The sequence below is a fragment of the Microbacterium lushaniae genome, from assembly GCF_008727775.1.
Taxonomy (GTDB): Bacteria; Actinomycetota; Actinomycetes; order Actinomycetales; family Microbacteriaceae; genus Microbacterium; species Microbacterium lushaniae.
This window is the reverse complement of sequence record NZ_CP044232.1, coordinates 677,395-791,393: the sequence shown is the minus strand read 5'-3', so window position 1 is coordinate 791,393 and position 113,999 is coordinate 677,395. Positions and strand designations below refer to the sequence as shown.

105 protein-coding genes and 1 pseudogene (2 of these 106 only partly in view) are annotated in these 113,999 nt (G+C 70.9%); 51 read left to right on the top strand and 55 right to left on the bottom strand.

From position 1 onward, the window contains the following. Both F6J85_RS03665 and F6J85_RS03660 read left to right on the top strand, forming a co-directional pair. Positions 1–210 carry the final stretch of a bifunctional NAD(P)/FAD-dependent oxidoreductase/class I SAM-dependent methyltransferase gene (locus F6J85_RS03665; protein WP_150923873.1) on the top strand. The gene continues 1,383 nt to the left of window position 1, outside the view, so only the last 210 of its 1,593 coding nucleotides appear in the window; its start codon lies off the left edge, out of view; its stop codon occupies positions 208–210. Between the two features lie 47 nt (positions 211–257). Next, complete coding sequence (locus tag F6J85_RS03660) at positions 258–839, top strand: isochorismatase family protein (RefSeq protein ID WP_150923872.1); 582 nt, start codon at positions 258–260, stop codon at positions 837–839. Between the two features lie 3 nt (positions 840–842). Here F6J85_RS03660 and F6J85_RS03655 read toward each other — a convergent pair whose 3' ends face one another. From F6J85_RS03655 to F6J85_RS03645, 3 genes are read right to left on the bottom strand one after another with little or no spacing between them, the layout of a single operon-like run. Then, positions 843–1,625, bottom strand: coding sequence for an IclR family transcriptional regulator (locus tag F6J85_RS03655; protein ID WP_191906741.1), 783 nt, complete (start codon positions 1,623–1,625; stop codon positions 843–845). Between the two features lie 29 nt (positions 1,626–1,654). Next, complete coding sequence (locus F6J85_RS03650) at positions 1,655–3,265, bottom strand: arylsulfatase (RefSeq protein WP_150923870.1); 1,611 nt, start codon at positions 3,263–3,265, stop codon at positions 1,655–1,657. 17 nt (positions 3,266–3,282) lie between these two features. Further along, on the bottom strand, positions 3,283–4,629 hold the full coding sequence (locus F6J85_RS03645) for an MFS transporter (RefSeq protein WP_191906740.1): 1,347 nt from the start codon (positions 4,627–4,629) through the stop codon (positions 3,283–3,285). Between the two features lie 144 nt (positions 4,630–4,773). On the opposite strand from F6J85_RS03645, the gene F6J85_RS03640 reads away from it, so the two are divergent. From F6J85_RS03640 to F6J85_RS03630, 3 genes are read left to right on the top strand one after another with little or no spacing between them, the layout of a single operon-like run. Then, positions 4,774–5,757 (top strand): formylglycine-generating enzyme family protein, encoded by a 984-nt coding sequence (locus F6J85_RS03640; RefSeq protein ID WP_202980871.1) that lies wholly within the window; start codon positions 4,774–4,776, stop codon positions 5,755–5,757. Next, a complete protein-coding gene (locus F6J85_RS03635) occupies positions 5,754–6,119 on the top strand; it encodes a YidH family protein (protein WP_150923868.1) in 366 nt (121 codons plus the stop codon). The genes F6J85_RS03640 and F6J85_RS03635 overlap by 4 nt, the downstream gene beginning before the upstream one ends. Further along, positions 6,116–6,463 (top strand): DUF202 domain-containing protein, encoded by a 348-nt coding sequence (locus tag F6J85_RS03630; RefSeq protein ID WP_150923867.1) that lies wholly within the window; start codon positions 6,116–6,118, stop codon positions 6,461–6,463. Before F6J85_RS03635 ends, F6J85_RS03630 begins: the two co-directional genes overlap by 4 nt. A gap of 9 nt (positions 6,464–6,472) precedes the next feature. Here F6J85_RS03630 and F6J85_RS03625 read toward each other — a convergent pair whose 3' ends face one another. Continuing rightward, positions 6,473–6,925 carry an SRPBCC family protein gene (locus F6J85_RS03625; RefSeq protein WP_150923866.1) on the bottom strand — a complete coding sequence of 151 codons (453 nt, stop codon included), beginning with the start codon at positions 6,923–6,925 and terminating at the stop codon, positions 6,473–6,475. A gap of 34 nt (positions 6,926–6,959) precedes the next feature. Beyond that, positions 6,960–8,633 carry an aa3-type cytochrome oxidase subunit I gene (gene ctaD, locus F6J85_RS03620; protein WP_238707154.1) on the bottom strand — a complete coding sequence of 558 codons (1,674 nt, stop codon included), beginning with the start codon at positions 8,631–8,633 and terminating at the stop codon, positions 6,960–6,962. Positions 8,634–8,955: 322 nt separating this feature from the next. On the opposite strand from ctaD, the gene F6J85_RS03615 reads away from it, so the two are divergent. The 5 genes from F6J85_RS03615 to F6J85_RS03595 are packed head-to-tail and all read left to right on the top strand — an operon-like array spanning position 8,956 to position 14,607. After that, entirely contained in the window at positions 8,956–9,735 is a 780-nt protein-coding gene (locus F6J85_RS03615) for a 5-formyltetrahydrofolate cyclo-ligase (RefSeq protein WP_150923865.1), read from the top strand. Between the two features lie 45 nt (positions 9,736–9,780). Beyond that, positions 9,781–10,878, top strand: a complete 1,098-nt coding sequence (locus F6J85_RS03610) for a BMP family ABC transporter substrate-binding protein (protein WP_150923864.1) — start codon at positions 9,781–9,783, stop codon at positions 10,876–10,878. Continuing rightward, on the top strand, positions 10,878–12,461 hold the full coding sequence (locus tag F6J85_RS03605) for an ABC transporter ATP-binding protein (RefSeq protein WP_150923863.1): 1,584 nt from the start codon (positions 10,878–10,880) through the stop codon (positions 12,459–12,461). The genes F6J85_RS03610 and F6J85_RS03605 overlap by 1 nt, the downstream gene beginning before the upstream one ends. Then, the gene (locus F6J85_RS03600; RefSeq protein WP_150923862.1) at positions 12,458–13,645 is read left to right on the top strand and encodes an ABC transporter permease; all 1,188 of its coding nucleotides are present in this window, start codon (positions 12,458–12,460) and stop codon (positions 13,643–13,645) included. The genes F6J85_RS03605 and F6J85_RS03600 overlap by 4 nt, the downstream gene beginning before the upstream one ends. Then, positions 13,642–14,607 carry an ABC transporter permease gene (locus F6J85_RS03595; protein WP_150923861.1) on the top strand — a complete coding sequence of 322 codons (966 nt, stop codon included), beginning with the start codon at positions 13,642–13,644 and terminating at the stop codon, positions 14,605–14,607. The genes F6J85_RS03600 and F6J85_RS03595 overlap by 4 nt, the downstream gene beginning before the upstream one ends. Here the strand turns inward: F6J85_RS03595 and F6J85_RS03590 are convergent. Continuing rightward, positions 14,580–15,650, bottom strand: a complete 1,071-nt coding sequence (locus tag F6J85_RS03590) for a LacI family DNA-binding transcriptional regulator (protein WP_150923860.1) — start codon at positions 15,648–15,650, stop codon at positions 14,580–14,582. The genes F6J85_RS03595 and F6J85_RS03590 overlap by 28 nt on opposite strands. A 95-nt stretch (positions 15,651–15,745) precedes the next feature. Between F6J85_RS03590 and F6J85_RS03585 the strand changes: the two genes are divergently transcribed. Further along, positions 15,746–16,765 (top strand): hypothetical protein, encoded by a 1,020-nt coding sequence (locus F6J85_RS03585; RefSeq protein WP_150923859.1) that lies wholly within the window; start codon positions 15,746–15,748, stop codon positions 16,763–16,765. Here F6J85_RS03585 and F6J85_RS03580 read toward each other — a convergent pair. The 4 genes and pseudogenes from F6J85_RS03580 to F6J85_RS17800 form a co-directional block, all read right to left on the bottom strand. Beyond that, the gene (locus F6J85_RS03580; protein ID WP_275094061.1) at positions 16,752–19,604 is read right to left on the bottom strand and encodes an AfsR/SARP family transcriptional regulator; all 2,853 of its coding nucleotides are present in this window, start codon (positions 19,602–19,604) and stop codon (positions 16,752–16,754) included. The genes F6J85_RS03585 and F6J85_RS03580 overlap by 14 nt on opposite strands. Before the next feature lie 112 nt (positions 19,605–19,716). After that, positions 19,717–20,799: a transaldolase family protein gene (locus tag F6J85_RS03575; protein WP_202980870.1), complete on the bottom strand. Its 1,083-nt coding sequence runs from the start codon at positions 20,797–20,799 to the stop codon at positions 19,717–19,719. Between the two features lie 5 nt (positions 20,800–20,804). Further along, on the bottom strand, positions 20,805–21,215 hold the full coding sequence (locus F6J85_RS17805) for a tautomerase family protein (RefSeq protein ID WP_202980889.1): 411 nt from the start codon (positions 21,213–21,215) through the stop codon (positions 20,805–20,807). Between the two features lie 195 nt (positions 21,216–21,410). After that, positions 21,411–22,376 (bottom strand): annotated as a pseudogene (locus F6J85_RS17800) (LacI family DNA-binding transcriptional regulator); the annotation flags it as partial. A gap of 132 nt (positions 22,377–22,508) precedes the next feature. Between F6J85_RS17800 and F6J85_RS03565 the strand changes: the two are divergent. Genes F6J85_RS03565 through F6J85_RS03555 form a run of 3 tightly spaced genes read left to right on the top strand, consistent with a single transcriptional unit; the run spans position 22,509 to position 25,916 of the window. Continuing rightward, complete coding sequence (locus F6J85_RS03565; RefSeq protein ID WP_150923856.1) at positions 22,509–23,714, top strand: Gfo/Idh/MocA family protein; 1,206 nt, start codon at positions 22,509–22,511, stop codon at positions 23,712–23,714. Between the two features lie 10 nt (positions 23,715–23,724). Further along, entirely contained in the window at positions 23,725–24,738 is a 1,014-nt protein-coding gene (locus F6J85_RS03560; protein ID WP_150923855.1) for a sugar phosphate isomerase/epimerase family protein, read from the top strand. After that, positions 24,735–25,916 carry a Gfo/Idh/MocA family protein gene (locus tag F6J85_RS03555; RefSeq protein ID WP_150923854.1) on the top strand — a complete coding sequence of 394 codons (1,182 nt, stop codon included), beginning with the start codon at positions 24,735–24,737 and terminating at the stop codon, positions 25,914–25,916. The genes F6J85_RS03560 and F6J85_RS03555 overlap by 4 nt, the downstream gene beginning before the upstream one ends. A 66-nt stretch (positions 25,917–25,982) precedes the next feature. Here the strand turns inward: F6J85_RS03555 and F6J85_RS03550 are convergent, their stop codons facing one another. The 9 genes from F6J85_RS03550 to iolC all read right to left on the bottom strand — a co-directional run bounded on the left by F6J85_RS03550 (position 25,983) and on the right by iolC (position 36,709). Further along, a complete protein-coding gene (locus F6J85_RS03550; protein WP_150923853.1) occupies positions 25,983–27,440 on the bottom strand; it encodes a sugar porter family MFS transporter in 1,458 nt (485 codons plus the stop codon). An 88-nt stretch (positions 27,441–27,528) separates the two neighbouring features. Then, positions 27,529–28,395, bottom strand: a complete 867-nt coding sequence (locus tag F6J85_RS03545; RefSeq protein WP_150919562.1) for a sugar phosphate isomerase/epimerase family protein — start codon at positions 28,393–28,395, stop codon at positions 27,529–27,531. A gap of 16 nt (positions 28,396–28,411) precedes the next feature. Then, positions 28,412–29,425 (bottom strand): Gfo/Idh/MocA family protein, encoded by a 1,014-nt coding sequence (locus tag F6J85_RS03540; RefSeq protein WP_150923852.1) that lies wholly within the window; start codon positions 29,423–29,425, stop codon positions 28,412–28,414. Between the two features lie 19 nt (positions 29,426–29,444). Continuing rightward, positions 29,445–30,395 (bottom strand): sugar phosphate isomerase/epimerase family protein, encoded by a 951-nt coding sequence (locus tag F6J85_RS03535; protein ID WP_150923851.1) that lies wholly within the window; start codon positions 30,393–30,395, stop codon positions 29,445–29,447. A 33-nt stretch (positions 30,396–30,428) separates the two neighbouring features. Beyond that, positions 30,429–32,342, bottom strand: coding sequence for a 3D-(3,5/4)-trihydroxycyclohexane-1,2-dione acylhydrolase (decyclizing) (gene iolD / locus F6J85_RS03530; protein ID WP_150923850.1), 1,914 nt, complete (start codon positions 32,340–32,342; stop codon positions 30,429–30,431). Beyond that, on the bottom strand, positions 32,342–33,256 hold the full coding sequence (gene iolB, locus F6J85_RS03525) for a 5-deoxy-glucuronate isomerase (protein ID WP_150923849.1): 915 nt from the start codon (positions 33,254–33,256) through the stop codon (positions 32,342–32,344). Before iolB ends, iolD begins: the two co-directional genes overlap by 1 nt. Before the next feature lie 14 nt (positions 33,257–33,270). Then, on the bottom strand, positions 33,271–34,836 hold the full coding sequence (locus F6J85_RS03520; protein ID WP_150923848.1) for a CoA-acylating methylmalonate-semialdehyde dehydrogenase: 1,566 nt from the start codon (positions 34,834–34,836) through the stop codon (positions 33,271–33,273). Positions 34,837–34,853: 17 nt separating this feature from the next. After that, complete coding sequence (locus F6J85_RS03515) at positions 34,854–35,753, bottom strand: class I fructose-bisphosphate aldolase (RefSeq protein ID WP_191906738.1); 900 nt, start codon at positions 35,751–35,753, stop codon at positions 34,854–34,856. Continuing rightward, positions 35,753–36,709 (bottom strand): 5-dehydro-2-deoxygluconokinase, encoded by a 957-nt coding sequence (gene iolC, locus F6J85_RS03510; protein WP_150923847.1) that lies wholly within the window; start codon positions 36,707–36,709, stop codon positions 35,753–35,755. Before iolC ends, F6J85_RS03515 begins: the two co-directional genes overlap by 1 nt. A 167-nt stretch (positions 36,710–36,876) precedes the next feature. Between iolC and F6J85_RS03505 the strand changes: the two genes are divergently transcribed. The 3 genes from F6J85_RS03505 to F6J85_RS03495 all read left to right on the top strand — a co-directional run bounded on the left by F6J85_RS03505 (position 36,877) and on the right by F6J85_RS03495 (position 39,191). Further along, entirely contained in the window at positions 36,877–37,635 is a 759-nt protein-coding gene (locus F6J85_RS03505) for a GntR family transcriptional regulator (protein ID WP_150923846.1), read from the top strand. Positions 37,636–37,749: 114 nt separating this feature from the next. After that, entirely contained in the window at positions 37,750–38,520 is a 771-nt protein-coding gene (locus F6J85_RS03500; protein WP_150923845.1) for an alpha/beta fold hydrolase, read from the top strand. Continuing rightward, complete coding sequence (locus tag F6J85_RS03495) at positions 38,517–39,191, top strand: esterase/lipase family protein (protein WP_238707049.1); 675 nt, start codon at positions 38,517–38,519, stop codon at positions 39,189–39,191. The genes F6J85_RS03500 and F6J85_RS03495 overlap by 4 nt, the downstream gene beginning before the upstream one ends. Here the strand turns inward: F6J85_RS03495 and F6J85_RS03490 are convergent. The 5 genes from F6J85_RS03490 to F6J85_RS03475 all read right to left on the bottom strand — a co-directional run bounded on the left by F6J85_RS03490 (position 39,177) and on the right by F6J85_RS03475 (position 42,134). After that, on the bottom strand, positions 39,177–39,539 hold the full coding sequence (locus F6J85_RS03490) for a hypothetical protein (protein ID WP_150923844.1): 363 nt from the start codon (positions 39,537–39,539) through the stop codon (positions 39,177–39,179). The genes F6J85_RS03495 and F6J85_RS03490 overlap by 15 nt on opposite strands. Before the next feature lie 101 nt (positions 39,540–39,640). Further along, positions 39,641–40,207, bottom strand: a complete 567-nt coding sequence (locus tag F6J85_RS03485; protein WP_150923843.1) for a hypothetical protein — start codon at positions 40,205–40,207, stop codon at positions 39,641–39,643. Positions 40,208–40,226: 19 nt separating this feature from the next. After that, a complete protein-coding gene (locus F6J85_RS03480; RefSeq protein ID WP_150923842.1) occupies positions 40,227–41,372 on the bottom strand; it encodes a zinc-dependent alcohol dehydrogenase in 1,146 nt (381 codons plus the stop codon). A gap of 42 nt (positions 41,373–41,414) precedes the next feature. Continuing rightward, positions 41,415–41,546, bottom strand: coding sequence for a hypothetical protein (locus tag F6J85_RS18135; protein WP_275094060.1), 132 nt, complete (start codon positions 41,544–41,546; stop codon positions 41,415–41,417). Positions 41,547–41,666: 120 nt separating this feature from the next. Continuing rightward, positions 41,667–42,134, bottom strand: coding sequence for a MarR family winged helix-turn-helix transcriptional regulator (locus tag F6J85_RS03475; protein WP_150923841.1), 468 nt, complete (start codon positions 42,132–42,134; stop codon positions 41,667–41,669). Between the two features lie 99 nt (positions 42,135–42,233). Here F6J85_RS03475 and F6J85_RS03470 point away from each other — a divergent pair, with 99 nt between their 5' ends. From F6J85_RS03470 to F6J85_RS03455, 4 genes are all read left to right on the top strand, one after another. Continuing rightward, on the top strand, positions 42,234–42,554 hold the full coding sequence (locus F6J85_RS03470) for a DUF7882 family protein (RefSeq protein ID WP_150923840.1): 321 nt from the start codon (positions 42,234–42,236) through the stop codon (positions 42,552–42,554). 79 nt (positions 42,555–42,633) lie between these two features. Then, positions 42,634–43,134: an SRPBCC family protein gene (locus F6J85_RS03465; protein WP_150923839.1), complete on the top strand. Its 501-nt coding sequence runs from the start codon at positions 42,634–42,636 to the stop codon at positions 43,132–43,134. Continuing rightward, positions 43,131–44,582, top strand: a complete 1,452-nt coding sequence (locus F6J85_RS03460; protein WP_150923838.1) for a phytoene desaturase family protein — start codon at positions 43,131–43,133, stop codon at positions 44,580–44,582. The genes F6J85_RS03465 and F6J85_RS03460 overlap by 4 nt, the downstream gene beginning before the upstream one ends. A gap of 145 nt (positions 44,583–44,727) precedes the next feature. Next, positions 44,728–44,973: a hypothetical protein gene (locus F6J85_RS03455; RefSeq protein ID WP_150923837.1), complete on the top strand. Its 246-nt coding sequence runs from the start codon at positions 44,728–44,730 to the stop codon at positions 44,971–44,973. A gap of 12 nt (positions 44,974–44,985) precedes the next feature. Here F6J85_RS03455 and F6J85_RS03450 read toward each other — a convergent pair whose 3' ends face one another. From F6J85_RS03450 to F6J85_RS03440, 3 genes are read right to left on the bottom strand one after another with little or no spacing between them, the layout of a single operon-like run. Next, positions 44,986–46,068 (bottom strand): ABC transporter permease, encoded by a 1,083-nt coding sequence (locus F6J85_RS03450; RefSeq protein ID WP_150923836.1) that lies wholly within the window; start codon positions 46,066–46,068, stop codon positions 44,986–44,988. Continuing rightward, positions 46,065–47,042, bottom strand: coding sequence for an ABC transporter ATP-binding protein (locus tag F6J85_RS03445; protein WP_150923835.1), 978 nt, complete (start codon positions 47,040–47,042; stop codon positions 46,065–46,067). The genes F6J85_RS03450 and F6J85_RS03445 overlap by 4 nt, the downstream gene beginning before the upstream one ends. Before the next feature lie 47 nt (positions 47,043–47,089). Further along, a complete protein-coding gene (locus F6J85_RS03440) occupies positions 47,090–48,100 on the bottom strand; it encodes a glycerophosphodiester phosphodiesterase family protein (RefSeq protein WP_150923834.1) in 1,011 nt (336 codons plus the stop codon). Between the two features lie 157 nt (positions 48,101–48,257). Here F6J85_RS03440 and F6J85_RS03435 point away from each other — a divergent pair, with 157 nt between their 5' ends. The 3 genes from F6J85_RS03435 (at position 48,258) to ligD (ending at position 50,804) form a co-directional block, all read left to right on the top strand. Then, the gene (locus F6J85_RS03435) at positions 48,258–49,136 is read left to right on the top strand and encodes a Bax inhibitor-1/YccA family protein (protein ID WP_150919522.1); all 879 of its coding nucleotides are present in this window, start codon (positions 48,258–48,260) and stop codon (positions 49,134–49,136) included. A gap of 125 nt (positions 49,137–49,261) precedes the next feature. Beyond that, positions 49,262–49,582 (top strand): helix-turn-helix domain-containing protein, encoded by a 321-nt coding sequence (locus F6J85_RS03430; RefSeq protein WP_150923833.1) that lies wholly within the window; start codon positions 49,262–49,264, stop codon positions 49,580–49,582. Between the two features lie 7 nt (positions 49,583–49,589). Continuing rightward, positions 49,590–50,804 (top strand): non-homologous end-joining DNA ligase, encoded by a 1,215-nt coding sequence (gene ligD / locus F6J85_RS03425; protein WP_150923832.1) that lies wholly within the window; start codon positions 49,590–49,592, stop codon positions 50,802–50,804. On the opposite strand, the gene F6J85_RS03420 is transcribed toward ligD, so the two are convergent. Next, positions 50,786–51,334, bottom strand: a complete 549-nt coding sequence (locus F6J85_RS03420) for a TetR/AcrR family transcriptional regulator (protein ID WP_150923831.1) — start codon at positions 51,332–51,334, stop codon at positions 50,786–50,788. The genes ligD and F6J85_RS03420 overlap by 19 nt on opposite strands. Positions 51,335–51,411: 77 nt before the next feature. Between F6J85_RS03420 and F6J85_RS03415 the strand changes: the two genes are divergently transcribed. Further along, on the top strand, positions 51,412–52,128 hold the full coding sequence (locus F6J85_RS03415; protein ID WP_150923830.1) for an MBL fold metallo-hydrolase: 717 nt from the start codon (positions 51,412–51,414) through the stop codon (positions 52,126–52,128). Here F6J85_RS03415 and F6J85_RS03410 read toward each other — a convergent pair. From F6J85_RS03410 to F6J85_RS03400, 3 genes are all read right to left on the bottom strand, one after another. After that, positions 52,125–52,709, bottom strand: coding sequence for a ClpP family protease (locus F6J85_RS03410; RefSeq protein WP_150919512.1), 585 nt, complete (start codon positions 52,707–52,709; stop codon positions 52,125–52,127). The genes F6J85_RS03415 and F6J85_RS03410 overlap by 4 nt on opposite strands. Next, positions 52,706–53,326, bottom strand: a complete 621-nt coding sequence (locus F6J85_RS03405; RefSeq protein ID WP_150923829.1) for a ClpP family protease — start codon at positions 53,324–53,326, stop codon at positions 52,706–52,708. Before F6J85_RS03405 ends, F6J85_RS03410 begins: the two co-directional genes overlap by 4 nt. 87 nt (positions 53,327–53,413) lie before the next feature. Continuing rightward, the gene (locus F6J85_RS03400) at positions 53,414–54,805 is read right to left on the bottom strand and encodes a glycosyltransferase (RefSeq protein WP_150923828.1); all 1,392 of its coding nucleotides are present in this window, start codon (positions 54,803–54,805) and stop codon (positions 53,414–53,416) included. A 138-nt stretch (positions 54,806–54,943) separates the two neighbouring features. Here F6J85_RS03400 and F6J85_RS03395 point away from each other — a divergent pair, with 138 nt between their 5' ends. Then, positions 54,944–56,473, top strand: a complete 1,530-nt coding sequence (locus F6J85_RS03395) for an OmpA family protein (protein ID WP_150923827.1) — start codon at positions 54,944–54,946, stop codon at positions 56,471–56,473. Positions 56,474–56,480: 7 nt separating this feature from the next. On the opposite strand, the gene guaA is transcribed toward F6J85_RS03395, so the two are convergent. The 5 genes from guaA to guaB all read right to left on the bottom strand — a co-directional run bounded on the left by guaA (position 56,481) and on the right by guaB (position 62,213). Further along, positions 56,481–58,061, bottom strand: a complete 1,581-nt coding sequence (guaA, locus tag F6J85_RS03390) for a glutamine-hydrolyzing GMP synthase (RefSeq protein WP_150923826.1) — start codon at positions 58,059–58,061, stop codon at positions 56,481–56,483. Beyond that, positions 58,058–58,594 carry a DUF3817 domain-containing protein gene (locus F6J85_RS03385; RefSeq protein ID WP_150923825.1) on the bottom strand — a complete coding sequence of 179 codons (537 nt, stop codon included), beginning with the start codon at positions 58,592–58,594 and terminating at the stop codon, positions 58,058–58,060. The genes guaA and F6J85_RS03385 overlap by 4 nt, the downstream gene beginning before the upstream one ends. A 69-nt stretch (positions 58,595–58,663) precedes the next feature. After that, positions 58,664–59,434 (bottom strand): SURF1 family protein, encoded by a 771-nt coding sequence (locus F6J85_RS03380; protein ID WP_150927147.1) that lies wholly within the window; start codon positions 59,432–59,434, stop codon positions 58,664–58,666. 89 nt (positions 59,435–59,523) lie between these two features. Continuing rightward, positions 59,524–60,639, bottom strand: a complete 1,116-nt coding sequence (locus F6J85_RS03375) for a GuaB3 family IMP dehydrogenase-related protein (RefSeq protein WP_150927145.1) — start codon at positions 60,637–60,639, stop codon at positions 59,524–59,526. 68 nt (positions 60,640–60,707) lie between these two features. After that, on the bottom strand, positions 60,708–62,213 hold the full coding sequence (gene guaB / locus F6J85_RS03370) for an IMP dehydrogenase (protein WP_150923824.1): 1,506 nt from the start codon (positions 62,211–62,213) through the stop codon (positions 60,708–60,710). A gap of 252 nt (positions 62,214–62,465) precedes the next feature. On the opposite strand from guaB, the gene F6J85_RS03365 reads away from it, so the two are divergent. From F6J85_RS03365 to F6J85_RS03350, 4 genes are all read left to right on the top strand, one after another. Continuing rightward, entirely contained in the window at positions 62,466–63,779 is a 1,314-nt protein-coding gene (locus tag F6J85_RS03365; RefSeq protein WP_238707048.1) for a branched-chain amino acid ABC transporter permease, read from the top strand. A 9-nt stretch (positions 63,780–63,788) separates the two neighbouring features. Next, positions 63,789–64,769 (top strand): branched-chain amino acid ABC transporter permease, encoded by a 981-nt coding sequence (locus tag F6J85_RS03360; protein WP_150923823.1) that lies wholly within the window; start codon positions 63,789–63,791, stop codon positions 64,767–64,769. Positions 64,770–64,845: 76 nt separating this feature from the next. Continuing rightward, positions 64,846–65,781: an ABC transporter ATP-binding protein gene (locus F6J85_RS03355; RefSeq protein ID WP_238707153.1), complete on the top strand. Its 936-nt coding sequence runs from the start codon at positions 64,846–64,848 to the stop codon at positions 65,779–65,781. Beyond that, positions 65,778–66,518, top strand: coding sequence for an ABC transporter ATP-binding protein (locus tag F6J85_RS03350; RefSeq protein WP_150921988.1), 741 nt, complete (start codon positions 65,778–65,780; stop codon positions 66,516–66,518). Before F6J85_RS03355 ends, F6J85_RS03350 begins: the two co-directional genes overlap by 4 nt. Before the next feature lie 177 nt (positions 66,519–66,695). Here F6J85_RS03350 and F6J85_RS03345 read toward each other — a convergent pair whose 3' ends face one another. The 3 genes from F6J85_RS03345 to groES all read right to left on the bottom strand — a co-directional run bounded on the left by F6J85_RS03345 (position 66,696) and on the right by groES (position 69,490). Beyond that, positions 66,696–67,979 (bottom strand): ABC transporter substrate-binding protein, encoded by a 1,284-nt coding sequence (locus tag F6J85_RS03345; protein WP_150923821.1) that lies wholly within the window; start codon positions 67,977–67,979, stop codon positions 66,696–66,698. A 148-nt stretch (positions 67,980–68,127) separates the two neighbouring features. Continuing rightward, on the bottom strand, positions 68,128–69,039 hold the full coding sequence (gene rarD / locus F6J85_RS03340) for an EamA family transporter RarD (RefSeq protein WP_191906737.1): 912 nt from the start codon (positions 69,037–69,039) through the stop codon (positions 68,128–68,130). 154 nt (positions 69,040–69,193) lie between these two features. Then, positions 69,194–69,490 (bottom strand): co-chaperone GroES, encoded by a 297-nt coding sequence (groES, locus tag F6J85_RS03335; RefSeq protein ID WP_150919960.1) that lies wholly within the window; start codon positions 69,488–69,490, stop codon positions 69,194–69,196. A gap of 331 nt (positions 69,491–69,821) precedes the next feature. Between groES and F6J85_RS03330 the strand changes: the two genes are divergently transcribed. The 4 genes from F6J85_RS03330 to F6J85_RS03315 all read left to right on the top strand — a co-directional run bounded on the left by F6J85_RS03330 (position 69,822) and on the right by F6J85_RS03315 (position 75,781). Beyond that, a complete protein-coding gene (locus F6J85_RS03330; protein ID WP_150923819.1) occupies positions 69,822–71,732 on the top strand; it encodes an Hsp70 family protein in 1,911 nt (636 codons plus the stop codon). A 12-nt stretch (positions 71,733–71,744) separates the two neighbouring features. Next, entirely contained in the window at positions 71,745–74,279 is a 2,535-nt protein-coding gene (locus F6J85_RS03325; RefSeq protein ID WP_150923818.1) for a LuxR C-terminal-related transcriptional regulator, read from the top strand. A gap of 133 nt (positions 74,280–74,412) precedes the next feature. After that, positions 74,413–75,150, top strand: a complete 738-nt coding sequence (locus F6J85_RS03320; protein WP_150923817.1) for an IniB N-terminal domain-containing protein — start codon at positions 74,413–74,415, stop codon at positions 75,148–75,150. Further along, the gene (locus F6J85_RS03315; RefSeq protein ID WP_150923816.1) at positions 75,137–75,781 is read left to right on the top strand and encodes a hypothetical protein; all 645 of its coding nucleotides are present in this window, start codon (positions 75,137–75,139) and stop codon (positions 75,779–75,781) included. The genes F6J85_RS03320 and F6J85_RS03315 overlap by 14 nt, the downstream gene beginning before the upstream one ends. Before the next feature lie 59 nt (positions 75,782–75,840). Here the strand turns inward: F6J85_RS03315 and F6J85_RS03310 are convergent, their stop codons facing one another. The 4 genes from F6J85_RS03310 to F6J85_RS03295 form a co-directional block, all read right to left on the bottom strand. Beyond that, positions 75,841–77,229: a dynamin family protein gene (locus F6J85_RS03310; protein WP_238707047.1), complete on the bottom strand. Its 1,389-nt coding sequence runs from the start codon at positions 77,227–77,229 to the stop codon at positions 75,841–75,843. Next, the gene (locus F6J85_RS03305) at positions 77,229–79,112 is read right to left on the bottom strand and encodes a dynamin family protein (RefSeq protein ID WP_238707046.1); all 1,884 of its coding nucleotides are present in this window, start codon (positions 79,110–79,112) and stop codon (positions 77,229–77,231) included. The genes F6J85_RS03310 and F6J85_RS03305 overlap by 1 nt, the downstream gene beginning before the upstream one ends. A gap of 90 nt (positions 79,113–79,202) precedes the next feature. Then, on the bottom strand, positions 79,203–80,039 hold the full coding sequence (locus tag F6J85_RS03300; RefSeq protein ID WP_150923815.1) for a hypothetical protein: 837 nt from the start codon (positions 80,037–80,039) through the stop codon (positions 79,203–79,205). An 88-nt stretch (positions 80,040–80,127) separates the two neighbouring features. Further along, a complete protein-coding gene (locus tag F6J85_RS03295) occupies positions 80,128–80,964 on the bottom strand; it encodes a serine-rich family protein (RefSeq protein ID WP_150923814.1) in 837 nt (278 codons plus the stop codon). A gap of 194 nt (positions 80,965–81,158) precedes the next feature. Here F6J85_RS03295 and F6J85_RS03290 point away from each other — a divergent pair, with 194 nt between their 5' ends. Further along, complete coding sequence (locus F6J85_RS03290) at positions 81,159–82,349, top strand: class I SAM-dependent methyltransferase (protein WP_150923813.1); 1,191 nt, start codon at positions 81,159–81,161, stop codon at positions 82,347–82,349. A gap of 21 nt (positions 82,350–82,370) precedes the next feature. Here the strand turns inward: F6J85_RS03290 and F6J85_RS03285 are convergent, their stop codons facing one another. From F6J85_RS03285 to F6J85_RS03255, 7 genes are read right to left on the bottom strand one after another with little or no spacing between them, the layout of a single operon-like run. Then, on the bottom strand, positions 82,371–82,916 hold the full coding sequence (locus tag F6J85_RS03285) for a hypothetical protein (RefSeq protein ID WP_238707045.1): 546 nt from the start codon (positions 82,914–82,916) through the stop codon (positions 82,371–82,373). Beyond that, positions 82,913–83,983, bottom strand: a complete 1,071-nt coding sequence (tsaD, locus tag F6J85_RS03280; protein WP_150923812.1) for a tRNA (adenosine(37)-N6)-threonylcarbamoyltransferase complex transferase subunit TsaD — start codon at positions 83,981–83,983, stop codon at positions 82,913–82,915. The genes F6J85_RS03285 and tsaD overlap by 4 nt, the downstream gene beginning before the upstream one ends. After that, entirely contained in the window at positions 83,980–84,600 is a 621-nt protein-coding gene (gene rimI / locus F6J85_RS03275; RefSeq protein WP_191906736.1) for a ribosomal protein S18-alanine N-acetyltransferase, read from the bottom strand. The genes tsaD and rimI overlap by 4 nt, the downstream gene beginning before the upstream one ends. Beyond that, positions 84,597–85,229, bottom strand: a complete 633-nt coding sequence (tsaB, locus tag F6J85_RS03270) for a tRNA (adenosine(37)-N6)-threonylcarbamoyltransferase complex dimerization subunit type 1 TsaB (RefSeq protein WP_150923811.1) — start codon at positions 85,227–85,229, stop codon at positions 84,597–84,599. The genes rimI and tsaB overlap by 4 nt, the downstream gene beginning before the upstream one ends. A 39-nt stretch (positions 85,230–85,268) precedes the next feature. Further along, positions 85,269–85,772 (bottom strand): tRNA (adenosine(37)-N6)-threonylcarbamoyltransferase complex ATPase subunit type 1 TsaE, encoded by a 504-nt coding sequence (tsaE, locus tag F6J85_RS03265; protein WP_150923810.1) that lies wholly within the window; start codon positions 85,770–85,772, stop codon positions 85,269–85,271. Further along, positions 85,769–86,893, bottom strand: a complete 1,125-nt coding sequence (gene alr, locus F6J85_RS03260; protein ID WP_150923809.1) for an alanine racemase — start codon at positions 86,891–86,893, stop codon at positions 85,769–85,771. Before alr ends, tsaE begins: the two co-directional genes overlap by 4 nt. After that, a complete protein-coding gene (locus F6J85_RS03255) occupies positions 86,890–87,252 on the bottom strand; it encodes a holo-ACP synthase (protein WP_150923808.1) in 363 nt (120 codons plus the stop codon). The genes alr and F6J85_RS03255 overlap by 4 nt, the downstream gene beginning before the upstream one ends. Before the next feature lie 156 nt (positions 87,253–87,408). On the opposite strand from F6J85_RS03255, the gene F6J85_RS03250 reads away from it, so the two are divergent. Then, positions 87,409–88,272: a PaaX family transcriptional regulator gene (locus F6J85_RS03250; RefSeq protein WP_150923807.1), complete on the top strand. Its 864-nt coding sequence runs from the start codon at positions 87,409–87,411 to the stop codon at positions 88,270–88,272. A 46-nt stretch (positions 88,273–88,318) separates the two neighbouring features. On the opposite strand, the gene F6J85_RS03245 is transcribed toward F6J85_RS03250, so the two are convergent. Then, a complete protein-coding gene (locus F6J85_RS03245; protein ID WP_150923806.1) occupies positions 88,319–89,521 on the bottom strand; it encodes a cytochrome P450 in 1,203 nt (400 codons plus the stop codon). A 392-nt stretch (positions 89,522–89,913) separates the two neighbouring features. Between F6J85_RS03245 and F6J85_RS03240 the strand changes: the two genes are divergently transcribed. Genes F6J85_RS03240 through F6J85_RS03210 form a run of 7 tightly spaced genes read left to right on the top strand, consistent with a single transcriptional unit; the run spans position 89,914 to position 97,567 of the window. Continuing rightward, entirely contained in the window at positions 89,914–91,266 is a 1,353-nt protein-coding gene (locus tag F6J85_RS03240; protein ID WP_150923805.1) for an ABC transporter substrate-binding protein, read from the top strand. A 1-nt stretch (position 91,267) separates the two neighbouring features. Further along, a complete protein-coding gene (locus tag F6J85_RS03235; protein ID WP_202980869.1) occupies positions 91,268–92,251 on the top strand; it encodes an ABC transporter permease in 984 nt (327 codons plus the stop codon). Continuing rightward, positions 92,248–93,135: an ABC transporter permease gene (locus F6J85_RS03230; protein WP_150923804.1), complete on the top strand. Its 888-nt coding sequence runs from the start codon at positions 92,248–92,250 to the stop codon at positions 93,133–93,135. The genes F6J85_RS03235 and F6J85_RS03230 overlap by 4 nt, the downstream gene beginning before the upstream one ends. Beyond that, positions 93,132–94,148: an ABC transporter ATP-binding protein gene (locus F6J85_RS03225; RefSeq protein WP_150923803.1), complete on the top strand. Its 1,017-nt coding sequence runs from the start codon at positions 93,132–93,134 to the stop codon at positions 94,146–94,148. Before F6J85_RS03230 ends, F6J85_RS03225 begins: the two co-directional genes overlap by 4 nt. 1 nt (position 94,149) lies before the next feature. Continuing rightward, a complete protein-coding gene (locus F6J85_RS03220) occupies positions 94,150–95,091 on the top strand; it encodes an ABC transporter ATP-binding protein (protein ID WP_150922148.1) in 942 nt (313 codons plus the stop codon). After that, positions 95,088–96,464 (top strand): MmgE/PrpD family protein, encoded by a 1,377-nt coding sequence (locus F6J85_RS03215; protein WP_191906735.1) that lies wholly within the window; start codon positions 95,088–95,090, stop codon positions 96,462–96,464. The genes F6J85_RS03220 and F6J85_RS03215 overlap by 4 nt, the downstream gene beginning before the upstream one ends. Next, complete coding sequence (locus F6J85_RS03210) at positions 96,461–97,567, top strand: CapA family protein (RefSeq protein ID WP_150921546.1); 1,107 nt, start codon at positions 96,461–96,463, stop codon at positions 97,565–97,567. The genes F6J85_RS03215 and F6J85_RS03210 overlap by 4 nt, the downstream gene beginning before the upstream one ends. 58 nt (positions 97,568–97,625) lie before the next feature. Here the strand turns inward: F6J85_RS03210 and glmS are convergent, their stop codons facing one another. From glmS to F6J85_RS17635, 3 genes are all read right to left on the bottom strand, one after another. Next, the gene (gene glmS, locus F6J85_RS03205; RefSeq protein WP_150923801.1) at positions 97,626–99,476 is read right to left on the bottom strand and encodes a glutamine--fructose-6-phosphate transaminase (isomerizing); all 1,851 of its coding nucleotides are present in this window, start codon (positions 99,474–99,476) and stop codon (positions 97,626–97,628) included. Positions 99,477–99,965: 489 nt separating this feature from the next. After that, positions 99,966–101,717: a DUF4012 domain-containing protein gene (locus tag F6J85_RS17640; RefSeq protein WP_191906734.1), complete on the bottom strand. Its 1,752-nt coding sequence runs from the start codon at positions 101,715–101,717 to the stop codon at positions 99,966–99,968. Positions 101,718–101,722: 5 nt separating this feature from the next. Further along, complete coding sequence (locus F6J85_RS17635) at positions 101,723–102,271, bottom strand: hypothetical protein (RefSeq protein ID WP_191906733.1); 549 nt, start codon at positions 102,269–102,271, stop codon at positions 101,723–101,725. A 419-nt stretch (positions 102,272–102,690) separates the two neighbouring features. Between F6J85_RS17635 and F6J85_RS03195 the strand changes: the two genes are divergently transcribed. The 8 genes from F6J85_RS03195 to F6J85_RS03160 all read left to right on the top strand — a co-directional run bounded on the left by F6J85_RS03195 (position 102,691) and on the right by F6J85_RS03160 (position 113,466). Beyond that, positions 102,691–104,235 (top strand): sugar transferase, encoded by a 1,545-nt coding sequence (locus tag F6J85_RS03195; protein ID WP_150923799.1) that lies wholly within the window; start codon positions 102,691–102,693, stop codon positions 104,233–104,235. A 2-nt stretch (positions 104,236–104,237) separates the two neighbouring features. Next, entirely contained in the window at positions 104,238–105,095 is an 858-nt protein-coding gene (locus F6J85_RS03190) for a WecB/TagA/CpsF family glycosyltransferase (RefSeq protein WP_150923798.1), read from the top strand. Positions 105,096–105,339: 244 nt separating this feature from the next. Further along, on the top strand, positions 105,340–107,169 hold the full coding sequence (locus F6J85_RS03185) for a glycosyltransferase (RefSeq protein WP_191906732.1): 1,830 nt from the start codon (positions 105,340–105,342) through the stop codon (positions 107,167–107,169). Positions 107,170–107,375: 206 nt separating this feature from the next. Beyond that, a complete protein-coding gene (locus F6J85_RS03180; RefSeq protein ID WP_150923796.1) occupies positions 107,376–107,966 on the top strand; it encodes a hypothetical protein in 591 nt (196 codons plus the stop codon). Positions 107,967–107,971: 5 nt separating this feature from the next. Then, positions 107,972–109,276 carry an MFS transporter gene (locus F6J85_RS03175; RefSeq protein ID WP_150927136.1) on the top strand — a complete coding sequence of 435 codons (1,305 nt, stop codon included), beginning with the start codon at positions 107,972–107,974 and terminating at the stop codon, positions 109,274–109,276. Beyond that, positions 109,273–110,301, top strand: coding sequence for a TolB-like translocation protein (locus F6J85_RS03170; protein ID WP_238707044.1), 1,029 nt, complete (start codon positions 109,273–109,275; stop codon positions 110,299–110,301). Before F6J85_RS03175 ends, F6J85_RS03170 begins: the two co-directional genes overlap by 4 nt. 5 nt (positions 110,302–110,306) lie before the next feature. After that, positions 110,307–110,843 carry a VanZ family protein gene (locus tag F6J85_RS03165; RefSeq protein WP_191906731.1) on the top strand — a complete coding sequence of 179 codons (537 nt, stop codon included), beginning with the start codon at positions 110,307–110,309 and terminating at the stop codon, positions 110,841–110,843. Then, positions 110,836–113,466 (top strand): DUF4082 domain-containing protein, encoded by a 2,631-nt coding sequence (locus F6J85_RS03160; RefSeq protein WP_191906730.1) that lies wholly within the window; start codon positions 110,836–110,838, stop codon positions 113,464–113,466. The genes F6J85_RS03165 and F6J85_RS03160 overlap by 8 nt, the downstream gene beginning before the upstream one ends. A 17-nt stretch (positions 113,467–113,483) precedes the next feature. Here F6J85_RS03160 and F6J85_RS03155 read toward each other — a convergent pair whose 3' ends face one another. Further along, positions 113,484–113,999, bottom strand: the 3' portion of a protein-coding gene (locus tag F6J85_RS03155) for a DUF6492 family protein (RefSeq protein WP_202980868.1). 357 nt of this gene lie beyond the right edge of the window; the window shows 516 of its 873 coding nt (coding positions 358–873); the start codon falls outside the window, past its right edge; it ends in the stop codon at positions 113,484–113,486.

Here is a 113,999-nt window from a genome sequence, read left to right as displayed (position 1 = left end):
GTCATGCGCACACCCGAGGAGGAGTGGGGCCTGCTGGGCCTCGACCCCGAGGTGTGGCATCCCGAGATCGTCGAGATCCGGCCGCGCGAGACGACGGCGCCGGACGGCACGCCCGCGCACCTGGACGACGGCGTGCTCCTCGTGCGCCGCGCCGCAGCGGCGAGCGACGCCGAGCTCCCGCCACTGTGGCCGGATCCGACAGCTCGGTGACCCGACGGGAGCTCGCCGCGGCGGCCCGCGGCCGGGAGGATGGAGCCATGACCGCATCCACCGCCACCGCCCTGCTCGTGATCGATGCGCAGGAGTCGTTCCGTCAGCGCGCCGACGAATGGGCCGAGACGGCCAACCCGCAGGTCGTGACGAACATCGACCGGCTCGTCGAGCACTCCCGCAGCGTCGGAGACCTCGTGGTGTGGATCACGCACGCCGACCCGGGGTCGGGCGGCATCTTCGATCCGGAGAATGGCTTGGTCCGAGTGATCTCCGACCTGTCCCCTGCCCCCGACGAGCTCCAGCTGCAGAAGACCACGATCAGCGCGTTCGCGTCGACCGATCTGGAGCAGCAGCTCACGCGCGCGGGCGTGCGGCGGGTCGTGATCTGCGGCATCCGCACCGACCAGTGCTGCGAGACGACGGCGCGGGCGGCGAGCGACCTGGGATTCGAGGTCGACTTCGTCACCGACGCGACGACCACCTCCGCCATCGCGGCCGGCGACACCTACGGCGCGGTGTCGGGCGACGACATCATGCGGCGCACCGAGAGCGTGCTCGCCGCGCGGGGGTTCGCGTCGATCAGGACGACCGCGCAGGTCGTGGCCGGGGCGTCCGTCGGCGTGTGATGCTCAGGCGGGCGCCGCCACGGGTGCGGGGGTTCCGCCCAGCTGCCGGGTCACGGTGGAGCAGGCGGCGCTGAGCGCCTCCACCGACGCCAGCATGCGGTCGCGGGTGAACCGCTGGGAGGGGCCGGAGATCGACAGCGCGGCGACGACCCCGCCCGTGGCATCCGACACCGGCATGGCGATGGAATTGACGCTGTCGATCGCCTCGTTGAAGGCGATCGCGAAACCGTCGCGGCGGTATTCGGCGAGGTTCGCTCTGATCGCCTCGTCGGAGAGGGGATGGTCCACCGCGTGATCGAGCGCGCGGTTGGCGAGCACGGCCTCGACCTGCTCCTCGGTGAGGGCGCCCATCAGCACGCGCCCGTTGGCCCCCGACCACAGCGGGTAGAGCTTGCCGAGCTCGGGCGCGAAGCGCAGCTCCTGCGTGCTCTGCACCTCCTCCAGGAAGACGCGGGTGTGATCGACGGCGACCGACAGCCCGACCGTCTCCCCCACGGCATCGCGCAGCGCCACCATCTGCGGGCGCGCGGCGGTGATGAGGTTCAGGCCGCTGTTGTAGCCGAGACCGATGAGGAGCGCCCGCGGGCCGATCATGTACTTCTGCGTGCTCTGATCCTGGGTCACCATGCCGGTCGCGGCGAGCGTGGCCAAAAGGCGCTGAACGGTGCTGCGCGGAAGACCGGCGGAAGAGGCGAGCTCGCGTGCGCTCGCCCCTTCCGCCAACGGTCGAAGGGCCCCCAGGACGTGGATCGCTTTGGCCACCGAGTTATCCAGAGCCGCGTCCACCCGCCCAGAGTAACCGACCGCCTTCGACGTCACTCCGAGGGGAGGCCGCTTCCGCGACGGGCATACAGCTCCAGCACGCTCTCGCGCGGGATGACTCCGCAGCGCGCCGCCCACTCGTCGTACGCGGCGCTGAACTCCGCCACGATCTCCGGATGCTGCGCGGCGATGTCGTGCAGTTCGGTGCGGTCTTCGACCATGTCGTACAGCTCCCAGTCGAGCCCGTACTTCTTGACCAGCTTGAGAGCGCCCCGGCGAACGCCGCAGTTGCCCTCGTGCTCCCAGAACAGCATCCGGTCCTCGTCCGTGGCACCCTCCCGGAGGGTGGGCATCATGCTGACGCCCTCCGCCGGCAGCGGGCTGCGGCCCGGGTATTCGGTCGGGTAGTCCACGCCCGCGACATCCAGCAGGGTCGACATCACGTCGGTCAGCTGGTGCGGCTGCGTGCGCAGCGTCGGGGTCGTGCCGAGCCCGGCCGGCCAGCTCACGATGAACGGTGTCGCGATCCCGCCCTCGTGGATCCAGTGCTTGTACTCGCGGAACGGCGTGTTCGACAGGTTCGCCCACGAGCGTCCGTACGTCGCGTACGTGTCTTCGGATCCGGGCACGATGCTCGGGTCGTTGCCCGGGCGCACCTCGCGGCCATCCCGCGTCTCGCCGTCGAACGTCACGTAGGTGGTGACGAACTCACGGGCGGTCTCGATCGGCATCTCCTCGGCGCAGCCGCCGTTGTCGGAGAGGAAGATGACGATGGAGTCCTCGAAGATGCCCTGCTCTTTCAGCTCACCGACGATGCGCCCGACGCCCTGGTCCATCCGGTCCAGCTGCGCGGCGTAGACGGCCATGCGGATGGCCTCCCACTCCTTGTGCTCGACGTCCTCCCACGCGGGCACGCGCGGGTCGCGGTCGGTCAGCGGCCAGTTCTCCGAGATGATCCCCGACGCGATGAGGCGCTCGAGGCGCTCTTCACGCAGCGCATCCCAGCCGGCGTCGAAGCGGCCGAGGTACTTCTTCACGTCCTCCTCCAGCGCGTGCAGGGGCCAGTGCGGCGCCGTGTACGCGACGTAGAGGAAGAACGGATCGTCGGCGTGGTCCGCGCGGTGATCCTCGATGAAGCGCACCGCGTTGTCGCTGATCGCGTCGGTGTAGTAGAAGTCCGGGTCGAGCGTCTCGTCCTCCACGTTCGTCTCGTCACGCGTGAGGGTGCGCGTGCGGAAGAAGCTGCCCGCACCCTCCAGCGTGCCGAAGAACTTCTCGAACCCGCGACGGGTGGGCCACGCATCCGTGGGGTTGTGGATGTCGCCGGCCATGTGCCACTTGCCCGAGACGTAGCTGCGGTACCCGGCCGGCTGGAGCGCTTCCGCGATGGTGACGCACCGGTCGTTGAGATTCCCCGGGTATCCGTCGGGGGCATCGTCGTAGTTCAGGATGCCGATGCCGGTCTGGTGCGGATGCAGCCCCGTCATGAGCGACGCACGCGACGGGCTGCAGCGGGCGGTGTTGTAGAACTGCGTGAGCATCGCCCCGTTGGCGGCGAGCGCGTCGAGGTTCGGCGTCTCCACCTCACCGCCGTAGCATCCGATGTCGGAGAAGCCCATGTCGTCCACGAGGATCAGGACGATGTTGGGAGTGGAGCTGGTCATTGCGGTGCTTCCTGCTTTCACTGGGCTGCCGGGGCGGGAGCGGACTGCGCTTCAGCGCGCGCCCGGAGGTCGGTGTCGACCTCCTGGTGCGCCGTCTCCTTGGCGAAGTACAGCGCCACGAGCGCGATGACGGCGGCGACCATGACGTAGATGGCGACCGGCCACGACGACCCTGAGATCGACACGAGCCACACCGCGATGATCGGCGCCACGGCACCGGAGGGAAGGACGCCCAGCTGGTACACGAGCGACATGCCGGTGTAGCGCACGCGGGCCGGGAACAGCTCGGCGAAGAAGGCCGCCTCCGCGCCGAACATGGTGCACGCGCCCATCGACCAGCCCAGCACCGTCGCCAGCCAGATGAACACGGCGACACCGGAGTCGATGAGCCCGAAGATCGGGAAGGCGGTGACGAGGGCGACGGCTGCTCCCGCCGCGAAGACCGGCCGACGGCCGAACTTGTCGGAGAGCTTGCCGGCGATCGGGATGATGAAGAACCCGATGACGCTCGCCACGAGCAGGCCGTTCAGGGCGTAGGAGCTCGACAGTCCGAGCACGGTCGTGGTGTAGGTGAGCAGGAACGCGTTGTACACGTTGAACGTGATGCTCTCGCTGAAGCGCGCGCCGAAGCCGACGAGCAGCTGCTTGGGGTACTTGCGGATGACCTCGAACACCGGAACCTTGACCACCTCGCCGGTCTCGACCATGTCCTTGAAGGCCTGCGGCTCCTCCACCTTCAGGCGGACGATGAGGCCGACGATCACGAGGACGATGCTCGCGATGAACGGGACGCGCCACGCCCACTCGACGAGCACCTCGTCACCGCCGAGGCTCGCGAGGTTCACCGCGACGGTGGACAGCAGCAGGCCCAGCGGCACGCCGGTCTGCGGCCACGACGAGAACAGGCCGCGCTTGCCGCGCGGTGCGTGCTCGAACGTGAGGATGGCCGCGCCACCCCACTCGCCGCCGAGGCCGATGCCCTGCAGCATCCGCAGGATGAGCAACAGGATCGGCGCGGCGACGCCGATCTGGGCGTACGTGGGCAGCACGCCCATCAGGAATGTGGAGATGCCCATGATCAGCATCGTGATGACGAGGATCTTCTTGCGGCCGATGCGGTCGCCGAAGTGGCCGAAGATCAGCCCGCCGATGGGGCGCGTGACGAAACCGGCGGCGAACGTGCCGAACGCGACGAGCGTGCCGATGAGCGGATCGAACTCGGGGAAGAACTCGCTGTTGAAGACGAGGGCCGCCATCGTCGCGTAGAGGAAGAAGTCGTACCACTCGATGATCGAGCCGAAGACGCTCGCCAGAACGGTATTGCGCTGCTGCTTCTTCACTCGCAGCTGATCGGTGTTCGCCATGACTCTCCTTTGAAGTGACGACTGGGTGATGCGGATGGGGCGATTCGGCCTGTCCCGAACTACGGGACGGCGTCCCATATTTGCCTCCCTGACTGTAGGGTGACAGGCATGGGCGCGTCAATGCCGCCGCGGGAGGAAGCGACGATGGAGATGCAGACCGCCACCGCACGGACGGGCGCCGGGTGCGGGTGCGGATGCGGATCGCCGTCGCGATCGACGCTGCTGCAGATCCCGCCGGCGAACCGCCCCGATCCCATCGTGGCCCACGGCGGATCGCACTCCGTGCCGCAGGCCCTCGTTCCGGCCGGGGAATTCGTCATGGGCGACTCGTCCGGCGACCACAACCCCGGCGACGGCGAACTCCCCCGCCATGTCGTGCGACTGACCGCGTTCTCCATCGACGCCACGACCGTCACCAACCGCGCCTTCGCCGAGTTCGTCGACGCCACCGGTTACCGGACGGAGGCGGAGACGTTCGGATTCTCCGCCGTCTTCCACCTCGCTGTCACCGCCCCCGCCGACGACGTCGTCGGGGTCCCACCGTCGACGCCGTGGTGGCGGGGCGTGCGCGGCGCCGACTGGCAGCATCCCGGCGGCGCCGGATCCTCGCTCGACGGCCTCGACGATCACCCCGCGGTGCACGTCAGCTGGAACGATGCGCAGGCCTACTGCGCGTGGGCGGGGCGGCGCCTGCCCACCGAGGCCGAGTGGGAGTACGCCGCCCGCGGCGGACTCGACGGCGCGAAGTACCCGTGGGGCGACGCCGAGGTCGACGAGGGCGGATGGCGGGCCAACATCTTCCAGGGATCGTTCCCCGACCGCAACACCGCGGAGGACGGGTGGGTGACGACGGCACCTGTGCGAAGCTTCGAGCCCAACGGGCACGGGCTCTGGCAGGCCGTCGGCAACGTGTGGGAATGGTGCGCCGACTGGTTCAGCGCGCGCACCTACGGGCAGTCCCCCACCGACGCGCCCACCGGGCCGCGCCTGGGCGCCGAACGCGTCCTGCGCGGAGGCAGCTACCTCTGCCACCTCTCCTACTGCAATCGCTATCGGAACTCGGCCCGCTCGCGCAACACCCCCGACTCCTCCATGGGCAACGCCGGCTTCCGGACGGTCGCGCGGTGAGGGCCCGGCCCCGGTTCCCCGGCTCCGTCTACTCTCAGGGCGACGAGCCCGACGCGCGCTTCACGCTCGCCAACGAGCGCACGTTCCTCGCCTGGATCCGCACGTCCCTCGCCTTCATCGCCGCGGGGATCGCGCTGGAGCTGCTCGGGGCGGAGCTGCACGCCGCGCTGCGGCTCGCCGCATCCCTCATCCTGATCCTCGTCGGCACCGCGACGCCGCCGCTGGCGTGGTTCGGATGGGCGAAGACCGAGCGCGCGCTGCGCCGGCGGGAGCCGCTGCCGGCCACTCCCATGGCGGCAGTCCTGGCGCTCGCGGCGACCGTGGCCGGCGTCCTGCTCGTCTTGGCGATCCTGCTTCGATGACGCTGTTCGATCCGGGGCTGCAGCCCGAGCGGACCGAGCTGGCCTGGCGACGCACCGCACTGGCGATCGGCATCGGATCGCTCTTCGCGGTGCGGCTGCTGCCGGCCGCGATGGGCAGCCCGTGGTGGGCGCTCCCCGGTTTCGCGGGAATCCTCCTCACCGCGGCGCTGTGGCTCGGCGCCCGCCGCCGACACCGCGCCGTCGCAGATGCCTTACTCGAGCACGGCGACCGCGCCGCACTGCCCGCCGGCGGCCTGCCGGCCGTGCTCGCCGCGGTCGTGACGCTCATCGGCGCGGGCGGGGTCGCCTCCGTCGTGGCGCACGCCGCTTCCGCCGGCGGCTGAGCCGAACGGCTACGGATGCTGCGCGACCGCCTGCAGGAGATGGGCGTTGCGCTGCGCGATGAGACGCCGGAGGTAGGGCACCAGCACGAGCCGTTCGGCGACTCGTCCCAGGACCGGGGAGCCGACGGTGATCGTGTCGGTCATGCGGGTGCGGCCGCCCAGCTCCAAGAAGGCGTGCTCGTGGCGGAAGACCCGGAACGGTCCGCGCACCTGCTCATCCACGAACCGCTGCGGCCGGTCGCACGCGGAGATGCGGGAGGTCATCGTGAACCACACCCCGAAATGTTTGGCCCGCCACGTCACCGTCTCACCGAGCCCGATGGAGCCGCTCGTGACCCCGGCGATCGCGCGCTCCCCGGAACCGGACATGGACGCCACGTGGGCGTCGATGCTGAGCGAGATGTCGAAGAGCCGTTCGGCGGGCGCATCCGAATCGGTCACGAGGGTGAAGGTCGAGGGCACCCGCTGATCATCTCAGCCGGCCGCGCCCCCCGCACTACTTCTCGGTGTCGTCGCCGGCGTCCACGACGGGCGCGTCGGGCGCGTCCTTGGCCGGACCCACACCGACCGGAACACCAGCGTCGGGGTGGTTCAGGTCGAACGCGGGACGCTCGCTGCGGATCCGCGGGATCGACGTGAAGTTGTGCCGCGGCGGCGGGCACGACGTCGCCCACTCCAGCGAGCCGCCGTACCCCCACGGGTCGTTCACGGTGATCCGCGGCGCCTTGCGCGCCGTGATCCACACGTTCAACAGGAACGGGATCATCGACGCGCCGAGCAGGATGGCGCCGGCCGTGGAGACCTGGTTCTCCCACGTCCACTGATCCTCGGGGGCGTAGTCGGCGTACCTGCGCGGCATGCCGTCCACACCCAGCCAATGCTGGATGAGGAACGTGACGTGGAAGCCGATGAACAGCATCCAGAAGTGGATGTAGCCCAGCCGCTCGTTCAGCATCCGGCCCGTCCACTTCGGCCACCAGAAGTAGAACCCGGCGAACATCGCGAACACCACGGTGCCGAACACGACGTAGTGGAAGTGCGCCACGACGAAGTAGGTGTCGGAGACGTGGAAATCCAGCGGCGGCGAGGCCAGGATGACGCCCGTCAGACCGCCGAACACGAACGACACCAGGAAGCCCAACGCGAAGACCATCGGTGTCTCGAAGGTCACCGAGCCCCGCCACATGGTGCCGATCCAGTTGAAGATCTTCACACCCGTGGGCACCGCGATGAGCATCGTCATGAGAGCGAAGAACGGCAGGAGCACCGCTCCGGTCACGTACATGTGGTGCGCCCACACCGCCACCGACAGTGCGGCGATCGCGATGGTCGCGTACACGAGGGTCTTGTAGCCGAAGATCGGCTTGCGGCTGAAGACCGGGAAGACCTCCGAGACGATGCCGAAGAACGGCAGCGCGATGATGTACACCTCGGGATGCCCGAAGAACCAGAACAGGTGCTGCCACAGCAGCACACCGCCGGCCGCCGGGTCGTAGACGTGCGCACCCAGAACACGATCCGCCGCCGCCGCGAGCAGCGCGGCCGCCAGGACCGGGAAGGCCAGCAGGATCAGGATGCTGGTCACCAGCGTGTTCCACGTGAAGATCGGCATGCGCCACATGGTCATGCCGGGCGCGCGGAGGGTGATGATCGTCGTGATGAAGTTCACGGCACCCAGGATCGTGCCGAACCCGCTCATGCCGAGCCCCAGGAACCAGAGGTTGCCGCCGACACCCGGTGAGAAGCTGGCGTTCGCGAGCGGCTGATACGCCGTCCAGCCGAATCCGGCTGGCCCTTCCGGAGTGAGATACCCCGCGACGGCGATGAGCGAGCCGAACAGGAACAGCCAGAACGACAGGGCGTTCAGGCGGGGGAACGCGACATCCGGTGCGCCGATCTGCAGCGGCATGATGGCGTTGGCGAAGCCCGCGAACAGCGGCGTCGCGAACATCAGCAGCATGATCGTGCCGTGCATCGTGAAGAGCTCGTTGTACTGCTCCTTCGTCGGCACGATCTGTATGCCCGGCTCGAACAGTTCCGTGCGGATGACGAGGGCCAGCAGGCCGCCGAACATGAAGAACATCAGCGACGCGATCAGGTAGAGATACCCGATCGTCTTGTGGTCGGTGGAGGTGATCCACCGGACGATGATGTTGCCCTTCTGCTCCACGCGCGAGGCGGTGAGCAGCGCTGCCTGCCGCGGGGAATCATCGAGGCGCCTTGAGGTGCTGCCTGCGGCTTCGCGTCCAGATCGGTCATCGGTTCTCGTCACCTCCGAAGCTCGGATGACGCGCGGATCACTGCTGGTCCAGGCGCGTGCCCCAGACGTACACCCCTATGCGCGCGCAGCGCGCCGGGTTGACCTCCCGGGCACGGTGTGGCAACCGGTGAGCCGAGGTTCGCAACCGCGGACGATTTCCTGCCTGTTACGACGTCATGAACCTCGCGTTGCCGCGCCGTTCCGTCGAGCGCTAATCGATTAGATTCACCTCATGACTTCTGCAGCATCACACGACGCCGAATTGTGGACCGGACGCCACGAGGGCAAGGACCGCCTTCGTGAACGCGTCTGGGCCGCGCTCCTGGAAGGCGGCGCCGTCGCCACCGACCCGCGCGGATCGATCCCCGACTTCGACGGGGCCGACCGGGCGGCGGCCAAGCTCGCGGAGCTCGAGGTGTGGCACTCGGCACGAGTGGTCAAATGCACGCCCGACGCGTGTCAGCAGCCTATTCGCCTGCGTGCACTGGAGGAAGGCAAGACCCTCTACATGGCCTACCCCCGCCTCGCGGTGTATCCGTGCTTCCTCCGCCTGACCCGGGAGGATCTCGACGCTCGCGGGGTGTCGTTGGAGGAGGCCTCGACGATGGACGGCGCGATCAAGTGGGGCCACCCCATCCCGTTCGAGGAGATGGAGCACATCGACCTCGTGAACGTGGGGTCCGTTGCTGCGACGGGCAAGGGCGCCCGCACCGGGAAGGGCGCCGGGTTCGCGGACCTCGAACTGGGCCTGCTGCGGGAGTACGGCAAGGTGGATGAGACGACAGCGGTCGCCACGACCATCCACCCCCTCTCGCTCGTCGATGACGACGCCATCTCGATCGAGCCGACCGACTCTCCCCTGGACTGGGTCGTGACGGAGGAGCAGGTCATCCAGACCCACACGCCATTGGCCGCACCGGCGGGTATCGACTGGGACCGGATCCAGCCCGACCAGCTCGTGACCATCCCGATCCTCGGTCGACTCGCGCGTGAGCGCGGGATCACCACCTGACCTTCCTCCCCTCCCCTCTCACCGTTCACAGCAGAAAGTAGCGCCATGAAACGCATCAGAGTCCTCTTCGCCGGAGCGGCACTCGCCGTCGCGGCGCTCGTCACGGCTTGCTCCGGCACCGCAACGACAGCATCCGACGAAAACGATTCGGAGGCCCCGCGCATCAAGTACGTCGTGAACGGCACGCTCGGCGACAAGTCCTTCATCGACTCCGCCAACCGCGGCCTCACACAGGCCGTCGACGAGCTCGGCTACGAGCTGAAGATCGTCGAACTCGGATTGGACGAGAGCGGTTGGGAGTCGGGCCTCGCCGACGCTGCGGCCGGAGACGATTACGACATCCTCGTCGCCGGCTCCTACTCGATGTCCGACTACGTCGGCCGGGTCGCTCCGGACTATCCCGAGAAGATGTTCTGGGTCTACGACGCCCCGCCCGACTACACCGGTGAGATCGGATGCTCCAACAAGTGCGAGAACGTGTATTCCGTCACGTTCAAGCAGAACGAGGGGTCCTACCTCGTCGGCTACCTCATGGCCGAGCTGATCGCCGACGGGCAGCTGCCCAACGCGGAGGGCCTCAGCAAGGTGGGCGTCGTCGGAGCGCAGGACATCCCGGTCATCAACGACTTCGTCGCCGGGTTCACGGGTGGGTTCGTTGACGGCGGAGGTTCGGAGTCGGACGTGCTCGTGCAGTACATCGGCGGCGACAAGGCGTTCAACGACCCCGCCCGCGGTAAGGAGATCGCCTCCGCGATCTTCGACGCGGGTGCTGCCGCAGTGTGGGGCGTGGCCGGCGGTTCCGGGGCCGGCGTGATGGAGGCGGCAGCCGAGCGCGACCTCTACTCGATCGGCGTGGACAGCGACCAGTACCTCACGGTCGCCGACGAGACGCTGCGTGACACCATCATCACCTCGATGGTCAAGAACGTGGATGCTGCGCTCTTCCGTGCGGCGGATCTGCACCTCAAGGGCGAACTGCCGTACGGAGAGGCCGAGATCATCGGCATCGCCGAGGACGGCGTCGTGATCGCCACCGAGAACGAGAACTTCGCGCGTCTGGTTCCCGCGACGGTGGCGGAGAGCGTCCAGGCGGCGCTCGAGTCGGTCAAGACCGGGCAGACGAAGGTACCCACGGCGTTCTGATGATCCGTCACTCATCCTCTACCGGGCCGGCTCACGAGTCCGGCCCGGTGGAGGCCGCCGCGCCCAGCGTGCAACTGATCGGCGTGGGCAAGCAGTACCCGAACGGCGTCCGTGCGTGCGTCGACATCGACCTCGAACTGGTCCCCGGCACCGTGCACGCCATCGTCGGCGAGAACGGCGCCGGAAAGTCGACGCTCATGAAGATCCTCTACGGTCTCGAGCGACCGAGCGTGGGACGCATCCTCCTCGACGGTGCGGACGTGCGCCTGGCGGCACCGGATGACGCAATCCGCCATGGCATCGGCATGGTCCATCAGAGCTTCATGATCGTGCCCGAGTTCACGGTCGCCCAGAACGTCGTGCTCGGCGGTGAACCCGCTCGTGCGGGCGTCGTCGATCGCGCCGCGGTGGCACGCGAGGTCACCGACGTCAGCGCGCGGTTCGGGCTTCCTGTGAACCCGAAGGCGAAGGCGCGGGACGTGTCCGTCTCGGTCCTGCAGCGCGTGGAGATCCTTCGCGCCCTGTACCGCGGTGCTCGCGTACTCATCCTCGACGAGCCAACAGCTGTGCTCACCCCCCAGGAGACGGCCGAGCTCTTCCAGGCGCTGCGCGCCTTCGCCGCCGCCGGCCGGAGCGTCGTGTTCATCTCCCACAAGCTTCACGAAGTCCTCGAGGTGGCCGACGAGATCACCGTCGTCCGAGCCGGTCGGATCGTCGGTCGGACGACCCCCGCGCAGACCTCCCCCGTCGAACTCGCATCGCTCATGATCGGCCGGCCGATGACGACAGCCCGGCGTGTGCCCACGCAGGCGCGGGGCGACCAGGTGATGCATGCCACAGGCCTGGAGTGCCGCAACGACCTGGGTCAGCTCGCGTGCACCGAGATCGACCTGACGCTGCGCGCCGGCGAGATCGTGTGTGCCGTGGCGGTGGAAGGCAACGGGCAGACCGAGCTCGTCGAGTGCATCGCGGGGTTGCGACCCGCCACGGCGGGAAGCCTCACCATCGATGGGCGCGACGTGACCACGTCGTCGGTCGCCGCGCGTCGCGCGCGCGGGCTCCGCCACATCCCCGAAGACCGCATGCGCAACGGCGTGGCCCTGCCGGAGACGATCGGCGACAACCTCATCGTCGACCGCGCCTCCTCGCGTGAATTCCGGTGGGGTCCGTTCCAGAGCATCCGCGCCATCCGGGCATGGGCGGAGACGGCGATCTCCCGTTTCGCCATCCGCGCCGCCGACCCGGACGTTCCTGTGGGCAGCCTGTCAGGCGGGAACATCCAGAAGGTCATCGTGGCCCGCGAGCTTCGCGACGGCGCCCGGGTCATCCTCGCCGCCCAACCCACGCGTGGCATCGACGTGGGCTCGATGGAGTTCGTCCACGACGAGATTCGCCGTGCCCGCGACGGGGGCGCGGCGGTGTTCGTCGTCACCGCCGATCTGGGTGAGGCCAAGGCGCTGGCGGATCGCCTCCTGGTGATGCGCGAGGGGCGCATCGTCGCCGAGTGGGATGACCCCGCCGCAGTCACCGACGAAGAGATGGGGATACACATGCTCGGGGCCGACCGGGAACCTCGGCGATGACCGCGCCGACGCAGAGCTTCACACCGGACCCCGAGTCTCTCGGGTCGGTGCACGGTCACGCCGCCGCCCTCGTCGACTACGACCGCAATGACGATCGACGGCGATTCCGGCGCGAGCGCCGCATCGGCGTGTTCGAGGGCGCCCTGACGACTCTCGGAACCATCGCGGTCGCGCTGCTTCTGTGCTTCCTCATCCTCTTGGCCACCGGCAAGGATGCGGTGGGGGCATACGAGTGGCTGCTGTCGGGGCCGGTTTCCCGGCCCACTCGGTTCGGGCGCGTGCTGTTGGAGACGACCACGCTGTCCATCGTCGCGCTGTCGGTTGCCGCTGCCTTCCGCGCAGGTCTGATGACCCTCGGCGCGGAGGGCCAGCTCTATATGGGCGCCCTCGCCGCGACGGTCGTGGCTCTCTTCGTCCCGCTTCCGCCCGGATGGGCGGTGATCGTCCCGTTGCTGTCCGCGATGACCGTCGGCATGCTCTGTGCCGCCCTGCCCGCATGGATGAAGGCGGCCCTCGGCGCCAACGAACTCGTCGCGACGCTCATGCTGAACGCCGTCCTCGTGCGCCTGTACTCGTTCGTGCTGACGAACTGGCTGACTCCCGAAGGTGCGACGAGCGTCGCCTCCGAGTACCTGCCCTCCGAGGCGCTGATCCCCGCGCTCACCGCCGTGTTCGGCGTCAACCTGGACAACGCCAACCTCATGATGTTCTTCATCCCCGTCCTCGCCGTGGCGGTGTGGGTGCTGCTGAACCGGACGCCGCTGGGGTACTCGGTGCGCATGAGCGGGAGCAATGCGCTGTTCGGGCTGTTCGGCGGCATCGCACCGCGACGGGTCATCGTGTGGTGCTTCCTCATCGGGGGCGCCATCGCTGGGCTCGCCGGCGCCCATATCGTTCAGGGCGTGAGCGAGCGCGCTCTGCTCACACTGTCGGCGGGTGTCGCATTCGACGGCATCATGGTGGCCATCCTCGCGCGGGCGAATCCGCTCTTGATCCCGATCGCCGCATTCTTCTACGCGTATCTGAAGGTGGGCGGCCTCGTCATGGAGCAGGAGATGTCGATCGGAACCGAGATCGTCAGCGTCATCCAGGCTCTCGTGGTGCTGATGGCATCCGCGCAGATCCTCCTCGTCTTGGTCCGCAGACGCCGAGCCGCATCCGCGGGGAAGGAGTTGGCGAAATGACGATGGATGTCGTCACGTGGTCACTGTTCATCGCCGCGGTGCTGCGGGTGGCGACGCCGATCCTGCTGGCCGCGGTGGGAGGACTGATCTCCGAGATCGGCGGCGTGCCAAACATCACGCTCGAGGGCAGCATGCTCAGCGGTGCGTGCGCGGGCGCACTGACCGCCGGCCTGACCGGCAGTCCTTGGCTCGGACTCATCGCAGCGGTGGTGGCCGGGGTCGTGCCGGGCCTCATCCTGGGCGTCCTCACGATCGAGTTCAAGGCCGATCCCATCGTGGTCGGCATCGGCGTCAATCTCCTCGCCGCGGGCGCGACGACGTTCGCGGTGTACACGCTGCTCGGCGACAAGTCGGGAACATCCTCCCTCGGCCGCACCGAGCTTCCGTCCGTCGACGTCCCGGCAGCGGAGGGCGTGCCGTTCCTCGGCAACGTGCTGTTCGGGCAGCACATCCTCACCTACTTCGCGTTTCTGGCGTGGGGCGTCATCGCCTTCCTCCTCGCACGGTCCCGCTACGGCATGCACGTGCGGGCCGTGGGCTCCAATCCCCTCGCCGCTCAGTCCGTGGGCATCTCCGTCCGCCGAACCCAGTACTCCGTCGTGATCATCGCCGGCGCCTTGTGCGGGATCGGTGGCGCGTTCCTGTCGATGGGCTACGTGTCGAGCTTCCTGCGCGATATGACCGCTGGACGCGGCTTCATCGCCGTGGCAGCGATCTTCCTCGGGGGGATGCGGCCCGTCGGCGTGCTGCTGGCGGCGCTCGCCTTCGGATTCTTCGAGGCCCTGTCCATCCGCCTCGGAAACTTCGATGTCCCCAGCCAGCTGGTTCAGGCGATCCCCTACGCTGCCACCCTCGTCGGACTCGGCATCTTCGCCTATCGGGACGTGCGGCGGCGACGCACCGCTCTCTACGGACCAGCCCCTCGGCGGCGACGTCAGCGGCAGCCGCAGCTCGCACGGTAGACCGGGCGGCACTCCAGCTGATGGTCCTTCGGGTCGTCGCGCTCTTCGAACAGGAGCGCGGCGACCCGCTCGCCGATGTCGGCGAAAGGCTCCACGATGGTGGACAGCTCAGGCACCGACGTGGCGGCCGCACTCACCCCATCGAAGCCGAAGACGGCCAGCTCGGAGGGGATCGCGATCCCGAGGACGCCGGCACGGTGCATGAGACCGAAGGCCAGTTCGTCGGTCGCGGCGAAAACCGCTGTCACGTCCGCCCGTTCCTTCAGCCAGTGCTCGGCCGCAGCGGAGGCGGATAACCGGTCGACGCCGCTGCGGATGATGAGCTCATCACCGTGCGCGAGCCCGGCCGCGCTCAGCGCGTCGCGCCATCCGCTCACGCGTGCACCCACCGGGCCGTCATCGTCATGATGACCGAGGCAGGCGATGCGGGTGTGACCGTGGCCGATGAGGTGCTCGACGGCATGGCGCGCCCACCGTCGATCGTCGACGGCGACGAGGGGGCCGGTATAGCCCTCCGGGCGGTGGTGGACGAAGACGACGCGCACATCGGAGGCTTCGATCAGACGGGCCAGAGAAGGGGAGGCTCCGAGTCCGGCGATCGCGATCCCGGGAACGCCCTCGTCGATGAGTGCTGAGGTGATGGCGACTTCTTGCGCGGGGTCGAAGTCGGAGTTCGCGATCATGACGAGGTGCCCGCGCCGGGCCGCCGCTTGCTCGATCGGAAGAGACAGCTCGACGTAGTACGGATCGATAGTGCCGGGCATCACCAGGCCGATGAACTGCGAATGCCGCGACCGCAACGTGCGAGCGCTTCGGCTCGGTCGATACGCGAGCTCGTCGATCGCGGCGAGCACCCGGGATCGCGTCGATTCGGACACCGGACGAGGACCGTCGTTGAGGACGTAGCTCACGACCGCTGTCGACGTGCCCGCTCGCTGGGCGACATCCGCGACGGTGGGTCTGCGCGGCTTGTCAGGTCTCACCCAGGGCTCCTCAGCTCGGTCCGATCCTATCGACGAGGCGGCGCACCCGGCGGCCGCCACTTCTTACCCGTGGCTCTGGGTCGTTAGATAAGGCGCCGGAGAAGGCCGGCGTCCGATGCTCGGTCGGTAATCGACTCGACCGAAAGGACCACATCATGTCCACCACATCTGGAGCCCTCATGGTTTCCGCAGCAGGGCTCGCCGAGGGTCACCGCGCCTTCCAGGAGTTCCTCCTCGCCGGCGAACGATACGTCGTCGCAGGCCTGGCCCGCCGGGGCGCTGAGGAGAGGTTCGGGGATTTCTATCGGAACCTCCCCGAGCCCGTCCGCCGAAACGCCGAGGGCTATTTCAAGAAACAGGCCCTGCTGGACAGATCGCAGCGCGTGGCCGTCATGGGCCCCTATGTCCAGATCGGGATCGCCATGCCGCTGAACGAGCGGACCGCAGCGGCACTGCCGCCGGTCAATTCCGCTGTTCGCAGCGAGCTCGCCGCCCTGCGGGGTGAGATCGTCGTCGCGCCCGGTGGTGTCGCAGCACCTCCACCGCCGCGGGCCCGATCGGTCAGGCACGTCGATCTCGTCCTGCAGGAGTTCACCGTGGAGAAGTCCAACGATGACACCTGGCGGACAAGGGCGACGGACACGGTGCATTTCGCGGTCACCACTCTCAGCGAGAAGGGCACCGTGACCACCAAGCTCTCCAAATTCGGGAGCCGGGACGAGGGCGAAGTCGTGAAAGTCGACGACGTCCGCCTCGCATCGATCGAACTCGACCGCAGCAGCACGGAGTACCCGCGGACGCTGTCCTTCAAGATCGACGCCGTCGAGAAGGACGATGGGAACTACAACGCCGTCCTGCAGGCTGCGAAAGAGTATGTCCAGGCCTACGTCACGGAAGCGCTGATCGCGAGAGGCATCATCGTGGGTGGGATGTGGGTGGGCATCCCCATCCCACCTCCGCTGGCGAACTACCTCGCGTCGTACGTCAAGGGATGGTTCGACTCGGCGGTCGACTGGATCGTCGGGCTGTTCGACAACCCCGACGACCTCATCGGCACCTACACGCGCACGGTCACACTGGCTGATGATGAGCTGCGGGCGGGCATCCCCTTCACTCACAGGTTCGTCGGGAACGACGGTCGCTGGAAGGTGGGGATGGCCGTCATGTTCCGCTGAGGATCCCATCGAGGGAGCGCAGCGCCAGCGCCACAGCGGCGCTGCGCTCCATCGCAGCCCCTCGGTTCCACCCGCTGCGCAGCCCCGCGCGACCCAGCGTCTCGATCAGGTGCAGTCGCTCACTGTCGACGGCGGAGGTGAGGAAGCCGAATTGAGCGGGCCCGACGAGCTCGGCGAGATGTGCGGCGGCACCGAGGAGAAGCGGGCCGTCGCGCACTCTTCCGACGCGTGATGCGAGGATGCCTGAGATCAGCAGTCCCTCGGTGAGCCCCCACACCCCGCCCAGATCGGCGAACGCGCGCAAGCCGTCGCCGGCCTCGGCCGCGCAGCGGCGGTGATCGCCCAGCGCAACCCATGCGCAGGCCCGCGACAGATGGTTCCACGCCCGCAGCTCGGGATCGCCGACCGTCGTCGTCACCTCGTCCGACAGATCGGCGGCCGTGACGGCATCCCCGTATCGACCGGCGGAGAGAGCGACGATGGATCGGAACAGCAGCGCCCATCCCCATTCCCACCGCGCGTCCGCGCCCCGCGCGACCGCGACGGCTTCGTCGAGAAAGGTGTCCGCGCCGTCGAGGTCGCCGCTCCCGATTCCCACGAACCCCAGGTAGGAGAGCGCGTGGGCCAGCCCGGCCGCGTCGCGCGTCCTTCGGCAGACGTCGGCCGCCTCCCCGGCGGCGCCACCCGCGATGGCCAGGTCACCTTGGATCGCGGCCAACGTCGCCGCGCCCATGAGCACGGGTGCGCGCTGGCGCGGTGTCAGCCGGTCGCTGTCCAGCACCTGTTGGAGGCGTTGTCGCCCCTCGGAGTAGTGACCGTGCAGATCCCAGAAGGGGTAGAGCGCCGCGGCCATCGCCGCCGCGTCGGCGTCGCGGCCCGACCCGAGACAGAACGTCATCGCCGCGCGGAGATTGTCGTGTTCTCGCTCGAGCCGGTCGAGCCAGAGCCCCTGAGCGTCTCCCCGCAGCTCCTTCGCCGCCCCGCCGGCCATCGCCGCGAAGTAGGCGGCATGTCGAGCGCACATGACATCGACGAGGCCACGCTGATGAAGACCGGCGCGGGCGTAATCGCGCATGGTCTCCAGCAGCCTGTACCGGTACTCCAGCGGCGACCAGCGGTCGGTCTGCACGAGCGACTTGTCGACCAGGCGCGCCAGCACCTCCGCCACCTCGGCGGCCCCGTCGCGCGTGGAGCAGACCGCCTCGGCCGCCTCCAGCGCGAAGCCACCCACGAAGACGCCGAGAGACAGCAGCGCCTCCTGCTCCTCCGCACTCAGGAGGTCGAAGCTCCACTCCACGACGGCCGACAATGTGCGGTGGCGGCGGTCGACATCGCGGTCGTTGACGTCGAGCAGGCGGAACCGGTCGTCCAGGCGATCACTGATCTGCTTCAGGCCGAGCGTCGAAACTCGAGACGCTGCGAGCTCGATCGCCAGCGGTACACCGTCCAATCTGCGGCAGATGTCGCTCATCAGGGGGACGCTGTCGCCCGAGAAGCGCAGACCGGACTGGGCGGACTCCGCGCGCTCCGCGAACAATTGCACCGCCTCCGGCCAGACGCCGGTGTCCGCGCGTTCCGCGTCGACGGCGAGGCCGTCGAGGGACAGGACCACCTCACCGGTCACCTGCAGGCGTTCGCGGCTCGTGCACAGGATCCGAAGTCGCGCACATGCGTGGAGCAGGACGGCGGCGAGGGCAGCGACGTCGTCCACGAGAAGGTCGCAGTTGTCGAAGACGAGGAGCGTCGGCGCGTTGCGAAGAGAGTCGATGAGCTGGTCGAGCAGCGAGCGGTCAGAACGCTCCGGAACGTCCAGCACATGAGCCACCGTCGGCTGGAGCAGCGTCGCGTCGGACACGGGCGCAAGGTCGACGAGCCATACTCCGCCGGCGTTCTCGCTCGCGTGGGACCTGGAAGATTCGATAGCCAAGCGACTCTTCCCCACCCCGCCCACCCCGACGATGGTGACGAGTCGCCCGGCCGCGAGGAGGCTGTCCAGTCGAGAGGCCTCGGCCGCCCTGCCGACGAACCTGGTGAGGGAGCGGGGGAGGTTGTCCCGGCGCGGCAGGATCACGTCGGGGTGGGAGGGCTGGAGATCGGGATCGTGCCGGAGCATCCGGGTCCGGAGGTCCTGCAACTCGACCGAGGGGTCCACCCCCAAGGCGTCGGCCAGGAGGTTCCTCAGCCTGTCGTACTCATCGAGGGCTTCGGACTGCCTCCCGCCGCAGTACAGGGCGACCATGAGCTGGCCTCGCATTCGCTCGCGCAGCGGATGCTCGGACAGGAGAGCGCGCAACGGGCCGACGGCTTCACGGTGCCGCCCCAGGGCGAGGTCGGCTTGGATGGCGTCCTCTGCGGCCTGGAGACGCAGCTCGGAAAGCTCTGCGATCGTCGGCTGGGCGAAGTCGCAGTCGGCGAGTTCGGGCAGCGGCTCCGACCTCCACAGCTCCAGCCCGGCGCGGAGATGACGCGCTGCGCGTTCCGGATCGCCGCGAGCGAGGTCGTGCCTGCCCCGCTCGGTCAGGGAGCGGAAGAGCGTCGCATCCACAGCGTCATCCGCCACCTCGACGGCATAACCGGACGGGTGGCGCACGAGCAGGTTCGTGCCGCTGTCGACCGCGCGGAGGCTGCGCCGGATCTCGCTCACGCGGACGTGGACCATGTCGTGCGCGCTGGCAGGCGGGGACGATGACCACAGGATGTCCATCAGGCGATCGGTCGAGACCACCTCGCCCGGAGTGACCAGAAGAGCCGACAACAGTCTCCGATGGCGAGGACCCCCGACCGGAACGAGCCCGGCAGTCGTCGTGACCTGCAGCGGACCGAGTATCGAGAATCTCATCGCCATGGCTCCCGATCCGGGATCGGCCCGCCGCCGGGGCTTCCGGCATGCTCGCCTCAGCTCCGATTGTGACACCACGGCCCGGGGGCCGCATCCTGCTGCGCCGCCGAGGTCAGGCGGGCGGAACGATGACGTCGCGCACGAGCGCGTCCAGCTGCGCGTCGGCCTCCAGGAACTGACGCAGCGTGGTGCGGGCTGCCCCGAAGTCGGCGAACTCCGACGGTGCCATGCCGTCGATCTCGTACGCGCGACGGAACTCGCTGAGCCGCTGGAGCTCGGCGAGGATCTCCGGCGCCACCGGCACGTCGATGCGGTCGTCGGCGGGGATCGCGTTCTCGTTGATGCGGGCCTGCCAGTCGAACGGCGGGGAGACGACGAGGTCGCCGCCCACCAGCTCCGCCCACTGCAGGTGGTTGCGGAACGCAGCCGAGAGGATGCGGCTGCGGTAGCCCCGCTCGGTGAAGACGGCGTGCGCGTGCTTGAGCGCGGCGACGCCGGCCCAGTCCAGCACGCCGGGCGTCACGAGGATGCGGTTGTCCGCCGTCCACTTCTTCAGCCAGTCGTCCAGGCGACCGCCCATGATCGTGACGACGTGGCCGAACTCCTGCTCGGGGAGCCCGTCGGCCGCGCGCCGGTCGAGGGCGCGCTCGAGGGCTGCGCCGACGGCGACGGCCTGCGGCACCGTGAAGCTCAGCGTCGCGTTGATGCTGACCCCGCGGTAGGCGGCCTCCTCCATCGCGGCGATGCCGGTGGCGGTGGCGGGGATCTTCACGATGATGTTCTCGGCGAGCTGCGAGAACTCCACCGCCTGCGCGACGAGGGCGTCGGCGTCGCGGTGCAGACGCGGGTCGGTCTGGATCGACAGGCGCCCGTTGCGGCCGCCGCTTTCGGCGAACGCCGGCTCGAGCAGCTGGGCGGCGGCGATCGAGAGCTCCTTGACGGCCTGCCAGCCCAGCTCGGACTCGCCCCACGTGGGGTGCTCGGCAGCGAGCTCGCGCAGGCGCGGCACCCACACCTCGGGGTTCTTCTTGATCGCGGCGAAGGCGATGACGGGGTTGCACGTCGCACCGACCGCACCGAACGCGATCGAGCGGCGCAGCTCGTCGGGGTCGGCGGAGTCGTTCCACAGCACGGTCGGTGTGGTGGCGGCGGCGCGGGCGAGGGAGGCGAGGTCGCTCTCGAGCATCGTGGACATGGCGGTCACTCCTTCTCGGAAGCGGGTGCGGGGACGGCGAGCTCGCCGGTGAGGTACTGCGCGCGGCCGAAGCCGAACGACCAGTCCTGCGGGCCGTTCTCGACGTAGCCGATGAAGACGTCCTCCCCCGCGACCCCGACGGCCTCGAGCCGCGCGGCGATCTCGGCGTACAGGCGCTGCTTGGCCTCATCCGTGCGCCCGCGCTGCGTGAAGATCTGGATGACGACGGGGTCGGTGCGGTCGAAGCCGAGACCGGCGTCCTCCGCGATGATCGTCGCCGCCGGGCGCGCGGTGATGACCTGGAAGCGGTCACGCTCGGGGATGCCGTAGACCTCGACGATCGCGTCGTGGATCGCGGTGGCGATCTCACGCGGATTGGTGCGGGCGTCGCTGTGGTCGATGCGGACGAGTGGCATAGGACCTCCCTTGCTCAGACTTTGTCCGATCATATGCACATTTCCCCTCGTGTCAACATTCCCCGCCGACGCCTCCGGCCGCTTCCCCGCGAGAGTGCACCCCACCGGCGAGACCGCGGCCTTATGTCGGGGTTTCGCCGGTGGCGTGCAGTCTCGCGGGGAGGGCTTCAATCGGGGCGGCGCCGTGGTGCCGCGCACGACGAGCGAGGGCTCCAGCGTGCGGCGGACGTCGACCGGATCCTCCCCGGCCAGGCGTGCCCGCAGGAGCTTGCCCGCCTCCCGGCCGACCCCCACGCTGTCGTCGTCGACGGTCGTGAGGTCGATGAGCCGCGTCTGGGCGAGCGCGGTGTTGTCGTAGCCGACGATCGAGAGGTCGCCCGGCACGTCGCGTCCGAGCTCGCGCGCGGCGCCGAGCGCGCCGATGGCCATGACGTCGTTCGCGGCGAAGATCGCCGTGACGCCGGGATGCTCCCGCAGGAGGGCGAGCGAGCCGTCATATCCCGCGCGCTCGGTGGCGGGCCCACGGTACGCCGTCGCGCGCGCGAGGGCCCCGGCATCCCCCATCGCCGCCAGGAAGCTCTCCCGCCGCGTCTGCCCGGCCCCGCCCACGACCGACAGATGGCCGATCTCCCGGTGTCCCAGGCCGAGGAGGTACTCGGTGGCCAGGCGCGCGCCGAGCACGTCGTCGTTGCCGACCGCGTCCACGCCGTCGGGGACGTCGGCGCGGGTGCCGGCGATGACGAACGGGGGTGCGGCGTCGCCCAGGAGCACGTGCGGGACGTCGCGCGCGACGATGATGCCGTCGGCGCGCATCGACAGCAGGCCCTCGACGGGATCCTCGACGCCGGCGGCGGTCGCCGTGTCCACGACGCTCAGCCGGTAGCCGTCGGGACTGAGCACCTCGTCGAGCCCGCGGAGCAGGTCGACGAACCAGGGGTTGGCGTAGTCGTCGATGAGCACGCCGACCAGGCGCGTGCGCCCGGCGGCGAGCGCGGCCGCAGCGCGGCTGGGCCGGTAGTCCAGGTCGCGGATGGCGCGCTGGACGGCCTCGCGCGACGCCGCACTCACGCCGCCCGCGCCCCGCAGGACGAGCGAGACGAGCGACTTGGACACCCCGGCGGCTTTCGCGACGTCGTAGATCGTCGGCCGGCCATTGGCCATCTCACGCCCTCCGTATTCGTGTTTGACAGGACATATGCACAAGAGTAGCCTCCCCGTATGGAGCGCTCCACACGAGTCTCCCACCGCACCGGCGCGATCGGAGCGGACCCGCCCCACTCCCCGGGAGAAACCATGAGCACGACCGACATCGGCGTCGCCGTCATCGGCGCCGGCATGGCCGGCAAGGCCCACGCCGCCGGCTACCGCACCGCCCCCACCGTGTACGACAGCACACTTCCGCCCGTGCGACTCGTGTCGATCGCCGACGCGTACGCCCCGCTCGCCGAATCCACCGCCGAACGCTTCGGGTTCGAGCGGTTCGACACGTCGTGGCAGGCAGTCGTCGAGGCCGACGACATCGACGTCGTGAGCGTCGTGGTGGCCAACGCGCTGCACCGCGAGATCGTGGAGGCGCTGCTGGCCGCCGGCAAGCACGTCCTGTGCGAGAAGCCGCTCTCCGACACCCTCGCCGACGCCCGCGCGATGGTCGCCGCCGCGGAGGCCGCATCCACCGTCGCCCGCATCGGCCTCACGTACCGCCGCTCCCCCGGCGTGGCCCACATCCGCGACCTCGTCCGATCGGGCCGGCTCGGGCGCGTGCTCAACGTCAGCGGCCACTACTGGACCGACTACGGCTGCAACCCCGACTCCCCCATCAGCTGGCGCTACAAGGGTCCGAACGGCTCCGGCGCCCTCGCCGACGTGGGCAGCCACCTGACCTACCTCGCCGAGTTCGTCGCCGGGGCGGAGTTCGCCTCGGTCCGCGGCGGCACGCTCAGCACCGTCATCCCCAGCCGTCCCCGGCCCCTCGGCGCGGTCGTCGGGCACGAGGGCGGCGCTGTCTCCAGCGAGCGCGAGGCGGTCGAGAACGACGACATCGCCGCGTTCTCGGGCGAGTTCGCCGGCGGCGGCACCGCGACCCTGCAGGTCTCACGCGTCGCGGCCGGCCACGCGAACTCCCTCGTCTTCGAGGTGTTCGGCGAGAAGGGGTCGGCGCTGTTCGACTTCCGCCGTCCGGGTCAGTTCGAGCTCTTCCTCCCCGAGGCCGAGGACGCCGGCTACCGCACCGTCACGCTCGGACCCACGCACCCCTACTGGCGCGGCGGTCTGGCGATGGATGCGCCGGGCGTGGGCGTCGGGCAGAACGAGGGTTTCGTGTTCCAGGCGCGGGCCTTCCTCGAAGAGGTCGCCGGCATCCCCGAGTCTTCGTCGCTGCCGCGCAACGCCGGCTTCGACGAGGGCCTGCACAACATGCTGCTCATCGATGCCGTGGCCCGCTCCGCCGCGCTCGGCGGCGGCGCCGTCACCGTTCCCGCGACGACCCCCGTCGCCGTCTGAAAGGTCCGACATGCGACTCGGCCTGTACAACGCGATCCTGCACGATCGCACCCTCCCCGAGGCCCTCGAGGTCATCGCCGGTGCAGGGCTCACCGGCATCGAGCTGAACACCGGCGGGTTCCTGCCGGCGGTGCACGTGCCCACGTTCGACGACATCCTCGTCAGCGACGCCGCGCGCGACGACATCCTCGCCGTCTTCGAGGGCACCGGCGTGGAGATCGCCGGTCTGAACGCCAACGGCAATCCGCTGCATCCGACCACCGCGATCGGGCAGAAGCACGCCGAAGACGTGCGCCGCTCGATCCGGCTGGCCGAGCGCCTCGGGCAGCACCGCGTCGTGACGATGTCGGGGCTCCCCGGGGGCGAGCCGGGCGCCACGCGCGTGAACTGGGTCGTCAACGCGTGGAATTCCGCCGCGCTGGACATCCTCGACCACCAGTGGGACGTCGCCGCGCCCTTCTGGCGCGAGATGGACCGCTTCGCCGCCGATCACGACGTCAAGGTCGCCCTCGAGCTGCACCCGCAGAACCTCGTGTTCAACGCCGCCGACGTGCACAAGCTCATCGACCTCACCGGCGCCACCCACCTCGGTGTCGAACTCGACGCGTCGCACCTGTTCTGGCAGCAGATGGACCCCGTCGCCGTCGCGCGCCACCTCGGCCCGCTCGTGCTGCACGCCGCCGCGAAGGATGTGCGCATCAACCCGCAGTGGGCGCAGCTGAACGGTGTGCTCGACAACTCCTTCCGGCGCCTGTCCCCCGACGAGGCGCGCACGAACCTCGGCGGCGACGAGTGGGCCAACGAGTGGCCGGCCGAATCCGCGTGGGATTTCGTCGCGCTCGGCCGCGGACACGACGTCGCGTACTGGACGCAGTTCCTGCGCGCCCTGCACGAGATCGATCCCGACATGTTCGTCAACATCGAGCACGAAGACGTCTCCCTCGGCCGCGTCGAGGGAGTGCGCGAAGCCGCCGAGGTCCTGAAGGCAGCGGATACCGCACTGCAGGACGCCCTCGTCCGATGACCCGGAACCTGAACATCGGTCTCATCTCCGTCGGCTGGATGGGGCGCCTCCACTCGCGCGCGTACCTCGCGACCGCGCACCACTTCCCCGAGCTGCCCGTGCGCGCGGTGCTGCGCACGGCCGCCGATCCCGACGAGGGCGGCCGGCGCCACGCCGTCGAGGCGCTCGGGTACGAGCAGGCCGTCGTGGATTACCGCGACCTGCTCGCCGACCCCGGGATCGACGCCGTGTCGATCTGCTCGCCCAACTTCCTCCACCGCGAGATCGCCGTGGCGGCAGCGCGGGCGGGCAAGCCGTTCTGGATCGAGAAGCCGATGGGCCGGAGCGCCGCGGAATCGCGCGAGATCGCCGAGGCCGCCGCATCCGCCGGTGTCGTGACGTCGGTGGGGTTCAACTACCGCCACGTCCCGGCGATCGCCGAGGCGCGCCGGCTCGTCAGATCCGGGGCACTGGGCGTCATCACGAACGTGCGGGCGAGCTTCCTCGCCGACTACTCCGCCGATCCGGGCGGAGCGCTGACGTGGCGGTTCCTGCAGGAGCGGGCGGGGTCGGGCGTCGTGGGAGACCTGCTGTCGCACGGCATCGACCTCGCGCAGTTCCTCGTCGGGCGGATCGCGAGCGTGACCGCCGCACAGGGGACCTTCATCGCCGAACGGCCCCTCCCCTCCGCCGGCGCGGCCGGCCACTTCTCCCGCGGCGCCGCCGGCGGGCCGGTGGGCCCGGTCGAGAACGAGGATTACGCCGCTGTCATCGGCCGGTTCGACTCCGGGGCGATCGGCGTCTTCGAATCCAGCCGCGTCGCGGTGGGCCCGCACGCCGAGTACGTCGTGGAGGTCTACGGCACGAAGGGGGCGCTCCGGTGGGACTTCCAGCGGCTCAACGAGCTGCGCCTGGCCGATGACCGCGCCGGCTACCGCACGATCATGGCCCACCCCGGATACGGCGAGTTCGCGCGCTTCCAGCCGGGACCGGGCACGAGCATGGGCTTCGACGACCTCAAGACGATCGAGGCGTCGCTGTTCCTGCGTTCGATCGCCGAGGGGCGCCAGCTCGCGCCCTCGGCCGCCGACGGGTGGGCCGCCGCCGAGGTCGCCGACGCCGCCCTGGCCAGCGCGCGGCACGGCGCCTGGGTCGAGGTGCCCGCCGTCACCGGCACCACGACGTTCGACACCGCCTGAGCGGCGGCGACGGCAGAACCGCCCGCACCCCGAGGGGTGCGGGCGGTTCGCTGTCCTGCCCGCGGGTCAGGTGCGGACGCGACTCTTGACCGTGTAGATGGCACCGGTCGTGACGTCCTCCTCGAGGGCCTCGAGCGTGCGCCCGCGGGTCTCGGGGATGAACCGCCACACGAACAGGAGGGCGAGCGCGCCGACCACGGCGAACAGGAAGAAGGTGCCGGTGATGCCCACCGCATCCACGAGGGAGAGGAAGTACAGCGACAGGAACCCGTTGGTGACCCACAGCATGAACACCGAGACGCCCATGCCGAGGCCGCGCATGTGCAGCGGGAAGATCTCCGACAGGTACACCCACACCGCGACGTTCAGGAAGGTCTGCATCGAGCCGACGAACACGACGACCAGGAACAGGATCACGAACGGGCGGATGGGGTTCCCCACCTGCAGCGTCATCGAGGCGATGCCGATCAGCAGATGGCTGACGGTGGTGAGCGAGAACCCGATGATGAACGTCTTGCGGCGGTCGAGGCGGTCCATCATGGCCAGCGCGATGAAGGCACCGATGACCGCGATCACGCCGGGGGCGACGTTGGCGATGAGGGCGGCGCTCTCAGAGAAGCCCGACTCGATGAGCACCGTCTGACCGAAGTACATGATCGAGTTGATGCCGGTCAGCTGCTGGGCGATGCCCAGGCCGATGCCGATCAGGAGGATGCGCAGGAGGTTCTTGTTGCTGAACACCGCACGCCAGCCGATCTGGCCGGCTTCCTTCTCCTCCTCCGCGATCTTCGCCAGGTCGCCGAGCTCGGCGATCGCGCGGTCTTCGGACCGCACGGTCTTCAGGACGGCGAGCGCCTCATCGTTGCGCCCCTTCTCCACGAGCCAGCGAGGCGACTCGGGCACCCGCAGCATGCCGACGAACAGCGCGATGGCCGGCAGGGCGCAGATGGCGAACATGATGCGCCACACGCCCTCGACGTGGTCGAGCGTGTTGCCGATGATGGCGTTGATGACGAACGCCGCCAGCTGCCCGACGACGATCATGAGCTCGTTGCGGCCCGCGAGCGACCCGCGGATCTCGTACGGCGCGATCTCGGCCAGGAAGACGGGCACGACGGTGGATGCACCGCCGACGGCGAGCCCCAGGAGCACCCGGCCGAGGACGAGCACCGCCAGGTTCGGGGCGAAGACCACGAACACGGTGCCGACGAAGAACAGCACGGCCAGGAGGATGATCGTCTTCCGCCTGCCCCAGCCGTCCGAGAGACGCCCGCATGTGACGGCGCCGATCGCGGCGGCGAAGATGAGCGACGACGTCGCCACCCCCTCCGTGAAGGGGTTCAGGCCGAGCTCTGCCGCCATGGGCCGCAGGGCGCCGTTGATCACGCCGGTGTCGTAGCCGAACAGCAGACCGCCGAACGTGGCGATCAGGGCGACGACACCGAGGCGTTTGCGGTGCGGACCTGTCCCCAGCGGGGGGAGGTTCGACTCCGACAGACCGCCGGCGGTATGTGAAGTAGCCATCAGGACTCCTTTGTCGGGTTTCGCGGGCAGAGAGCCCACGGTTCACCATTGGGGGTATCGTGCCAGATGTCAGTATGTCCTGTCAAACTTACATTTGCAGTTCGCGCAGCCGCGACAGCTGGAAGCGCGCGGACTCGTCGGCGTTCTCGTCCTCGGCGAACACGTTGGAGACGATGAGGGCGTCCTCGCGGTCGAGGTAGCCGATCGCGCGGAGCGTGCCGAACAGCTCGCCCCAGTCGACGTCGCCGTCGCCGATGTTGAGGTGCTGGTGCACGCGGGCGGTGTTGCCGGGCGGGTTGGAGATGTAGCGCAGGCCGTGCGAGCGACGGTGGTCGAACGAGTCGGCCGCGTACACCGCGCCCAGCCGCTCGCCCACCATCGGTAGGAGGGTGGCCGCGCGGTCGCCGTAGTGGAAGGTGTGCGCCGCCACGTAGACGAATCCCACCCGGTCGCTGTCCAGGCCCCGGAGGATGCGCCAGGCTTCGAGCCCGTCCTCGACGAAGTCGTCGGGGTGCGGGTCGAAGTTGAGGGTGACACCCTCGCGCTCGAGCACCGGGAGGAGCTGCTCCATCGAGCGGTAGAAGGCGTACTCCGACTCCTCCTCGCGCTCGGGGCGGCCGGAGAACTCGGTGTTCACGATGGGCGCCTCCAGCTCCGCGGCGATCCGGATGTACCGGGTCGTGTGGAACACCGCCGCCTGCCACTGGTGCTCTTCCGGCCCGCCGAAGCGCTGCACCGGGAGCACCGACGTGATGGTCACGCCGGCATCCCGCGCACGCTTCTTCAGGGCGGCGATCATGCCCGAGTCCACCTTCGGGTGGTGGAAGTGGCGGCCGAAGTCGGGACTGGGCGTGAGCTGGACGTACTCGTAGCCGAGCCGCGCGACCAGGTCGGGGAACTCCAGCAGGGGCACCGTGTCGTTGTACGGCGTCGGATCGAGAGCGATGCGGACCATGGTGCCTCTTTCCGGGTCAGGCGTAGAAGGCGGGGCGGGCGGGGGCTTCGACGGGCACGATGCCGCCTTCGAGCGCGCGGACGCCGGCCTCGCACGCGAGCGCGACGAGGTACCCGTCCCACGCGTTGGGGCCGTCGACGAGGGTGCCCCCGTGCACGGCGTTCACCCACCGCTGGATCTGCGCGTCGTAGGCGGCGGCGAAGCGCGTCGTGAAGCTCATGTGATCGGCGATCGAGAACGATCCGTCGCGCCACGTCTGCAGTCCCGCGGGCTGGCCGATGCGGGCGAGGCCCTTCTCGAACACCGCCTCGGTGGCGACCTGGTAGCCGAACTGCACGCTGACGTTCATCTCGACGTCCACGAGCACGCCGTTCTCCAGCTCCATGATCACCAGGATCGGTTCGCGCAGATGGGCGGGGGAAAGGCTGTTGCGCCGCGGATGCTTCACCTCGACGCTGCGGATGGGAGAGCCGGCGAGCCACGGCACGACGTCGAACTCGTGCACGACGGAGTCGGTGATGAGCATCGACTGGGTGTAGCTCTCGGGCACCGACGGGTTGCGGTGCGCGCAGCGCAGCATCATGAGCTCGCCCGACTCGCCCGACTGCACGAGCGCGCGGAGGGCGGCGTACTCGGCGTCGAAGCGGCGCATGAAGCCGACCTGGATGTGCGGGCGGTCCAGCTGCTGCTCGCGCTCGAGGACCTGCCACGACGACGCGGAGTCGGGCGTGAGCGGCTTCTCGCACAGGATCGGCAGTCGCGCCTCGAGGGCCGGCATGAGGACGGGCTCGTGGAAGGGCCCGGGCACGGCGATGAGCACCGCGTCGACGGCGTCGGCGGCGATGGCGTCCTCGACGCGGGCGAAGGTCGCCGCCGCCGGCGCGTTCGCCGCGGCCGCCGCGGCGCGCCCGGGGTCGGGCTCGACGACGGCGGAGACGACGGCGCCGGAGATGCGGTTCGTGATGCGGGCGATGTGGTCGGCGCCCATCTGGCCGGCGCCGACGACGCCGATGCGGAGATCGTTGGTCATGGTGTTGCCTTCCGGAGGATCAGCGGACGCGGGCGAAGTGCGTGCAGCCGAAGATGTGCTCGCGCGTGCGCTGGGCGATGGGGAACGGACGGTCGACGTCGCACCCGTACATGTCCTGCTCGACGATGGCGAAGATGTCGGAGTCGATGTCGGCGACGGCCTCGATGATGGGGGCGAGGTCGGGCACGCCGTACGGCGGTTCGATCATGATGCCCTGGGTCACCGCATCCGCGAACGGCACGTCGTTCTTCAGCACGTCGAACAGGAGCGACGTGTCGACCTGCTTCAGGTGCAGGTAGCCGATGCGATCGGGGCGCTCCTGGATGAGCTTGACGTTGTCACCGCCGTAGTACGCGAAGTGTCCGGTGTCCAGGCACAGGTTGGTGTACCGCGGATCGGTCTCGTCGAGGAAGCGCACGACCTCCCGCGTCGTGCCGACGTGGCTGTCGGCGTGGGAGTGGAACTGCTGCGCGACGCCGAACTCCTCCAGGAGGGCCTTGCCGAGGCGGTCGTGGCCGGCGGCGAGCTTGGCCCACTGCTCGTCGGTGAGGGTGCGCGATTCGAGCACCTCACTCGTGGCGTCACTGCGCCACAGGTCGGGGATCACGACCAGGTGCTGCGCGCCGAGCTTCGAGGCGAGACCGGCCACGGCGAGGGCCTGATCCCACGCGCGCTGCCACTGGTCGTCGCCCTTGTGGAACCCCGTGAACACGGTGCCGGCCGAGAGCTTGAGCCCGCGCGTGCCGAGTTCGTCCTCGAGCTGGTGGGGGTCGGTGGGCAAATACCCGTACGGTCCGAGCTCGATCCACGTGTAGCCGGCGGCGACGACCTCGTCGAGGAACCGCTGCCACGGCACCTGCTGGGGGTCGTCGGGGAACCACACGCCCCAGGAGTCCGGTGCGGTGCCGATGCGCAGGCCTGCGCCGGAGTTCACGACGATGTCGGCGTCGGCGGGGATGGTGTCGGTCATGGTGTTCTCCGGTGGAAGGGGTGGTCGGGGTGATCAGCCGAGGAGGGGCTTCTGGGCGGCCTGCTGGGCGAGGTACTCGTCGCGGGCGCGCCGGGTGGATTCGAGCGTGGAGACCTCGGCCACCGGCACGTCCCACCAGCCGTCGCCCTCGGGGGCGTAGACGAGCGGGTCGCTGTTGATGTGGATGAGGGTCGCGCGCTCGGATGCCTTGGCCGTCGCCATCGCGGCCTTGAGGTCGTCGATGGCCGCGGGGCCCGGTTCGATCTCGATGACGTCCATGCCGTAGCTGCGGGCGTTCATCGCCAGGTCGACGGGGAGGATGTCCTCGCCCTGGAAGTTCTTCGCCTCCGGGTCGTACTCGCGGTACAGCGTGCCGAACCGCTCGGAGCCGACCGTCTCGGAGAGGTGACCGATCGAGGCGTAGCCGTGGTTCTGGATGAGGACGACGATGAGCTTGATCCCCTCGGCCACGGCGGTGACCAGCTCGGTGTTGAGCATGAGGTACGACCCGTCGCCGACCATGACGATGACGTCGCGGTCATCGCCGGCGGCCAGGAGGCCGCGCTTGGCGCCGAGACCGCCGGCGATCTCGTACCCCATGCACGAGAACGCATACTCCACGTGGTAGCCGAGCGGATCGCGCACGCGCCACAGCTTGTGCAGGTCGCCGGGGAGCGACCCCGCCGCCTGCACGACGACGTCCTCCGGGGCGCTCGCGGACTGCACGGCGCCGATGATCTCGGGCTGGCCGGGCAGGGCGCTCCCGCTCGGGGCGAACGCCTCGTCGACGAGCGCGTCCCATCCCGCCTTCTCCCGCGCGATGCGCTCGGCGTGCCCGGGCGGGACGGCGTAGCCCTCGAGCGCCTCGGCGAGCTCGGTCAGCGCCTCGCGGGCGTCGGCGACGACCGGCAGCTGCGTGCCGTGCTTGTACGCGTCGAAGCTCGCCACGTTGATGTTGACGAAGACGACGTCGGGGTTCTGGAATGCCGTGCGCGAGGCCGTCGTGAAGTCGCTGTAGCGCGTGCCGATGCCGATCACGACATCCGCTTCGGCGGCCAGGCGGTTGGCGGCGAGCGTGCCGGTCGCGCCGACGCCGCCGAGGTTCTGCGGGTGGTCCCACGCGAGGGCGCCGCCGCCGGCCTGCGACGTGCCGACCGGGATGCCGGTGGCCTCGGCGAGCGCGCGGAGCTGCTCCTCGGCGCCGGAGTACAGCACGCCGCCGCCGGCGACGATGAAGGGTGCGCGGGCGGCGCGGATCGCGGCGACGGCGCGGGCCAGCGGCGCACGCTCGGGACGCGGGCGGCGGATGTGCCACTCCCGGTCCGCCAGGAACTCCACGGGCACGTCGATCGCCTCGGCCTGGACGTCTTCGGGGAGGGCGATCGTGACCGCCCCGGTCTCGGCCGGGTCGGTCAGCACGCGCATGGCGGCCAGCGCGATGGAGTACAGCTGCTCGGGGCGCTGCACGCGATCGAAGAACCGCGACAGCGGCCGGAACGCGTCGTTGACGGTGAGTCCGATGTCCCACGGCTGCTCGAGCTGCTGGAGCACCGGGTCGGCCACGCGCGTGGCGAACGTGTCGCTGGGAAGCAGCAGCGCGGGCAGGCGGTTGGTCGTTGCCAGGGCCGCGGCGGTGAGCATGTTGGCCGCGCCGGGACCCACGGATGCCGCGGAGGCGAGCGTCGCGCGACGGCGGTGCATGCGCGCGTACCCGACGGCCTGATGCACCATGGCCTGCTCGTTGCGCGCCTGGTAGTAGGGCATGAGGTCGGGCTGGTCGACGTTGGCCTGCTTGAGGGCCTGGCCGATGCCGGCCACGTTGCCGTGGCCGAAGATCCCGATCATGCCGGGGATCGTGCGCTCGCGGATGTCGCCGTCGACGGTCCATTGGTGACCCAGGAACTCCACGAGCGCCTGGCTGACCGTCATCCGCTTCGTCGCCGCCATCAGTGCTGGCCTTCCGTGTCGTGTCCGAGGGGCAGCCGGGGGTCCATCTTCTGCCCGTTCCAGGTGTCGCGCACCCACGCGTGCGCCGGGTCGTCGCTGATCAGCCATTCCCGCTCGGGATCGGGGCCGGCCATCACGTTGAGGTAGTAGAGGTCGTACCCCGGGGCGGCAACGGCCGGGCCGTGGTAGCCGAAGGGCACCAGCGCGATGTCGCCCGAGCGCACCATCGCGTTGATGTCGATCTCCCCCGCCGGGGAGGAGTACGTGCTGAACATCCCGAACGCCGCATCGCCGGGGGCCGCCGCATCCGCCACCGGCGCCGCCTCGAAGTAGTAGATCTCCTCCAGGCGAGACTCGTGGCCGGGTACGTGCTCGTCGTGCTTGTGCGGCGGGTAGGACGACCAGTTCTCCGCCGGGGTGATGACCTCGCACACGATGAGGCGCGCGGCGTCGAGGGCCTGGGGCGTGCCGAAGTTGTGCACCTGGCGGCTGGACGCGCCCGCGCCGCGCAGTTCGACCGGGGTCGCTTCGGCGGGGATGTACTGCCACGGGCGCGCCTCCGCCGTCGGCGCCTCGGCCACGGCGACCCGTCCGGTGCCGGTGATCTCGGCGGTCGTCCCCGTCGGCAGGTACAGCACGTCGGTGGGGCCGGCGAACACCGACGCCCGCCCGTGCAGCCGCGTCTCCCACTCGCCGGGGTGGTGGCGGTGGGTCACTCGGAACTCCCCCGCGAGGGGCACCACGATCCGCTCGACGCCGCGCTCGTCCAGCGCGACGGTGTCGCCCTCGGCGAGGTCGGCGATGCGGATGCCGGTGTGCTGCCAATCGGGCGTCGACGCGTCGACGACCGATTCCCAGTCGCCCTGCGTGAGGGCGCCCCGGCGGTGGAACCAGCGCTGGTCGGTGCTGCTCATGACGTGCTCTCGTGTCAGTCGTTCTGGGGGAAGCCGAGGTTGATGCCGCCGTGATCGGTGTCGTGACGGGTGGCCGGGTCGATCCAGCGGGCGGTGATGGCCTTCTCCCGCGTGAAGAAGTCGAACCCGTGCACGCCGTACGCCTTCGCGTCGCCGAACAGCGACTGCTTCCATCCGCCGAAGGAGTGGTAGGCCACGGGCACCGGGATCGGCACGTTGATGCCGATCATCCCCACCTGCACCTCGTTCTGGAACCGGCGGGCCGCTCCCCCGTCGTTGGTGAAGATCGCCGTGCCGTTGCCGAACTGGCCGGAGTTGATGAGGTCGACGCCCTCGTCGTAGGACTGCACGCGCACGACCGACAGCACCGGTCCGAAGATCTCCTCGGTGTACGCACGCGAGGAGGTCGGGAGGTCGTCGATGAGCGTCGGGCCGAAGAAGAAGCCGTCTTCGTGGCCTTCGACGCTCAAGCCCCGGCCGTCCACGACGATCTTCGCGCCGTCGGCCTCGGCGATGTCGACGTACGTGGCCACCTTGTCGCGGTGCACGTCGGTGATGAGCGGTCCCATATCCGGCTCGACTCCGTCCACGCCCGCACCGTTGCCGATCCGCAGCTTCGCGATCCGCTCGCTGATCTTCGCGATCAGGTCGTCGGCGACCGGCTCCACGGCGAGGACGACGCTGATGGCCATGCACCGCTCCCCCGCCGCGCCGTAACCGGCGTTGACGGCCTGATCGGCGACGAGGTCGAGGTCGGCGTCGGGGAGGACGAGCATGTGGTTCTTCGCACCTCCCAGTGCCTGCACGCGCTTGCCGTGCTTCGAGGCGGTCTCGTAGATGTACTGCGCGATCGGCGTCGAGCCGACGAACGAGATGGACTGCACGACCGGGCTCTCCAGGAGTCCGTCGACGGCGAGCTTGTCGCCCTGCAGCACCGTGAACACGCCGTCGGGAAGACCCGCCTCCTGCCACAGCTTCGCCAGCCACAGCGCCGCCGACGGGTCCTTCTCGCTGGGCTTGAGGACCACCGCGTTGCCGGCGGCGATCGCGACGGGGAAGAACCACATCGGCACCATCGCGGGGAAGTTGAACGGGCTGATGATGCCCACCACGCCCAGCGGCTGCTTGAGGGAGTACACGTCGATACCGGTCGAGGCGTTCTCGCTGAAGGCGCCCTTGATCAGATGCGGGAACCCGGTGGCCAGCTCCACGACCTCCTGACCGCGCAGGATCTCGCCCATCGCGTCGGAGACGACCTTGCCGTGCTCGGCCGTGATGATCTCGGCCAGCTCCTGCTTGCGGGCGTTCAGCAGCTCCCGGAACGCGAACATGACCGCCTGGCGCTTGGCGATGGAGTATCCGCTCCACAGCTGGTATCCGCGCTGCGCCGACGCGAGCGCCTCATCGATCTCGGCCTGGTCGGCCAGGGCCACCTCGGCCTGGACGGCGCCGGTGGCCGGGTTGAACACCGGCGCGGTGCGGCCGGAGGTGGATCGACGCTCGGCGCCGTCGATCCAGTGCGAGATGACGCGGACGGCGGACTCCACGTCGCGGGCGGGGGCGGTCTGTGTCGTGCTCATGAGCGCTTCCTTCGGTGTCAGAGGCTGGGGTGGACGAGGCCGGCGGCGATGTCGACGGCGGCGGCGACATTCCCGTCGGGCGGATAGAGGAGGGTGCGGCCGACGGTCAGGCCGCGGACGCCGGGGAGGCTCAGCGCGTCCTCCCACGCGGCGAAGGTCTCGTCGGGGTCGACGCCGGAGTCGCCGCCGAGCAGGAGCGTCGGCATGGTCGTGGCGGCCATGACGCGCTCCATGTCGTCCACGACCGGCAGCTTCATCCACGTGTACGCGCTGGATGCGCCCAGACCCGAGGCGATCGCGACGGAGAGGATGACCGCGTCGGTGGACAGGTCGTTCACGATCCGTCCGTCCACCCACCGGCTCAGGAACGGCTCGAGCATGATGGGCAGCTCCGCCGCGGCGGCCTGCGTGACCGCGTCGGCCATCGCCGCGAGCGTGGGGGCGGTGCCGGCGTCGTCGAGGTTCACGCGGATCAGGGTCTTGGCGACGTCGATGCCGGCCTCGACCATGCTCGGCACGTCGTACCCGGTCATGCGGTCGTCCATCTCGAACGACGCTCCGCGCAGGCCCCCGCGGTTCATCGAGCCGACGATGATCTTGTCGTCGAGGAGGCCCAGGGCCGCCAGGTCGTCGATGATGTCGGGGGTGCCGAGCACGCCGTCCACACCCGGGCGGCTGAGGGCGGTCGCGAGGCGGTCGAGCAGGTCGTAGCGGTCGGCCATGGCGAAGGGGTTCCGCCCCACCGCGAGGGCGCCGCGGGCGGGATGGTCGGCGGCGACGATGAACAGCCGCCCGTCCCCCCGCAGCAGATCGCGACGGCGGCGGCTGGTGAGCGTCTCGCGCACCGCGCGCGGTGACGACGCGCGCAGGTCGCGGAGCCGGTCGAACGCCTCGGGTGCCAGGAACTGTGCAGCCATCAGCGCTCTCCTCCCTCGATCAGGGCGACGACCTCGTCGTGGGTGGGCATGGCGGTGGAGCACTCCAGCCGGGATGCCACGATGGCACCGGCGACGTTGGCGAAACGCAGCACGCGCTCCAGGTCCCATCCCTGGAGCAGTCCGTGGCACAGCGCGCCGCCGAACGCGTCGCCGGCGCCGAGGCCGTTCACCACGTCGACGGGGTACGGCGGCACCTCGACCGTCTCGCTCCGGGTCTTGGCGAGCACGCCCTTGGGGCCCTGCTTGACGATCGCGAGCTCGACACCTCGGTCGAGGAGGGCATCGGCCGCCCGTTCGGGTTCGGTCTCGCCGACGGCGATCTCGCACTCCTCCCGGTTGCCGACGGCGACGGTGGCGTACTCGAGAGCCCGCGAGACGTGTGCGCGCGCTTCGGCGGGGTCGGCCCAGAACATCGGGCGGTAATCCAGGTCGAAGATCGTGCGGCCGTCGGTGCGCGCCTGCAGGGCGGCCAGGTGCGCCGCGCGGCTGGGCTCCCGGGTGAGGCCGGTGGCGGTGAACCACAGGATCTTCGCCGCCCGCACGGCCGCCAGGTCGAGGTCGTCCGCCTCGATCGTGAGGTCGGGCGCCTTGGGCTCGCGGTAGAAGTAGAGCGGGAAGTCGTCGGGCGGGAAGATCTCGCAGAAGGTCACCGGCGTCTGCAGCGTCGGATCGACCCGCACATACCGGTTGTCGACGCCGAGGCGGTCGAGCTCGCGCAGCAGATAACGGCCGAACGGATCGTCGCCGACGCCCGAGACCAATGCCGTGCGATGGCCGTACCGGGCCGAGGCGACCGAGACGTTGGCTGCGCTGCCGCCCAGGTACTTGCCGAAGGTCTCGACATCTTCGAGCCCGACGCCGGACTGCAGCGGGTACACGTCGACGCCGAGGCGCCCGAAGGCCAGCACGTCGAAGGGGTCAGGGGTTTCGGTCATACTCCGCTGTACAACTCTCCGCGGACGGAAGATCCGGGCCCGCATCGTCGGAACATTTGTCCTGACAATAGCACAAGGGGAGGTTTCCGCAACCCGGATGCCGCGAACGGACATGGAGGCCTCCATGTACGATTGTCGCGTCAATAGACGGAGGATGGGGGCTCTGCATGGCCGGCGACGTGGTGCAGTTGGATGATCTCTTGGCGACGCTGGACCGTACCGGCCCCATGCCGCTGTACTTCCAGGTGTCCTCGGCGATCGAGCGCGCCATCCGGTCGGGCGAGATCGCCCCCGGCGCGCGCCTGGAGAACGAGATCGCGATCGCACAGCGGCTCGGACTGTCCCGTCCCACCATCCGGCGCGCGATGGAGGAATTGGTCGACAAGGGTCTCCTCGTGCGCCGCCGCGGGATCGGCACGCAGGTGGTGCAGGGCCAGGTCACCCGCCAGGTGGAGCTGACGAGCCTCTACGAAGACCTCCAGAACTCCCACCACGCCCCGGGAACGCGCGTGCTCGTGCACGACACCCGGCCCGCCGACGACGCCACCGCCGCCGCCCTCAGCGTCCCCGCCGGCTCCGACGTCGTCTACCTGCGCCGCCAGCGCTCCACCGACGGGGTTCCCGTCGCGGTCCTGGTCAACTACCTCCCGCCCGACTTCGCCGACATCACGACCGATCAGCTCGAGGCGAAGGGGCTCTACCAGATCCTGCGCGCCCGCGGCGTGACCATCCGCGTCGCCAACCAGCGCATCGGCGCACGGCGTGCACACGGCGACGAGGGCGAGCTCCTTGACATCGACAAGGGCGGTCCCGTGCTCACGATGGAGCGGGTCGCGTACGACGCATCCGGCCGCGCCGTGGAATTCGGGCACCATTGCTACCGGCCCGACATGTACAGCTTCGAGACCACCCTGGTCGCGAAGTAGCGGCCGATCGGCGACGGCCGCCATAGCGGCACGGCGTCCACGCGTCCAGGGTGCGGAGTCATCCAGGCCTGACGGCTAGCGTGACCCCATGCCCGACACCCTCCGCCGCACCCGATGACCTCCGAGCGCACGACCTGGCGCGCGGATCAGGGCCGCCTCGCCTTCCACGTCCACGCGAGACCGGCGGAGGCGACGCACGGCCCGCCCGTGGTGCTCGTGCACGGCATCGGGATGTCGCACCGCTACTTCTCGCGCCTGCAGGACGTGCTCGGCGGAGACCACGCGGTGTTCAGCGTCGATCTGCCCGGATTCGGGGGCCTCCCCAAACCGGGCACCGACGTCGACGTCCCCACCATGGCCGCCGCGCTGGCAGACGTCGTCGCCGCGCTGGAGGTGGGCCCGTGCATCCTCGTCGGCCACTCGATGGGCGCGCAGTGGGTCGTGGAGCTGGCGGCGCAACGGCCCGACCTGGTCTCGCACGCCGTGGTGATCGGGCCGGTCTCCGACTCCGAGCATCGCTCCGCGGCTGCGCAGTCGCTCGCGCTCGCACTGGACTGCCTGGGCGAGCCGCCCCTGGCCAACGCGATCGTGTTCACCGACTACGTGCGGTGCGGCATCCCGTGGTACCTGACTCAGGTGCGCCACATGATCGCCTACCCGATCGAGGACCGCGTGGCCGACCTGCGCGTGCCGCTGCTCGTCCTCCGCGGAGAGCGCGATCCGATCGCCGGGATGCGGTGGTGCCGGATGCTGCGCGACCGCGCCCGCCACGGCGACTTGGCCGTCATCCCCGGCAGCCGCCACGTCGCGCAGTTCTCCCGCCCCCGCGCCGTCGCCGACGCCATCACGACCTACGCGGGCGCCGTGGCGGGTATCGACCGGTGATCAGGCGCGCCGCCCGCGACGCGGCATGGTGGGTCGCCGACTACGCCTACGCCGCGACGTGGCAGGCGCGCGCCTTCCTCAATCGCACCGATCCCGCGACTTTCCGCTCGGGACCCGAGGTGGCACTGGTGCTTCTGCCCGGCGTCTACGAGACGTGGAAATTCCTGCAGCCCCTCGCCTCCGCCCTGCACGAGCGCGGGCACCCGATCCACATCGTCGACGTGCTGCACCGGAACAGCCGGCCCGTCACCGAGATGGCCGTGCACGTGACGCGGTATCTGGACGATCACGATCTGACCGACGTGATGCTCGTCGCCCACAGCAAGGGCGGCCTCGTCGGCAAGCAGGTCATGATCGGCGAGGCCGGCTCCCGCGTGCGCGGGATGGTCGCGGTGGCGACCCCGTTCGGCGGGTCGCGCTACGCGCGCATGATGCTCTCGCCGACGCTGCGCAGCTTCTCCCCGCGCGACCGCACGATCGTCGCGCTCGCGCAGCAGCTCGAAGTGAACGCGCGGATCACGTCGGTCTACGGGCTGTTCGACCCGCACATCCCGGAAGGGAGCAAGCTTCCGGGCGGGCGCAACGTGCAGCTGGAGACCGGCGGCCACTTCCGCATCCTCGCGCATCCGCGCGTGATCGCCGAGGTGGAACGGATGTCAGCTGCCGCCTGACGGACGCCGCTCGCGCGCCGCCTCGCGGTCGTGCTCCGCCGACTTCTCCTGCAGGAACCTGCAGAGGTCGGCCGCGAGCTGGAGCTCCACGCTCAGCTCGTCGAGCTGGTCGGGGGTGATCACGCTGTCGTGCGGACGCGCCTGAAGGGTGATCTCCCAGCGCTGCTCGCCCGGCGCGACCGGCTGCATGAACATCTCCGTCGTCGCGTTGACCAGGCGCACGATGACCAGTCCCGTGTCGCGTCCGTCGCTGCCGTCCTGCAGCGCCACGTGCCCGTGGATCTCGCGCCCGTCGGCGCGGAACTGATCCATCCAGTCCTGCAACAGGGCCTGTGTGCGGTAGGGCATGGTGGTGTCGCTTTCTCACGGCTCGCCGACCCAGGAGGCGAGGTCAGATGTGATTTTCGCACGCCCGCACCCCTGGTCGAGACCACGCCCGGGGGATCGGCTCAGCTGCGACGCACGAACACCCGCCGCACCATCCGCAGCGCGACCCAGCCACCGAGGATCCACGGCCCGGCGACGAGGATCGGGTCGATCCAGGCGTGCCGCAGATCGACGCGGCCGCGTCGCGAGGCGATCGGACGCAGCCGCGGCTCGGCGAGGATGCCGGTCTCGGTGATCGGGTTGTCGGGGCGCGTCGTGAACAGCGACCGCACGTGGGCCCCGGTGGCCTCCACCCGGTCGCCGAGCACGAGAAGCAGCCAGTGCGCGGCGCGGCCCTCGCTGTAGCGCGCGTAGGCGTACCGGCGGATCGCTCCGGAGACGCCGTGCAGGGGCTGGGCGGTGCCGTACACCGCGGTCAGGTGCGCGTGCTCGATCGAGCGCTCCCGCCGAGGGTCATCTCCCTGGCGCTCGGGCTCGGTCCAGTGGGCGCCGGTGGCGCCGGGGTCGAAACGCTCCTTGGGGAAGGACGGACGGTCGGCGGGGTCGAGGTCCGCACCCCATCCCGGGATGCGCGCACGCAGTTCGTCGGCGCTGGGCGGGGAAACGGGCTTGTCGGGCGTGTAGGGCATGAATCCTCCGTCGCGGTTCTCACGCGCCCGGCACGATGACCGGCTTGATGCAGTCATCGAGCTTGGACGAGAACATGTGGTACCCCTCGGCGATCGCGTCCAGCGGGATGCGGTGGGTGATCATGTCGCCCGGGCTGATGAGTCCGGCCCGGATGTGTTCGAACAGACGCGGCCACTGTCGCTTCACCGGCGCCTGGTTCATCCGCAGCGTCAGGCCCTTGTTGAGGGCGTCGCCGAACTTCACCGCACTGAACAGCGGCCCGTAGGCGCCCATGACGGAGATGTTGCCGCCCTTGCGCACGCCGTCGATCGCCCAGTTCAGAGCGATGGGCGACCCGCCCTGCAGCTTCAGCTTGGCCGAGGTGATGTGCTGCGTGAGGTTGCCGTCGGCCTCGGCCCCGACCGCATCGATCGCGACGTCGGCGCCCAGGTGGCCGGTGAGCTTCTTCAGCAGCACCACGACGTCGTCGTGGTGGGCGAAGTTGTGCGTCTCGGCGAACGCGAACTCGCGCGCCTTCGCCAGACGGTAATCGAGGTGGTCGATCACGATGACGCGCCCCGCCCCCATCAGCCACGACGACCGCGCTGCCGCGAGCCCCACGGGACCGGCGCCGAACACCACGACCGTGTCGCCCTCGGAGATGTCGCCCAGCTGCGCCCCGAAGTACCCCGTCGCGAAGGCGTCGGTGAGCATGAGCGCATCGTCATCGCTCAGCCACTCCGGGATGATGGTCGGCCCGACATCGGCGAAGGGCACGCGCACCATCTCGGCCTGGCCGCCGTCGAATCCGCCGGCGGTGTGGGAGTAGCCGTAGATGCCGCCGAGGGCGGTGGCGTTGGCGTTGACGTTGTGGCAGTTGGAGTACAGCCCGCGCGCGCAGAAGAAGCACGTGCCGCAGAAGATGTTGAACGGCACCATGACCCGATCGCCGGGCTTGAGCGTCTGCACCGACGAGCCGACAGCCTCGACGCGTCCGATGAACTCGTGCCCGAAGGTGTGGCCGATCCGGGTGTCGGGGATCATGCCGTGGTACAGGTGCAGATCCGATCCGCAGATCGCCGCCAGTTCCACGCGCACGATGGCGTCATTGGGGTGCTCGATCCGCGGATCGGGCTTCTCTTCGACCCGCACTTTGTACGGGCCGCGGTACACCATCGCCTTCACAGGATCCTCCTCCTGCCCGCCGGAACGGTCGGGCGCGGTACGTCAGGGACGATCGTCGACAGCCGTGTCGTCGCCGTCGTCATGCGCGTCGAGCTCCCCGGACTTCTCCGTGATCTCGTCGTCGCCGACGTCGCCTTCGGCCTGGCTGGGCTTGTCCGGCAGGGAATCGCTCATGTCGCTCTCCTCCGTTCGCGGCACCGCCGATGCGGCGCCACCGCTCCACTCCACCGCGTCGGTCACGATCTCCGAAGGGGGTTGACCCGAACGACTCGGATGAAGAGGATGCTGTGCCGGTCAGCCGGCGGCGTCGTCGGTCAGGGTCTCGAGGAGCGCGGCCAGGCGCTCTGCATCACCGTCGGCCGACGCGGCGAGCGCCCGCTCGAAAGCGGCGTCGAACCGTGTGAGCGCCGACCAGGGCTCGGCGGAGAGGTCGACGGTCACCGTCAGCCGGTTGACCCGACGATCATGGGGGTCGACCTCACGACGCACCGCCCCGCGTTCCTCGAGGCGGTCGATGAGGGCCGTGACTCCGGCGGAGGTGATCCCGAGATACTCCCGCAGCGACGTGGGCCGGGAGCGCGGGTGGCCGGCGATGAACAGCAGCGCCCGCGCGTCGAACTCGTTGACGCCCAGCAACTGGCGGGCTTCGGTCAGCGACGCCTGGCGCGCCTCGACATAGCGCCGCAGGGCCCGGCTCAACGCCGATGGCTCGCCGACGCCGGCCTCACCCGGTCCGTCGTCGTGATCGCTGTCCGAAGCCATGCGGGAAGACTACCGAGACACGTCGTTATTACGAAATTCTATCTAAATAATCGAGCTATCTGTATACTGAGTGACGAAGAACAACCGAAGGAGCTCGCAATGGGCCATCTGTACTACGGCGGGTCATTCGAGCCCATCGACATGTCCGACCGCCTGCTCGCGCACGTCAAGGTCGTCATCGCGACCAAGCTGCGCCGCGGCGAGAGCTTCACCGTATCGTGGCGCCACCCCGAGCAGGGACGCTCCACGATCTGGCTCCACCCCGCCATCGAACTGCGGTTCGTGTTCGCCTCACCCGAGCCCGAGATGCTCGACAGCGCGCTCCTGCAGCGCTTCGCCAACGAGGCGGCCACCGCCGCGGGGCTCGTGCTCGACCTGTCCGACGCATCCCTGTCCTCTCCCGTGCCCGAAGGGCGCTGACACCCTCTCCCGTCCAGCGCAACCCTCTCCGCCGGTTCGGCGGGTCCGGATAGCGTGACGACACGGAGAAGGGGGACGGATGTCTCGGAACACACGAGTACTGCGCTGCAGCCCGGAGGACGTCTTCCGGGTGCTCGAAGACGGCTGGCTCTTCCCGGCCTGGGTCGTGGGGGCCTCGCGCATGCGCGAGGTCGGCGACGACTGGCCGCACAAGGGCAGCAGCCTGCACCACTCCTTCGGCACGTGGCCGATGCTCCTGGACGACGCCACCGAGGTGCTCGACTACGATCCGCCGCGCCGGCTCGTGCTCAAGGCCCGCGGATGGCCCATCGGTGAGGCGCGCGTCACGATCCACGTGAAGCCGCACCCCGACGGGTCGATCGTGCGCATCCAGGAGGAGGCGATCGCCGGGCCGGGGGCACTCATCCCGGCACCGATCCTCGACGTCCCGCTGCAGCTGCGCAATCACGAGACGCTGCACCGGCTGGCCTACCTGGCCGAGGGCATGGCGGAGCGGACGGCGCACACCACCGCCCATGAGGAGGATTCGGCCACGCGCGAGGACTCCGCCCCGCGATGACCGAGCTCGACGCGGTCGTCGTCGGCTCCGGCCCGAACGGGCTGGCCGCGGCCGTCACGCTCGCCCGCGCGGGCCTGTCGGTGCGGGTCTACGAGCGCGCCGATCACATCGGTGGGGGCTCCGCGTCGGCGGAGCTGACCCTGCCGGGGTTCGTCCACGACACCTGCTCGGCGGTGCATCCCCTGGCCTTCGAGTCACGCTTCTTCCGGGAGTTCGGCCTCTCCCGTCGCGTGGACTTCGTCGTGCCCGACGCCTCCTACGCGCAGCCCCTCGACGGTCGCGCCGCCGCCGTGGCCTACCGCGATCTGGAACGCACGGCGCAGACCCTCGGCCGGGACGGCGATGCCTACACGCGGCTCATGCGACCGCTCGCCGAGCGCGCGGGCGAGGTCGCGGAGTTCACCGGCGGCGCTCTGCTGCGCGTGCCCCAGCATCCGGTGGCCGCCGTCGCCCTCGCCCTTCGGGCGCTCGAGCAGGGCACCCCGGCCTGGAACGCGCGCTTCGCCGACGACGCCGCCCCGGCGCTGATCACCGGCGTCGCCGCGCACACGATCCTGTCGCAGCCGAGTCTGGCCGCCGCGGCGGCCGGGATGGTGCTCGCCACCTACGGGCACGCCCGGGGGTGGCCAATTCCGGTGGGAGGCAGTCAGGCCATCGCCGACGCGCTCGCGGACGACCTGCGCGCGTCCGGCGGCGAGATCATGACCGGCACCGAGGTGCGGTCGCTGGCCGACCTGCCGCCCGCGCGTGCGGTGCTCCTGGACGTCACCCCCGACGCCCTCCTCCGCATGGCGGGCGACGTCCTCCCCTCCCGGTATCGCGCGGCCCTGGGCTCGTTCCGGTTCGGGGCGGCCGTCGCGAAGGTCGACTTCGCGCTGTCGGAGCCGGTGCCGTGGGCCGACCCCGCGGTGCGCGACGCCGGGACCGTGCACGTCGGCGGCACCCGCGCCGAGATGGCCGCATCCGAGAACCTCGTCACGCGCGGGCGGCTCAGCGATCGACCGTACGTGCTCGTGTCACAGCCGTCGGTGTTCGACGACACCCGGGCACCGGCCGGCGCGCACACGCTGTGGACCTACACGCACGTCCCCGCCGGCAGCGACGCCGACCGCGAGGAGGCGGTGGTGGGACAGATCGAGCGGTTCGCACCCGGTTTCCGCGACACCATCCTCGCCTCCCACTCGCGCACCGCGGTGGAGGTCGCGGCGGAGAACCCCAACTACCCCGGCGGCGACATCGCGGCCGGGGCACCCACGATGTGGCAGCTGCTGCGCCGCCCGACGCTCTCGCCCGATCCGTGGCGCACGCCCACGCGCGGGATCTACCTGTGTTCGGCGTCGACCAGTCCGGGCCCCGGTGTGCACGGACTGGCGGGCTGGCGCGCCGCCCTCAGCGCCCTGCGCCACGAGTTCGGCACGCGCGCGATGCCCGACCTCTCGCCGCGGTGACGCCGGCCGATCTCCCCCGCGCTGTCAAGCCTCTCAGGAGTGTCGGCGGCCGCTCGTACGGTGGCAGCATCCCAGAAAGGACTGTTCGATGACGATCGCAGACAGCTGCCCGGCTCCGGCCGAAGGTGCATCGGAGGATCGCGTCGTGCTGGTTCGCATCGGCGCGGAAGACTGGCTCATCCACGACACCCGCTACCCCGAGAACGACGCCCGGCGACTCGTCGCATGCGTGCGCGAACGGGGCCTCGACCACATCGATGTGCTCTGGCTGCAGGGCGAAGGGCTGCCGTCGCGCTTCCCGCGCATCCAGGATGCGCTGGACACCGCCGCCCGCGCCGTGTCGACCCGCTCGTCGCGACTGCGCTCGCGTACGGAGACCGGCCGGAACTGACGCCGCGGTCCCTCACGCGATGCGCGTGCCGGGCGGCAGCGTGCGCGCCGGCGTGCGCGTGCGCTGCCACCCCCACGCGAGCAGGCCCGCGGTGGCCAGCACCTGCACGGCGAGTCCGACGAACCAGCTCGGCGCGGTGCCGTCGATCTGCTCGCTGGGCAGCGGTCCCGCGTTCTGCCAGGCCGACGCGTCGCAGAAGTCGTTGCGCACCTCGGTCATCGGCGGGATCTGGGCCGAGCGCACGGTCCAGGAGATCTGGCCGAACAGGTCCTGCGGGTATCCGTCCGGCGAGAAGGTCGTCGGCGTCGCATCCGCCAGGACGACGAAGGGGTTGGCCGCCAGGATCCACCACACGTGATCGGTGCGTGGCGCCTCGTGCGTGTAGGTCTGCCAGGGGCCGCATTCGCTGAGCGGATCCTCCACGCATCCGTACTCATCCGGGTCCTCCCCCGGCGCGCACGGTGGACCCTCATCGGTGTAATAGCGCTCCGTGACGGTCACCTCCACGCGCGATGTGGTCGCCCCCAGCCCGAACGCGACGATCGTTCCCACCGTGAGGGCTGCGACCACGAGGTAGGTGGAGGCGACCGAGAACAGCGGGCGGGCGATGACCGCGCTCAGCCCCACTCCGATGCCCGCAACGACGCCCACCTCGACCACGAGGATCGCCAGGGACGTACCGATCGTCGCCGGCGCCAGGTCGCCGGCGAGGGTCGCGACGATCAGGAACGGCAGGGCGACGACGAGGAACGCCAGCCCCGCGATCCACGCCGCGAGGAACTTCCCCAGCAGGATCTCGCCCGTCGTGGCGAGGGTCACCTGCATCGGCGCGAGCGTGGCGGCATCCCGCTCGCCGTTGACGCTGTTGCCGCTGAGGGTCGGTGAGACCAGCAGGACCAGCAGCAGCACGAGGAAGATCTGCAGCGAGAACAGCCATCCTCCGCTGCCGGCGGTCAGCGCCGAGGCCGCGACCGCCAAGCCCGTCACGATCAGCAGGATGAGGGCGAACACGCCCAGCAGCACGTACCAGGCGACCGAGCGGAGGCTCTGCGTCAGCTCCAGGCGGATGAGGGCGCCCAGGCGTGACGGGCTCATTCGGCGCCTCCCCGCAGGTCGAGGAACGTATGCTCCAGGTCGCCGGTGGCAGGGGCGAACTCGGTGACGGCCAGCCCCGAGCCGATCAGGGCGTGCAGGGCGCGCGCCGCCTCGGCATCGGAGGCGAACGAAACGAGCACGTCGCGGCGGTCGACCGACACCTCCTCGGGTGCGCGCGCGAGCGCCGCTGCCACGCGGGCGCGGTCATCCGCGGGGGCGCCGGCGCCGGCATGCGCCCCGGCGTCGGGCACAGCATCCGCGGACGGAAGGAGCCGGATGCGCCATGCCCGGCCGCGCCCGGCCGCCTGCGCCACCCGCTCGGCGGCCACCGTCTGGCCGGCGACGAGGAACACCGCGTCATCGACCACCTCCTCCAGCTCCGACAGCACGTGGCTGGAGAGGAGGATCGTGCGGCCGTCGGCGGCCAGCCGGCGCAGGAGCAGCCGCAGCTCGATCCGCGCCTGCGGATCCAGACCCGAGGCGGGTTCGTCCAGCAGCAGGATCCGCGGATCGTGGACGAGGGCCCGCGCGAGGGCGAGCCGCTGCTTCTGGCCGCGCGAGAGCACACGGGCCGGCGAATCGGCGAGGTGGTCGAGTCCCACGTCATGCAGCAGCACGTCGGCGCGCTCGCCCGCGGCCGCGCGCGACAGGTCGTACAGGCGCCCGGTGACCACGAGTGTCTCGCGGACGGTCAGGGTCGGCCACGCGCCGAGGGTGTCGGGCATCCAACCCAGCAGCGCGCGGGCGCGGGCGGGGTCGGCCACCGGATCGACGCCGTCGAGGCGGATGCTGCCGGCGTCGGGGGCGAGGAGTGAGGCGAGCAGGAGCAGCAGGGTCGTCTTGCCGGAGCCGTTGGGTCCGACCAGTCCGGTGACGCGGCCCGGCGCCGCATGGAGAGTGACGTCGCGCACCGCCTCGACGCGGCCGAACGACCGCCGGACGTTCTCGACGGCGATCCCCCCGGACGCTGACATGGGCACAGCCTAGGGGTCGTGTGCGGCCGGCGCCGCGCGCACCACGCTCACGCGACGAAGAATCGCCGCCCGATGTCAGGGTGGTCCACGAAGACGCCGTCGACGCCGGCGTCGCGGATCACCGCCCACTCGCCCTCGTAGTCGCCGAACGCGGCCGCCCCTCCCCGCCCGCGGAACTGCGGGATGAGGAACGCGTTCTCGGGCCGGCACGTCCACGTGAAGACCAGCAGACCGCGGTCCTTCGCGTCGCCGACGATACGGCTGGGGCCCGCGGTGTGCCCGCGCCGGTTGGGCGCGAGGATCATGCTCTTGTCGACGCTGATCCCGTCGACGCGTCCGACCAGACCGTCGAGCCCAGCCGGCGCCGCCATGGCCGCGTACGTGGGCGCGTGCGCGCCCTGCTGCGCGACCAGGTCGTACGGACTCCCGGCTGCCTCGAGGAGGTACACGTAGGTTCCCGGCAGCCCCCGTTCGCGCAGCCGCGCCAGCACCGTCGACTCGAAGGCCTCGAACACGATCGGCAGTTCGCCTCCCGCCCAGCCCGCCGCATCCAGTTCCGCCGCGATCAGGTCCACGACGTCGAACCCCAGCGCCGCGAAGTACGTCGCGTGCTTGATCTCCAGCACGACGCCGATCTCGCGCCCCTGCTCGAGCGACCCCGCGCGCACGAGGTCGAGCACGTCGCGCAGGCGCAGCACCGGCTGCGTTCCGTCGAACGACGCGCTGGCGGGGCGGATCTTCGGCAGGCGCTCGCGGCAGCGGAGGGTCGCCAGCTCGTCCCACGTGAAGTCCTCTGTGAACCACCCCGTCAGACGCTCGCCGTCGATCGTCTTACTCGTGCGGCGGTCCGCGAACTCCGGATGCTCCGCGACATCCGTCGTCGAGCCGATCTCGTTCTCGTGCCGCACCACCAGTACGCCGTCGCGGGAGACGACGATGTCGGGCTCGACCGCATCCACCCCCATCGCCAGTGCGAGGTCGTACGAGGAGCGGCTGTGCTCGGGGCGGTAGCCCGGTGCACCTCGGTGACCGATGACGAGCGGGGAGGTCCGGGTCACGCCTCCAGGCTACGCGCGGGGCGGTCGTCACACGCGTCGCATGTAGCGCTCATAGCGAACCCTCAGCGCACCACTGCCGGAGCCGACACGCCGTCGGCTATCGTGGATCCACAGCACAGTGCTGTGATCCCGAAGATTCTTTGGAGTGTGAGAGCAAGTGGCCCTCAACAACCCGGCCTTCAACAACCCGGCGTTCCAGGACTCCCGCGCCGCTTCGACGTACCCCGGCGGTCCTGCCGCGACGCAGTACGCGCCGCCGCCCGCCGCCGAAGCCGCCCAGCTGGACGGCATGTACGCCTCCCCGCCGGCCGGTGCGCGCGAGACCGGACGCATGACGGTCGAAGACACCGTCCACAAGACCCTCGCGCTGTTCGGCGTGCTCGTGGTCACCGCCGTCGTCGGCTGGGTGTGGACCATGGCCGGCGTCACGCCCGCCAACCCGAACCCCTCCATCGCCCCGTGGCTCATCGGTGCGCTCGGCGGCTTCGTGCTGGCGATGGTCAACATCTTCAAGAAGCAGCCGTCGGTGCCGCTCATCGTCGCCTACGCGGCGTTCGAGGGTCTGTTCGTCGGTGGCATCTCGGCCTTCTTCGAGTTCATCTACCCGGGCATCGTCTTCCAGGCGACCCTCGCGACCCTCTCGGTCGTGGGTGTGACGCTCGCGCTGTTCGCCAGTGGCAAGATCCGCGCGTCGGCCAAGGCCACGAAGATCTTCCTCATCGCGATGGTCGGCTACCTCGTGTTCAGCCTGCTCAACATCGGCCTGATGCTCTTCAACGTGCCGATCGCCGGCGGCGCCTTCGGCCTGCGCTCGATGGAGATCTTCGGCATCCCGCTGGGCGTCATCATCGGCCTGCTCGTGGTCGTCATGGCGGCGTACTCGCTGGTGCTCGACTTCGACCAGATCCAGCGCGGCGTCCGCGCCGGCGCCCCCCGCAAGTACGCGTGGGTCGGGGCCTTCGGCATCATGGTCACCGTCGTGTGGCTGTACGTCGAGATCCTCCGCATCCTCGCGATCCTGCGCGGCAGCGACTGATCCACCGCTTCCCGAAGGGGGTCGCCCATCCGGGCGGCCCCCTTCGTCGTTCCCCCCGTGTGGCGGGCTTCTGCTGTGGGCGGAATGGATGGCGACGCCGACGGAGCCCGCTCTAGCCTGGCGGCATGGCCGAGCTCATCCCTCTCCCCCGCACCCCGCGCGACCCCGAACCACTGTGGCGCGAGGCCCTCGGTGACCTCCTGCGCCGCATCCGCCATGCCCGCGGCGAGCGTCTGGCCGACACCGCCGCCCGCGCCGGCGTCTCCCCGCAGTACCTCTCCGAAGTCGAGCGGGGACTCAAGGAGCCCTCCAGCGAGATGATCGCGGCGATCGCCGGCGCCCTGGACCTGACGCTCGTCGAGCTGACCGCGACGATCGCCGGCGAGCTGCGCGCGACGGCGTCCGTCTCCGCCGGTGCGCGGGGCGCCTTCGTCCTCGCCGCCTGACCCTCGCATGAGCCCGTCGAAGGCGCCCGCCGAGACCCTCGAGGTCGAGGGGCACGAGGTGCGCATCACGAGTCCCGACCGCGTCGTCTTCCCCGAGCCGGGGCTGACGAAGCTCGACATCGTCCGCTATTACCTCGCCGTCGCCGACGGCGCCCTGCGCGGCGCGGGCGGGCGCCCCATGGTGCTCAAGCGCTTCGTCAAGGGCATCGACCAGGAGGCGTTCTTCCAGAAGCGCGTGCCCGAGAACCACCCCGACTTCATCGACACCGCGACGCTGCACTACGCCCGCGGCACCGAGGCGGAGGAGACGGTGGTGCGGGATGCGGCGGGCCTGGCCTGGGTCGCGAACCTCGGGTGCCTCGACCTGAACCCGCACCCCGTCCGCGCCGAAGACCTCGACCACCCCGACGAGCTGCGCGTGGACCTGGACCCCATGCCGGGCGTTGACTGGTCGCAGATCGTCGACACGGCCTTCATCGCCCGCGACGTGCTCGATGAGTACGGCCTGACGGGCTGGCCGAAGACGAGCGGATCGCGCGGCCTCCACATCCTCGTGCGGATCGCGCCGCAGTGGGACTTCCGCCAGGTGCGCCTGGCCGCCGAGACCCTCGCGCGCGAAGTGGAGAACCGCGCCCCGGGCCTCGCGACGGCCCGCTGGTGGAAGGAGGAGCGGGGCGAGAGCGTCTTCGTCGACTTCAACCAGAACGCCAAGGACCGAACGGTGGCCTCGGCGTACTCCATCCGCCCGCTCCCGGATGCGCGGGTGTCGGCGCCGCTCGCGTGGGACGAGGTCCGCACCCGGCGGCCGGAGGAGTTCACCGTGGCCACGGTGCTCGAGCGCTTCGCCGACATCGGCGATCCGCACCGCGGCATCGACGACGCCGCCGGCACGCTGGACGGCCTCCTGCGCCTGGCCGACGAGCTCGGGCCCGCGGAGAAGCCGCCCCGCGAAACGGACGGCTCGGGGCGTCGCGCCTCGACGATGCCGCTCATCGAGATCGCCCGCACCAAGACGAAGCCCGAGGCACTCGAGCTGCTCGAGCGCTGGAGGGCGGAGCATCCGGGGGTCGCGGGGATGCTGCATCCGGCCGACGTGCTCGTCGACGGCATGCGCGGCTCGAGCTCGCTGTGGTACCGCGTGCGCGTGAACCTGCAGCACGTGCCCGAGGCCGAGCGCCCCGAGCAGGGCGCGCTGCTGGCGGACTACGACCCCTGGGCCTGACCCGGTCGCATCTCCAGGCCGGCGAGGATGCGGTCGAGCCCGTACGCGAACGCGTCGTCGACGTCTCCGCCCATCCGGAACGCGCCCGACAGCTCCATCGTCAGGAATCCGGTCGCCCATGCCGTGACCAGCCGCGCCGCCTCCAGCGCATGCTGCTCCCCCACGACACCCGCCGCCGCGCGCACGACCGTCTCCCCCACTTCGTCGACCGTCCGGCCGGCGGCGACGGGGGTGAGGAGGAGCCGGAAGCCCTCCGGATGTTCCCTCGCGAACGCCCGGTACGCCCGCGCGAGGGCTTCGAGCGAACCGTCGGATGCGGCGAGCCGCCGGTTGAGGTCGTCGGCCGACGCGGTCGCCACCAGCGCCAGCAGCGCCTCGCGATCCCGCACGCGCTTGTACAGCGACGGGGCACGTACGCCCACTCGCCCGGCGACGGCCTGCATCGTCACGCGGGCGGGACCGCCGGTTTCCAGCAGCTCCCGGGCTGCGGCGACGATCTGCTCGAGCGATGTGCGCTCCGGTGTCGGCATCGGCCCCTCCTCATGGCTATGGGTATAAGCTATCATAGCTACTCACCATAGCCATGACACTCAGGATCGGACGGATCATGCGACTCGCACCCCATCTCTCCCGCATCGGCAACGACATCGTCGCCGCCCACCTCATCGACACCCCCGACGGCATCACCGTCATCGACGCCGGCCTCCCCGGGCACTGGCGCGACCTCCAGCACGAGCTGCGCACGCTCGGGCGCACCGTCGCCGACGTGCGCGGGGTGATCCTCACCCACGGCGACAGCGACCACCTCGGTTTCGCCGAGCGGCTGCGGCGCGACTTCGGCGTCCCCGTGTACGTGCACTCCGCCGATGCCGATCGCGCGCGAGGCGGCGACAAGCCGAAGCTCGCCCTCGGCCCGCTCCGCCTCGGGCCGACCCTGGGCTTCTTCGCCTACAGCCTGCGCAAGGGCGGAATGCGGACCCGCTGGGTGCGCGACGTGGTCGAGGTCGCCGACGGCGACGTGCTGGATCTCCCCGGGGCGCCCCGCATCGTGGCGCTGCCCGGACACTCCCCCGGCAGCATCGCCGTGCACTCGGAGATCGCGGATGCGGTGTTCGTGGGCGATGCGCTCACGACCCGGCATGTGCTCACCGGACGCACCGGCGCGCAGCCGGCGCCGTTCACGGACGACCCGGCGGAGGCCCTGGCCTCCCTCGACCGGCTCGCCGGCCTGACGGCATCGTGGGTGCTGCCCGGGCACGGGGCGCCCTTCCACGGCTCCCCGGCCGACGCCGCTGCCGCCGTCCGCGCCGCGGCCGCGGTCTAACGCGACAGCACGACGTCGGCGAGGCCGTAGGCCACCGCATCCGCCGCCGTGAAGATGCGGTCGCGGTCGGTGTCGGCGCGGAGCCTGGCCGGATCCTTGCCGGTGTGCCGGGAGAGGATCTGCTCGACGTCGCCGCGCACCCGCACGAGCTCGTCGGCCTGGAGGATGAGGTCGGGGATGGCTCCGCGGCCCTGGCCCGCCGGCTGGTGCAGGACGACGCGGGCGTGCGGCAGTACGGCGCGCTTGCCGGCAGCGCCGGTGGCCAGCAGCACCGCGCCCACCCCGACGGCCTGACCCACGCACGTGGTGGCGACATCGGGCCGCACGTGCTGCATCGTGTCGTACACCGCGAGCATGGCGGCCGGGTCACCGCCCTCGCAGTTGATGTAGAGCTGGATGTCGCGCTCGGGGCTGTCGGCGTCCAGGTGCAGCAGCTGGGCGATCAGCGCGTTCGCCACCCCCGCATCCACGCCCGTGCCGAGATACACGACGCGCTCGGCGAGGAGGTGCGAGTACACGTCCATGATGCGCTCGCCCCGCGGATGCTGCGCCACCACGTTGGGGATCGTGTAGCTGCTCATGCCGCCACCTCCGCGCCCAGGCCGGGAACGCGACGGCGCCCGGGGACGACCTGCGCGAAGTCGGCCACCACACCGTCGATGAAGCCGTAGGCGACGGCTTCGGATGCGGTGTACCACCGGTCGTGGAGCGAGTCCTCGAAGATGCGCTCGGGGCTCTGGCCGGTGTCGTCGGCGATGAGGCCCAGGACCGTGTCGCGCATGTGGCGGAGGTCGTCGGCCTGCACCTCGACCTCGACGGCGGATCCGCCGATGCCGGCCGACCCCTGGTGCATGAGGATCCGCGCGTGCGGAAGGGCGCGCCGCTTGCCGTGCGTCCCGGCGGAGAGGAGGAACTGGCCGGCGCTGCAGGCGAGTCCGAGGGCGAGGGTCGCGACGTCGTTGGGCACGAGACGCATGACGTCGCGGATGGCGAGCATCGAGGGCACCGATCCCCCCGGGGAGTGGATCCACAGGGCGATGTCGGTCGCCGCGTCCTCGGCGGCCAGCGCGAGCATCTGGGTCGCCAGCAGCGTGCCGTTGTCGTCGTCGAGCGGCCCGTCCAGCACGAGCACCCGTTGGGCGTACAGGTCGCGGCGCGCCTCCGCACCGAACAGGGGGATCTTCGCATCGTTGGTCATGTCCGACAGCCTCGCCCCTCGGCGGGCCCGTGTCGCCCGCATCCGCCCGGGGCGGATCCGCCACCGGCGGCGCGGGACCGGCAGGCCTCAGGCGCGGCGCGAGGGGCGGGCGAGCACGTCGGTGACGGCGGCGGCGAGCGCGGCCATCGCGTGGGCGGGGTCGACGGCGCGGGAGGCAGCGACCGCCTCGGCGGCGAGCTGTTCGCGCAGCGCCGCATCCGTCAGCACCCGCACGAGGGCATCGGCGAGGGCGTCCTCATCGCCGTCGGGCACGAGGATGCCGCCACCGGAGGCGAGCAGGTCGCGGGGGCCGTACCGCACGTCGAACACGACGGCCGGGCAGCCGTGCACGAGCGCCTCGGTCAGGGCGAGCCCCTGCCCCTCGAACGCCGAGGTCTGCAGGTACGCGGATGCCTCGTCCAGCACGCGACCCGGATCCTCCGTGACCCCGCGCAGCACGACGTGCGCCGTCAGCCCGCGTTCGTCGATGAGGGCCTGCAGCCGCTCGCGCTCCGCCCCCTCGCCGTACACGTCCAGCCGGGCGTGCGGCACGGCCGCCACGACGCGCGCGAACGCGCGGATGGCGCTGTCCACGCGCTTTCCGGGGGCCAGGCGCCCGAGCATCACGACGCGGCCCCCCTCCCGGTCGCCGATGGGGACGACGGATGCGGCGGCCGCGACCCCGTGCGGGGCGACGACGTGCACGTCGGAGAGGCCGAAGCGTTCCTGCACGTCGTCCCGCTGCGACGCGGTGAGCCACAGGACGGCGTCGAAGCGCTCGGCGACGGTGAACCAACGCGACCACAGCGGATTCAGGGGAGCATCCGCATCGTACGGCGGCTCGAGGTGGATCGTATGGATTCCGTGCACGAGGCGCACGCCCGGATCCTCCCACCCCGCCAGCAGCTCGCCGAGCTGGCGCGACTCGCACACGACCACGACGGGGCGATCCCGCTGCGCGCGCAGGCCCGACACGACGTGGCCCAGCCACGCGCGGTACAGCGCGCCGAAGCCGTCGATCACGCCGGCGATCGAGCCGCCCCGCCCCCGCACCACGACCGGCGCCGTGCTGATGTGCCAGTCGGGGTCACCTGCCACCACCGGCAGCTCCACGACCGGGGTTCCGTCCGCTCCGGCGACGACGCGATAGGCCAGCGCCGGGTCGGCCTCCCCCGCGTGGGCCGCCGCCTGCAGCCACTGCGCCGCGCCCCCGGCGGGGTCGGATGCCTCGTCGAACAGGTTCCGCATCCGCTCGGGGTCGATGAGCGCGCCGCGGCGCACGAACTCCGCACGGTGCGCGGCGTGCTCGGCGGGTGCCCCGGGGTCCACGGTCAGCAGCAGGGGGCCGCGACCCTCGTCCACGCCTGCATCGGCCATCTGCCGCGCCCGGGCCAGGGTCGCGACGGTGTAGCCGCCGTCGAGGTCGGGGATGAGCCGACTCGACAGCACGACGTACCACGCGTCGGGGAACTCGCTCACCTCCCTATCCTCTCCCAGGGGGGCGGGTCGGGGTCGCCCACGCCGCTGTCAATCGCAGGGTCACCGCGGTCCGCGCCGATACGCTCGGGGAGAGCACCGCGAGCACGGAGGCCGCGGCGACGACAGGGGGAAAGCAGCATGAGCAGGGCGAAACGATCGGCATACGGGGCGGCGCTGGCACTGGCCCTCGTGCTCACCGGATGCGCCGCGGCGCCCGCTCCCGACCCCGACCCCACCGACGCGGATGCCGCGACCGACGAGGTCGTCGAAACGATCACCGTGACCGGTTCCGGCGGAGAAATCGAGGTCGCGCTCCATCCCCTCGTCCGGATCGATGACCACCTCGTCCTCACGGCCGACCTCACCGCCGTCGAGCTTCCCGAAGGCAAGGACGCGATCCTCCCCAGTGGGTGGTTCGACCTGGAGACGATACCGGGCGTACCGGTGGCCGGCGGCGCCCTGCGGCTGATCGACCCGGCCGCCGGCAGCATCCATCTTCCCGCCGTCGATGCGGCCGGCGCCCCGGTCGGCAGCGTGGTCAAGCGGTCGCTGCAGGTGACGGCCGAACCCCTGCGGCTGCAGCGGGTCTTCGCCGCCCCGGAAGAGGCGGATGCCGCGATGGGGCTCGTGCTCCCCGGCGCCTACCTCGATGCGTTCCCGATCGTCGACGGCCAGCCACCGGAGACCGAGGACGACCTGGCCCTGGACGACATCGACCAGGCCCCGATCGTGCCGCTGCAGAGCACCACGCGCGAGCTGGACGGGGCGGTGCAGGTCACGCAGTCGAGCGAAACGCTGCAGATCAGCCTCAGCGGCGATGTGCTGTTCGCCTTCGGCTCGGCCGAGCTCAGCGCGGATGCCGCGACGATCCTGGGCAGCGTCGTCGAGACCCTCGGCACCCGCGAAGCCGGCGTGGTCGACATCGTGGGTCACACCGACGATGTCGGCGACGATGCGTCGAACCAGGCGCTGTCCGAGGCGCGGGCCGCTGTGGTCGCCGATGCCCTCGGCAGCCTCCTGGAGACGGACGACTTCGAGCTGCGCCCATCGGGCCGGGGCGAGAGCGAGCCGGTGGCTGCCAACGACTCCGACGCGAACCGGCAGCTGAACCGACGCGTTTCCCTCACCCTCACCACCACCCAGGTGAGCGAGACCGAGGTCGCGGCCGACGGGCAGCTGCCGCCGTTCGAAGACGGGCCGGTCGCCCCCGGCCCCGACGGCGTCGCGCTGGACATGGGCGCCGCCGGCACCTTCCAGATCGCGGTGCCTTCGGCGCGAAGGGTGGACGGGATGCTGGCGGTCGTGGTCGAGGCCACGCGCACCGACGACGGGGCGTACCGCCTGGGCACGGTCGCCAACCTCTCCCCCGGGCCGTGGAGCTACCGCGGAGCGGGTGCCGACGCGCGGCTCTACCCGTTCGCACCCCGGCTCGTGGTCGGGACGAGCGCGGTGTATCCGCTGGACTACCCGATCGGCGCGGAGGGATCGAACATCCAGTGGCGCCTGGCCGGCCAGACCGATGCGCGCGACGGTGCGTCGAGCGGGCAGACGCTGCGCTTCCTCGCCCTGTTCCCCGACGTCCCTGATGCCGACGCCCTCACGCTGGAGACCGACGGCGGGGCGGCGTGGGGGACGATCTATCGTCTCACCGACATCCCGATCGAGTGAGCGGCGCTCACTCCCACTCGATGGTCCCCGGGGGCTTGGACGTGACGTCCAGCACGACGCGGTTGACTTCGCGCACTTCGTTGGTGATGCGGTTGGAGATGCGCGCGAGCACGTCGTACGGCAGGCGCGTCCAGTCCGCCGTCATGGCGTCTTCGCTGGAGACCGGACGCAGCACGATCGGATGCCCGTAGGTGCGGCCGTCGCCCTGCACGCCCACCGACCGCACGTCGGCGAGGAGCACGACGGGGCACTGCCAGATCTCCGCATCCAGGCCGGCCTTGGTCAGTTCGGCACGGACGATGGCGTCGGCGTCACGCAGGATCTCGAGGCGGTCAGCGGTGACCTCACCGACGATCCGGATGCCGAGGCCGGGGCCCGGAAACGGCTGGCGGGCCACGATCACCTCGGGAAGGCCCAGCTCGCGTCCGATGGCGCGGACCTCGTCCTTGAACAGGGTCCGCAGCGGCTCGACGAGTTCGAACTGCAGGTCTTCGGGGAGCCCGCCGACGTTGTGGTGGCTCTTGATGTTGGCCGTGCCGCTGCCCCCGCCGGACTCGACGACGTCGGGGTACAGCGTCCCCTGCACGAGGAACCGGATCGGCTCCCCGTCGGCGGCGGCTTCGGCGACGAGGTCGGCCTCGGCCGCTTCGAAGACGCGGATGAACTCGCGCCCGATGATCTTGCGCTTCTGCTCGGGGTCGCTCACTCCGGCGAGGGCGTCGAGGAACTGCTGCCGCGCGTCGACGGTGACCAGGCGCACGCCGGTGGAGGCGACGTAGTCGTTCTCGACCTGCTCGCGCTCGCCCTTGCGCAGCAGACCGTGGTCGACGAAGACGCACACGAGCTGGTCGCCGACCGCCTTGTGCACGAGCGCGGCGGCCACGGCGGAGTCCACGCCGCCGGACAGCCCGCAGATCACGCGACCCGAGCCGACCTGGGCGCGGATCTTCTCGACCTGCTCGGCGATGACGTTCCCGCTGTTCCAGTCGGCGGGGAGGCCCGCCGCGCGGTGCAGGAAGTTCTCCAGGACGGCCTGGCCGTGATCGGTGTGGCGGACCTCGGGATGCCACTGCACGCCGTACAGGCGCCGCGCGTCGTTCGCGAACGCGGCCACGGGGGTCGCCGCCGTGCGGGCGAGCACGTCGAAGCCCTCCGGCGCGCGCGCGACCTGGTCGCCGTGGCTCATCCACACGTTCTGCTCGGGAGGCTGACCCTGCAGCAGCGTGCCTTCGGTCACGACCGTCGCATCCGTCGCGCCGTATTCGCGCAGGCCGGTCTGGGCCACCTCGCCGCCGAGGGCCTGCGCCATCACCTGGAAGCCGTAGCAGATGCCCAGGGTGGGCACGCCGAGGTCGAACAGGCGCTCGTCCACCGAGGGGGCGCCCTCCTCGTACACCGACGACGGGCCGCCGGAGAGGATGATGCCCACCGGGCTCTTCGCGGCGATCTCCTCGGCCGTGGCGGTGTGCGGCACGATCTCGCTGTACACGCCCGCCTCACGCACGCGGCGGGCGATCAGCTGCGCGTACTGCGCGCCGAAGTCGACGACGAGGACGGGACGCTGGGAGGTCTCGGTCTGTTCGGTCACCGGATGCCTTTCGGGGCGGGTTCGGCGGATGCCGGGGCGGATGCGGCGGATGCGGCCGCCTCGCGATCGTCGAGGTACGTGCGCACCTTCTTGGCGGTGGAGGCCTCGAGGAAGAACGACAGCAGGGGCACGACGCCGCCGAGGGCGAGGAGGAGGAAGCGGCGCAGCGGCCAGCGCATGAGGCTCCACAGCCGGAAGCACGCGAACAGGTACACGACGTAGAACCAGCCGTGCGCGACCAGGATGAACAGCGAGATGTTCGCCCCGTCGCCGGTGGAGATCATCTCGCACGTGTTCGTCTGCGGCAGGAAGAGCGACCACCACTCGCACGTGGGCCCGGCGATGACGGTCGCGAGCCACAGCGGGCCGCCCGAGCCGCCCGCGAACAGTTCGAGGTGCAGCGGGGTGTACTTGAGGATCATCTCGGCCAGGAGCAGGAGCAGTCCGATACCGGTGATGATCGAGCAGATCTGGTAGAACTTCAGCGCTCCGCGGATCGCCGGAAAAGTGGCGAGTTTGGGGGCTGCGGGCATGGGGGCATTCTACCCGTGCGACCTGTGTGCCCCCGACGAGCGCACGCGTCCTGCGCCGCCCCGCGGGGGTCAGGAGGCCGCGGCATCCTCGAGGTCTTCGACCTCTTTCTCCCACGCGTCGCGGGCCAGCCGGTACCACATGTAGAACGCGAACCCGGCGAACACCGCCCACTCGGCGGCGTAGAACAGGTTCAGCCAGTTCACCGCGCCGCCCTCCTCCGGGGCGGGCGAGGAGATGTCATCGAGACCGCCCAGCGCCTCCCACGAGGTCACGTACGGACGATAGACCGACAGGCCCTCGGTGTCGTGCCAGCGCGAGAGCAGCGCCGCCGGCGACATCCGGGTGATCTCCTCCGGGTCGGCGCCGGGCGGAGGAAGCGCGGGGCCCTCGTCGGAGATCAATCGGCCGCTGATCTCCACCAGCGCGTCGGGATCGGCGGCGGCTTCTTCCGACAGGGCGGATGCTGCCGCCTCGGCCGTCGCCCGATCCGCCGTCCACCCCACGGCGACGGCGACCGAGGTCGGCTCGGCGGTGTCGGCCAGACGGAGCTGCCCCGTGACCCAGTACCCCTCCACGCCGTCGTTCACGCGTGCGGACACGACGATGAAGTCGCCGGGGATCCAGCGGCCGGCCGTCTCCACGCGCTGGCCGACGAGCGGCTCCGGCAGGTATTCGCCGGGCTGGGCGACCTCGGCCAGCGGGCGCACCTCCTCGGTCATGCCCGGTGGCGGCGGGGAGGTGTCGATGGCGTTGCCGAGCTGCCACTGCCCGAGCCACGCGAACACGCCCGCGACGATGAGCGACAGGGCCAGCATGCCGAGCCACTGTGGGCGCAGCATGACCTCGCGCAGCGTGGGCGGGAACGCTTCGACAGGCTCAGCGACCGGGTCGGCACCGGCCGGGTCGTCGTGGGAGGGGACGTCGGGCATCAGGAGCCGTACGGGGCGACGACCACCTCGACGCGCTGGAACTCCTTGAGGTCGGAGTACCCGGTGGTCGCCATCGACTTGCGCAGCGCCCCGATGAGGTTGGCCGTGCCGTCGGAGACGGGGGCCGGTCCGTACAGGATCTCCTCGAGCGGTCCGATCTGGTCGACGCGCACGCGGCGTCCGCGCGGCAGCTGCGGGTGGTGCGCCTCGGGGCCCCAGTGGTACCCGCGGCCCGGCGCATCCGTCGCCCGCGCCAGCGCGACGCCGAGCATGACGGCGTCTGCGCCCATCGCGAGCGCCTTCACGATGTCGCCGGAGGTGCCCACGCCGCCGTCGGCGATGACGTGCACGTAGCGTCCGCCCGACTCGTCGAGGTAGTCGCGGCGCGCACCGGCGACATCGGCCACGGCGGTGGCCATGGGGGCGTGGATGCCGAGGGTCGCACGCGTGGTGGATGCCGCTCCCCCGCCGAATCCGACCAGCACGCCCGCTGCGCCCGTGCGCATGAGGTGCAGGGCTGCGGTGTAGGTGCCGGCGCCGCCGACGATGACGGGCACGTCGAGGTCGTAGATGAACTTCTTCAGGTTCAGCGGCGCGCTGCCGCTGGAGACGTGCTCGGCCGACACGGTGGTGCCGCGGATGACGAACAGGTCGACGCCGGCGGCCACGACGGTCTCGTACAGCTCCTGCGTGCGCTGGGGGGTCAGCGCCCCGGCGACGGTGACTCCGGCGGCGCGGATCTCGGCGAGGCGGTCGCGGACGAGCTCGGGCTTGACCGGCTCGGAGTACAGCTCCTGCATGCGGCGGGTCGCGAGCGCGTCATCCAGGGCGGCGATCTCGGCCAGCAGCGGCTCGGGGTCGTCGTAGCGGGTCCACAGGCCCTCGAGGTCGAGGACGCCGAGGCCCCCGAGCTGTCCGAGCATGATGGCCGTGCGCGGGCTGACCACCGAGTCCATCGGGGCACCGAGCACCGGGATCTCGAACGGGAAGGCGTCGATCGTCCACCCCGTCGAGACGTCCTCAGGGTTGCGGGTACGCCGCGACGGCACGACGGCGATGTCGTCGAACGTGTAGGCGCGGCGGGCGCGCTTGGCGCGCCCCAGATCGATCTCCATGGTCACCGCTCCAGCCTACCCGCCAGCCGTTTCCGCCCCGCCGGAGATCCCCGAGCAGGGGGCGGCGCCTACTTCCGGCTGTAGTTGGGCGCCTCCACGACGATCTGCACGTCGTGCGGGTGCGATTCCTTGAGCCCCGCCGCCGTGATCCGCACGAAGCGGCCCTTGGCCTTGAGCTCCTCGATCGTGCGGGCGCCGACGTAGAACATCGACTGCCGCAGGCCCCCCACGAGCTGATAGGCCACGGCCGACAGCGGACCGCGATACGCGACCTGGCCCTCGATGCCCTCGGGGATGAGCTTGTCGTCGGTGGGCACGTCGGCCTGGAAGTAGCGGTCCTTGGAGTACGACGTCTTCTTCCCGCGCGTCTGCAGCGCACCGAGCGATCCCATGCCCCGGTACTGCTTGAACTGCTTGCCGCCCTGGAAGACGATCTCACCCGGCGACTCGTCGGTGCCGGCCAGGAGCGAGCCGAGCATGACGGTGTCGGCCCCGGCGACGAGCGCCTTGGCGATGTCGCCCGAGTACTGCAGGCCGCCGTCGGCGATGACGGGGATGCCCGCCTCGCGCGTGGCCTGGAACGCCTCCCAGATCGCGGTGACCTGGGGCACGCCGACGCCCGCGACGATGCGCGTCGTGCAGATGGACCCCGGTCCGACGCCGACCTTGACCGCATCCGCGCCGGCCTCGACCAGCGCCTGCGCGCCCTCGCGGGTCGCCACGTTGCCGCCGATGACGTCGATGTGCGCGAACGAGGGGTCGGACTTCAGGCGACGCACCATGTCGATGACGCCGGCGGACTGACCGTTCGCCGTGTCGACGACGAGGACGTCCACGCCCACGTCGCGAAGGGCCTCGGCCCGCTCCCACGCGTCGCCGAAGAACCCGATCGCCGCGCCCACGCGGAGGCGCCCGTGCTCGTCCTTGGTGGCGAGGGGGTACTTCTCGCTCTTGTCAAAGTCCTTGATCGTGATGAGTCCGGCGAGCTTGCCGTCGTCGTCGATGAGGGGCAGCTTCTCCACGCGGTGCTGCGCGAAGAGGGCGATCACCTCGTTCGCGCCGATCCCGACGCGCCCGGTGATCAGGCCCTCACGGGTCATGACGTCGCGCACCTTCGTGGTGCGACGCTCGAAGCCGGAGACGAACCGCATGTCGCGGTTGGTGATGATGCCGACCAGGCGCCCGTCCTCGTCGATCACCGGCAGGCCCGAGATGCGGTACTGCGCGCACAGCCCGTCGACCTCTTCGATCGAGGCGTCCGGCGTCGTCGTGATCGGGTCGGTGATCATGCCCGACTCGCTGCGCTTGACGCGGTCGACCATCGACGCCTGCTCTTCGATGGACGCGTTGCGGTGCAGGATGCCGAGGCCTCCCTCACGCGCGATCGCGATCGCCAGGCGCGCCTCGGTCACGGTGTCCATCGCCGCCGACAGCAGCGGGGTCGCGACGGTGATCCGGCGCGTCACGCGGGAAGAGGTGTCGGCCTCGCTGGGGATGACATCGGTGTGCCCCGGAAGGAGGAGGACGTCGTCGTACGTGAGGCCGACGAAGCCGAAGGGGTCGTGGTTCTCCATGGTTCTCCTGCGCGCACGGCGCGTTGCTCGAGGGACGACGACGGCCGGCGCGAAAGTCCGCGCTGTACAGATTGTAAGGCGACCCGCGGAAGGAAAATTCCTCCGATCGCCCCGGTAGTGCGTAGTATTCCAGACCGGTCACGCGTCATTGCCGTGAGGTAGGTGAAACACGGCCGACACATTACGCTCGTAGCGTCGTTCATCACTGCCGATACGACCCGAACATCGGCTTTGTCGCCGACTGGAGGATCTGTGAGTCCCACGACCACTGCGGCGCGCCGAAACCGCGCGGGAGCGATCCCGGCCCTGTTCGCGCTCCTACTGACGCTGCTCGGGGTGTTCGCCGGTTCGGCGCCCGCCGTCGCGGCCGAAGACGACCCCTATCGCATCAGCGGCAACGTCCAGCTCGACGGCGAACCGCTCGAAGGCGTCGTCCTCGTCATCGACGGACCGGGGGGCGACCAGGAGGCCGAGACGGATGCCGCGGGCCAGTGGCGCGTGGGCGTCCCCGAGCGCGGCGAGGAGTACACCGTCACCCTCGACGAGGACACGCTCCCCGAGGGCATCGCGGTGGTCGATCCCGAGGACGACAGCCCCAACGTGAAAGAGGTCGAGGTCGGCGCCGGCGGCCGCGTCACCGTGAACTTCTTCATCGGAGAGGGCGAGCGCAACGTCACGAGCTTCTTCGACCAGCTCGTCCAGCGCACCGTGCAGGGCCTGAACTTCGGCCTCATGCTCGCGCTCGCCGCCGTCGGGCTGTCGCTCGTGTTCGGCACGACCGGCATCTCCAACTTCGCCCACGGCGAGATGGTCACCTTCGGGGCCGTGGCCGCGCTGTTCCTGGTCGGGCTGTCGCTGCCGTGGTGGCTCGGCTTCCCGCTGGCGGTGGTCCTGGGGGCGGTGTTCGGACTCGTGATGGACATGGTGCTGTGGCGGCCGCTGCGACGCAGACGCGTCGCCGTCGTCCAGCTGATGATCGTGAGCATCGGGCTGTCGCTGACGCTGCGGTACATCTACCAGTTCTTCATCGGCGGCGGCACGAGCCAGCTGCCGTTCTCATCGGCGCCGAAGATCAACCTGTTCGGGTCGGTGCAGATGAGCGTCATCGACATGGTGTCGATCGGCATCTCGCTCGTCGTGATCGTCGCCTTCGCGCTGTGGCTGACCCGGTCCAGGCTCGGCAAGGCCACGCGTGCGATCTCCGACAACCCGTCGCTGGCTTCGGCATCCGGCATCGACGTCGACTTCGTCGTCCGGGTCGTGTGGGTGGTGGCCGGCGCGATGGCGTCCCTCGCCGGCATCCTCTACGCCTACTACCGCCCGGGCATCAAGTGGGACATGGGCGCGCAGGTGCTGCTGCTGATGTTCGCCGCGGTCACCCTCGGCGGACTGGGCACCGCCTTCGGCGCCCTCATCGGCGCTATCGTCGTGGGTCTGCTCGTGGAGGTGTCGACCCTGTTCGGCATCCCGTCCGACCTCAAGTACGCCACGGCACTTCTGATCCTGATCGTCATCCTGCTGTTCCGACCGCAGGGTATCCTCGGCCGCCGCGAGAGAATAGGTTAGGCGCGAACCATGGACTGGCTTCCCATCCTCTCGAACACCGCATCCTCGATCCTGAGCCCCGCCACGATCGGCTACGCGCTGGCAGCCCTGGGCCTTGCCGTGCACTTCGGCTACGCGGGCCTGATCAACATGGGCATCGCCGGCTTCATGGCGATCGGCGCCTACGGCTACGCCATCTCGATCCTCTCCTTCGGGCTGCCCTGGTGGGCCGGAGCGCTCATCGGCCTGGCCGCTGCGGCGGTGTTCGCCCTGATCCTCGGCATCCCCACGCTGCGGCTGCGCGGCGACTACCTCGCCATCGTGACGATCGCCGCCGCCGAAGTGGTGCGGCTGCTGTTCCTCACCACGGCGTTCGACGAGTTCACCGGCTCGGCCGACGGGCTCAGCGGCTACCACACGAGCTTCCGCGCCTCCAACCCGCTGCCCGACGGCACCTACGGGCTCGGCCCATGGACGTACAACGAGAACGGGTGGTGGGTGCGCATCATGGGCCTGGTGACCCTGGGCATCGCGGTGCTCGTGGTCTGGATGCTCATGCGCAGCCCGTGGGGGCGCGTGCTCAAGGGCATCCGCGAAGACGAGGACGCCGTGCGCTCGCTCGGCAAGAACGTCTTCTCCTACAAGATGCAGTCGCTCGTGCTGGGCGGCATGCTCGCCGCCGCCGGCGGGATCGTCTACGCGCTCCCCTCTGCCGTGAGCCCCGGCGTCTACGTCACGTCGCTGACCTTCTTCGTGTGGACGGCGCTGCTCCTGGGCGGCGCGGCCACGGTGTTCGGGCCGCTCCTGGGCTCGCTCATCTTCTGGGTGCTGCAGACGTTGCTCTCCAACGTCCTCCCCGCCCTCGTGCAGGCCGGCTTCCTGCCGTTCATGAATCAGATCCAGGCCGGCACGCTGCGCTTCATCCTCGTCGGCGTCGCGCTGATGCTGCTGGTGATCTTCATGCCGCAGGGCATCCTCGGCAACAAGAAGGAGCTGACCTTTGTCAAATAACGCAGCTTCCCCCGGCGGGGACGTCCCCGCCGACCCCACGCCGACCTCGTCCACGCCGCGCGCGAAGGCCACTGGGCTGCACGTGGGCACCCCGGCCCCTGGCGTGAAGAAGGTCGACCCGATCATCGTCGCGGACGACATCACGCGCTCGTTCGGCGGCGTCAACGCCGTCGACGTCGAGCACCTGGAGATCCCGCGCGGCGCGATCACGGCCCTCATCGGCCCCAACGGCGCGGGAAAGACGACGCTGTTCAACCTGCTCACGGGCTTCGACAAGCCCAACAGCGGATCCTGGACCTTCGACGGAAAGTCCCTCTCCGGCGTGCCGGCCTACAAGGTCGCGCGCATGGGACTCGTGCGCACCTTCCAGCTGACCAAGGCCCTGGGCCTGCTCACGGTCATGGAGAACATGAAGCTCGGCGCCACCGGCCAGCGCGGCGAGCGGTTCTTCTCGAGCCTCATCCCCGCCGCCTGGCGCGGGCAGGATGCGGAGATCGAGGAGCGCGCGGAAGGCCTGCTGCAGAAGTTCAAGCTCGACACCAAGGCCGACGACTTCGCCGCGTCGCTCTCGGGCGGGCAGCGCAAGCTCCTGGAGATGGCGCGGTCACTCATGACCGAGCCCACGCTGGTGATGCTCGACGAGCCGATGGCCGGGGTGAACCCCGCGCTGACGCAGTCGCTGCTGGACCACATCCTCGACCTCAAAGACCTCGGCATGACCGTGCTGTTCGTCGAGCACGACATGCACATGGTGCGTCACATCGCCGACTGGGTGATCGTGATGGCCGAGGGGCGCGTCGTCGCCGAGGGCGACCCGGAGTCGGTCATGAAGAACCCCGCCGTCATCGACGCCTACCTGGGGGCGCACCAGGAGCTCGACCTGGGCGTGGTCACCGGCCGAATCCCGGTCATCCTGGCCGACCCCACCACGGATGCCGCCGCATCCGAGAGCGCCAGCGCCGCGGTCCTCGTGGACGAAGGCGTCGCCGAAGACGAGGAGAACCGCCGATGAGCACGGTCGCCACCGACACCGCCGTCGTCGTCATCGACGACGTCCACGCCGGCTACCTCCCCGGCGTGAACATCCTCAACGGGTGTTCGCTGACCGCATCCCAGGGCGAGCTGGTGGGGATCATCGGCCCGAACGGCGCGGGGAAGTCCACGCTGCTGAAGGCGATCTTCGGGCAGGTGAACGTGCGCTCGGGGAAGATCCTGCTCGAGGGCGAGGACATCACCGGCCTGAAGGCCAACAAGCTCGTCGGGCGTGGAGTGGGCTTCATCCCGCAGAACAACAACGTCTTCCCGAGCCTCACGATCGAGGAGAACCTGCAGATGGGGCTCTACCAGCGCCCCAAGGCGTACCAGGAGCGCCTCGAGTTCGTCACGGGCATCTTCGCCGAGCTGGGCAAGCGGCTCAAGCAGCGCGCCGGCTCGCTGTCCGGCGGCGAGCGGCAGATGGTCGCCATGAGCCGCGCGCTCATGATGGATCCGAAGGTGCTGCTCCTGGACGAGCCGTCGGCCGGCCTGTCGCCGGTGCGGCAGGATGAGGCGTTCATCCGGGTCTCGGAGATCAACAGGGCCGGGGTGACGTGCATCATGGTCGAGCAGAACGCGCGCCGCTGCCTGCAGATCTGCGACCGCGGCTACGTGCTGGACCAGGGCCGCGACGCCTACACCGGCACCGGTCGCGAGCTGCTGAACGATCCGAAGGTCACCGAGCTGTACCTGGGCACCCTCGGCCAGGACTAGCCCCTCCCCCGCCCGCTCGCGCGTCCATCCCTCCGCGAGACTGCACGCACGTGACGAGACCGCGACATGATGTCGCGGTCTCGTCACGTGCGTGCAGTCTCGCGGATCGGGGGGATGCGGCGGCGGGCACGGGGAAGGGCCCCGGTCCGAAGACCGGGGCCCTTGTGGATGCTGCGCTCAGCCCTCGTAGGCGGCGTAGTTGTTGTCTTCGCCGAACTGGTAGATGCCGATCGACGCCTCGGTCGGGTCGCCGACCTCGTCGAACGTGATCGGACCCGAGATGCCCTCGTAGTCGGCCGTGCCGCCGTCGAGGATGATCTGGGCGCAGTCGGCGTACGTCGAGCACGCCTCGCCGTCACCCGAACCACCCGACACCTCGATGAGCTTCTCCGCGATCGCCGACGAGTCGGTCGATCCGGCCGCGAGGGCCGCGAGGGAGAGCAGGATCGTGGCGTCGTAGGACTCGGCCGCGTAGCTGTAGTCGTCCAGCGCCGGCAGCCCCTCCGCCTCGACGAAGGCGTCGAGCTCGCCGGTGAAGTCCGCGATCGAGTCGATCGACAGACCCGGCAACGTGCCCTTGGCGCCCGTGAGGGAGCCGGCCGGGAACGTCTCACCGAAGTTCTTCAGGTTGCCGTCGACGAAGTACAGGTCTTCGGCCGGGTACGACCCGAACAGGCTCGGCAGGATCGTGGCGACCTCGTCGAACGTGATCAGCGCGATCGCGTCGGGGTCCGCCGCGAGAACCTCGCTGATCTGCGTGTCGAACGTGGTGTCACCGGTGTTGTAGGTGGTCTCGGCGACGACCTCGCCACCGGCGGCCTCGAAGGCCTCCGAGACGTACTTGGCCAGTCCCGTGCCGTACGAGTCGTTGAGCACGATCAGGCCGAGGGTCTGGTTGCCGTCCTCTGCGATGAGGTTGCCGAGCACCTCGCCCTGCAGCACGTCGGAGGGTGCGGTGCGGAAGTACAGGCCGTTGTCCTCGTACGTCGTGAACGCGTCGGAGGTGTTCGCCGGCGAGAACTGGATGACTCCCGCGCCGACGACCTGGTCGATGAACTGCAGCGACGTGCCGGAGGACGCGGCGCCGATGACGGCGGAGACGTCCTCGCCCAGCAGGCGGGGGATCTCGGTCTCGTAGGCCTTGTTGTCGGTGTCGCCGGAATCGCCGAAGACGACTTCGAGCGACAGGCCCGTCTCGTCGGAGATCTCGTTGATCTGCGACGCGGCGTAGCCGACGCCGGCCTCTTCCGGCGGGCCCAGGAAGGCCAGGTTCCCCGTCTGGGGAAGCGCCGTGCCGATCTTGAGGTCGAGCTCGCCGCCGACTTCGGAGGAGTTGCCGCCACCGGTCTCGGCGGCCTCTCCGCCGCCACCGGCGCACCCGGCCAAAAAGAGCGCGCTGACACCGGTCACGGCGATAGCGCCGAAGACCTTGCCTGCACGCGAACGTGTGAAGACGCTCATGATGCTCCTTGCTGTGTATGAACGTTGGCCGACTCGGGCGCCGACCCAGTGCCCCAAACCTAGTGCGCAGGCCATCTCGCCGGTATTGCCGTTCGTTAACGATGTGTAACGGCGCCCAAATCGTTATGTGCGGATGCTGCGGCCGGGATCAGGCCACTTCGGCGACGTCCGCACCCGCACGGCCGCCGCGTCGCGCGGCCGCGAGGGAGTCGGCGGTCAGCACGATGAGGGCGACCCACACCAGGGCGAACCCGATCCACCGCTCCACCGGCATCGGCTCGCCGAACACCCACACGCCGATCGCGAACTGCAGGATCGGCGCCACGAACTGCAGCATCCCCATGACCGTCAGCGGCGTGCGGCGCGCCCCGGCCGCGAAGAAGAGGAGCGGAGTGGCGGTGACCACGCCCGCCAGCAGGAGCAGCACGGCGTGACCCGGGCCGGCCGTGAACAGCGTGAGGCCCGAGGTGGTGGCCACGACGGCGAGCTGCACGAGGGCGATGGGGGTGAGCCACGCCGATTCCAGCGTGAGTCCGCTGACGGCGTCGACGGCGGTGCCGATGCGCTTCTTGATCAGCCCGTAGATGCCGAAGGAGAACGCCAGGCTCAGCGCGATCCACGGGAACGCGCCATAGCCGACGACGATCACCCCGACTGCGATCGCGGCCAGCCCGAGCGCGAGCCACTGGGTCACGCGCAGGCGCTCGCGGAGGACGAGAACGCCCAGCACGACCGTCACGAGGGGGTTGATGAAGTAACCCAGGCTCGTCTCCACGACGTGGCCGCTGAGGGTCGCCAGGACGTACACCATCCAGTTGGCGTAGATGAGGCCGCCGGCCAGGGCGGTCCAGCCCAGCAGCCGCGGCTGCCGGATGATCGCCAGCAGCGGGCGCCACGCGCGCGTGACGGCGAGCAGGACCACGCAGAACACCAGCGACAGCACGATCCGCCACGCCACGAGCTCCCACGCCCCCGTGGGCAGGAGCGCGACGAAGTACAGCGGCAGGACGCCCCACAGCAGATACGCGGTGAAGGCGTAGCCGCCACCGATCAGTCGCACGCGGGCCTCCGACGGTGCGGGCGCGGCGGGGGCGGGGGCGTCGTCCGATCCACTCCCCCAGCCTATGGGCGTGCACCGACGCCGGGCCGGCGGTCACCCCGTGCATGCGAAAGCCCCGGATGCCGAGGCATCCGGGGCTTTCGTGGAACTGGTGTCAGCGGACGACGACGGCGAGGACGTCGCGAGCCGAGAGCACGAGGTACTCGTCGGCGCCGAACTTGACCTCGGTGCCGCCGTACTTGCTGTAGATCACGCGGTCGCCGACGGCGACGTCGAGCGGAACGCGGTTGCCGTTGTCGTCGATGCGGCCGGGTCCGACGGCGACGACCTCGCCCTCCTGCGGCTTCTCCTTGGCGGTGTCGGGGATGACGAGACCACTGGACGTGGTCTGCTCAGCCTCGATCTGCTGGATGACGATGCGGTCCTCGAGCGGCTTGATGGAAACCGACACGGTCTACCTCTTCTTTCTTCACGCTTCGGTACAGAAGACTCGTTAGCACCCGCGCGGGGTGAGTGCTAACGCCAGTGTACGGAAAGTGCTGGCACTCACGCAACGCGAGTGCCAGCCGTGCGACGGATGCGGCGGCTCCCACGCACCGCGCGCCACGACGCTGCGGCCACTCTTCCCCTCAGAGCGGGCCTGTGTCACAATCCATCACAGCCGGTGCGTGGGGGGCACGGATCGGCTACTGGGACATCAGTGGGGATGAGCCTGTGCTTTCCCTCGCTGGCGTACGGAACGAGCGGGGGCCCCTCGGGGCAGCTTCGTCCGGGGGGAAGAAATGAATGCTCCGTACTATTTGGCGATCGATGTCGGCACCAGCCGGACGTCTGCGGCGATTGCGAGGTTCGCGCCGGACGGCAGTCTGCTGGCCACGCCGTTCCCGCTCGGGCGCAACGGCGACAACGCTCCCACGGTGGTGTTCGCCGCCGACGGCGAGCTGCTGTTCGGCGACGCGGCCGAACGGCGGGGGCATACGCAGCCTGACCGCCTGATCCGGGAGTACAAACGCAGGATCGGCGACGACGTGCCGATCCTCGCCGGCGACCGCGCGTTCGCACCGGAGGAACTGTACGCCCGCACGGTGGACTGGGCTGCGCGCGCCGTCGTGGAACGCGAGGGAGGATCGCCCGCCCTGCTGGCGATCACGGTGCCCGCCGCGTGGGGGGAGTATCGCAGCGAGATCGTGCGGACGGCGCTGTCGGAGCAGGGCTGGCGCGGCGTGGTGGTCATCACAGAGCCGGAGGCGGCCGCGCGCCACTACGAGTCGACCAATCCCCTGCCCGAAGGCCGCGTGCTCGCGGTCTACGACTTCGGCGGCGGCACGTTCGACGCCGTCGCCCTCCGCAAGGATGCCGAGGGAGCTGTCCGCATCGTCGGTGCGCCCGTCGGCATCCCCGACCTCGGCGGCGCCGACTTCGACGACACCCTCGTGCGCCACGTCGTGCGCACCGCGCGCCTGGACACCGCCGCGCTGACCGGTGACCCGTCGGGGCGCATGGCGCTGGCGGCGCTGCGGCGGGAATGCGTGGATGCGAAGGAGTCGCTGTCGTTCGACTCCGAGGCGGTCGTGCCGGTCCTGCTGTCGGGCGAGCAGCGCAGCGTGCGCTTCAGCCGGGACGAGTTCGAGGTCATGATCGCCGACGATCTGGACCGCACCGTCGAGGCGTTCGAAGACGCCCTCGAGCGCGCCGGGGTCGACCTGGACGACGTCGACGCGATCCTGCTGACCGGCGGCACCTCCCGCATCCCGCGCGTGGCGCAGGTGCTCTCGGAGCGGTTCGACCGCCCCATCGCCCTCGACGCCGACCCGAAGGCGATCATCGCCCTGGGCGCGGCCCGCGCGGCAGCCGACGCCGCCCGCGCCGCTGCCGACGCTTCCGGCGATGTGCCGGCGCCGGCCGACGAGGACGACGACCTCCTGCACCTGCCAGAGCCCGCCGCCCCCGCCGCCGCGCGCCGCACGTGGTTCCGGCGCGCACCGGTGGCGGCGTACGTCGCGGTGGGGGCCTCGGTGCTCCTCGCGGGTCTCGGCGTCGCCGGCGCCCCGACACTGGGCACCGCGGTCGTCGGAGCCGCCGACCGCACCGACATGACGGCGGCGCCCGAGGCTGCGGCAGCCGATGCCGCACCGAGCCGGCAGAGCGCCGCCCAGCCCGCCGAGCCGGCACCCGAGCCCGTCGCCGAGGTGGAGGGCGCACGCCCCGAGGGCACGACATGGCGGCGCACGCCGGCGAAGAAGCCGCCGTCGGCCACACCTGCGCGTACTCCCGGCAGCTCGACGCGGGCGCCGGCGCAGGGGTCGGCCGCGCAGGCACCGGCGACGACGCCCACCGGCGGCGGCTCGGCGGCCACCCCGCGGCCGCCGTCCGGCGCCCCCTCGGGCTCGACGCCCGTCCCCACCCCCGGCGGAGGGGATCCGGCGGCCGACCCCGGCACGACCGACCCCGGCCCGACCGACCCCGGCCCGACCGACCCCGGCACGACCGACCCCGGGGACACGGGTGGCGGCGACACGGGTGGCGGCGGGGACACGGGTGGCGGCGACACGGGTGGTGGCGGGGACACCGGCGGGGGCGACACGGGCGACACCACCGAGACGCCTCCCGCCGACCCCCCTGCGGAGGCGGACCCGACGCCGCCGCCGGCCGACGAGCCGTCACCGACGCCCACCGCCGCCGTGCCCGTGTGATCGCGGCCCGTCATGGAGTCCTCGACCACGCCGCCCGCCGATGCGGCCGGCGGCATCCCGATGATCCTCACGCGCCCCGCGCGCGCCCACATCGACGCCGTCGTCGCTGGCGCGCGGCCTCCGCGGCTGGTGCTGGTCGGCACCGCCGGCTCGGGCAAGACCCGGTTGCTGCAACGGCTCGAGGCGGAGTTCGCCGCTCAAGGGCGCACGCCCGTCACGGCAGTCGGTGAGCGCGACCTCGCACGTGTGCCTGCCGAGGAGGTGCTCCTCATCGACGACGCGCACCTGCTCTCCCCCGACGACCTCGCCGCGATCGCCCGGCGCGTGAGCGACCCGGCCGCGGCCCTCGTCCTGTCGATGCGGCCGTGGCCGGTGCCGCCGGTGCTCCGCGAGATCGCCGACGCGCTGGAGACGACGCATCCGGCGATCGTGCTGGGGCATGTCACCCACGCCGACGTGCTCGACGAGTGCGCGCAGACCGGCCGCCCGATCGCCCCGGCGTGCGTCGACGACATCCTCGAGCTGGCCGGGCACCTGACGTGGCTGGTCTCGGAGGCGCTCGGCGTGCACGACGCCGACTGCACGGAGGACGCCGCGCACGCGGGCGTGCGCGAGGAGCTGCGCGACCTCATCGCGCATCGCATCGCCGGTCTCGACGAGGATCTGCGGCACGCCCTGGAGCGCCTGTGCCTGTCTGCGCGCACGTCCGCGTCGCACGAGCCGGGCGAGTGGATCGCCCCCGGGCACGCGAAGGGACTCCTGCAGCGCAACGGGCAGCCCGCGCCGGTGGTGCGCGACACCGTGCGGGCGACGATCTCCATCGACCGCCTCGCCGAGCTGTACGCCGACGCGGGCCCGTCGCCGGCCGACCCCCTCGTGCGGGAGCTGATGGGCGGGATGCAGGATCCGCGCGTGGCCACGGCGCTGCTGAAGGACGGCGACGCCGCGCTCTCGGAGCATCCCCGCCGGGCGGACGAGCTGTTCCGCGGCGCCGCCGACGCCGGCGCCGATCCGCGCACGGTCGCGGTCCGGCGCGCGCGGGCGGCATGGAATGCCGGCGAGATCGATGTCGCGGGCGCGCTGATCGACGCCGCTGCGGTGGATGCGGCGGACCCCGCCTTCACGGAGGCAGCGGCGATCACCGGCGCCGTGTGGGCCGCGCGCGGTGATCTGCGGATGGCGTCGGTGGTGTTCGCCCACGCCGACGCCGCCACGCCCCAGGCCGTCGCGCACGCGAGCCTGGCGGCCCTGGGGTCGGGAGAGGTCGACGAGCTCGCCCGCCTCGGCGAGACGCCCCCGGCACGCGCGGTGCCCTCGACGCTGACTGTGTCGCACGACCTGCTGGTGCGCGGACTGCGGGAGACCCTCGGGACGCAGACGCGCACGTGCCTGAGCGACCTCGTCCGCGCCACCGAGATGTACACGGCCGCCGAGTGCGACGCCCCCACGCCGGAGATCCCCGCGGTGCTCGCCGCCGTCGCCGCGCTCAGTCTCGGCGAGCTCAGCGTCGCCCACACCGTCATCGACACCGCCGTGCGGGCCCGTCATGGCGGCGCGTGGGCACAGCCGCGGCTGCTGCTGTGGCAGGCATGGCTCGCGGTGCAGCGGGAGCGGCCGCACGAGGCCGAGTCGGCCCTGCAGGCGGCGAGCGCCGCCGGCCCGCCCACCCCGCGGGAGCGGGTGCTCGCCGACGCGGTCACGATGGCCCTCACTCGACGGTACGCCGACGCATCCGCGCTCGCGCCGGCGTGGCGGCATGCCCGCGAGAGCATCCTGCGCACGCGCTTCGACCTCTACTCGCTGCTGCCCCTCACCGAGTTCGCCGTCAGCGCCGCACGCCTGGGCGACCTGGAGCGCCTGCGACCGCACCTGGACGAGGCGTACGCCACCGTGGAGCGGATGGGCTCGCCGCCGATGTGGTCGAGCCACCTGCACTGGGCGGGCCTGCACTGCGCGATCCATCAGAACCGTCCCGACGACCTCGCCCCGCACGCGCGCGGACTCCTCGCCGCAGCGCCCCACACGCGCCTGGCGCGCAAGATGGCGCGCGCGGGCAAGGTCTGGACCGAAGTGCTCACCGGTCACGTCGACGCCGACGCGATCGAGCACGCCGCGCTGGGGCTGGCTTCGGTGGGCCTGGCGTGGGACGGCGCGCGGCTGGCCGGGCACGGTGCCGGGCGCACGGAGGACCGCCGCATCATCGCGCGTCTGCTGGCATGCGCACGCCAGCTCCACCCGCGCGAGGAGCTGCAGCATCCCCCGGCCGACGACGCGCGCGCGACCGAGGCCTCCACCCGGCGCGTGAACGACCTGCTGAGCGCGCGCGAGCGGGAAGTCGCCGCCCTGGTCGTGCAGGGCAAGACCTACGCCGAGATCGGCGAGTCCATCTTCATCTCCCCCCGCACCGCCGAGCACCACATCGCGCGCATCCGCCGGCGCCTGGGCGCGACGACCCGCTCCGACCTCATCGGCAAGCTCCGGATGGTTCTGGAGGATGCGGCGGACGCCCACGATGCGCGTTCCCCGCGGGAGGTCGAGTTCGCATGAACGAGCGCGACACGGCTCCCGGTGTTCCCCCCGCGTCACCCCCTAGTGGCGCCCCCGCGACGGGGGGACAGCCCCCGACGCGCGGCGCGCACCGACGCAATACGTTCGGAACGTCCCGATGTGAGGAGCAGAAATGAGCATGACGCTGGCGACGATCGCCGATGCACTGATCGAGTTCATCCTGAGCCTGCTGCGCGATCCCGACGCCGCCGAAGAGTTCGAGAAGGATCCGGAGGCGGCCCTCACCGCTCGAGGCCTGGGAAATGCGACGGCCGCCGATGTGTGCGCGGTCGCACCCGTCATCGCCGAGCGGGCGCAGGTGGTTCCCGTGTCCGCCCCCAAGCCCGCGCCGGCCGCGCCGGAGCCGAACCCGACCGTGCGGGAGATCAATTCGATCACCAACAGCTTCTCCTACGTCGACGACCGCGACACGCTCCTGGACCAGTCGGTGAACCAGAACATCTGGGCCGACGGCGACGTCACGCAGGTGTTCGATCAGGATGCCGTGGTCGCCTCGGGCGACGACGCCATCGCGGCCGGTGACGATGCGACGCTGGAGAACAACCTCGACCAGTCCACCGACATCGATGCCGGCGACGACGTCGCGATCGGCGGCAGCGACGTGACGGAGAACACCGCGACCGACTCCGGCAACACCTCCACCGACACCACGACCACCACGGATGCCTCGACCACGACCACGGTCACCGACTCGATGAACGACGTCACCGGCACGACCACCGCCGACGCATCGTTCAACACCTCCACGGCGGCCTACGCCGAGACGACCGTCGACAGCGAGACCACGGGCGTGTTCGAGTCATCCGACACCGCCCTGATGGAAGACGCCGCCGCGGATGACAACTTCTGACCTCGCGCGACGCCCCGACCCCGACAACGGCGCCGGCGGGCGGGGCGTGCGCGGGACCTCGACCGGCGACGCCCGCGACGCACCCGCGCGCCCGTCACTCGGGGACAAGGAGGCGGCGCCGGTGCTGGTGAAGCTGCCGGCACCGGCGCCGGTGCGTCTCAGCCAGCTGGCATGGGTGCTCTCGCTCGCCGTGAGCGCCGTGGCGGTGGTCTACCTCTTCATCATCCGCGAGCAGCAGCTCCCGGAGATCATCGGCGTCATCGAGGCCGTCGATCCCGATCGGGCGGATGCCACGTACGACACCGCCGCCGACATCGTCTACTGGTCGGTCTTCGGCGCCCTCGTCGCACTGTGGCTGGTCCAGGTGACGCTCCTGGTGTCCTTCTCCAACCGCCGGCCGAACATGCGCTGGTGGCTGCTGGGGACCGCGCTGTTCCAGGGTGCGGTGGTCCTCGCGTGCCGGGAGCTGATCGCCCTCGGGGAGCGCGGCATCCCCCTCACGCGGGTGCTGCTGCTGGCCCTCGCACTGGCCCTGGTCGGCCTGCTGTTCTCGACGCTACCGGCCGCCCTGCGCTGGACCGCTCGCCAGCACGACGTCGCCCGCAGCCTCGGCGCGGGCGGCGGCCTCTGACGCGATCCCCTCGATGCTGCGCACGACCATGCGGCACAGGTACGCGGTGTAACGGTCGCTCAGCGGCGACTCGCCCAGCGACCGCCAGTGTCCCAGGAGCGCCCGGGTCCGCTCAGCACGCTCCTCCTTGGTCGCCGTCTCGGGCAGGCCCAGGCGCGCGGGGGCAGAGGTGCCCACGCCCCCGAGAACGCGCTCGGCCTCGGCGACGTCGTGCGGCGACAGCGCGACGGGGGCGGTGCGCACGTCGGCCAGGAGCGCGAGCTCGCGCAGTTCGTGGCTGCGCACCATGATGCGCTCGATCCCCCGAGCACGGCGTCGGCGCCGGGACGCGGCCGCTCGCGGACGAGCTGCTCCACACCGTGCAGGACGCCGCGCGCCTTGAGGGCGACGGCGCGCGCGCGGAAGTGGTCGACGATGAACTGCTGCAGCGCCACCATCCCGCTCTGCTGCACGAGTCGCTCCGCGAGCGCGGAGGAGGTGGTGGCCCCGCCGCGCACGAGCGCGGCGCCCAGGCGCACGCCGAACAAGCCGAAGCGCTGCAGGAGGTTCTCCCGCACGGGGATGCTCAGCGACGTCGCCGTCGTCGGGCGGACGAAGCGGTCGGCTGACAGCAGCAGACGTTCACGCACGTCCCGGTCCAGCCGCGCGAGCTCCCGCAGCGCGATGAACTCGCTCTCCCGCAGCGTCCGGGCGCCTTCCGCCAGGAGGCCCGCGATCGGGAGGACCCCCAGGGCGAGGGCGCGCAGCTCGCCGTCGCGGCGGTAGCGGTCGGCGATCGCGGCCGCCGACAGCAGGGAGTCGATGCGCCCCGAGCCGATCTCGTCGGCGCGGGAGAGGACGGCGACGGCGTTGACGGTCGAGGATGCTCCGGCCGCGGTGTCGCGGAACGCCCGCAGGAACGACACGTCCGAGGAGTGCACGTGCCGGAGCAGATACACGATGGCGTCGGCGGCGGAGGGGGAGTTCTCCGGCAGGAGGAACTCCATCGAGCGCGCCGAGTTCTCCCGGGTCACCGATGCGATGCCGGGTGTGTCGATGAGGATCGTCGACCGCAGCGCCTCCGACGGCCAGCCCACGTCGATCCAGGCGACGTCCTCGGCGCGATGACCGGCCAGATCGAGGTCGAGGCACCCGTCGGTGCGGCGGACGGGCAGGCGCACCGACGAGCCGTCGACGAGGTTCATCGTGATGCGGGCCGTGGGGGCGTAGCGGTACCACGTGATGGTCCGCGTGCACTCCCCCGCGTCGGTGGGCGCGATCCGCTCGCCGATGACGGCGTTGAGCAGGGTCGACTTGCCCGCCTTGACGATGCCCGCCACCGCGAGGCGCAGCGGTTCGCGCAGGCGCCGCGCGTACGCGTCGAGCAGCTGCACCGTGCCGGGCTCGTCTGCGTACAGGATGCGCGTGGCGTCGATGACGTCGGCCACGTCGCCCAGCGACGTGCGCATCAGCGGGTCCGCTCCGAGACCGCCTGGAGCGCGGGGATCTGCGCCCGCAGCGCGTCGATCTGGCGCAGTCGCGTCTGCAGCTGCGTGACGCGGCCGTCGCGGTCGGCGGTGTAGGTGGCCGCGGCGTGCTTGGCGGCCAGCACCGATTCGGACAGGGAGCGGTGCAGCTCGTCGGCGATCGTGCCGAAGTGGTCGCGCGAGGCGCGCTGCACGAGGCGAAGGCGATCCTTCAGCTGCTTGCCGACCTGGAAGACGACGTCCTCGATATGGCGGCGCAGGAGGTTCTTCGCCTCCATCTGCCGGCGCGTGAGGCGCCCGGACATGTCCTCGCGGTAGGCGCGGCGTCCGACCAGCACGCCGGCAAGGAGGGACAGCGGGTTGATGAGCGTCAGGCCCACCAGGCTCGTCGCGAGCCCCACCATCAGCACACCACCGTAGGAGCCGCGCACCCCGATGTAGATCTTCTCGGCGGCGCTCATGCGGCCCTCATCGAGCACCTGCAGGTTCTCCACCGGATCGAGCACTCCGGTGACATCCCCCACGTCGATGAGGGGGATGCCCGACTCCCCCGCCATGAACTCGTCCGCGACGCGCTCGGACAGCCACTGCGAGCGCTCGTTCGTCCACACGAAGGTCTCCGACACCGCCGCCGACACGCGCTGATCCAGCCACTGCGCGATCTGGTCCCAGATGGGACCGGGGTCGCCCTCCTCGATGGCCGCCTCGCCGTCGCGCTGCACCTTGCGCAGGCGATCGCGCAGATCGTGCTCCGTGTCGGCGATGAGGTCGGCGATGCCGTCGCTCAGCGTCACCTGCCACCGGGCCGAGCGACCGCGGAACTCATCGGCGCGGGCCTTGGCATCCTCGAGCTCGGCCAGCATGCGCGGGGTGTCCTCGGGATGCAGCAGCGCGTTCAGCTCCGACCGCAGCGAGAGCGAGAGCTGGTCCACGACGGTGGTGAGATCGTGCACGGCGCCGCGGCGGTGCAGCAGCTCGGCACGCCCCAGGACGTCACGGCGCAGGTGCGCCACGAGCGCGGGGAAACCGGACTCGTCGTTGAGTTCGCGGTCCTGATGCTCGGCTGCCAGCAGGCGCAGGTCGCTGGAGACGGCGAAGATCGGCACGTCCCCGATCCCGTCCAGGCGCGCCCGGTCGATGGAGTGGATGTCGCGCCACTGCGGGTAGATGTCGGTCTTGCTGAGCACCGCGGCGACGTTCGGCGAGATGCGCATCGCGTGCTGCAGGAACGTCAGCTCCGGTTCGGTGTACTCCTGCGACGCATCCGACACCAGGATCACCGCGTGCGCCGTGGACAGGGCCGCAAGGGTGGCCAGCGCCCGCGTGGACTCCAAGCCCCCCACGCCCGGGGAGTCCACGAGGCGGAGGCCACCCTTGAGGATCTCGCGGGGCAGCAGGACCTCGGCCCCCACGACCGAGCGCCCTTCGGGCACCTCCGCGCGATCGGACACGTACGAGGCGAGATCGTCGAAGGCGATCGGTACGCGCTGCACGGTGTCGTCGCCGCCGCCCTCCGGCCGCATGAACACGGCGGCGGAGGGCTCCTCGGCGTAGCCGACGGAGGTCGGCACGGCGGTGGCGACGTCGTCGTCCACCGCGCACGCCGGCGCGTTGATGAGGGCGTTGACGAGCTTGCTCTTGCCCTGTTTGAACTGCCCCACCACGATGACCCGCACGTGCGGATCCAGCAGCCGGGCACGGGTGTCATCGAGCCGCTTGGCGAGGTCGGTGCGTCCCACCGCACCGGAGAAGGAGCGCGCCTGCTCCACCAGCCGGACGAGCTCGCCCGGTGGGGCGGATGCGGCCACACGGTCGGACACGGGCGCCCCGACGGCGATCCCCCCTGCCGGATCGGTTGCAGTCACCGTTGCCTCCTTCTCTCGTCGCGGCTGGTCGGCAGGCAACGATGACCCCGGGCCGAGTGCTGGCCCGGGGCCATCGCGGTCATGCCGTGGTCACAGATCCACGTCGACGTCGGGGTCGGGGTCGTCCGCGATCCCCGACATCCCGCTGTCCCAGATGACGTTCGCGTCGATGTCCCACTCGCTCGTGGACGTCCCCGTGACGATGTCGTTGAAGGAGTTCTCCACATCCAGCGTCGCCGAGTAGGTGTTGCCGCTGTTGTCGAGGTCCCAGTCCTGAGAGCTGTCGTTGACCGTCGTGTCGACGGTCGAGGTGTTCCCCGAGTTGTGCGAGAAGTTCACCGTCTTGGTGCTGTCCATCAGGATGTCGCCGTCGGCGCTGAGCGACGTGCCGTTGTCGATGTTGTACGTCACGTTCGCGTCGGACCCGGCGACGATCGCTCCGTCGCCGCTGTTGACGACCGCATCCGTCGACACCCACTGGGAGACCCCGCTGCCGGCGGAGACGTTCGTGTTGAGCGACTGGTCGAGGATCGTCGACCGGTTGTCGATCATCATGTCGCCGCCGCCGGCAGCCCCCAGCACATTGCCGAAGCCGGTGTCGTAGGACCGGACTCCCGCATTGATCGAGTTGTCGTGGGTGGAGTTGTCGGAGTTGTCCGTCACCGAGTCGTCCGTGTAGGTGAAGGTGTCGTTGAACGAGCCGTCGTTGTCGGAGTGGTCGGTGTCGGTGTCGGTGTTGTACGAGTCGGTGTGGAAGGAGTCGGTCACCGTCGCGGTGTCGTTGCCCGAGTCGTTCGTGGAGCTGCCCACGTTGCCCGAGCCGCTCACGGTGGTGGCGAGGTTCGCCGTGTTCGTGGTCGTGGAGGTGACCGAGTTGCGCACCTCGCTGGTGACGTCGATCGTGACGTCGTTGTCGTCGAAGGCCATGTCCCTGCTGCTCTCTTTCTAGCGGGCGTCCGGCGCCCGGGGTTGGAAGGCTGCCGGTCACCGCCACCGCGGCGACCGGCAGCCGGTCTCACATGCCGAGGTCGGCGTCGCCGATGCCGGAGCCGACGCTGCCGACGATCGCGTCGATGTTCACGTCGACGGTCGTCGTCGAGTCGAAGAACTCGTCGTCGTTGTACGAGCCCGAGACCGTCTCCGACCACGTGTACGTGTTGTTGGAGTCGGTGACGTCCCAGTCCTGCGAGCTGTCGTTGATCGTCGAGGTGAACGAGTAGTCGTTGCCGGAGTTGATCGACGAGTTGACGGTCTTGGTGCTGCCGTCCATGAGGATGTCGCCGCCGGCGTCGATCGAGAGCGACTCGTCGATGTTGTACGTGACGTTCGCGTCGCCGCCGGCCACGATCGCGTCGTCGCCGGAGTTGACGACGGCGGAGCTCGACGCGGTCGTGTAGACGGGTCCGGATGCGGCGATGTTGCCGTTGACCGACTGGTCGACGATCGTCGAGCGGTTGTCGATCATCATGTCGCCGCCGCCTGCGGCGGCCGCCGCGGCACCGCCGAGGTCGCCGAAGCCCGTCGAGTAGCTGCGCACGCCGGCGTTGATCGAGTCGTCGTGCGTGGAGTTGTCGGAGTTGTCGGTCTGCGAGCTGTCGGTCCAGGTGACCGTGTCGTTGTACGAGTCGGTGTTGCCGGAGTGGGCGGTGTCGGTGTCGGTGTTGTACGACCCCCAGTGGTACGACCCGTCGGCGTCGAAGGTGTCGTTGTGGCTGTCGTTGGTCGAGTCGCTCGTGTTGCCGGAGTTGGTGACGGCGTGGTCCACATCCAGCGAGCTCGTGTGGGTCTCGGTGTACTCGTTCGTCACCGCCGAGCTGAGCGTGGCGTTGAGCGTGTTGTCGTCGAAGGCCATGATCCCTTTCCATTCCCGGGGCCCCAGGTCCCCGACGTGGTGTTGTGGCCTCACAGTACGAATGCGACCGGGTGCCCCGCATCGGGGATCCCTCCCGGGTTTGCACATCGGGGTGCGGGGGTCCCCTCCCCCGATCCCCCACCGGAAGGGGGGTGCGGGCCGGGCGGAGGGGCGGGCGCGCCTAGGGTGGGGTGGTGGATATGGCGGAGCTGACGGCGCTGCTCACCCCCGGCGGCCTGCGGCTGCTGGACGAGGTGGGCGAGATCGGCTCCACCGCCGACGTCGCGCGCGTCGTGTCGCGGCTGCGCGCGGCCGGCCACTCCCCCGACCTGGTCTCGGCCGTCGTGGGTCAGGCGCGGCTGCGGGTGCGGGCGCGCGCGAAGTTCGGCGAGTTCGCCGAGCGGATGCTGTTCACGCGGGCGGGGCTCGAGCAGGCCACGCGCCTGTCGGTCGCCGCGCGCCACGCCGGCCGCTTCCGCGCCGCCGGGATCAGCCGCGTCGCCGACCTCGGATGCGGCATCGGCGGCGATGCGCTGGGGCTCGCCGGGCTCGGGCTGGACGTCGTGGCCGTGGACGCCGACGAGGTGACCGCCGCGATCGCGGCGTACAACCTCGCCCCCTTCGGCGACGCCGTGACCGTGCGGCACGGCACTGCCGAGGCGGCCGACCTCTCCGGCGTCGAGGCCGTGTGGCTCGACCCGGCCCGGCGCACCGCGGGTCATACCGAGACGACGCGCGTGCGCGCGGGCGACTACTCCCCTCCGCTGGAGTGGGCGTTCGAGCTTGTCTCGCGCATGCCCGGCGGGATGAAGCTCGGACCCGCCTTCGACCGCGACGCCCTCCCCGCCGACGCGGAGGCGCAGTGGGTCAGCGCCGACGGCTCGACGATCGAGCTCGTGCTGTGGACGGGGTCGCTCGCGCGGCCGGGGGTGCGGCGGGCGGCGCTGGTCACCCGCGGCGACGACGCGTGGGAGCTGACGGCCGCCGGCGACGCCGAAGACGTTCCGGTGCGCCCGCTCGGCGCCTTCGTGCACGAACCCGAGGGCGCCGTCATCCGGGCACGTCTCATCGGCGAGGCCGCGCGTCAACTGCAGGCCGGCATGCTGGCCCCCGGCATGGCGTATCTCACCTCGGACGAGGCGCTCACGAGCCCGTTCGTGACCTCGTTCCGCGTGCGCGAGGAGGTGCCGTTCGAGACGCGCGCCCTCACCCGCGCCCTGCGCGAACGCGGCATCGGCACGCTGGAGATCAAGAAGCGCGGCGTCGACGTCGACCCCGCCGCGCTGCGGACGAAGCTCAAGCTGCGTGGCGAGGACTCCGCGACCCTGATCCTCACGCGCGTCGGGTCGCGACGCCTCGCACTCCTCGCCGACCGCGTGGGGTGAGGCGGGCCGCTGCGGACCCGGTCAGCCCAGAGGCAGCTGCGGGATGACCCACAGCAGCCAGCCGACGCTGTAGACGAGCGACACGAGGCTCAGCACGAGCGCCCACACCGCGATGGCCCGGGATTCCCCTGGGCGGCGCAGGGCGACGATCGCGACCACGAACCCCGCGAGTCCGAACGGCAGCATCCACCCCACGAAGAACGACGCACCCAGCGCGACGATCGCGAGGGCGAGCGCCCACGGGCCCACCGCGGTCCGCCGCGCCGGCGGCGGGGGCGACCACGGGGAGGATTCGCCTTCGACCGGCCCGTGCGTGGCGAGGATGACCGGGGCGGTGGGCAGCTGCGTGTACCCCGTGCGCGCTGCCCCCGGAATGCGGGGCGCGGCGGGGGCGGCGACCACGTCGGGCGACGGCGCCTCCACGATCGGCGGCGGGGGCAGGGGCGGCGGCGTACCGAGCGCGGCGTCCACGCCGGTGAGGTCGGGCGGGGCGGCCTGCTGGACGGCGGCCTCGGCGGCCTCCGCATCCGCGGGCCGGTGCGGCTCGGGCGCACGGGGCTCGCTCACGCGGCCTCCTCCTCCGCCACCTGGATCTGCGTCACCGGCAGCGTCGAGTCCGCCCCGAATGCGAGCGTGGACGGCCGCCGGCCGGAGGCGATGAGGTCGGCGGCGAGGGCGGCGATCATCGCACCGTTGTCGGTGCACAGGCGCAGCGGAGGGATCCGCACGCTCACGCCCGCCTCGGCGGCGCGGGCGAGGGCGACATCGCGCAGGCGCCGGTTGGCGACGACGCCGCCGCCCAGCAGCAGGCGCGGCACGTCGTGCTGCGCGCACGCGTCGAGCGCCTTGGTCACGAGCACGTCGACGACGGCCTCGCGGAACGACGCGGCGACATCGGCCACGGGCACCCGCTCCCCGGCGGCCTCGCGCTGCTCGATCCAGCGCGCGACGGCGGTCTTCAGGCCCGAGAACGAGAAGTCGTAGCGGTGGCGAGCCATGTCGGAGGCGCGCGAGAGCCCGCGCGGGAAGCGGATCGCCGCGGGGTCGCCGGATGCTGCCGCGCGATCGATCTCGGGCCCGCCGGGGTAGGGCAGACCGAGGATGCGGGCGACCTTGTCGAACGCCTCGCCCGCGGCGTCGTCGACGGTCTCGCCGAGCAGCTCGACGTCGCCGGTCAGGTCGCGCACGAGGAGCAGCGACGTGTGGCCGCCGCTGACCAGCAGCGCGACCGTGGGGTACTGCAGCGGTCCGGCGTCGGCGTCGAGGATGTCGGCGGCGATGTGCCCGACGAGGTGGTTGACGGCGTACAGGGGCTTGCCGAGGGAGACGGCGAGCGCCTTGGCCGCGCCGATGCCCACCATGAGCGCACCCGCCAGGCCCGGGCCGCTCGTGACCGCGACGGCGTCGAGATCGTGCAGGCTCACGGATGCCTCCGCCAGCGCCGCGCGGATGGCCGGCTGCAGCGCCTCCAGGTGGGCGCGCGCGGCGACCTCGGGGACGACGCCGCCGTAGCGGGCGTGCTCGTCCATGCTCGAGGCGATCGTGTTGCTCAGGAGCGTGCGTCCGCGCACGATGCCGATGCCCGTCTCGTCGCAGCTGGTCTCGATGCCCAGCACGAGCGGCGCGCTCCTCATGTGCACCACCCCGTCCCCACGTCGCACGCCGGCGCTCCTTCTCCGAGCGGCCGCAGCCCCTGCCCCGCCGCACCGAGGTCGGAGGATGCGCCCGAGGTCGGAGCATCCGCCGTGAATCCTCCGACCTGCGTGCGATCCTCCGACGGGGCGGTGGCGCGCGCGGCGGCCCACGTGGACAGCTCCAGGCGCATCACGACGGCGTCGACGTCGTCGGGCTGGTAGTAGCGGGGGCGGCGGCCCACTTCGGTGAACCCCTCCGAGGCGTACAGCGCCTGGGCGACGGGGTTGTCGGCGCGCACCTCGAGGAACACCTCGCGCACCCCGCGCCGGTCGGCCTCGGCGAGGAGGGCACGCAGCAGCATCCGCCCGCGCCCGCGTCCGCGGAAGGGCTCGGCGATCGTGATCGTCTGGATGTCGGCATCCTTCGCGCCGCGGGGGGCGCGAAGCCCCGCGTACCCGGCGAGCATCCCGGCCTCCTCGGCCACGACGTACCAGCCGTGGCGGGAGGCGAGCTCTTCGCGCATCATCGCCTCGCTCCACGCGTCGGTGGGGAACGAGGCGCGCTCGAGCGTCATGATCGCATCGAGGTCGGAGGCGTCGGCTGCGCGGAGGTTCACGTGCGCACCTTCTTCGGCGTGTGCCCGAGCGTCACGTCGGGCGAGCGGAGGTACAGCGGCTCGGGCGGACCGATGCTGCGGCCGGCGGCCACGGCCCGCGCGGCGGCGAGGGCGATCATGGCGGCGGGCACGGATGCGGCGTCATGGCGTGCCGCGCCGAGGTCGGCGACCCGCGCATCGAGGTCGTCGCGCGGCGTCAGGGCCGGCTCCGTCACGCGCACGGGCAGGCCGTCGTCGTCCAGGCCCTCGTAGACGGTGAAGGCGAATTCGCGCCGGCGCGCGTCGGTGACGACGGCGAAGCGGCCAGGGTCGGGGGCGCCGGTGACGGCCGCATCCAGCAGGCGCCCCAGCGCGACGGCGTCGTGGCTGACCACGGGTACGACCGGCAGATCGCGCCCGAGGGCGAAGGCGCGGGCCGCGGCGATCCCCACGCGCAGCCCCGTGAAGGGCCCGGGGCCCATTCCGGATGCCACGTGCGTGATGCCCGCCGCATCCACCTGCGCGAGCAGGTCGCCGATCACCTCGGCGTGCCCGAGCGGGTCGGCGCTGGATGCCTCGGCCACGACGTACCCGTCGGCCTCGACCACGGCGACGGCCGTGGCGAGGGAGGTGTCGATGCCGAGGAACACCCTCCCAGCGTAATCCGCCCCCGGCACCCCTCGCCCCGGCTACGGGTGGCGCGTGATCGAGACGGTGCGGGGGGCGTCGGCGTCGAGCTCGGCGGTGTGGCCGGCGATCGTGCCGCACGCGGAGTCCAGGCCGCGGCCACCGGTCTGCGGCGTGATCTCGATCTCCCACCACTGCTCGGCGAGGTGCTCTGCCATGCCCCTGCCCCATTCCACGATCACGACGGAGGACGGCACGTCGATGTCGAGGTCGTCGAGCTCGACGGCCGAGCCGAGGCGGTAGGCGTCCACGTGCACGAGCGGTGCGCCCCCGACGAGCGAGGGATGCGTGCGCGCGATGACGAACGTCGGGCTCTGCACGGGACCGCGGATGCCGAGGCCCTCGCCGATGCCGCGGGTGAGCGTCGTCTTGCCGGCGCCGAGTCCGCCGGTCAGGACGACGACGTCGCCGGGGTCGAGCACGCGGCCCAGCGCCACCCCGAGGTCGTGCATGGCGTCGGGGGTGTCGATCTCGCGCGTGCCGAGGAGGTCGTCGGGGATGCTCATCCGGCCACCTGCCTGCGCGCCACGCGCGGGCCGATGCCCGTGACGATGTCGTAGTTGATCGTGCCCGCCGCATCCGCCCACTCGGTCGCCGACGGCACCCCGAGCGTCGGATCGCCGAAGAGCACGACCTCGTCGCCGACGGCGACCGGGGTGTCGCCCACGTCGACGACGAACTGGTCCATCGCGATGCGCCCGGCCACGCGGAAGCGCCGCCCGCCGATCGTCACCGGTCCCGTGCCCGAGGCCTGCCGCGGCACTCCGTCGGCGTACCCGAGGGGCACGAGGGCGAGCGTCGTGTCGCGCGGGGCCCGGAACGCGTACCCGTACGACACGCCCTGCCCCGCGGGCACGCGGCGCACCGCCGCCACCGCGGCGCGCAGGGTCATCGCCGGGCGGAGTCCGAGGTCGGCCGACGTGCGGTCGGGGAAGGGCGACAGGCCGTACAGGCCGATGCCGATGCGCACGCACCCCAGGCGGGTCTCGGGCAGCGCGATGGCCGCGTGGGTCGCGGCGATGTGGCGCAGCGGCGGGTTCAACCCGAGGGAGGCGGCCTCCACGACGGCTTCTTCGAACACGCGCAGGGCGGCGAGGTCGTCGGCGGCGGAGGCGTTGGACAGGTGCGAGAACAACCCGACCACGCGCAGCCTGCCGATGCGCTCCAGGCGCGCGGCCTCGGCGAAGACGACGCGGTACTCCGCAGGAGGCACGCCGTTGCGCGAGAGGCCCGTGTCGATCTTCAGGTGCACGGCGGCGGGGCGGTCACCGGATGCGGCGGCCGCGGCCTGCAGCAGCTGATCGATGCCCGACACGCCCACCTCGATGTCGTGCTCGACGGCCTCGGCGAACGACGTGCCCGGCGCGTGCAGCCACGCGAGGATGGGCGCCGTGATGCCCTCGCGGCGCAGCCGCAGCGCCTCGGCGATCTCGGCGACGCCCAGGCGGGATGCTCCGCCCTGCAGCGCCGCGACGGCGCAGCGGAACGCGCCATGGCCGTACGCATCCGCCTTCACGACGGCGATGATCTCGGCGTCGGCGAGGCGGCGCAGGTGCCGCACGTTGTCGGCGATCGCGTCCACGTCGATGCGCGCTTCGCGCATGACGCCGTCGGGGAGCCGGCTCATACCGTCTCCCCCGACTCCACGATCACGTAGGCGATGGCCAGGCCCGCGTCGTGGCTGAGGGAGAGGTGGGTGCGGGTGATGCCGCGGGCGGCCACCGCCTCCGCCGTCGAGCCGGACAGGTCGAAGCGCGGGCGGCCGGAGGCTTCCGAGACCACCTCGATCTCGGTCCAGTGCACGCCGTCCGATCCGCCGAGCGCCTTGATGAGTGCCTCTTTCGCGGCGTAGCGCGCCGCGAGCGAGTGCGGCTTCAGCATCCGCTCCGCCGGCGCGAACAACCGGGCGAGCAGGCGCGGGGTGCGCGCGATCGACCGCTCGAAGCGGGGGACGTCGACCAGGTCGACCCCGATCCCCACGATCATTCGCGCTCCTCCCGAACGGCCCGCCCGCGGTCTGCGACCTCCGCACGGAGCCTCCCCCAGCCTACCGCTCAGCGGTTGAACGGCTCGTTGGGGCGAGGAGCCGGATACGGTGTCGGGGTGGACTCCCTGCCTCCTGGACCACGGCTGCCTCGGTCGATGACGAGCCGCGAGCCGCAGTACCTCATCGTGACGCTCCTGGGCGATTACTGGTTCCGGCGGAGCGAACAGATCCCGTCGGCGGCGATCGTGGCGCTGCTCGCCGAGTTCGGCATCACGGAGAGCGGCGCGCGCCAGGCCATGCGGCGACTTCACAAGCGCGGCCTCCTCACCCAGGGCAAGTCCGGCCGGACCACGTCATACGGCGCCCCGGAGCGCATGAGCGAATCCGCGCAGGCGACCATGCGGCGCGTCTTGCGATTCGGCCTCGACATCACGGGTTGGGACGGGCTGTGGACCGTGGTCACCTTTTCGATACCGGAGCCCGCGCGCGACGTCCGGCGCGTGCTGCGGACGCGACTGCGTGACTTGGGTTTCGGCCTGCTCAACGATGCCAACTGGATCACGCCGCACGATCGGACACGACAGGCCGTGGAGCTCCTCGACGCGTTGCAGGTCGCCGACGGCAGCGTCCTGCGCGCGAGCATGGTGGCCCGCCCCGGGCGGCCGTTCTCCGTCGCCGACGTCTTCGACCTCGCGACGCTGGAGCGTCGATACCTCGACTTCATCGCCCGTCACGAACCCAAGGTCCAGCAGGTGCTCGCCGGCGACGTCACTGCGCGCGACGCCCTCGTGATGCGTACCGAGATCATGACCGAGTGGCTGCAGTTCCGGCAGTTCGACCCCGACCTGCCCGTCGAGCTGCTGCCCGATGGCTGGCCGCGCGCCCGCGCGCGAGAAGTCGCGTTCCGCATCTACGACGAACTCGGCGTCGCGGCGGAGGCTCGATTCCGTCAGGTGCTCGGGGCGGTCGATCGTGATCTCGCCGAGTTGTCGTCCCACCACACCTCCCGCGACGCGTGAGCTGCGCCGACCCGGGTCGAGGCGACGCGGGTTCCTCAGCCGCGGCTCACGCCGGCACGACGCGCAGGGGCACGCTCTGCGCACCGAGTTCGGGCATGCGCGTCGTCTCGATCTCCCCCGCGACCTCGAACGACTGCGTGCGCTCGAGCAGGACCTCCAGCGCGATGCGCAGGCTCAGGCGCGCGAGAGCCATCCCCACGCAGCGGTGCCGTCCGCGGCCGAACCCCATGTGCCGGGAGATGTTCGGCCGGTCCAGGACGAACTCGTCCGGCTCCGGGAAGACGCGCTCGTCGCGATTGGCGGACGCATAGACGAGCGTGACCGGCACGCCCGGCTCGATGAGGCGGCCGTGGACCTCCACCGGCTCGGACACCGTCCTCGCGAAGCCGCGATACGGCGTGTAGAGGCGGATGAACTCTTCGAGCGCTGCGGGGATGAGCGAAGGGTCCGCACGGAGCCGGCTCTGCAGCTCCTGATCCCGGCTCAGGTGGATGCAGATGCCGCCGAGCAGGATGGGCGGGGCGACCAGGCCGACCACCAGGGACTGACGGAGCGCGCCGACGACGAGCTCCTCCGTGAGAGGCGCGCCCTCGTACTCCTCGGCGAGCAGCGAACTCGCCGGATCGGTCTCGACGGGCCGGGGGTTGGCGCGACGGTCGGCGACCAGGGCGCGCGCCATGTCGTACATCTCGTTGCTGCGCGCCGTCACGGTCTCGCCATCCTGCCGGCGCCAGGCGTCGACCCAATCGCTCGACACCGACGCGAGCCGGTAGACCTCGTCGCGGTCGAGATTCAACCACTCCGCGGCCGTGAACGCCGGGTAGATCGTTCCGAAGCTCCGGCAGATGTCGCTCGTGCCGGCGTCGAGGAAGGGCTGGATCTCCCGCTCGGCGTGCGCCCGCAGACGGGGAGCCAGCCGCTCGAGCCTGGAGTGATGCAGCGTCCGGTCCAGCGCACGGCGGAATGGCGAGTGCGCCGGCGCGTCGAAGTTCAACGGCGGCCGGCGGATGCCCCGCGGATCGCTCGGCACGACGGCGCGGACGGACGAGATGAAGCGCGTCGAATCGCGCGCGGCCTTCTCGACGTCCTCGAACCGCGTCAGGGCGTAGAACCCGCCGTACCCGCTCGAGAACGCCACGGGCGCCTCATCCCGCAACCGGCGGTAGTTCTCGTGCGCGCCGTCGAACGTTTCGGCCGCCGTCGCGTCGAAGTCCTCGGCGAATGGACACCGTGAGTCACTGTGCGTCATCTGGTTCTGCTCCACTCTCCCGCGAGTCTGCGCCTGGCCGCTCTGTGAGTGATCCTAATAGGCATCACCCAGATTGACTGTCGCCACTTTAACTGAATACTATTGCGTGACAATGCCGTCCCTGCCGTGCGGCAGCCGGCGTTCCGAATCAACGACGATGGGATACCCGTGCACCACACACTCCGCACCGCCGCGGCGGTGATCGCGGCGGGGATGGTCTTCGGCCTCGCCGCCTGCAGCCCGAGCGCCGACCCTGCCCCCGCGACATCCGCTTCCGCCTCCGGTGAGCCCGTGGCGGGGGCGATGCCACCATCATCCTCGGCGTCGAGGCCGTGCGCGGTCTCGACCCGGCCTTCCTGTTCAATCTCACGCCGTCGGGCGATGCGAACCGGATGGCAGCGATCTACGACGTGCTCTTCTGGTCGGATGCGTCCACCGGCGAGGTCCACGGGCAGCTCGGCGACTCGCTCGAGCCCGACGAGGACGGCACCGTCTGGACCATGAGCCTGCACCCCGGCATCGTCTTCACCGACGGCACGCCTCTGGATGCTGCCGCCGTGGTCGCGAACTACGAGCGGATGCAGGACCCGGCCACCGCTTCACCCCTGGCAGGACTGCTCGAGGGCGCGACGTTCGGTGTGGTCGACGAGACGACCCTCACCATAGAGCTGGCCGAACCGAACCTCCAGTTCGACAAGATCGTCGCCACGAGCTTCACGCACATCGGCTCGCCGACTGCCATGGCCGAGGACCCGGACTACGCCAACAACCCGGTGGGCGCCGGACCGTTCGTACTCGAGGAATGGGTCCGCGACGACCACATGACCCTCGTGCGCAACCCGGACTACTTCCAGGAGGGGCTGCCCTACCTCGATTCGATCACCTTCACGCCGCTGCGCGACCCCACGCAGCGCATCAACACCGTGCAGACCGGGGCCGCGCACGCGGCCGTGCCCGGGTCGGAGCTCGCCTTCAAGCAGACCGCGACCGACGCCGGTCTCGCGGTCGCCACCGCCCCGGCCGGCGGCGGACCCGTCCTGATGTTCAACACGCAGACCGCGCCGTTCAACGACCTCCGCGCCCGCCAGGCGGTCCAGCTCGCGCTCGACATCGATGAGCTCACCTCGGTCGTGGACCCCGGCTCGTCGGCTCCGGACAGCCTGTACGGCCCCGAGTCGCCCTTCCACCCGGGGGACGGCATCTTCGTGGAGCACGACGCGAAGGCCGCTCAGGCCCTCTTCAGCGAGCTCGCCGCCGACGGCAACCCGGTCTCGTTCACGGTCACGATGCCTCAGAGCGGATTCTTCACCCGCACCGCCGAGTACCTGCAGAGCCGCCTCGCGCAGTACGACGACGTGACCGTGCAGATCGAGACGCTCGACAACGCCACGCTGGACGAGCGGGTCTTCCGCAAGCAGGACTACCAGATGTCGGCGCAGATCGTGCCGGTCACGGATCCGGAGCCGAACCTCGCGAAGCTGCTGCAGACCGGCGGTCAGACCAACTACATGGGGTTCTCCGACCCCGAGCTGGACGCTGCGCTGGACTCGGGGCGCGCCAGCGTCGATGAGAAGGAGCGCACGGCTGCGTACGCGACCGTCGAGGAGATCGTCGTCGCGCAGGTGCCGATCCTCCCCATCCGCAATCAGGAATCCTTCACCGTCCACGCGAAGTCGCTGCACGGCCTCACGCTGCACGGCGACGGGTCGCTCCTCTATGACCGCCTCTGGCTGAACGCGGAGTAGCGTGAGCGTTTTCACCGGGGAGCGGATGCGCGCCACGCGCATCCGCTCCCGTCCCGCCCTCGCCCGCGCGGCGCACCTCGCCGCGGTCATCCTGCTCGTCACGCTCGCCGCCACGGCATTGACGGACCTCATGCCCGGCTCCCCGGGATCGGTCATCCTCGGCCCCGGCGCGACGGCGCAGCAGATCGCCGACTTCGATGCCGCACACGGGTACGACCAACCGCTGTTCGCGCGATACGTGCAATGGCTCGGCGCCGCGCTGACCGGTGACCTGGGAACGTCCATCCAGACGAACCAGCCGGTCGCCGAGGTCTTGCTGCAACGCCTCCCCGTCACGCTCGAGCTGACCGTCCTGGCCCTCCTGCTCTCGCTGCTCATCGCCGTCCCGGCCGCCGTCTACGCGGCATCGCGGGCGAACGGCCTCTTCGACCGGATCATGTCCAGCCTGGCGTCGGGATTCCTGTCCATCCCGGTGTTCGTGGTGGGCGTCGTCCTCGTGTACGTCCTCGCGGTGTCGACGCGCTGGTTCCCCGTGGCCGGGTGGGCGCCGCTTTCTGCGGGGCTGGGCGAGAACCTCCGGTTCGCCTTCGTGCCCGTGCTCGCGCTCGCGCTGGGAGAGTTCCCCGCGTTCTACCGCCTGCTGCGCGGGGACGTCATCACGACGCTCCGCGAGGACTTCGTGCGCACGGCCACCGTCCGGGGTCTCCCCCGCGCCTACATCCTGCTGCGCCACGTGCTGCGGCCGTCCTCCTTCTCACTCATCACCGTCGCGGCCGTGGCTTTCGGGCGGCTGCTGGCCGGATCCATCGTCATCGAGAGCCTGTTCGCCCTCCCCGGGCTGGGCAGCCTCGCCCTGCAGTCGATCCCGGCCAAAGACGTCCCGATGATCCAAGGAATCGTGGTGCTCGTCGCTGTGACCTACGTGCTCATCAACGCCGCCGTCGACATCGCGTACACCTTCCTCGACCCCAGGACCCGCCGATGACCGCGACCGCCCCGCCCACCAGGCCCTCCACCCGGACCCTGCACACCGTCACGGTGCCGCGGCGCCGGCATGCCGGCAGGCGCATCGCCCTCGTGGTGTCGGTGACGTGGATCGCCGTGCTGGCGACTCTGGCCCTCGTCGCGGATCTTCTGCCGTTGCCCGGGATCGATGAACCGGTGGGCGGCCCGAGCCTCCCCCCGTTCTCCGGCGAGGGACCGCTGCTCGGCACCGACGCGATCGGTCGCGACGTCGCGACCCGGCTCATCTACGGGATCCGGATCTCGCTCGCCGTCGGGATCGGCGCCACGGTCATCGCCCTGGTGCTCGGCGTGCTGCTCGGCCTCATCGCCGCGAACGCGCGCGGGAAGATCGAAGCGCTCATCAATGTCCTCACCGACACGGTGCTGTCGTTCCCGCCGCTGCTGCTGCTGATGGCTCTCGCGACCGTCGTGGTCCCCGGCGTGCCCACTCTCGTGTTCGCCCTGGGGTTCCTCTTCGTTCCGCCGTTCCTGCGCCTGACCCGCTCCGCAGCGCTCACGCAGATGAGCCGTGATTACATCACCGCGGCCCGCACCCTGGGCGCCGGTCGCGCACGCATCGTCTTCCGCGAGCTGCTCCCCAACAGCATCCAGCCCGTCGTGTCCTACGCCGTGGTGGTCATCGCCGTGATCATCGTCATCGAGGGCTCGCTGAGCTTCCTCGGGGTGGGCGTTCCCCCACCCGCCCCCAGCTGGGGTTCGATGATCGCCTCGGGCAAGGACAACCTCAGCCGCGCGCCATACCTGATCGTGGCCCCCTCGCTGATGATCTTCCTCACGGTGCTCAGCTTCAACACGGTCGGCGACCATCTGCGCCGACGTCTGAGCGGAACGGGTGCCGCATGACCCTCGATCATCAGGCCGACCTTCGCGAGTCCGGGAGTGCCGATGCACTCCTTCGCGTCGAGGACGCGCGCTGCGCGATTCCGACCGGGCGCGGCGACGTCAAGGCGCTCGGCGGGGTGGACCTCGAACTGCGCGCCGGCGAGGTGCTCGGCGTGGTCGGTGAGTCCGGTTCCGGCAAGTCCACGCTGGCGGGTTTCATCATCGGAGCACTCGCTCCCCGGGCGCAGTCGACCGGCTCGGTCATCCTGGACGGCCAAGACCTGCGCGCCCTGCCCTCCGAGACCGCCCGCCGCGTGCGGGGTCGCCGCATCGGGATCGTCTTCCAGGACCCCATGATGGCGCTCAACCCCGTCGTCCCGATCGGACGCCAGGTCACCGAAGCGGCCATGTTCAATCTCGGGCTCTCTCGCGCGGAGGCGAAGGCCAAGGCCGTCGGGCTGCTGCGCCAGGTCGGCATCCCCGACCCCGAGCGGAGGCTCCGCCATTACCCGCACCAGTTCTCCGGCGGGATGCGCCAGCGCATCACGATCGCGATGGCCTTGGTGTGCGATCCGGACATCCTCATCGCCGACGAGGCCACCACGGCACTGGACGTCACGGTCCAGCGCCAGATCCTCGACCTCTTGGCACGGCTCGCCCGCGAACGCTCGCTCGCGATGATCATGGTCAGCCACGACCTGTCGGTGATCGCGGGACGCACGGACACCATCGCGGTGATGTACGGCGGCTACGTCGTGGAATCCGGGCCGACGGTCGAGGTGTTCCGCAACCCGCGGCATCCGTACACGCGCGCGCTGCTGCGCGCCATCCCCCGCATCGACGGCTCGCGGCACGCCCGACTGGAAGCGATCCCCGGCACCCCGCCGGACCTGACGCTGCTGGGCACCGGGTGCCCCTTCGCACCGCGGTGCCCGAACGCGCTGCCGCTGTGCGCCGACGTCATGCCGGCCGTCTCCCATCCGCACGGAGGCCGAACGCTGCGATGCCACAACCCCGTCCCGGAAGGAGCCTGACATGCCGCTGCTGGAGGTGAACGACCTGACCAAGCGCTTCAAGGTGCCCGGCGGGACCGTGGAAGCCGTCTCAGGTGTCAGCTTCTCCCTCGAACGTGGCGAGACGCTCGCCCTCGTCGGGGAGTCGGGATGCGGGAAGTCCACCACCGGGCGCGCCCTGCTGGGCGCACCCGGTCCGGATGAGGGGACGATCGTCCTGGACGGCGTCACGCTGTCCGATCGCGCGGCGTCCCGGCGGCGCGACGTGCAGATGATCTTCCAGGATGCGCGGGCCTCGCTGAACCCCCGCCGCCGCGTCCGCGACCTCGTCGCCGAAGGGCTGCGGATCGCCGGCGTACCGAGGGCGGAGACGCGCACCCGCGTGGACGCCATGCTGCGTGCGGTCGGGCTCGACCCCGACCGCGTCGGGGACCGTCGCGCCGCTGAGTTCTCGGGTGGTCAATGCCAGCGCATCGCGATCGCCCGCGCGATGGTCATGGAGCCCCAGGTGCTCGTGTGCGACGAACCGGTGGCGTCGCTGGACGTGTCGGTGCAGGCCCAGGTGGTCAATCTCCTGCAGGACATGAAGGAGAGTTACGGGCTCGCGATGCTGTTCATCTCCCACGACCTCTCGGTGGTGCGCAGCATCAGCGACAGGGTCGCGGTCATGTATCTGGGGCGCGTCGTGGAGATCGGGGGCGTGGATGAGCTGTACGACAACCCCGGGCACCCGTACACGCGAGCGCTGCTCGATTCCGTCCCTGCACCTGACCCCGCCGCACCCTCGCGCGGCGCGGCGCTGACGGGAGACCTTCCTTCGCCGATGTCACCACCGAGCGGCTGCCGGTTCCGGACCCGCTGTCCGCTCGCACAGGATGTGTGCGCGACCGAGACGCCCGCCCTGCGGCGCACCGCGGCGGGACAGCTCGCCGCATGCCACTTCAGCGAACTCGTGGCCGCGTGAGGGGGGCGACCGCGGAGCTGGCGGAATGGGCGGGGAGTCTCCGTATCGAGGATCTGCCCGACAGCGTCATCGATCGTGTCCTGGCGCACACGCTCGACACCGTCGGCGCGATCCTCGTGGGCGCCACGCAGCCCTGGACGCGCACGGTGGCCGAGTACGCGTCCGTCGAGTCGCCGACCGGCAGATCCCGCTCCGCAGCGCTCGATCGCACGCTTCGTCCCGAGTGGGCCGCCCTCATCAACGGCACCGCGGCGCACGGTTTCGAGATCGACGACTACGCCCTGCCCGGACTGTCGCACCCCGGCAGTGTCGTCGTGCCGAGCGCGTTCGCGCTGGGTGAGGACCGCGGAATATCGGGCCGCGCGCTCATCGTCGCCCTCGCAGCCGGGTTCGAGTCGATCGTGCGGTTCGGCGAGGCCTGCACCCCTTCTCTGACCAGCCACCGCGGGTTCCATGTCACGAGCGCGCTCGGGGTCTTCGGGTCGGCAGCCTCCGCTGTCAGCGTCCATGGCCTGACCGCGGACCAGGGCCTGGCCGCGCTCGGAATCGCCGCCGCGCATGCGAGCGGCACGACGGAGTTCACCAGGACCGGAGGCGACATCAAGCGGCTGCACGCAGGCATGGCGGCCGCGGCCGGCATCCGCTCGGCGGCCCTCGCCACGGGCGGGTTCACCGCTCCCCTCGCGGCCATCGAAGGCGAACGGGGGTTCCTCGCTGCGTTCGTGGAACAGGCCCGCCCCGAGCAGCTGACCGCGCAGCTCGGGCACCGCTGGGCGCTGGACGGCCTCGCACTCAAACGCTGGTGCGTGTGCGCCGGAATCCAAGCGCCGCTGGCGGGGCTGGATGCGATCCTCCGCGAGGGCGACATCCGACCCGAGGACATCACGGCGATCGAGGTCGGCGTGGACCGCGCGACGCTGGCCCACGTGGGTCACATCGGCGGTTCGCCCCGCGACATGACGGAGGCGCAGATGAGCCTGCACCACGCCATGGCGATGCGCCTCGTCGCGGGTGGGAACGACCCCCTGCACTACACGCTCTTCGAGCAGGGGCTGGATGTTGCGGCCCAGGCGGACCGGGTCTCCCTCCACGTGGATGACGCCGCGGAGGAGGCCTTCCCCCGCCGCCTGCTGGCCTCGGTCACGGTGCACACCGCGACCGCGACCGCCACCACCGTCCGCGCCGAAGCGCCCGGCACGCCCACCACCCCCATGGATCGCGGCGCGCGACTGGAGAAATTCCACGCGCTCGCCGACCCCCTCATCGGCGAGCGCGATGCGCTCCGCCTCATCAACGCGGTCGACGCGCTCCGAGAGGACGGGCCGGTCTCGGCCGTCCTCGCCCACACCCGAAAGGCACAGCACACCGCATGATCCGTTTCACCGCCGTCGGCGACGTCGGGCCCGAGCGCCCCGACGTCGACAGTCTGTTCGAGAAGGTCGCCGCGCACGTGCGCGCCGCGGACATCGCGTTCATGCAGCTCGAGATGACCCTCACGCAACGCGGGCAGCGCGTCCCGCAGACCAAGCACACCTCACGGACGCACCCGGATGCCGCTGCGGCCTTCCGGCGCGCGGGATTCACCCACGCCGGCTGGGCGAGCAACCACTCCCTCGACTGGGGGACCGAGGGCTTCTTCGACACGATCGACGCACTGGACGCGGCGGGCGTGGTACCGCTCGGCGTCGGGAGGGATCTCTCCGAAGCCCGCCGTATCCGGATCGCCGAGGCCGACGGGATCCGCGTCGCGATACTGGCGTACTGCAGCATCCTCCCCGCCGACTACTGGGCCACGGCGCAGCGTCCGGGCGTCGCACCCCTCCGCGCCTTCACGGTGCACGAGCCGATCGAGCCGGACCAGCCGGGCACGCCGGCACGGATGCACACCTTCCCCCACCCGGACGACCTCAGCGGCATGGTCGCGGACATCCGCGCCGCGCGGGAGATCGCCGACGCCGTCATCGTGTCGGCGCACTGGGGTATCCACTTCAGCTACGCAGAACTCGCCGATTACCAGCGCGTGGCGGGGCGGGCGGCGATCGACGCCGGCGCCGACCTGGTCATCGGCCACCACGCCCACATCCTCAAGGGCGTCGAGATGTATCGCGGGAAGGCCATCTTCCACAGCCTCGGCAATTTCGCGATCGAACTGCCGATGGATGAGGAGCACGCCCAGCGACCGTCATTCCGTCACCTGCTGTCGCTGCACCCCGGCTGGGAGCCCGACATCGGCGGGATGTTCAACTTCCCGCCGGACTCACGCAAGTCGATCATCGTCGACTGCGACATCGACGAGAGCGGCGTCTCGGGCGTGCGCCTGCGTCCGGTGTGGATCGACCGGATGGCCGTGCCCGAGATCCTCGCTCCCGACGACCCGCGCTTCGCCGAAGTGGTGGACTACCTCCGCGGCGCCTCATCCGCGGCCGGACTCGACACGACCTTCACCGTGGACGGGGACGAGGTCCGAGTGTCCTGAGGCGTGGCCCCAAGCGGCCCCGGGACGCCCCGGGCGTCCCGGGGCCCCCGGACGCGGACTACTCGACCGTGACCGACTTGGCGAGGTTGCGCGGCTGGTCCACATCCAGCCCCTTGGCCGTGGCCAGGCCCATCGCGAAGATGTGCAGCGGCATGACGCCCAGGATCGGCTCGAACATGGGGGCTGCGAGCGGGATGCGCAAGACCTCATCGGCGAGCGGCAGCACGGCAGCGTCGCCCTCCTCCGCGATCGCGATGACGCGGGCGCCGCGGGCGCGGATCTCCTCGATGCTGGAGATCACCTTGCGGTGCATCTCGCCCTCGGCACGCGGCGACGGCACGATCACGAACACCGGCTGACCGGGCTCGATGAGCGCGATGGGTCCGTGCTTGAGCTCGCCGGCGGCGAAGCCCTCGGCGTGGATGTAAGCGAGCTCCTTGAGCTTGAGGGCGCCCTCCATCGCGATCGGGTAGCCGACGTTGCGGCCGAGGAACAGCACCGAGCGGGTGTCGCCCATCCAGTGGGCCAGCTGCTCGATGCGGTCCTGCTCGGTCTCCAGCACGCGTGAGAGCTTGCCCGGGATGGCCTCGAGTTCGGCGACGTTCTCCGCGATCTGCTCGGGCGACAGCGAGCCGCGCAGGCGCGCGACGTGCAGCGCGAGCAGGTACAGCGCGGTGATCTGGGCGACGAACGCCTTCGTGGAGGCGACGGCGACCTCGGGGCCGGCGTGCGTGTAGACGACCGCATCCGACTCGCGCGGGATGGTGGCGCCCTGGGTGTTGCAGATCGACAGCGTCTTGGCGCCGCGCTCGCGGGCGTACTTGACGGCCATGAGCGTGTCCATCGTCTCGCCCGACTGGCTGATCGACACGACGAGGGTGGAGGGGGACAGCACCGGGTCGCGGTAGCGGAACTCGTGGGCCAGCTCGACGTCGACGGGCACGCGCGTCCACGACTCGAGGGCGTACTTGCCGACCATGCCGGCGTACGCGGCGGTGCCGCACGCGAGCACGAGGATGCGGTCGATCCCGGTGAGCAGGTCGTCCATGCCGTCCAGCTCGGGGATCTCGATGTGCCCCTCGCGGATGCGGCCGCGCAGCGTGTTGGCGACCGCGTCGGGCTCTTCGGAGACCTCCTTGGCCATGAACGACGACCAGCCGCCCTTCTCCGCGGCCGCGGCATCCCACGTGACCTCGAACGGCTCGACCTCCACCGGAGATCCGGCGAAGTCGGTGACCTCGACGCCCGCGGGGGTGATGACGACGATCTGGTCCTGGCCGATCGCCAGGGCGTTGCGCGTGTGCTCGACGAAGGCGGCGACGTCGGAGCCGAGGAAGTTCTCCCCCTCGCCCAGGCCGATCACCAGCGGCGAGTTGCGCCGCGCGCCGACGACCATGCCGGGGTGATCCTGGTGCATCGCCAGCAGCGTGAAGGCGCCCTCCAGGCGTGCGACGACGGCGCGGAAGGCCTGCACCATGTCGCCGGTGGCGGCGTACTCGCGGCCGAGCAGGACCGCGGCGACCTCCGTGTCCGTGTCGCTGCGGAAGGCGAACCCGTCCCCGACGAGTTCGGACTTCAGCTCGGAGAAGTTCTCGATGATGCCGTTGTGGATGACGGCGAGCTTGCCGTCGTCGGCCAGGTGCGGGTGCGCGTTGACGTCGGTGGGGCCGCCGTGGGTCGCCCACCGCGTGTGCCCGATGCCGGTCGTGCCGTCCGGCATGGGCCGGTCGGCGAGGTCCTCACGCAGGACGGCGAGCTTGCCCGAGCGCTTGCGCATGCCGAGGTCGCCCTCACCGTCGATCACGGCGATGCCGGCAGAGTCGTAGCCGCGATACTCCAGCCGGGCCAGCCCCGACATCAGGATGTCCTGGCTCGGCCGTGGGCCGACATAACCGATGATTCCGCACATAAGCCCTCATCCTAAGCGGCGGATGCTGAGTGCCTTCCGGGCGACGCGGCCGTGTCGTGCCGGCGGATGCGACCGCTCGGGAGCGGGCGCGGGCCCTCTCGAGCCGCCCGATCGGACTAGGACAGGAGAGGGCCCACTGCTCCGATGCGGACCCGCGGAATCGCTTGGGGAAACGACCCGACCAAGACTGCTGGGGACAGCCCGGGAGCCGCATCGGAGGCACGGTCAGTGTACTGCACGGCACCAGGAGCGACGCGGGACTTCGTCACGCGTGTCGGGGGCGTTGATCGGACGTCATCTGGTGCAGCCGCGGGGGCGGTTGTATCGTGAGAACTCGGCCGTAAGGTGGTCGCGATGGGGCCTCGCGGGGCGGGGCGTTACCACGGCTCGGTCGGCGCGAGGGTGACTGGGGAGAACGCTCCCGCAGCATCGAACCCTGTGCGCGACAGGCGTCTCACCGGCCGCGCACGGGGTTCGATCTCGCAGCGCTCAGCCCGCGCACGCCGGCGCGGTGACGACCTGCACCGGAACCGGTCCGAGCATCGGGGTGTGCAGCACGACCGGTGTCGCCGCGTCACCGCCCGGAACGAGGAAGCGGAATTCGACCACTTCGGCCTCACCGGGTGAGACGTTGACGCGGACCGCGGTGAAGGAGCGTCCGCCGTCGAGGCTCTCCGCCGCGGGCTCACCGCCCTTCATCCCCGTGACCCCCGCCGGATCGACGCCGGGCGGGGCGGCCACGGTCACGTTGGTGCCGATGTCGCCCACCCCCGTCCCCCACAGCCCGCCGCCGGTCATGCTCAAGGGCAGGTCGGAGACGGTGTCGGCCGGCGCCGTGTTGGCGAGCTCCACGCGCACGATCGCCTCCCCCGGGCCGTCGCCGCAGGAGCGGACCTCGACCTCGACCGCCGCGTCGAGGTAGCTGCCCATCTTGCCCCCCGTGGCGTCGTTGAAGTAGACCGCCCACGCGTCGTCGCCGGCCGCGTCCAGCCGCGCGCTCGGACCGCCCAGGGCCGAGGCGGCCAGCGCCTCCTGCTCGGCCGGCACGGCGCTCCACACCGAGACCCGGCCCTCGGCGATCACCGGCGCCAGCGCGGGCAGCCACGCCAGCGGGTCGGCGTCGGCGGTCAGCGCCGGGAGCACCGCCGCGCTCACCTGCTGCAGGTAGGCGGTCTGACCTTCGGGGTCCAGATGCAGGTACGGCTCGACCAGCAGGCGGTGCACGAGGTCGTCGGCGCTCAGCTGCGTGCCGTCGGGCAGCGCGACCGGTCCGTGCACCGCCAGGAGAGCGCGGAGCACGAGCGGGTCGATCGAGACCACGGCGTCCGGCGTCACGCCGTAGGCCGAGTGCCACCATGCGGAGGCCAGGCGCGCGGATGCGGTGAAGTCGGGGGTCATCGTGGCGTTCTGCACGAAGCGGCCCACGACGTCGCCGTACAGCGCCGTGGCGGCATCCGGCACCGGCGCGATGGCCGCGTCCCTGGGCGCGAAGGCGCCCGATTCTGCCTGACGCACGAGCGTGATCTCGCCGTCCTCGGCGTGCAGCTGCACGAAGCTGCCCGTGATCCCGCCCCCGGTGCGCACCTCGGCGGTGTTCTGCAGCATCACGAGGATCTCGCGCGGACCGCCCGCGCCGAGCAGGCCCGGCACGATGGCGCCGGCCTGCGCGAATCCCTCGACGACGCCGGTGCCGGTGGCCAGTGCCCCCTGCACGCGTTCGACGCCGTCGGCCAGCGGCGGCACGAGGGCGCCGGCGTCGACGGCGTCGACCGCCTCGCGCGCCGAGACCATCGCCGCCGATGCCTCCGCCAACGGCGCGGACGCGTCGGCGAGGGCGAGCGGATCCCGCCGCGTCTCCAGCGAGCCGGCGGCATCCAGCACCGGCTCCACGACGGAGCCGGCCACCACGGCCAGCTGCTGCGAAACAGTGCGCACGGCGGCCAGGTTCGGACCCAGACCCGGCACGGCCTCGAAGACGGGCCACAGCGGTCCGGTCGTCAGCTCGTGCGCGCGGTCGGCGTGCGTGCGGAAGCGACCGGCGACCTCGCGAGCGGCGTCGAAGTCGCGCGCGGAGACGGCGGAGCCGAGCTCGTCGGCGAGCGGGACGACGGCGGCCAGCTCTTCGGCTGCCTGCCACGCCTGCGCCCCCACCCACCCGGTCGCGGCGACGGCGAGCACCGCCGCGCCGCAGCCCGTGAGCACCGCCGTCCGCCGCCGCCTCCGAAGGGCGACGGATGCCACGCCCGTCAGCTCTCGCGTCGGCGACGCAGCACGGTGACCGCGGTGCCTGCGGCCACGAGGGCGACCCCCACCGCGCCGAGTGCCGGCACCCAGGGCTCGAGCCCTGTGAACGGCAGGGTCGCCGGAAGTGCCGCCGTGGCGCACGAGCTCGCCGCCAGCGGCACACGCAATGCGGGTGCGCTGGACGGTTCGAGGCGGATGGTCACGCTGGCCGACGGGTCGGCGGCGGTCAAGGCCGCCGCCTCCGCCGGCACGCGGACCTGGCCCGACGTGGCGCCCTCGGTCACCTGGCCGAGCGACACCGTCTCGGTGCGGTCTGTCGATTCGACCACGAGCAGCGCCGTGGCGACGACGGATTCGTCGTCGGGCACCGTCAGCTGCACGCGGTAGTCGATCCACGAATCGCCTGAACGGCACTCCATGACGACGGCCGAGCCGGCCAGTGTGGCAGTCGACGGGTCGACCGGTGTGTATCTGGACTCTGTTGCGACGCCGGCCGTCACGGGTGCTCCCATAAGCACCCCGACGAACACGGCCGCTGCGATGGTTCGCATGCGGATTGCCCTCCCCAATAGGCTCGCAGACTCTCAACTCCCCAGTGGAGTGCCTGCAGGTTCGAGACTGTAGCGCGAATCCGGCGAGAACCCAAACGCGTGCGACACGCCGGTGATGAGCGGGGGCTTCCGCGCAGCCCGAACCTGTGGTTGTATTCATCCCGCACCAGGCATCGCAAGATGTCGAGGACGCACGCCGAGGGGTCGGCAGTGCGTGACCTCCCGATCTGGGGTCGGGATCAGGGTCACCTCGGGTGCATACAGCGGGATCACGCCCGCTCACTGGGGAAATTGGGGACGACGTCCATGGGGAGACGTTATTTGGCGTACCCGCGCACCGTCGAAGGTGCGCGGCTGCGCATCGTCGACGGTGCGCGGGGACGCGTAGCGCGGCCGCCGCAGCATTCGAGGGCACGGTCATGACCGCCGTCGATATCGCTGCGCCGGGCCTTTCGCTGCCCGTCGTCGACGCGGGCGGCTTCACCGTCGCCCGCCCGGCGGGGCCGGCTCTGGGCGTCGGTCCGCGCGCCATCCCGTCGCTGGAGCGCCGGCTGCTGTGGGAGCGGGCATACCGCGTGCGCCTGACCGTCACCGACACGATCGTGGTCGCCGCCAGCACGTGCGCGGCCTCGCTGCTGCAGCTGCTGACCCTCGCCCCCGGATCGCTCGTGCAGGATCCATGGATCCCCGCGCGCATCCCGCTGGCCACCGCCCTCGTGTGGCTGCTGATGCTCGCCGCCTTCCAGAGCCGCCAGCCCCGCATCACCGGAGCCGGCAGCACGGAGTACAAGCGCGTCGCGCACGCCACGGGCCTGGCCTTCGGCATCATCGCGATCGCCTTCATCGTCTTCCAGTGGCAGGGGCTGCGCAGTCAGCTCGTCATCGCCCTGCCCCTCGGGCTGCTCGGTCTCCTCGTCGCGCGGTGGCGGTGGCGCCGCTGGCTCGTGGCCCAGCGCCGCGCGGGCCGGTACATCTCCCGCGCGATCGTGGTGGGTCGCCGTTCCGACGTCGCCCACGTCATCGGCACGCTGCAGCGTGACGATCAGTGCGGCTACGACGTCGTCGGCACCGCGCTGGAGGGCGACTCCGGCGCAGAGCTCACGGTGCGCACGCGCTCCTACCGCTCGTTCGGAACCCCGGATGCGGCCGCCCGCGTGGCCCGCGACCTCGGAGCCGACACCATCATCGTCGCCAGTCACCTCGACGACCCCGACGCCATCCGGCGCCTGGGCTGGCAGCTCGAGGGCACCGCCGCCGACCTCGTCCTCTCCAGCCGGCTCACCGATGTCGCCGGGCCCCGCATCTCCCTGCGCCAGGTCGTGGGGCTGCCGCTGATCTCCGTGCGCATCCCGACCTTCGACGGCGCACGTCACGCGTTCAAGCGGGCCCTGGACATCAGCCTCGCCGCGGTCGCCCTCATCCCGATCGGGCTGGTCACGCCACTGCTGGCACTGCTGATCGCGCTGGATTCACCCGGGGGCGTCTTCTTCCGCCAGCGCCGCGTCGGCCAGGACGGCCGCGAGTTCGACATGGTCAAATTCCGCACCATGCGCGCGTCCGCGGAGCTCGAGGTCGCCGACCTCGTGGCGCGCAGCGACGGCGCGGGCCCCCTGTTCAAGCTCCGCCAGGATCCGCGCGTCACCCGGGTGGGCGCCGTCTTGCGCAAGTACTCGCTCGACGAGCTGCCGCAGTTCTGGAACGTCCTGCGCGGCGACATGAGCGTGGTCGGGCCTCGCCCGCCGCTGCCCAGCGAACTGGGCGGTTACGACGAGCCGGTGTTCCGCCGGCTCTACATCAAGCCCGGTATCACGGGGCTCTGGCAGGTCAGCGGACGCAGCGACCTGTCGTGGGAGGAGAGCGTTCGGCTCGACCTCCACTACGTCGAGAACTGGTCGGTCATGACCGACCTCATGATCATCGTCCGCACGGCGAAGGTCATGCTGCGCGGGACGGGAGCGTACTGAACATGACCCTGCACAAGCCCACCCCCGTCGCGGCCAAACGGCCGACGGCACCCGAGGCCGCGCACGCCCCGGACTCCGGGCGTTCCCATCGGCTGGACGACGTGCCCCGCATCGACATCGCGGCATGCCCGGTGCACGTCACCGACGAGGCCGGCGCCCTCCGGGTCATCACGGACTCGGCCCGGCCGCCGCATCCGGCACCTCTCGCCGTCTCGTCCATCAACCTCGACCACGTGCATCACTTCGGCGCCGGCCGGCGGCGACTGGGCGCCGGCGACGTGGAGTGGCTGCACCTCATCGACGGGGCGCCGATCGCCCATCAGGCCCAGCGGGTCGTCCACGCGGACGTCCCGCGGCTGGCCGGCAGCGACCTCATCGTGCAGATCCTCGACGACGCCGACCGGCGCCACCTCTCCGTGGCGGTCCTGGGCGGCTCTCCCGAGGTCAGCACTCCGCTGCGCGAGCGCCTGGCGCGCACGTGGCCGGGGCTGCGCTTCACGGGGCACTGGACTCCGCCGCGCGAAGAGATCTCCGATCCGGCGCGCTCGCGCGCCGTGGCCGCGGAGATCCGCGAAAGCGGCACCGACATCCTCATCGTCTGCCTGGGCAAGCCCCGGCAGGAGGAGTGGATCGACACCTATGGCTCGGCCACCGGCGCAGGCACGCTGCTGGCCTTCGGAGCCGTCGTCGACTTCCTGGCCGGGCGCGTCTCACGCGCCCCGCGCTGGGTGGCGGCGGCGGGCTTCGAGTGGATGTGGCGGCTCATGCTCGAGCCACGGCGACTTGCCCGCCGGTATCTCATCGAAGGACCGCCGGCCTATCTGGCCGTGCGGCGGTCGCATTCCCCCACGCGGGCATGAGCTGCCACTTGACCGACTCGTCGCTGTGGGGGCTTCGTCCCACCCGACGCATATCGTCCGGGCGGGTGTGCCCCTCACCCGTCCGGGCTTCCCCCGAGGCGGGTGACGCCGCGATCGCGGGGCAGGGGCACGAACCGGCGCGCGAGCCAGTGGCGCGCCGGTTCGCCGCGCCCCGGTCGATGACGGCATCCCCCAAGCAGACGAAGACGACGAAGACGATGAAGACGACGAAAGGATGGCGGTCGTGAGCGAGAGCCGACGAGCCGACGAACGCGGATTGGACCGAGGCGATGCCTTCTCCCCCGAGGGGCCGGTGGAGGTCGCGGTCGTCATCGTGTCCTACAACAGCGCCGACGACATCCGCCAGCTCCTGCCCGATCTCCGGCGCGAGGCCCGCGCGATGCCGCTGCGGGTCATCGTCGCCGACAACTCCTCGACAGACGGAACCGTCGCCATGATGTCGGAGCACACCGACGTGGTCACCGTCCGCACGGGCGGCAACCTCGGGTACTCCGGCGCGATCAACGCCGCGATGCGGCACGTCGGCGAGGCCGAGGCCATCCTCATCCTCAACCCCGACCTGCGCCTGGACGCCGGCTCGATCCCGCGGATGCTCCGTCGCCTGCGCAGCGACCCGCGCATCGGCGCCGTCGTCCCGCTGCTGCGCGATCAGGACGGCTCGGTCTACTTCTCGCTGCGCCGTGAGCCCACCGTCCTGCGCGCCGCGGCCGACGCCGTGATCGGCCGGTACTGGCAGCGTCGTCCCGCACCGCTTTCGGAGTACGTCCGCGATCCCCGCGAGTACGCGTGGTCGCACCCCGTCGACTGGGCCACGGGTGCCGCGCTTCTCCTGTCTGCTCCCGCCGCGGCGGTCGTCGGCGAATGGGACGAGCGCTTCTTCCTCTATTCGGAGGAGTCCGACATCCAGCGCCGTCTGCGCGACGCCGGCTGGCTCGTCTGGTTCGACCCCGCAGCCGGCGCGACGCATCGGCGAGGCGGGTCGGGCGCCTCGCCCGACCTCGATGCGCTCCTGGCGGTCAATCGCGTGCGCTACATGAAGAAGCATCGGCCGCTGGTCGCCGGCGTGTTCCGCGTTGCCGTGATCGCCGGGGAGCAGCTGCGCCGCTCGCCCGCGAACGCCCGCTCCCGGTGGGCGCTGTGGAGCAGCAGACGGTGGGCCGCACTGCCGCACGCCCGCAGGGATCCCCTGCAGGTCGACGCGTTCCCGCGCGCGTCCATCGTGATCCCCGCACACCAGGAGGCCGCGGTGATCGACCGCACGCTGGCCCCCCTGGCCCACTTGGCCGCCGCGGGCCGGCTCGAAGTCGTCGTGGTGTGCAACGGCTGCACCGACGACACCGCCGATCGCGCGCGCGCCTATGCCGGCGTGCGCGTCCTCGAGACCGAGGAGGCGTCGAAGACCGCCGCCCTCAACCTCGGCGACGCGCACGCGAGCGTGTGGCCGAGGTTCTACCTCGATGCCGACATCGTCGTGCCGCCGGCTGCCCTTGCCCCGGTCATCACCGCCCTCAGCGGCGGCACGGCGCTCGCGGGACGCCCCTCCTTCCGGCTCGACCTGCGCGGCGCATCGCCGATCGTGCGGGCGTACTACCGGGCACGCGAGCGGATGTCCTCGACCTCCGCCGCGTTGTGGGGGGCCGGCGTCTACGGCGTGACGCGGGCCGGTCACGCCCGCATCGGGCACTTCCCCTCGTTCACCGCCGACGACCTGTACGTCGACGGGCTGTTCGCGCCCGAGGAGAAGACCTTCCCGGTCACCGAGCCGGTGACCGTGTCGGTGCCGCGGCGCACGAGCGCACTGCGACGCGTCCTCATCCGGATGCGGCGGGGGCCGGCGGAGCAGGGGGTGGACACGGGCGCGTCCACGGCTCGAGAACTCGCCCGCAGCGTCCGCGGGCCGCTATCGGCGACGGATGCCGCCATCTACGCCGCTTTCGCGATGGACGCGCGCCGCGGCGCACGAGGAGCCGGCCGCCGCGGCGCCGACGGATGGGAGCGCGATGATTCCTCCCGCGGAAGCGCCGCTCCGGACTCGCTCGTGGGCGCCGGATGATCCGGGGCGACCGGCGCAGCCGCGCCGCACACCAATCCTGACCCGGCGGTTCCCCTGGCTGGGGCGACGGGTTAGACTCGCCCAGAAGCGGCGATCAGGTTCCGGGGGGAATCGATCGTCTTGGGGCATGATCATGACCGCGCTCGAGCTGCGTCGTCGTGGGGGACTTGGGGAATGGCTCGATGGGGATATCTGCGCGTTCGCGCATGCTGACGCCGCATATGCGGGTCGCACTGGTCGTCACGGCGGTTCTCGTCGCGTCCGGCGCGGTACTGAGCGGATGGCTCCTGCTGTCCGCGGAACCGCCGGCGTCACCGCGCACGGCGACCACCGCCGCGGCACCGGGACCGGTCCCCGGCGCCACGCCCGAAGCGGGCAGCGAGGTGCTGCCGCCGGACGAGCAGGCTCCGCCGAGTGACCGGCTGCCGGCCATCGCACCCGCCACCCCGCGCATCGCCGCCCCGCTTCCGGAACCGGCCTCGGCGCAGGGCGCGCTCGTGGAGGGCTACCCGGCCGACCTGGCCGCGCCGCTGGACGGCTCCGACGTCCTGGACTCTTCGCTCGCCGTGGAGGGCGACGTGCTCCAGTTCACCCTCATCGCCCGCTCCGACGCATCCGGCAGCGACATCGCCGCGCACTACGCCGAACGGTGGGCTGCACTCGGGCTGGCGCCCGCGCCGGAGACCGGCCCCGCCACGTCCTACCGCGACGCGTTCTCGTCGGTGACCGTGGCCGCGGAGGCCCCCTCGGGCACCGGCACGGTGTACACCGTGTACGGCGTGCTGAGAGCGGGGTGAGCACGATGTACATCTCGCTCACCAACACGCCCGCGCCCGACGGGGATCCCGCCGAGGGCGACGCGCCTGCGCCGGGAGCCCCGCGTCCAGCGGGCCTGCGCACGGTGTCGTCGACCGTCATCACCCTGGGCGTCGTGTCGCTGCTCACCGACATCTCGTCCGAGTCGGTCTCGGCGATCCTCCCGCTCTACGTCACCGGGGTCCTGGGGCTCTCGACGATCGCGTTCGGCGTGCTGGACGGCCTGTATCAGGGCGTCAGCGCGCTCGTGCGCATCGCGGGCGGCTACACCTCCGACCGCATCGACCAGCCCAAATGGGTGGCCTTCGTCGGTTACGCCCTCGCCGCCGTCGCCCGCGTCGGGCTCCTCTTCGGCTCGGGGTTCGCAGCGCTCACCGCCGTCATCACCGCCGACCGCATCGGCAAGGGCATCCGCACCGCCCCGCGCGACTCTCTCATCACCGCCACGAGCGATCCGGAGAAACTGGGTACGGCGTTCGGCGTCCACCGGATGCTGGACAACATCGGCGCCGCGCTCGGACCGCTCATCGCGTTCGTGATCCTGCTGGTGATCCCCGACGGCTACCTGACGGTGTTCGCCGCGTCGCTGGCCTTCGCGACCATCGGGGTCGTCATCCTCGCCCTCGTCGTTCCGAACGTCCGCACCCGCCGCCGCGAGACGCGGCCCGCGGGCGGGCCGCGTCCGAAGCGCGAGCGTTTCGCATGGTCGGTGATCACGCGCGGTCCGATTCGTCGCGTCCTGGCCGCGGCAGGCATCCTCGGCCTCATGACGATCGGCGACGGGTTCATCTACCTCGTGCTGCAGGCGCGCAGCGACTTCGCCGCGCAGTGGTTCCCGCTGCTCTATGTCGGAACCAACGTGGCGTTCCTGGCCTTTGCCCTCCCGCTGGGCAAGCTGGCCGACCGGATCGGCCGCGCTCGCGTCTTCGTGCTCGGCCACCTCGCACTCCTCGCGACGTACGTCGTGGCCGCCCTGCCGGTGGCCGACATCGCCGCCACCATCCTGTGCCTGGTGTTCCTCGGCGCCTTCTACGCCGCGACCGATGGAGTGCTCGCGGCGCTGGCCGCGCAACTGACGACGCCGGAGACCCGTGGCACGGGCATCGCGGCCGCGCAGACGTTCGTGGCGATCGCCCGCTTCATCTCCGCGGCGGGATTCGGCCTGCTGTGGTTCGCCATCGGCCGGGAGGCCTCGATGCTGGTGGTCGCGGGAGTCCTCGTGATCGCGATCCCCTGCGTGGCCATCCTGCTGCGGCCTCTCCTCGCCTCGCCGAAAGCGATGAGGGCGTGAACGATCGCCGCAAGTGGATGATCGTGGCGATCGTTTCGGGCGCGGCGCTGGCGGCGACCTCGGTCGTGGGGGTCGTCGCGTGGCGTGAGTATCAGGCTCGGGCGGAAGCCCCCAGTGCGGTCGACGTCGCGGGCGCCGGGGACGAGATCGACGGAGATCACGTCGTCTTCCGAAACACCGCCTCCGGGTCGGGGTACGGGCACATCGCGCGCGTCCCGTTGTCGGATCCGGAGGGAGCACGGGTCGTCGACAGCGTGGCGTGCGACCGCGTCGACGCGACGGACGTCGAGTTCTCGTGCCTGCGGATCGAACGCGGCATCGTCCCGTCGTACTCGGCGACCCTGTATTCACGCCAGGGCGACCAGCTGGAGCAGTGGCCGCTGCCGGGCATCCCGAGCCGCACCCGGATCTCGGCGGACGGAGCGCTCGTGGCGACGACGTCGTTCGTGACGGGGCACTCCTACGCCACGGTGGGCTTCTCGACAGAGACCGTCATCCGCACCGCCGACGGCGAGAGCATGGGCAACCTTGAGGAGTGGACCCTCATCGTCGACGGGGCCGCATCCACGCCGCAGGACCGCAACTTCTGGGGTGTCACCTTCGTCGACGACACCACTTTCTACGCCACGGTGGGTCTGACGGCTTCGGAGGCCACCTACCTGGTGCGCGGCGACATCCCCGCGCGCACGCTCACGACGCTGGCCGAGAACGTGGAGTGCCCGTCCGTCTCGCCGGACGGCACCCGGGTCGCTTTCAAGCGCGTCACCTCGGGTTCCGGCGCTGCGGTGCGGTGGACGCCGGCGATCTACGACCTCGCCACCGGCGAGGTGACCGTCCTCCCGGAGCCCCGCAGCATCGACGACCAGATCGAGTGGCTCGACGACGACACCATCCTGTACGGGATGCCGCGTGAGGGCGCCGTCGGCGACACCGACGTGTGGCAGCTCGCGGCCGACGGCGCGAGTGACCCGACCGTCTTCATCGAGCACGCATGGTCGCCCTCGGTCGTTCGGAGCGGACCCTGACCGGCGTGCGGGCATCCAGGGTGCCCGCCGGCCGCACGGGCGCTGTCACGCGGCGCGTGCCCTGGGCGCTCATCGGCGTGGCGGTGTACGTCGCGGCCGCTCTCACGATCCTGCTGTCTCCCGTCTCGCCCGAGCGGCTCGTGGCGGAGGCCACAGCATGGCTGCGTGACGGCGTCGGGCTCGCGGCGGTGCGGCAGGGATGGGTCGAATTCGGCGCGAACGTCGCGCTGTTCACGCCACTGGGTGCTCTGGTGACCCTCGCGTTCCGCCGTCCCGGAGTGGGCATCGCGGCCGCCCTCATCCTCTCGGCGGGAGCGGAGATCGTACAGCTCGCCCTCCCCGGCCGCACCGCGAGCGCACGTGACATCCTCGCCAATGTCGCCGGCGCGACCGTCGGCGCCCTCGTGGTGGCGGTGGTCCGGGCGGCGCGCCGACATGAGAAGAGCATGAGATCTCGGGGAAAGCAGGGTCATCGCTGGTACGGTCGGCGCAGGGGCGTTCAACGCACGTTGTCGAGCCATGGAGCGCCCCGTAATGACTAAGACACGCCCGTCCCTCTTCCCGCGACTGCTCACGAGCGGTCTCGCCCTCGTCTGCCTCGCCCTCGCGACATGCGTGGCGATGGTCTCCTCGATGGTGGTGCACGCCGACAGGGACGAGCCTCCGACCGCCGCATCCACGGCCGTGAGCGTGTTCGCAGACGCGGCCACGCCTCGTTCGCACGCCGGCACCGTCAACGACGAGGCCCCGCTGTCGGTGGCAGCGGGGGTCACCGGCATCGCGACGTCCTCACTCACCGACGAGGCTGCATCCTCCGACCTGGCGGTGCCCGACGAGGCCGCAACATCCGCCGGCGCGTTCCCCGGCACGGCCACGCCGCAGACGCCCGTCGACGCCGACCGCGATCCGGTCGAGCTGGGCATGCGGTTCACGCCCAAGACCGACGGCGTCGTGACGGGTATCCGCTTCTACCGGACCACCGCCAATCGCGGTCCGCACACCGGCACGCTGTGGAGTGCCTCGGGCGAGGTGCTCGCCCGAGTCGTTTTCCCTGAGGCGACCTCGACGGGGTGGCAGACCGCTGACGTGTCGCCCGCCGTCACGGTGAGCGCGGGCGCGACGTATGTGGTGTCCTATCACGCACCGAATGGGCGCTACGCCGCCGATGAGCGCGGCTTCGACCGGGGCGTCGAGACGGACGCCCTGTCGATCCCGGCCGGGGCCGGGGTCTTCGCCTACGGCTCGGGCGCGTTCCCGACCGAGAACTACCGAAACTCGAACTACTACGTCGACGTGGCGTTCCGCGGCGTCGTCGACGTGCCGGTCGATCCGCAGCCGACCGTGTCGCCCGAGCCCACCCAGCCGCCGGCTGCGGGGGCCTTCCCGGATGACACCGAGCCCGCGCAGGCCGTCGATCCCGATCGCGATTCGGTCGAGGTGGGGATGCGGTTCACTCCCAAGGTCGACGGCACCATCACCGCACTGCGGTTCTATCGCTCCGAGGCCAACCCAGGTCCGCACGAGGGCACGCTGTGGGATGCTGCCGGCGGGGTGCTCGCGCGCGCCGATTTCCCTGCCGGCACCGACGCCGGATGGCAGACCGCCGAGCTCGCGTCGCCGATCGATGTGACCGCGGGCACGGAGTACGTCGTGTCGTACCTGGCACCTGAGGGCCGCTACGCCGCCGACGCGCACTTCTTCGACACCGGCATCGAGAACGAGTACTTCACCGTTCCGGCGGGAGCAGGCGTGTACGCGTACGGCAGCGGTGCGTTCCCGACGCAGAACTACCGGAACTCCAACTACTACGTCGACGTGCTCCTGACGCCGGCCACGGTCCCCGACCCGGCGCCGACCGATCCGCCGCGACCGGGCAACCCGGCGCCGGCGCCGACGGCATCCCCTGACCCCTCCCCCGCGCCCACCGCGGTGCCGACCCCGGCGCCCACCGCGGTGCCGACCCCGACGCCCACGCCCACGCCCGCGCCGACCGATCCCGGACCGCCGGCGGTCCTCGACCTGCCGACCGAGCCATGGTGGGGCGGGCCCGAGTACTACGGCCAATGGGACAAGCCCACCGCCGCGGGATGGACCGACCCGTCCTTCTTCCCGATCGCGGTCTTCTTCGGCAAGCCGTCCCACGCACGTGAACTGGCGGCGATCGGGATCAACACCTACATGGCCGCCGAGCATGACGGGTCACCGATCTCGACGATCACGCGAGAGGGGATCTCCGTCCTGCCGCACGACGAGTGGACGGCCGCCGAGGTGGGTGACAACCCGCTCGTGGTCGGGTGGAATGTCAGCGACGAGTGCGATATGGGCTACTCGGGATGCGCTCCTGACGGCACGGAGGCCGATCGACTCGCGATCCATGAGCGCCTGGTGAACGAACGCAAGGCGCTCGCCGACGGCCGGTTCCTGCAGGCCAACTTCGGAAACGGCGTGCTGGAGACGCACTGGGCGCCCACGACGATGGACGACCACGTCGCGCTCCTGGACGTGACGAGCGTGGATAAGTACGCCTACACCAGTCCTCACGTGCAGGGGCTGCTACCGACCTCGCCGTCGTGGCCGACCGGAAAGAACCCGGCCTCATCGGGTGCGTACGGATGGCTGCAGGACCAGATGGAGAAGTTCTCCACACCGGCTGCCTCCACGCCGAACTGGGTCTTCGTCGAGACCGCGATGCCCTACCTCACGGATGCCGGCGCGACCAGCATCACGGGCGACAGGATCGAAGGAGCGGTCTGGAACGCCATCATCCACGGCGCCGCCGGCATCGCGTACTTCCAGCACAACAACGACGGGACCTGCGGCAACTACTCCCTCGTCGAATGCTCCCAGGCACTGCGCACGAAGGTGAGCGCTGTCAACGCATCCGTCGCATCCCTGGCCCCGGTGATCAACACCCCGTCCTATACGTGGTCGTTCGGTCCGAGTCTCGAGACAGCGCTGAAGGTCCATGGCGAGTACGCATATGTCTTCGCCATGACTGACGGCGGCTCAGGAGCGCGGACCTTCTCGGTGCCCGCCGGCGTCGACGCACTGGCGGTGGAGGTAGTCGGTGAAGACCGCACGCTCAGGATCGTCGACGGCGCCTTCACCGACACGTTCGCTTCGGAGCACGATCACCACGTCTACCGCATCGCGCTGGAGGGCTGACGAACCGGGAGGTGAGGTCAGCGGAACGCTCGGAGCGCGCGGCGTCGTTCGTCCAGGGCGGTGCCCGACTTGGCTGACACCATCACCGCGACGTCGGTGGGGGCCGCCCCGCGCAGGAACTCCTCGAGCTCTGCGCCACCCAGCGGTGACTCATCGGAGTGGTTCACGCAGTGCATGTCGTCCGTGTGGCCGGCGGCTCCCGCGATCTCGTCGATGAACACGCCGTACAGCACCATCTCGGAGAAGTGCAGTTGACGGGCGATCGCTGCCCACCACGGCCGCCCGGTGACGTGCTCGACCCGCGCGAACATCTCGCGCACGGATGCCGGGCGCCACAGGCACGGCCAGCAGATGTAGTCGGGGCGCGTGGCTTCCGAGGATGGGGGGATCCCCAGCATCCGGCGCGCGACCGAGTCCCACATCATGTGCCGCGGAAGGCGCCCGTCCACGGCGCCGGGAAGACGGTACAGCGGCACTCGACCCTCGGGCGCGTAGGTGGAGAGATCGAACGGCCGCGTGAACACGACATCCGA

Coding starts and splice junctions, on each gene's coding strand:
- F6J85_RS03520 (WP_150923848.1), bottom strand. CDS start 34,836: ATGAGCACGACACAGACCGCCCCCGCCCGCGACGTGGAGTCCGCCGTC.
- F6J85_RS17805 (WP_202980889.1), bottom strand. CDS start 21,215: ATGCCACTCGTCCGCATCGACCACAGCGACGCCCGCACCAATCCGCGT.
- F6J85_RS03210 (WP_150921546.1), top strand. CDS start 96,461: ATGATCCGTTTCACCGCCGTCGGCGACGTCGGGCCCGAGCGCCCCGAC.
- F6J85_RS03565 (WP_150923856.1), top strand. CDS start 22,509: ATGAGCACGACCGACATCGGCGTCGCCGTCATCGGCGCCGGCATGGCC.
- F6J85_RS03595 (WP_150923861.1), top strand. CDS start 13,642: ATGACGATGGATGTCGTCACGTGGTCACTGTTCATCGCCGCGGTGCTG.
- F6J85_RS03415 (WP_150923830.1), top strand. CDS start 51,412: ATGCGACTCGCACCCCATCTCTCCCGCATCGGCAACGACATCGTCGCC.
- F6J85_RS03310 (WP_238707047.1), bottom strand. CDS start 77,229: ATGCGCACGTCGCTGGGCGACGTGGCCGACGTCATCGACGCCACGCGC.
- F6J85_RS03255 (WP_150923808.1), bottom strand. CDS start 87,252: ATGATCGTGGGGATCGGGGTCGACCTGGTCGACGTCCCCCGCTTCGAG.
- F6J85_RS03555 (WP_150923854.1), top strand. CDS start 24,735: ATGACCCGGAACCTGAACATCGGTCTCATCTCCGTCGGCTGGATGGGG.
- F6J85_RS03610 (WP_150923864.1), top strand. CDS start 9,781: ATGAAACGCATCAGAGTCCTCTTCGCCGGAGCGGCACTCGCCGTCGCG.
- F6J85_RS03230 (WP_150923804.1), top strand. CDS start 92,248: ATGACCGCGACCGCCCCGCCCACCAGGCCCTCCACCCGGACCCTGCAC.
- F6J85_RS03180 (WP_150923796.1), top strand. CDS start 107,376: ATGCTGACGCCGCATATGCGGGTCGCACTGGTCGTCACGGCGGTTCTC.
- F6J85_RS03420 (WP_150923831.1), bottom strand. CDS start 51,334: ATGCCGACACCGGAGCGCACATCGCTCGAGCAGATCGTCGCCGCAGCC.
- F6J85_RS03300 (WP_150923815.1), bottom strand. CDS start 80,039: ATGGCCTTCGACGACAACGACGTCACGATCGACGTCACCAGCGAGGTG.
- F6J85_RS03580 (WP_275094061.1), bottom strand. CDS start 19,604: ATGAGATTCTCGATACTCGGTCCGCTGCAGGTCACGACGACTGCCGGG.
- F6J85_RS03475 (WP_150923841.1), bottom strand. CDS start 42,134: ATGGCTTCGGACAGCGATCACGACGACGGACCGGGTGAGGCCGGCGTC.
- tsaD (WP_150923812.1), bottom strand. CDS start 83,983: ATGAGGAGCGCGCCGCTCGTGCTGGGCATCGAGACCAGCTGCGACGAG.
- guaB (WP_150923824.1), bottom strand. CDS start 62,213: ATGGAGAACCACGACCCCTTCGGCTTCGTCGGCCTCACGTACGACGAC.
- ligD (WP_150923832.1), top strand. CDS start 49,590: ATGAGCCCGTCGAAGGCGCCCGCCGAGACCCTCGAGGTCGAGGGGCAC.
- F6J85_RS03325 (WP_150923818.1), top strand. CDS start 71,745: ATGGAGTCCTCGACCACGCCGCCCGCCGATGCGGCCGGCGGCATCCCG.
- F6J85_RS03545 (WP_150919562.1), bottom strand. CDS start 28,395: ATGGTCCGCATCGCTCTCGATCCGACGCCGTACAACGACACGGTGCCC.
- F6J85_RS03650 (WP_150923870.1), bottom strand. CDS start 3,265: ATGACCAGCTCCACTCCCAACATCGTCCTGATCCTCGTGGACGACATG.
- alr (WP_150923809.1), bottom strand. CDS start 86,893: ATGAGCCGGCTCCCCGACGGCGTCATGCGCGAAGCGCGCATCGACGTG.
- F6J85_RS03550 (WP_150923853.1), bottom strand. CDS start 27,440: ATGGCTACTTCACATACCGCCGGCGGTCTGTCGGAGTCGAACCTCCCC.
- F6J85_RS03660 (WP_150923872.1), top strand. CDS start 258: ATGACCGCATCCACCGCCACCGCCCTGCTCGTGATCGATGCGCAGGAG.
- iolD (WP_150923850.1), bottom strand. CDS start 32,342: ATGGCGGCGACGAAGCGGATGACGGTCAGCCAGGCGCTCGTGGAGTTC.
- F6J85_RS03430 (WP_150923833.1), top strand. CDS start 49,262: ATGGCCGAGCTCATCCCTCTCCCCCGCACCCCGCGCGACCCCGAACCA.
- F6J85_RS03220 (WP_150922148.1), top strand. CDS start 94,150: ATGCCGCTGCTGGAGGTGAACGACCTGACCAAGCGCTTCAAGGTGCCC.
- F6J85_RS03345 (WP_150923821.1), bottom strand. CDS start 67,979: ATGAGCGTCTTCACACGTTCGCGTGCAGGCAAGGTCTTCGGCGCTATC.
- F6J85_RS03175 (WP_150927136.1), top strand. CDS start 107,972: ATGTACATCTCGCTCACCAACACGCCCGCGCCCGACGGGGATCCCGCC.
- F6J85_RS03245 (WP_150923806.1), bottom strand. CDS start 89,521: ATGACGCACAGTGACTCACGGTGTCCATTCGCCGAGGACTTCGACGCG.
- F6J85_RS03395 (WP_150923827.1), top strand. CDS start 54,944: ATGAGCAGGGCGAAACGATCGGCATACGGGGCGGCGCTGGCACTGGCC.
- F6J85_RS03385 (WP_150923825.1), bottom strand. CDS start 58,594: ATGCCCGCAGCCCCCAAACTCGCCACTTTTCCGGCGATCCGCGGAGCG.
- F6J85_RS03465 (WP_150923839.1), top strand. CDS start 42,634: ATGTCTCGGAACACACGAGTACTGCGCTGCAGCCCGGAGGACGTCTTC.
- F6J85_RS03250 (WP_150923807.1), top strand. CDS start 87,409: ATGACGAGCCGCGAGCCGCAGTACCTCATCGTGACGCTCCTGGGCGAT.
- tsaE (WP_150923810.1), bottom strand. CDS start 85,772: ATGAGCATCCCCGACGACCTCCTCGGCACGCGCGAGATCGACACCCCC.
- F6J85_RS03350 (WP_150921988.1), top strand. CDS start 65,778: ATGAGCACGGTCGCCACCGACACCGCCGTCGTCGTCATCGACGACGTC.
- F6J85_RS03320 (WP_150923817.1), top strand. CDS start 74,413: ATGAGCATGACGCTGGCGACGATCGCCGATGCACTGATCGAGTTCATC.
- F6J85_RS03535 (WP_150923851.1), bottom strand. CDS start 30,395: ATGACCGACACCATCCCCGCCGACGCCGACATCGTCGTGAACTCCGGC.
- F6J85_RS03190 (WP_150923798.1), top strand. CDS start 104,238: ATGACCCTGCACAAGCCCACCCCCGTCGCGGCCAAACGGCCGACGGCA.
- F6J85_RS03505 (WP_150923846.1), top strand. CDS start 36,877: ATGGCCGGCGACGTGGTGCAGTTGGATGATCTCTTGGCGACGCTGGAC.
- F6J85_RS03405 (WP_150923829.1), bottom strand. CDS start 53,326: ATGACCAACGATGCGAAGATCCCCCTGTTCGGTGCGGAGGCGCGCCGC.
- F6J85_RS03315 (WP_150923816.1), top strand. CDS start 75,137: ATGACAACTTCTGACCTCGCGCGACGCCCCGACCCCGACAACGGCGCC.
- glmS (WP_150923801.1), bottom strand. CDS start 99,476: ATGTGCGGAATCATCGGTTATGTCGGCCCACGGCCGAGCCAGGACATC.
- F6J85_RS03645 (WP_191906740.1), bottom strand. CDS start 4,629: ATGGCGAACACCGATCAGCTGCGAGTGAAGAAGCAGCAGCGCAATACC.
- F6J85_RS03485 (WP_150923843.1), bottom strand. CDS start 40,207: ATGCCCTACACGCCCGACAAGCCCGTTTCCCCGCCCAGCGCCGACGAA.
- F6J85_RS03360 (WP_150923823.1), top strand. CDS start 63,789: ATGGACTGGCTTCCCATCCTCTCGAACACCGCATCCTCGATCCTGAGC.
- F6J85_RS18135 (WP_275094060.1), bottom strand. CDS start 41,546: ATGAGCGATTCCCTGCCGGACAAGCCCAGCCAGGCCGAAGGCGACGTC.
- F6J85_RS03515 (WP_191906738.1), bottom strand. CDS start 35,753: ATGGCTGCACAGTTCCTGGCACCCGAGGCGTTCGACCGGCTCCGCGAC.
- F6J85_RS03490 (WP_150923844.1), bottom strand. CDS start 39,539: ATGCCCTACCGCACACAGGCCCTGTTGCAGGACTGGATGGATCAGTTC.
- F6J85_RS03500 (WP_150923845.1), top strand. CDS start 37,750: ATGACCTCCGAGCGCACGACCTGGCGCGCGGATCAGGGCCGCCTCGCC.
- F6J85_RS03410 (WP_150919512.1), bottom strand. CDS start 52,709: ATGAGCAGCTACACGATCCCCAACGTGGTGGCGCAGCATCCGCGGGGC.
- F6J85_RS03240 (WP_150923805.1), top strand. CDS start 89,914: ATGGCAGCGATCTACGACGTGCTCTTCTGGTCGGATGCGTCCACCGGC.
- F6J85_RS03640 (WP_202980871.1), top strand. CDS start 4,774: ATGGAGATGCAGACCGCCACCGCACGGACGGGCGCCGGGTGCGGGTGC.
- F6J85_RS03575 (WP_202980870.1), bottom strand. CDS start 20,799: ATGTCCACGATGCTCGAGAGCGACCTCGCCTCCCTCGCCCGCGCCGCC.
- F6J85_RS03585 (WP_150923859.1), top strand. CDS start 15,746: ATGTCCACCACATCTGGAGCCCTCATGGTTTCCGCAGCAGGGCTCGCC.
- F6J85_RS17635 (WP_191906733.1), bottom strand. CDS start 102,271: ATGCGAACCATCGCAGCGGCCGTGTTCGTCGGGGTGCTTATGGGAGCA.
- F6J85_RS03380 (WP_150927147.1), bottom strand. CDS start 59,434: ATGCTGCGCCCACAGTGGCTCGGCATGCTGGCCCTGTCGCTCATCGTC.
- iolC (WP_150923847.1), bottom strand. CDS start 36,709: ATGACCGAAACCCCTGACCCCTTCGACGTGCTGGCCTTCGGGCGCCTC.
- F6J85_RS03450 (WP_150923836.1), bottom strand. CDS start 46,068: ATGAGCCCGTCACGCCTGGGCGCCCTCATCCGCCTGGAGCTGACGCAG.
- F6J85_RS03560 (WP_150923855.1), top strand. CDS start 23,725: ATGCGACTCGGCCTGTACAACGCGATCCTGCACGATCGCACCCTCCCC.
- F6J85_RS03615 (WP_150923865.1), top strand. CDS start 8,956: ATGACTTCTGCAGCATCACACGACGCCGAATTGTGGACCGGACGCCAC.
- F6J85_RS03160 (WP_191906730.1), top strand. CDS start 110,836: ATGACTAAGACACGCCCGTCCCTCTTCCCGCGACTGCTCACGAGCGGT.
- iolB (WP_150923849.1), bottom strand. CDS start 33,256: ATGAGCAGCACCGACCAGCGCTGGTTCCACCGCCGGGGCGCCCTCACG.
- F6J85_RS03330 (WP_150923819.1), top strand. CDS start 69,822: ATGAATGCTCCGTACTATTTGGCGATCGATGTCGGCACCAGCCGGACG.
- F6J85_RS03445 (WP_150923835.1), bottom strand. CDS start 47,042: ATGTCAGCGTCCGGGGGGATCGCCGTCGAGAACGTCCGGCGGTCGTTC.
- F6J85_RS03630 (WP_150923867.1), top strand. CDS start 6,116: ATGACGCTGTTCGATCCGGGGCTGCAGCCCGAGCGGACCGAGCTGGCC.
- F6J85_RS03605 (WP_150923863.1), top strand. CDS start 10,878: ATGATCCGTCACTCATCCTCTACCGGGCCGGCTCACGAGTCCGGCCCG.
- F6J85_RS03225 (WP_150923803.1), top strand. CDS start 93,132: ATGACCCTCGATCATCAGGCCGACCTTCGCGAGTCCGGGAGTGCCGAT.
- F6J85_RS03375 (WP_150927145.1), bottom strand. CDS start 60,639: ATGGAGATCGATCTGGGGCGCGCCAAGCGCGCCCGCCGCGCCTACACG.
- F6J85_RS03195 (WP_150923799.1), top strand. CDS start 102,691: ATGACCGCCGTCGATATCGCTGCGCCGGGCCTTTCGCTGCCCGTCGTC.
- F6J85_RS03600 (WP_150923862.1), top strand. CDS start 12,458: ATGACCGCGCCGACGCAGAGCTTCACACCGGACCCCGAGTCTCTCGGG.
- F6J85_RS03540 (WP_150923852.1), bottom strand. CDS start 29,425: ATGACCAACGATCTCCGCATCGGCGTCGTCGGCGCCGGCCAGATGGGC.
- F6J85_RS03470 (WP_150923840.1), top strand. CDS start 42,234: ATGGGCCATCTGTACTACGGCGGGTCATTCGAGCCCATCGACATGTCC.
- F6J85_RS03295 (WP_150923814.1), bottom strand. CDS start 80,964: ATGGCCTTCGACGACAACACGCTCAACGCCACGCTCAGCTCGGCGGTG.
- F6J85_RS03460 (WP_150923838.1), top strand. CDS start 43,131: ATGACCGAGCTCGACGCGGTCGTCGTCGGCTCCGGCCCGAACGGGCTG.